Source organism: Actinacidiphila acidipaludis, from assembly GCF_019890725.1.
In the GTDB taxonomy this organism is placed as follows: domain Bacteria; phylum Actinomycetota; class Actinomycetes; order Streptomycetales; family Streptomycetaceae; genus Actinacidiphila; species Actinacidiphila acidipaludis.
On record NZ_JAINZZ010000026.1, the window covers coordinates 1 to 103,045 of the forward strand.

The following is a 103,045-nucleotide window of genomic DNA, read 5'->3' on the forward strand; positions in this document are numbered from 1 at the left end:
CGCGCTGACCACCTTCTCCATCGCCAACGACGTCGCCAAGTACTTCGCCATCATCCCGGCGATGTTCACGGCGGTGTACCCGGGCCTGGACCGGCTGAACGTCATGGGCCTGCACAGCCCCACGTCGGCCATCGCCTCGGCGATCATCTTCAACGCCCTGATCATCGTCGCGCTGATCCCGCTGGCCCTGCGCGGTGTCCGCTACCGGCCCGCCTCCGCGGCCAAGCTGCTCAGCCGCAACATCTGGGTGTACGGCCTGGGCGGTCTGGTGCTGCCGTTCGCCGGCATCAAACTCATCGACCTGATCATCCAGTTCGTCCCCGGTCTGCGCTGACCGGAGAAAAAGGCAGTCATCATGCCCAGTTCCCTTCCCGCCGCGCTGCGCAACCACATGGCAGCCCTGCGGATGCTGCTGGTCCTCACCGTGATCACCGGCATCGTCTATCCACTGGCCGTCACAGGGGTCGCGCAGGCCGCGTTCGGCCACCAGGCCAACGGCTCGCTGGTGCACCGCAACGGCCAGGTCGTCGGGTCCAGCCTCATCGGCCAGAACTTCGACCTGCCGAAGAAGAACCCGAACGACCCGAACGAGGCACCGCGCCCCGACCCGAAGTGGTTCCAGCCCCGGCCGTCCGCCGGCGGCTACGACCCGCTGGCCTCGGGTGCGTCCAACCTCGGTCCGAACAACCCGGACCTGGTGAAGGCGATCAAGGACCGCAAGGCCGCGATCGCCGCGTTCGACGGCGTGAACCCGAAGGACGTGCCGGCGGACGCCGTCACCGCCTCCGGTTCCGGTCTGGACCCCGACATCTCGAAGGCGTACGCCGCCGAGCAGGTCGACCGGGTCGCCAAGGCCCGCGGGCTGGACCCGGCGGCCGTGCGCAAGCTGGTCGCCGAGAACACCCACAGCCGGGCCGTCGGCTTCCTGGGCCAGGACTACGTCAATGTGGTCGACCTCAATCTGGATCTGGCGAAGGCCGAGTAGAGCCTGCTGGCACATCACACATGAGCACGACGCCGCCCCGGTCACCGCGGAGCGCCCCGGGCCCACCCGGCCCGGGGGCCTCGCGGTGGCCGGGCGGCGCGTTCGGTCATCACACGCAAGGAGGGAGCCCGGTGGCATCCACCGCCGTCTCCGACTCGGCGCAGGCGCCGTACGCACGACCCGGCAGGCTCAAGGTGTTCCTCGGTGCGGCGCCCGGCGTGGGCAAGACGTACCGGATGCTCGACGAGGGCAGGCGCCGCGCCGACCGCGGCACCGATGTCGTCGTGGCGTACGTCGAGTGCCACGGCCGGCCGCACACCGAGGAGATGCTCGACGGTCTGGAAGTCGTACCGCGCACGGTGCGCGAGTACCGCGGCACGACGCTGACGGAGATGGACCTCGACGCGGTCCTCGAACGCGCCCCGCAGGTGGCCCTGGTCGACGAACTGCCGCACACCAACGTGGCCGGCGGCCGGCACGCCAAGCGCTGGGAGGACATCGACGACCTGCTCGCCGCGGGCATCGACGTCGTCACCACCGTCAACATCCAGCATCTGGAGTCGCTCAACGACGTCGTCCAGAAGATCACCGGGGTCCCGCAGCGCGAGACCGTGCCCGACGAGGTGGTCCGCCGCGCGCACCAGATCGAGCTGGTCGACATGCCGGCCGACGCACTGCGCCGCCGCATGGCCCACGGCAACGTCTACGCCGCGGAGAAGGTCGACGCGGCGCTCTCCAACTACTTCCGGGTCGGCAACCTGACCGCGCTGCGCGAGCTGGCGCTGCTGTGGGTCGCCGGCCGGGTCGACGAGGCGCTGCAGAAGTACCGCTCGGAGCACGGCATAGGAGGGGTGTGGGAGACCCGCGAGCGGGTCGTGGTCGCGCTGACCGGCGGGCCGGAGGGCGCCACGCTGATCCGCCGCGCGGCACGCATCGCCGACCGGTCCGCGGGCGGCGACCTGCTGGCCGTGCACATCGCCCGCAGCGACGGCCTCGCGGAGGCGTCACCGGCGGCGCTGGCCAAGCAGCGGACCCTGGTGGAGTCGCTGGGCGGCACCTACCACACCGTGGTCGGCGACCACATCCCCAGCGCCCTGCTGGACTTCGCCCGCGCGGAGAGCGCCACCCAGCTGGTGGTGGGCACGAGCCGGCGCGGGCGGCTCTCGCACTTCGTCACCGGCCGCGGCGTCGGCGAGACGGCCGTGGAACTGTCCGGGGACATCGACGTCCACATGGTGACCCACGAGCGGGCCGGCCGCGGCCGGCTGCTGCCCAGCCCGACCAGCAGCCTCTCCCGGGTGCGGCGGGTCGCCGGGCCGGTGGCCGGTCTGGTGCTGCCGGTGCTGCTCACCACTTTCCTCAGCCACACCCGCGGAACCCTGAACCTGACCACCGACACGCTGCTGTTCCTGCTCGCCGTGATCGGTGTGGCCTGCATCGGCGGGGTGGTCTCCGCGCTGCTCGCCTCGATCACCGCCTCGCTGCTCCTCAACTGGTTCTTCATCCCGCCGCTCCACCGGTTCACCATCGGCGAGACCAACAACGCGCTGGCGCTGGTGGTCTTCGCGGTCGCCGCGGTCACCGTCGCCGCGATCGTCGACACCTCGATCCGGTTCTCGCGCAGAGCCGCGAACGCCACCGCGGAGGCCGAGACGCTGTCGTCCCTGGCGGGCAGCATCCTGCGCGGCGACCAGGGGGTGGACGTGCTGCTGCGGCGCACGCGTGAGGCCTTCGGGATGGAGTCGGCGGAACTCGCCCGGCGGACGGACGCCGACCCGGAGGCCGCCAAGACCGCGGGCGCCGGGGACGGCACCGGGAACGGCGGCAGGACGGTGACGGTCACCGCGCCGGTCGGCCCCGACGACGTCCTGGTGCTGCGCGGACGCCGGCTCGCCGCGTCCGAGCGCCGGGTGTTCGTCGCCTTCGCCGGACACGTCGCCGCGGCCCTGGAACGCGCCCGGCTGGCCGAGGCCGCCGCCGAGGTCGAACCCGTGAAGGCCGCGGACCGGATGCGGACCGCACTGCTGGCCGCGGTCAGCCACGACCTGCGCACCCCGATCGCCAGCGGCTGGGCGGCGGTCAGCAGCCTGCGCAGCCGTGACGTGCGCTTCTCCGACGAGGATCGCGACGAGCTGCTCGCCACCGCCGAGGAGTCGCTGGTGCGGCTCAACCGGCTGGTGGACAACCTGCTGGACATGAGCCGCCTGCAGGCGGGAGCCCTGACGCTGAACCTGCAGCCCACCGCGCTCGCCGAGGTGCTGCCCATGGCCCTGGACACCCTGCCCGCCACCGGCACACCGGTGGTCACCCAGGGCGTCGCCGAGACCGCGGACATCCTCGCCGACCCGCCACTGCTGGAACGCGTGCTCGCCAACCTGGTGGCCAACGCGGTCCGGCACAGCCCGCCCGGCCGGAAGGTGCTGGTCTCGGCGAGCGCGCTCGGCGAACGGGTCGAACTGCGGGTGATCGACCAGGGCCCCGGACTCGGACCCGAGGACCACGACCGGGTCTTCGAGCCGTTCCAGCGCATGGGGGACACCGACAACACCACCGGGCTGGGCCTGGGACTGGCGCTGTCGCGCGGCCTGACCGAGGCGATGGGCGGCACGCTCACCCCGGAGGACACACCGGGCGGCGGCCTGACCATGGTCGTCTCGCTGCCGGCCGCGGCGTCGCCCCCGCCCGGCCCTCGGGAGCGGACCACGGTCTGACGGCGGCACGTGCGTCGGGGCCGCACCGGACGGTGCGGCCCCGACGCGGGTGCTGGGGAGTGCGGTCGACCTGGCCCGGCGTCACCGCATCCCCGAGGCGCGCAGGATCGCGCCGGCCTCGTCGTCGACGCGCCGTCCGAGCCCGGCCACGACCCGGCGGCCGGTGCGCAGCGTGCCGCGCTCCAGCGACCGGCGGACACCGGTGTCCAGCAGGTGCCAGAGCAGCGGGTCGGCGACGACCACCTCGGGGTCGATCTCGGCGTGCCCGCCGTGGACGTCGCGCAGCACCAGCCCGGCGGCGATCTCGCCGACCAGCAGAACGGCGACGAGGGCGTCCGTCCGCACCCGCCGGGTACGCAGCACGCCGCGCACGCTGAGCCAGCCCTCTCCTGCCGTCACCTTCGCCGGCCAGAGCAGGGCGGCGACGACCAGCGCGACAGCGCAGGTGGCGAGCGCGTGCAGCACGCCGAGCTCCCCGGTGTCCGCTTCGGCCGCCATCGCCATGGCGAGGACCGCGCAGGCGCAGCCGATCGCCCAGCGGCGGTCGCCGCGCCGTCCGCGCGCGCGGACCGTCTCGTGCACCGGCCCGTGACCCAGGGACCGATCGCCCCCGACCACGGGAGGCGGGCTGTGTCGCCGTCCCATGTCTCCGACGCTAGGAGCCCGCTCCACGCGGGTGGACCGGCGCTGACGGCGCTCTGACGCGCCGCCCGGGTTCTCTGACGCGTTCTTGACACCAGGCCCCGGGGGCCGCGGCCTCCGCGGGCGGTCCGGGGGCCGGGAGTCGCGAGGGGGTGGTCAGGCGCGCGGAACGCCCTGCGGACCGCGGGCCTCACCGGGCTCGGCCGCCGGTCCGTCGGCGTCCAGGGCGAGCGCCGCCCGCAGCTCGGCGAGGTGGGGCGGCTGGGCCCCGTGCCGGGTGGTGGCGATGGCCCCGGCCACCACGGCCTGCCGCAGCACCCGTTCGACCTCCGGCGGTGTGACGGGAAGGCGCACGCCCTGCCCCGCACCGGCGCCCGGCTCGACCACCGCGGCCAGCAGCGCGGACTGGAAGGCGTCGCCCGCGCCGATGGTGTCGGCGACCGCGGTGGCGGGCGCGGGCACGGACACCTCGGCGTCCGCGGTGAAACCGGTGGCGCCGCCGGGCCCGCGGGTCAGCACCGCCAGCCGGGGACCGTGACCGAGCAGGTCACGCGCAGAGCGGCCCGGGTCCTGCCCCGGGTAGAGCCACTCCAGGTCCTCCTCGCTGGCCTTGACGATGTCGGCGGCGCCGACGAGCCGCAGCAGCGCCGCCCGGTAGGCGTCGCGGTCGGGCTGCACGGCGGGCCGCACGTTCAGGTCCACGGCAACCGCGGTGCCCGGCCGTCCGTGCAGCCGCCGGCACGCGTCGACCACGGCGTCGGCGCCCGGGGCGACCACCGCGGCCAGCGAGCCGGTGTGCAGCAGGACGGTGCCGTCGGGGACCGGGATGTCCCGGGGGTCCCACGCGGCGAGGAAGTCGTAGGTGGCCGAGCCGGTCGTGTCGTCCACGTACGCCAGCGCCACCGTGGTGCGTCCCGACGCGCTCGGGGCCCGCACGACCTCCAGCCCCGTGCCGGCGAGGTACTGCGCCACCACTCCCCCGGGAGCGTCGTCGCCCCAGCAGGTGATCAGCGCGACCGGGTGCCCGAGACGCCGCAGCCCGATGGCCACGTTGGCGGGACTGCCCCCGGGGTGGGGGGCGATGCCGCCCGTGCCGGTGTGCCACACCAGATCGACGAGGGTCTCGCCCACGACCGTGATCCGCGCGCTGGTGGTCATGGCCCTGCCTTTCGCTGCTGCTTCGGTGCCGTCGCCGTCGCCCCGGCCCGCCCCCGGCCGAGGAAGAGCCGGCCATCGAATGATCCACGATCGCCGCTGCGGGGGCACACGCCCCCGTCCCCGGCCGCGGGCGACCGCCCCTCCCGGCGGGGGTCACCGCAGCGACGCGGGCAGTTCCTCGCGGTGGACGATGCCCAGGCGCTGGGTCGCCCGGGTCAGCGCCACGTAGAGGTCGCTCGTCCCGAACCGGCCCGGCTCGACCACCAGGACGTGGTCGAACTCCAGGCCCTTCGCCCCGCGCGGGCCGAGCAGGACCACGGCCCGGGTGAGATCGGGCTCGGCACCGGCCGTCACCCCGTCGAGCCGGGCGGCGATCTCCTCGTGCAGCGCGTCGGGCGCGATCACGGCCAGGCGCCCCTCGGCCGGCGTGAGTTCGGCCACCGCCCGCTCCACCGCGCCCGCCAGATCCGCGCCGGACTCCCGCGTCCAGGGCGCGACGCCCGTCGACCGCACCGAGGCCGGCGGCTCGAAGGCCGGGTCCTGGGCCCGCACCACCCGGGCGGCCAGGTCCATCACCTCAGCCGGGGTGCGGTAGTTGACCCCCAGCCGCACCTGCGAGAAGCGGTCGCCGACGTAGGGCTCCAGGATGGCGTCCCACGACCCGACGCCCGCCTCCTCGGACGTCTGCGCGGGGTCGCCGACCAGGGTCAGCGAGCGGGTCGGCGACCGGCGCATCAGCAACCGCCAGGCCATGGGCGACAGTTCCTGCGCCTCGTCCACGATGATGTGCCCGAACGCCCAGGTGCGGTCGGCCGCCGCGCGCTCGGCGGCGCTGCGGTGGTCGGCCTCCTCCTGACGCTCGGCCATCCGCTCGGCGTCGATGATGTCGTGGGCGGCCAGGACCTCGGACTCCTCGTCCTCGAACTCGTAGCTCTCGGAACCCTGGGACACCGCGAGGACGCCCTGGGCGTACGCGATGCGCTCCTGCCGCTCGGCCTCGGCGGCCGCCCGCTCGGCGCTGTCGTCGGTCCCGAGCAGCTCGGCGGCCTCGTCCAGGAGCGGCACGTCGGCCGGGGTCCACTCCCCCGCGCCGCGGGCGCGCCGGACGGCTTCCGCGTCCTCGTCCGGCAGGTAGACCGGCTCGGCCAGGTAGTCGGCGAGGAACCGCTGCGGGCTGAGCGGCGGCCAGAGCTCGGCGAGCGCGGCGTGCACCTCCTCGTTGGCGGCGACGGCCTTGCCGAGCTGGGCGATGTCGTCGGGACCCAGGAAGTTGGGACCGCCGTACGGGTCCGCGCCGAGGCGTTCGGCGAGCTGTGCGGTGAGCGCGTCGACGGCGTGGAAGACGAAGTACGGGCGGGCGATGTTGTGCGGCAGCAGCGTGTCGCGGGCCGCCTGCCGGGCCTCGTAGGCGATCTCCCAGTCCAGGATCAGGTCGCCGTCGTCGTGCCGGATGATCACGGGGGCGCCGGGCTCGGGCAGCGCCTGGCGGTCGCGCAGCGCCATGGCCAGCACCTCGGCCATCCCGGCGTCGCCCTTGACCGCGGCCGCCCGGGGGGTGTCGGTGCCGCGGGCGTGGACGCCGGGGAACAGTTCGGCCTGGGTGGCGAGCAGGACGCCGGTCTCGCCGAGGGCCGGCAGCACCTCGCCGATGTAGCGCAGGAAGGCCGCGTTGGGGCCGACGACCAGTACCGCGCGCTTGGCCAGCAGCTCCCGCTGCTCGTACAGCAGGAACGCCGCGCGGTGCAGGGCGACGGCGGTCTTGCCGGTGCCCGGGCCGCCCTCGACGACGAGCACACCGTGGTGGTCGGCCCGGATGACGCGGTCCTGCTCGGCCTGGATGGTCCGCACGATGTCGCTCATGCGCCCGGTGCGGGCGGAGTTGAGCGAGGCGAGCAGGACGGCGTCGCCGCTGGGGTCCTCGAAGCCGCTGCGTTCGCGGTCCCCCAGGTCGAGGATCTCGTCGTGCAGCTCGGTCACCGTGCGGCCCTCGGTGGTGATGTGCCGGCGCCGGCGCAGACCCAGCGGGGTGTGCCCGGTGGCGAGATAGAACGGCCGCGCGACGGGTGCGCGCCAGTCGATCAGCACGGGGGTGTGATCGGCGTCGTCCTCACGAATTCCGATGCGGCCGATATGGTGCGCGGAACCGTCCTGGAGGTCGATCCGGCCGAAGCAGAGCGAGCCGTCCACCGCATTCAGGGCGGCCAGCACACCCGCGCGCTCGGCGACGAGCACATCGCGTTCGAGGCGGGCCTGCATGCCCGTTCCCACCGGGATCAGCGCGTCCTTGACGCGGCGTTCGGCGAGGCCGCGGAGCGTGTCGACCCGGTCGTACACCCGGTCGAGGAATTCCTGCTCCCTCTGCAATTCGGCGTGTGCGCGATTTGACAAAGCGGCCCCCAGTCGGATACCTTGTTTTCTGTCAGCCCCGGTCGCGGGGCCTTTTTCTGTGAGTACACAGAAACCCTCAATATACGCGGGGAAATCCGCCCTCCGCAATGCGGCGCCGCGGCTTTTGAACTTGAAAGCGTGATGTCGGTCAGTCGTCTGTGATCAGGCCAGTGCCTGCGAGGCATCCGTCGATCAACTCTGGGCGGTATTGGATGCGCTTGAGTCGGCGCTTCACGGCACGAGTGATCTCGCTGAGGTCGGCGGCGGCGAGATTGCCGTGTCGCGTTTGACCAGTGACCAGATGCCTTCCTGGGGGTTGAGGTCCGGGGCGTAGGTGGGCAGCTGGAAGACGGTCAGCCAGTCGGCGTTCGCGTCGATGAACTCCTTCATCCCGGCGGTCAGGTGCAGTCGGACGTTGTCCCAGACGAGCACGATTGGGCCGCCGAGCTGGATGCGGGCACGAACGAGCAGGTCCCGGAAGTCCTGCCACCCGAAGCCCTTCGGTTTGTTCTTGCGGCCCCGGTACTCGCGGATCGCGTAGATCAGCCGGGACCGCTCGCCCGGCTTGTAGCAGGTCATGCCCGCCATCGACACTCGCCCGGAGCCTCGGCCCCGCACCCGCACGACGGGGGTCTGGCCGATCCGGCCCCAGGTCCTGGCGCGCGGCGGGGTCATCGACTGCCCGGCTTCGTCCTCGAAGAGGATCCAGGCGCCGCGCTCCGCCGCGGTGCTCTTACCCGCGGCCAGGTCTCCTTCTTCCAGACCTCGACTGCGTCGTCGTCGCGCTCGATGGCCCGCCGGGCGGGCTGCTGCCACGACCAGCCGTGCCGCTTCAGTAACTGCCAGGTGCCCTCGACGGTGTAGGAGACGTGGAACAGCCGGCCGATCAGCGTCTTGATCCGCGCCAGCGTCCACCGCTGATCCGTCCAACCATGGACGAGCGGGCCTCGCTCCAACTCGCGCTCAAGTCTGGCAACCTGGGCCTCGCTGAGCCGAGAGCGGCCCGGGGACCCCTTCGACAGCAGCCCGGGCTCGCCGCACTCGCGCCAGGACCTTCGCCATCGCTCCATCGACCGCACGCTCACCCGCAGCCCGGCTGCGATCTCTGCATTCTTTTGACCGACCTCGAAGCGTTCGACGGCCTGAAGCCGCAATCGCTGGCGGGCGGCCCTCCCGGCATCGGTCAACCCGCCGCCCTGCGCGTATCTCACGTCCCAGGACTATCGGACCGGGCTGCTGCTGTTCGGCGAACGGCCAGGGCATCACCCGGCCGAGGTCACTTCTCGCCGGCCAGCTTCCACAGATGCACAGCGATCCGGTCCTTGGAGACCGTGTACCACGCGCCGTCCCCCGCAGAGCGGGCAGGCCCGGAGACAGGGAAGGGGTAGGAGACTTCGCCTCGCAGGGTCATCCCATGCACGTTGACCAGCCAGTGGCGGGCCGTGCCGTACCGGGCGTCGCACTCGGAGGTCCCGGCAACGATGGTGTCCTCGTCGATGAAGGCTGCATCGTAGTCCCAGTACACCCTGTCCTCGCCAGTGCTCCGCGGGTGGGACGGCACCGTGCCCTGGGCGTCCAGTTCCTGCAGAAGCGCGCCGTCCTCCGTCCGGTGGAGGGAGAGCGACCACTGCCCGACATCGACGGTCAGGAGGTGCCGGCCGGACGGGCTCACCGCAAGGAGGACCAGCTCGGTCCCGATCTGCGCGGCGGTCAGCTGCTGCCCGTCCCAGCGTCCCCAGAGCGCGGGTGACCCTTCCTCGCCCTCGCCGACACTCAGCCCCATCTGCGTCGGGTCCAGGTGCGGAGTGTGCTCGGAGTTGGAGGCCACGGTCATGGTGTTCACGCGTCCCAGGACTCTTCCGTCCATGGCGTCCAGGAGCACCCACAACTCCTGGTCATCCTCCGTGCCCTCATCGCCGTCCAACGGAGCGCGGACGTGGGCCCAAACGAGCCTGCCGTCCGCGCTGACCGCGGCCGAGCCGCTGTCAGCGTAGAGGTGGTCCTTGTCGTGCGCGTATTCGTCGAACGACGGGTGCAGAAGGGCACAGCCGCCGTACCAGCAGCCATGCCGCACTTCCCAGCGCGTCGTGCCGGTCGCCGCCACTGAACGCACGGCGTGCACGCCGGCGAACACCGCGGCATCCCGCTCCGGCGACACCGTCACCGAACCGAAGTGGCGCGGCCAGGGCGTCGGGAAGCGGACCTCGGAGGCTCGACCGGCGGCGAGCGCGTCCATGTCGAGGGCCACCACTTCTGTGTCGTCACGCTGCACGAGAAGTCGGCGGTTGGGCCAGTGCAGGACCTGCGGAGCGTCCGAGGACGCCGGGTCCATGGGAGCGGCGATGGTGGCGACGAGACGAGCGGCGATGGTCAAAGTTCTTCCAGCCACAGACGACGAACGATGTGAGAGCTTGACGCACACCCTACGGGGGAAGGCAACGAAGCTCCGCGGACCAATACCGCGACATGGCCACCTCAACACGCTGGATCGCGGTTGCCCTGACGCAGCCTCCGACTGGCCGACATCACGCTTTCAAGTTCAGTTGCGGGTATCCGTGGGGCCCGGGAGTCCGTGGGGCGCGCGAGACGGCGCCGATCGCCCGATCAGGGCGCGTCCGGGACGGTCCGCCGCGGGTGACTCCCCCGGAGGGTGGCGGTGAGCGGGGCCCCGAAGCGGGCGAGGCAGTGCCAGACCTTCTTGACCGCCTGCTGGTCGTGGCCCCCTGAGGTGACGGCGTCGCCGAGGACGCGCGGATCGAGCACGCCGCGGACGGCGAGCCGCGCGCCGAGGTCGACGTACTCCTGACCCCGGTAGTCGGGACGGCGGCGCAGTTCGGCGACGCCGAGGCGGAATCCCGCGTGCCATTCCAGGGGGCACGGCAGCGCCCGGGCGGCCTCCTCGACGGCCGTGCCCCGGTAGCAGGGGTCAAGGACGAGGGCCTCGACGTCGCGGTCCAGCCGCACCGGTCCGTGCACCTGTGCCTCGACGTAGTCGTCCAGGGCGTCCCGGCCCCCGGCCCGGGCCAGGGCGACGAGCGCCATGCGGCCGGCCGTTCCGAAGTCCCAGGGCTCGAAGACGCTGTCCGGATAGCAGAAGGTCGTGCGTTCCAGGGTGTGGCCGGTCAGGCGGAAATGGGCGGAGCCGAAGCGGGGGGCGGCGCCGGCCGGCTCGCGGCGGAAGTCCAGGGCGCCGTAGACCGGCCGTTCGGCGGCGGGCGCGGTGTCGTAGGCACCGCCGAAGATGCGGCTCTCCCAGCGCCACCGGTCGCCACCGGGGTGCGCCGTCAGGCCGCCGTTGCTCGTCCCGGTGACGAACTGCGAGGCGTACACACCGCTTTCGGCCAGGGCGGCCAGGATCGGCCTGCCTCCGGCCGCCGGCCGGTCCGGGTGGAAGTTCACGGTCACCCGCAGCGCGGGATCCACGGGATCGCCCGACGCCCTCGCCGCCACATGGGCCAGCGCCCGCTCCCGCGCCGTCTCCGCCTGTCCCGCGTCCGCCATCCCCGCAGTCTCCCCCGCCGCGCCTCGTGCCCGCAGCCCCGTTTCCGGGCCGGGCGTTTCCCGGCCGGGCGTTTCCGGGCCGGACCGGTCAGGGCGCGGCCGCGCCGAGCCTCGACGGGGCCCGGCGCCCGCTGCGGGCAGCCACCGCCTGAGCGGCCGGCCGGGAGCCGGAGACGGCGTGGTGGGAGCGGGGGGCGGCGCGGGCACGGACGTACGATGCGGCCTATGAACGACGCCCTGCCCCGCCCCGAAGTCTTTACCCCGAGCACCCCTCCCGAGGCGCTGGAGGATCTGCGGAGGCGGCTGCGGGCGACGCGATGGCCGGACGTGCCGGAGGACGCGGGCTGGTCGCTCGGGACGGACGTGGACTATCTGCGGGAGCTGGTCGCGTACTGGGCGGACGGGTTCGACTGGCCGGCGCGGGAGGCGGAGCTCGCGCGGCTCCCGCACTTCCGCGTCACGCTCGGCGGCCTCGGGATCCACTATGTGCACGCCCGGGCGGTCGCGCCCGCCGGGCCGGTGCTGCCGCTGGTGCTCAGCCACGGCTGGCCGGACGCGTTCTGGCGCTACACCAAGGTGATCCCGCTGCTGACCGACCCCGGCTCCCACGGCGGGGACCCGGCCGACGCCTTCGACGTGGTCGTGCCCGACATGCCCGGCTACGGGTACAGCGACCGTCCGCCGGCCGCCCCGCTGAACTCCGTCGCGGTCGCCGGGCTGTGGGCCGAGCTGATGAGTGTGCTCGGGTACGACCGGTTCGGGGCGGCCGGCGGGGACATCGGCAGCCACGTCAGCCGCTACCTGGGGCTGGACCACCCGGAGCGGGTGGTGGCCGTCCACCGCACCGACGCCGGCGTGCCGGTCCTCACCGGGGACGGCGCCGAACTCACCGCCGAGGAGCGGGCGTTCGTCGACGGCGCCGCGGCGTGGGGGGCCGGTGAGGGCGCGTACGCGGCCATGCACCGCACCAAGCCGCAGACCGCCGCCGTCGGCCTGACCGACTCGCCGGCCGGACTCGCCGCGTGGATCGTGGAGAAGCTGCGCGCGTGGAGCGACTGCGGCGGCGACGTCGAACGCAGCTACACCAAGGACGAGATCCTGACGCTCGTCACGCTGTACTGGCTGACCGGGACCATCGGCTCGTCGATGCGCATGTACCGGGCGAACGGCGCCATCCCGCCCGCGCAGCTCGCCCGCCGCGTCGAGGTGCCCTCCGGCTTCACGCTCTTCCCGGCCGATCTCGTGCGGCCCCCGCGGGCGTGGCTCGACCGGACCGCGAACACCGTGCGGGTCACCGAGGCTCCGCGCGGCGGTCACTTCGCGCCGTTCGAGGAGCCGGAGCTGTACGCCGAGGAACTGCGCGCGTTCTTCCGGCCGTTCAGGGCGACGCTGACCGCCGGGCGTCAGCCGGCACCTCAACTCCCGTGAAGGACGGGGCGGAACGCTGCGCGGTCCCTGCGACAGGCCGCCGACCGGGTGAGGTTCGGGCGGGTTCCGGCGGGTTCGGGCAGGTGCGGCCCGATCGACGACGGGGTCAGCGCCGCCGCTCGGCCCACCGGACCGCCGGGACCATCGCCGCGCCGCTGAGCGCGAACAGCGCGGCCGGCACCGCCCATCCGAGGGGCCCGTGGCCGATCGCGGTCGCCGTCACGACGGCGGGGCCGGCCATCATCCCGGCGGACGCCCCGGCGTTGAAGACCCCCTGGTACGCGCCGGTGGCCCCGCGATCCGCGAGGTCGTAGCTGAGCAGCCAGCCGCCGGCCTGGGAGAACACCTCGCCGACCGTCTCCAGGGCGACCGCCGCGAGCAGCACGGCCGCGGCGGCCGCACCGGGCAGGCCGTGGGTGAGCGCGATGACCAGGCAGGAGCCGGCCAGCATCAGCCCGGCGGCCCGGCAGGCGCGCGCCGCGGAGCGCAGGTCCCGGGTGGCCCGGGTGGCGCGGACCTGGAAGGCCACGACCAGCACGGTGTTGAGCAGGAGGGTGGCCGCGACGACGGCGCGGGGCGCGTCGGTCTCGCGCACCACCCACAGCGGGATGCCGACGTTCAGCACGGCGAACTGCAGGGTGAGCAGGGCGTTCAGCAGGGTGACGGCGAGGTACGGCACATCGCGCAGGGCACTGCGGCGTGCGGCCTCCGCGCTCCTGCCCGATCCGTCCGTGCCGACGCACTCATCGGCGGTCCCGCCGCCACTGACCTCTTCCGTGACCGCCTCCGGCGCCGGCCGCTCCCCTCGCCTACCTGCCGCCAGGGGAATGCCCGGCAGGATCGCGGCCACTGCCAGGAACGAGACGGCGTTGGCGAGGATCACCGTGACGTAGGCGCCCCGGCTGTCCGCCTGCAGCGCGACGGCCGCGAGAGCCGCGCCGGCGCCGATGCCGACGTTGGTGACGGCCCGCAGGTAGGCCCGGCCCCGGACCCGCGTCTCCTTGGGCAGGGCGTCGGCGTACAGCGCGTTGCGCACGGCCGCCGCGCCGCGGTCCACGGCGGTCTCCGCGCACACCACCACCATGAACACGGCGAAGCTGTGCACCAGGACGTAGGACGCCATGCCCGCGGCCTCGACGACGTTCAGCACGACGAGCGCCCGCCGGCTGCCCCAGCGGTCGGCGGCCCGCCCGGCCGGGATGCTCGCCGCCACTCCGCACAGCCCCGCGGCGGTGAGGCCGACGCCGACCCGGCCGACGCTCAGGCCCACGATGCGGGTGAAGTACAGCGTGCTCACGGTCATGAACAGACCGCTGCCGATGGTGTTGACCAGCACCATCCAGGACAGCCGGCGGACCACGGGATCGGGGTGCAGGAGGCGGCGGCGGGCGGGTGCGGCGGGCGGACCGGCCTGCACGGTGGGTGGGGTCGTCATGATCCGATCACACCTGCTCGCCCCGCGGCCGGGAAATGATTTAGCGTGGCGCTCAATGATCCGCTTCCGCCTGGGACTTGCCGACCTCGCCTCGGCCTCCTTCGCGTGCTCGGCCCTGCAGGAGGCGGCGTTGAGCCTGCGCATGTGGGCGCACCCGGGGCACTACGTCGAGCAGACACCCTGGTTCCTGCGCATGCGGCCGGACTTCGAGGCGCTGCGCGGCCGCGACCTGCTGCTGTCGCTCGTCGCCTCGAACCGCTTCGTGCCCGACTTCCTGACGCCCCGGCCCACCACCCCGTGGCCTGTCTTCCAGGACGAACTGACGGCGCTGCGCGCGACGGCGCCCGCCCTCGTGCGGCCGGATCTGGAGCGGACGTTCCTGCCGCACGACGGGGTGGTGCCGCCGCTGCTCGCCGGCGGGCTGGACGACCCGGTGGCGCTGCTGGACCGCGTCGCCGAGGCGCTGGCGGAGTACTGGGAGTGCTGCATGGCGCCCGCCTGGTGGCCGCGGGCGCGTTCGGTGCTGCAGGCCGATCTGGTGTACCGGGCGCGGATGCTGGCGGAGGGCGGCGCGGACGCGCTCTTCGCCGATCTCTCCCCGCGGCTGCGCTGGCGGGACGGTGAGCTGACGATCCGCTGGGACCAGCCGCTGACCCTGGCCCGCGAGGAGGTCGACGTCGACGGCCGCGGGCTGGTGCTGGTCCCCACGTGCTTCGCGCGCGGGGCGAGCACCAGCATCGATCCCGGTCCGGCGCCCGTCATCACCTATCCGGCGCGCGGGCGGGCCACGATGACCGAGAACGCCGAGAGCATGGAACCGGCGCCCGCGGGGCCGGCGTTGCGGCGCCTGCTGGGCGAACCCCGCGCGCGGCTGCTCCTGCTGCTGGACGAGCCGGCATCGACCACGGAACTGGCCCGCCGCCTGCACGTCACTCCCGGCGCGGTCAGCCAGCACCTGCGGGTGCTGCACGACGCCCGGCTGGTGAACCGCGCCCGCCACGGCCGGATCGTCCTCTACGCCCGCAGCACGCTCGGCGACGCGCTCTGCGGGTAGGGCGGGCTCTCGGCGGGGTGGTCCGCGCGCGCGACCGCGCCGGGCTTCACTGTCCGATCCCGTCCGGTTCGCCGGGCGCCAGGTCAGTGCCGTGGTGGCGCCGGTGGTGCCGCAGCCGGACGAGGACCGGGTCACGGCTCGCGGTGTGCGGGCCGCCGCCGGGCGGTCGGTGCCCGGCGGCGTGGTCCCCGACGTGCGCCGACGCGTGGTGGACCTGCGCGGCGGCGACGAGCGCGTCCTCGTCCTCGCCGGTGGTCTCCACGTCGCGGTTCCGGCAGATCAGGCTGAGCGTCATCGCGGTCTCCCGTCACGCCGGCGGGACCGCGTCCGGAGGGGTGACCGGGCGGGGGCCCGGCGGTCGGGAGCGGCCGGTGCGCGGCAGCCGGGGGCGGCGGGGCGCCGCCCGGCCGCCCCTCAGTGGTGGTGCCCGTGACCGCCGGCCGCGGCGGTCCCGTCCTCCGCGCCCTCCGGCGCGCCGCCCATCATGCGCAGCATGTCCCGGCCGCCGGTGGCGAGGAAGCGGACGACCAGGACGGCGGCGAGCAGCAGGAAGACGATGTTGAGCACGGTCGTGTAGTCCCATGTCACCCCGGACTCGGGCACCTTGGCGTCGGCCTGGTCGGGGATCAGCCCGAGGCCGCCGAAGAGCACTTCCACCACGTAGCCGGCGACCACCATCGCGGCGTAGAACGTGCCGAGCAGGAACAGGGCGGTCCGGGCGCCGTAGTACTTCCGGTAGATGTTCAGGATCGGCAGGATGATCAGGTCGGCGAAGATGAAGGCGACCACGCCGCCGAAGCTGATGCCGCCCTTCCACAGGACGACGGCCAGCGGCACGTTGCCGACCGAGCAGACGAACGAGGCGATCGCCACCAGCGGGCCGACCAGCGGCCCCCAGATCTTGGCGGCGACGGGGTGCCCGGTGAAGAAGAAGTGCCGCCAGAAGGAGTCCGGCACCCAGGCCGCGATCGCGCCGGCGATGAACAGACCCACCACGAGGTCCCGCAGGATCGCCGCCCACTCCATCACGAAGACGTGGGACACCGCGGTGAAGCCCTCGCGCGAGCGCGGGCGGCGGAAGAAGGAGCCTTCGCCCCGGACGGACATGTCCATCGCCGCGTGGCCCTCCATCGAGCCGGCGATCCCCCGGTCCGCCTGCTCGCGCGCCTGCCGCAGCAGCCGCTCCCGCAACAGGAGGCGGAACAGCACGGCGATCAGCACGATCATCACGGGACCGCCGACGAACTCGGCCACCGTGAACTGCCAGCCCATCAGCAGCGCCAGGATGACGCCGAGCTCGACGACCAGGTTGGTGGAGGCGATCTCGAAGGCCATCGCGGCGGTGAAGTCGGCGCCCTTGCGGAACAGCGAGCGGGCCAGCGCGACCGCGGCGTAGGAGCAGGACGATGAGGCGATGCCCAGCCCGGACGCGACCGCCAGCGTCCGCGGCCGGTCGTCACCGAGCGCCCGCACCACCGCCGATCGGTGCACCACGGCCTGGACGACCGCGGACAGCGTGAACCCGAGGATCAGCGCCCAGGTGATCTCCCAGGTCATCGATCCGGTGATGGACAGCGCGTGCAGGATGGCGTGCATGTCGTCCCCTTGCCCAGTACGGCGGCACGAACACGACCTTATACCCCTAGGGGGTATGGACGGCTACCCTGTCCCAGGACGGCGAGAGGAAGCCCGGCCGGTAGGAGCGGCCAGGACCCGGAGCCGGGGGCGTCCCAGCGGGGACCGGACCACGCCCGCGGGCCCCGGTACCGACGGGGGTACCGGGGCCCGCGCGACGGGGTGACGCCGCGGAACCGCGCGGCCGGCGGTCAGCAGATGCGGGGCAGTTGCTCCCCCAGCGGCAGGTCGACCACCCGCGTGCCGCCCAGCGCGGTACGCGCCACCACCATGCCCGGATGGTCGGCGACGCACTCGCCGACGATCGCGGCCCCCGACCCCAGCGGGTGCGCGCGCATCGCGGCCAGCACCGCGTCGGCGTCCTCCCGGGGCACGAAGGCCACCAGCTTGCCCTCGTTGGCCACGTACATCGGGTCGAGGCCCAGGATGGCGCAGGCGTTGGCCACTTCGGGCGGCACCGGCAGGCGGTTCTCCTGGAGGACCACGCCGACCGAGGCCGCCTTGGCGATCTCGTTCAGCGCCGCCGCCATACCGCCGCGGGTCGGGTCGCGCAGCACGTGCACGTCCTTGGTGACGTCCAGCATCGTCCGCACGAGCCCGCCGAGCGCGGCGCAGTCGCTCTGGATCTCGACACCGAACTCCAGCCCCTCGCGGACGCTGAGGATGGCGACGCCGTGCTGCCCGATCGGGCCGCTGACGATCACCACGTCACCGGGGACCGCCCGCTCCGGCCGGATGTCCACACCGTCGGGGATCAGCCCGATGCCCGCGGTGTTGATGTAGATGCCGTCGCCGTGGCCGGTCTCGACGACCTTGGTGTCGCCGGTCGCCACCTCGACCCCCGCCGTGCGGGCGGCGTCGCCCAGCGCGTGCGCGACCCGGGCCACCGTGGCGACGGAGACGCCCTCCTCCAGGATGAAGCCGCAGGACAGGTACGCCGCCCGGGCGCCGCTCATCGCGAGGTCGTTGACCGTGCCGTTGACCGCCAGGTCCCCGATGCTGCCGCCGGGGAAGAACAGCGGCCGCACCACGAACGAGTCGGTGGAGAACGCCAGCCTGGCGCCGCCGAGTTCGAGGTGCGCGGAGTCGCCGAGGGCGGACAGCGTCCGCCCGCCGAAGGCCGGGGCGAAGATGTGCTCGACGAGTTCGGCGCTCAGCGCGCCGCCGCCGCCGTGGCCCATGACGATGCGCGGCAGGTCCCGCAGCGGCGCCGGGCAGGTCCAGCCGGAGAAGTCCGGCGCGGGAGCGGCCGTGTCGGCCGGTGCGGCCGCCGGCCGGGACGCGGCCGCACCGGCCGGCGGCCGCACCGGTTCGCTCGTCTGCGCGGGCACGGGTCCGGCGGGGGCCCCGGTGCGCGGCAGGCCGGTGATGTCAGCCAACGGGGCTCGCCTCCACGGGGGCCGGGGTGCCGCCGAGCCGGCGGTACAGGTAGTAGGCGGCGCAGGCTCCCTCGCTGGAGACCATGGTCGCGCCGAGCGGGTTGCGCGGGGTGCAGGTGGTGCCGAAGGCCTCGCACTCGTGCGGCTTCAGCAGGCCCTGCAGGACCTCGCCGCTGCGGCACTCGGCCGGCTCGAGGGTGGTGATGCCCTCGACCGAGAACCGGTGCTCGGCGTCGAACTCCCGGTAGCGCTCGGCCAGTCGCCAGCCGCTGCGCGGAATGACGCCGATGCCGCGCCACGACCGGTCGGTGACCTCGAAGATGTCGGCGAGCATGGCCTTGGCCGCCGGGTTGCCCTCCGGGCGCACGGCCCGGGCGTAGGCGTTGTCCACCGTGTGCTCACCGCGTTCGAGTTGGGTGACCGCGCGGCGCACGCCCTCGAGGATGTCCAGCGGCTCGAAACCGGTGACGACGATCGGGACCCTGAACCGGTCGGTGAGTTCGGGGTACTCCTCGGTGCCCATGACGCTGCACACGTGGCCGGCGGCGAGGAACGCGTCCACCCGGCAGTCCGGGGACCCCATGATCGCCTCGATGGCCGGGGGGACGCGCACATGGGAGACCAGCAGGCTGAAGTTGCGGATTCCCAGGCGCTTGGCCTGATGGACCGTCATGGCGTTCGGCGGCGCGGTGGTCTCGAAACCGATGCCGAAGAAGACCACTTCGGACTGCGGGTTCTCCTGGGCGATGCGCAGGGCGTCGAGCGGCGAGTACACCACGCGCACGTCGCCGCCCTCGCTGCGGACCTGGAACAGGTCGCGCCCGGTGCCGGGCACCCGCAGCATGTCCCCGAACGAGCAGAAGATGACGCCGGGTCGCGACGCGATCTCCAGTGCCTTGTCGATGACTTCGAGCGGGGTGACGCAGACCGGGCAGCCGGGGCCGTGGATGAGCTCGATCTGATCGGGCAGCAACTGGTCGATGCCGTGGCGGATGATGGAGTGCGTCTGCCCTCCGCACACCTCCATCAGGGCCCACGGCCGGGTGACCGTGGCGTGGATCTGGTCGAGCAGCCCGCGGGCGAGCGCCGGATCCTGGAACTCCTCGATGTACTTCACCGTCGGGCCTCCTTCGCGGTGCGCGGCTGGGCGGGCCCCCGCCCCTCGTCGTCCGGGGCAGGCGCGGCGGCCGCGCCCGCGGCCTGCTCCCAGGGGTCACCGAACTCCTCCTCCAGGAGTCCGAGGTTCTGGAACAGCGCCAGGCTCTGCAGCGCCGACTCCTCGTCGAGCCGCTGCAGCGCGAAGCCGACGTGCACGATGGTGTACTCGCCGACCTTGAGGTCCGGCAGGTACTCCAGGCACACGTCCTTCACCACTCCGCCGAAGTCGACGGTCGCCATACGCGTACCGTCGCGTTCCTCGATCTCCATGACCTTGCCGGGCACCGCCAGGCACATGCCGATCTCCTCGTTCTAGGCTTCCGGTTGGACGGTCGGGACAGGGGCGCGTGCCGCCACGACGAGCTGGCCCAGTGCCAGGCCGCCGTCGTTGGGCGGCACCAGGCGGTGGCGCAGCACCGTGAAGCCGTCCTCGCGCAGCCCGCCGGCGCAGGCCGAGGACAGCAGGGCGTTGGCGAACACCCCGCCGCTCAGCGCGACCTGGGCGATGCCGGTGCGCTCGCGGACGGCCGCGCACACGCGGCGCACCGCGTCGGCCACCGCCGCGTGGAACGCGACGGCGATCCGCCCCCGGTCGGTGCCCGCGGCGAGGTCGGCGACGACGGCGCCCAGCACCGGGGCGGGGTCGATGAGCAGCGGTGCGGGGGTGGCCGGCGGCGAGGTCCGCCCGTCCCCGGCGGGTCCGCTCGCCTCGCCCGGTGCGAGCGCGAAGGCGTAGCCGGGGCGCTGTGGGGCGCCGGCGAAGGAGGCGGCAGCGGCCTCCAGTTCGACCGCGGCCTGCGCCTCGTAGCCCGCGTGGTGGCACACTCCGGCCAGCGAGGACACCGCGTCGAAGAGGCGGCCCATGCTGGATGTCGGGACGCAGTGCAGCCCTCGCTCCAACTGCCTTCTCAGGATGGGGCGTTCGGCCTCGGGGCAGGCCCGCGCGCAGGGCAGCTCCGGGTCCCAGGGCAGGCCCGCCGCGAACAGATGGGCCAGCGCCATCCGGTACGGGTGCCGGACGGCCGCGTCCCCGCCGGGCAGCGGCACGTACTGCAGGTGGGCGGCGCGCCGGTAGCCTTCGTAGTCGGCGACGAGGATCTCGCCGCCCCACACCGCGCCGTCGTCCCCGGCGCCCGTGCCGTCGAAGGCCACGCCGATGACCGGACTGCCGCCGTCCAGGCCGTTGTCGGCCATCGCCGCTGCGATGTGGGCGTGGTGGTGCTGCACCCGGCGCACCCCGGGCCCGTGCCGGCGCTCGGCCGCCCGGCCGGAGCGGTAACCGGGGTGGCGGTCGGCCGCCACGACCTGCGGGGTGACGCCGGTGATCTCCTCCAACTGCCGTTCGGCGTGGTCGAAGGCGCCCAGCGTCGCCAGGTCGTCCATGTCGCCGACGTGCGCCGACAGCCAGGCCTGGCGGCCTTCGCCGAGGCAGAAGACGTTCTTCAGGTCGCCGCCCGCCGCGAGCGCGGGCACCACGGGCACGGGAAGCGGCACCGGGAACGGCGTGTAGCCGCGGGACCGGCGGACCGGCAGTTCCTCGCCGTCGATCACCCGCACGACCGAGTCGTCGCAGGGCACGTGGATCGGCCGGTCGTGGGTGAGCCAGGCGTCGACGAGCGGGGCGAGCCGCTCCAGCGCCTCGTCGTCGCGTGTGACGATGGGCTCGCCGCCGAGGTTGCCGCTGGTCATCACCAGCAGGCGCGGCGCGGGCGGGTCGCCGGGCAGCCCGAGCAGGAGATGGTGCAGGGGCGTGTAGGGCAGCATCACGCCGAGGTCCGCACTGCCCGGGGCGACCGACGCGGCCAGCACACCCGCGCCCGCGGTCCCGGGCCGGCGGCGCAGCAGCACGATCGGCCGGCGGATGCCGCTGAGCAGGTTCCGCTCGGCGGCGCCGAGGCGCACCAGCGGTTCGACGTCGGCCAGGTCCGCGGCCATGACCGCGAACGGCTTGTCGCCTCGGGCCTTGCGCCGCCGCAGGGTCCTGACGGCGTTCTCGTCGGACGCGTCGCACGCCAGGTGGTAGCCGCCGAGGCCTTTGACGGCCAGGACGGCGCCCTCGGCGAGCAGCCGGCGGGCGCGGGCGACCGGGTCGCCGCCGCGGTCCTCGACGGGCGCCGCGCCGCCGGACCGGCTGCCGGGCAGCACCAGCCGCAGCCGCGGCCCGCAGTCGTGGCAGGCGACCGGCTGGGCGTGGAAGCGCCGGTCGGCGGGGTCGGTGTACTCCCGCTCGCAGCGCGGGCACAGCGGGAACGCGGCCATGGTGGTGTGGGCGCGGTCGTACGGCAGCGCGGTGACGATGGTGAAGCGCGGCCCGCAGTGCGTGCAGGTGATGAACGGGTGGCGGTAGCGGCGGTCCGCGGGGTCGCGCAGTTCGGCCAGGCACGCCTCGCAGGTCGCGGTGTCGGGCGGAACGAGGGTCCGGCGCGGGCCGCCCTGACGGGACGGCACGATCCGGAAGCCGCTCTCGCCCAGCGGCGGCACGGCCTCCCGGGTGACGGACTGGACGACCGCGAGCGGCGGCGCCTCGGCGCCGGTCCGCTCGCAGAACGCGGCGGTCGCCTCCGGCGTGCCCTCGACCTCGGCGACCACGCCCTCGCCGGTGTTGGTGACCTGCCCGGCCAGACCGAGCTCCCGGGCGAGCGCGTACACGAACGGCCGGAAGCCGACGCCCTGGACGACACCGCGCACGGTCACCCGCACCCGCTCGGTCCGGGCCGCGCGCGGTTCCGGAGACGCCGGCGGGGCCGCGGCGACAGTGGCCACGCCGGCCGCCGGCTCGGTCGCCGGCGCGGGCGGGGAGGGCTGCGCGGCTGCGGAGTCCGCGGTCATCGGTGTGCGCACGGTCAGTTGACGGCGGCGGCGGAGCCGGGGTGCGCGTGGGTGTGGGTGTGCGGGTGGCCGTGGCCCAGGCCGAAGGCGTGCGCGTGGGCGTGGCCGTCCTCGACCAGCGGGATGCGCGTGGCCATGACCGGCCGGTGCGCGGCGGCGCCGTCCGCGACCGCCAGGGCCCGGTCGAGCAGCAGCCCGACGCCCTCGCCGCGGCGCGCGGACGTGAAGACCACCTCCGCACCGGGGTTGACCTGCCGGACGTTCCCCAGGAACGCCTCACGGTCGAACTCGACGGCGTCGGCGATGTCGTTCTTGGTCACCACCACGAGCTGGGCGAGCCCGAACGCGGTGGGGTACTTCAGCGGCTTGTCCTCGCCCTCGGTGACGGAGGCCAGGACCACCCGCAGCGACTCGCCGAGGTCGTAGGACGCCGGGCACACCAGGTTGCCGACGTTCTCCACGAACAGCAGCCGCACGTCGTGGCCGGGCCAGCCGTCCAGGTGCCGGGCGAGCATGTCGGTCTCCAGGTGGCACAGCCCGTCGGTGAGCACCTGCCGCACGGGCACGCCCGAACGGGCCAGCCGCCGGGCGTCGTTCTCGGTGGCGAGGTCGGCGGTCAGCGCGGCGACGGGGACGCCGCGGTCGCGCGCCAGGCCCAACTCGGCCTCCAGCAGGGCGGTCTTGCCGCTGCCGGGGCTCGACATCAGGTTGACCAGCGTGGTGCCGCGGGCGGCGAGGGCGTCCCGCAGTTCCTTCGCTCCCTCGTCGTTCTTGGCGAGCACCGCCGTCTGCAGGTCCGTGGCACGGCACATCGGTCGTCACACCTCCTGACGGGCCGCGGCGGACGGGGCCTGGGCCCAGCGCACCTCGGCGATCTCCAGTTCCCTGCCGGACACCAGGCCGCCGGCGGCGCCCCCGCAGCACGGGCAGCACAGCTGCGGGGGCAGTCCGGTGTCCCAGTCCGACCCGCACGGGGCGCAGTGCGCGCGTCCCGGCACCCGCCGGGTCACGAGCCGGGCCCCCGCGAGAACCGTGTTCTCGCAGGCGAGCTCGAAACAGAACCGCAGCGCCTCCGGCACCACACCGGCCAGTTCCCCGACGCGCAGCGCCACGGACTCGACGGCGGTGTGGCCGTGGGAGCGGGCGGCGTCCTCGACCTGGCCGACGACGGCCAGCGCGATGGACATCTCGTGCATGGTCACTCCCTGACACGGCCGCCGGAGGGTGTCCCGCGGCCGAGTCCAGTACAGGGGGCGGCGGCCCGGTGGCCGGCCCGCCACGCCGCGGGGCCGCCCCCGCCGTCGCCCGTTCGGCGGCAGCGGTGCGGCCCCGTGGGTCACATCGAGCGCATCCGCAGGTAGCGCTTCACGTCGGGCAGGTTCGTCGCCAGGACGGCGGCGAGTCCGCCGAGGACGGCACCGAACACGTACTTCACCGAGATCACCTCCTCGCCTGGTCCGCGCCGGCCGGGGCCCGGCCGTCCCCGCTGCCGGCGGGGGCGCCGAGCAGGTCGAGGACCGCTTCCACGGCCCGGTCGACCGACGCCTCGACGACGGGGCTGAGCCCGATGCCCTCCTCCAGCACGGCCGGCTCGCAGCCGACGACCACCACCCGGCGGGGCCGGGTGCCGCCGGTCCCGGCGCTGAGGGTGTCCAGCAGCGCCAGCACGGCGTCCGGCGTCATGCGGTGGCCGTCGATGAGCACGTCGCCGCCGGCGTGGGCGGCCTCGGCCCCGTCGATCCGGTAGACCGTGCCGGGCACGCCGCCGCGGGCGGTGGCGTCCAGCAGCACGACGGTGTCGTACCCGTCGAGGAGCTGGTAGGCCAGGTGCACGCCGCGCACGCCGATGTCGGCGGTCTCGACCCCGGGCGGCAGCGGGCGGCGGGCCAGCCGCTGCACGGCCTCCACGCCGAAGCCGTCGTCGCCGACGAAGATGTTGCCCAGGCCGGCGACGAGCACCCGGCCGGTGCCGTCCGCGGGCGGACGCCGTCCGGCGGCGTCCGTGCTGCCGCCGTTCACGCGCCGTCCTCCACGGGTGTCAGCTCGTCGGGCTGGTAGTACAGGAACCTGCCCTGGAGGCGGCGCAGTTCGGCCCCTGGGTCGCCGTCGACGGTGACCGCCACGTGCACGCCGCCGTCGACGTCGTGCAGCACCGCCTCCACCAGCGCGGTGCGGCCGTGCACGAAGATGTCCTGCGCGTCGGTGCGGCGCTTGCCGGGGCGCAGCCGGACGCGGCTGCCGGCGCCGACGGACACGCCGTCGACGAGGACGCGGTCGCGTTCGGGGTCGACGCTGCGGTCGGCCGCGGGGTCCCACCAGGGGGTGTCGGGCCGCAGCAGTTGCGGCAGGCCGGTGTCCTCGCCCGGCGTGCTGAGGACCGGCGGGCCGGTGACCTCGCGCAGCGAGCGGACGGCGCCGTGCAGGCGTTCCAGGACCTCGGGCGGCATCGAGTCGGCCAGGTCGATCACGGCTCCGGCGCGCTCGTCGGTGCCGCGGGCCTCCCGCTTCTCCTGGTCGGTGAGGGCGGCCGTGCGCAGGGCGAGGATCTCGTCGATCTCGGTGGCGTCGTAGAGCGCGCCCGGGCTCTCCGGCGCGATGTGCGGGTGGTCCTCCAGCACGATGGGCAGCGAGAGCACCACGTCGTCGCCGCGGTCGGGGCCGGCCAGGACCGGCCAGGTCTGCTCGTTGCGGCACTCGGCGACGGCCGGGCGCGCCCATTCCGGCGGGTCCGTCATCGACAGGAAGGCGCCGGAGCCGAGCGCGAGCATCAGGTGGGCGGAGACCAGCGCGTGCGGCAGGGCAGCCTCGCGGTCGGCCGGGCCGCCGTCCGGCGGCCGCCAGCCGCCGGTGTTCTCGACCACGGCGGTCAGCCGCACCACCCGGTAGGGGCCGGGGAGTTCGGCCGCCGACAGGCGCAGCTCGCCCTCGACCCGTTCGCGCCGCCGCACGAGCCGGCCGACGACGGTGCCGGCGGCGTCCCGCACCTCCTCGGTGTCCTCGCCGGCGGCGCAGCTGAACGGCAGCACGAACTCCCGCCCGGCGGGCCCGTCGGCGTCCTCGCCCGGACCCACCTCGCCGTCCTCGCCGGCGCCGCCGAGCAGCCGGGCGACGTTCACGGTGACCTCGGCGGTCTCCACCACGCCCTCGTCCCAGGGGACCAGCACCCGGTCGGGCAGGTCCAGCGCATCGGCGGGCTCGAACCCGCCGCCGGGCAGGGCGCGTTCGACGGTCCGCCGCTGGGCGCGCAGGAAGCGGACCTCGGCGTGCAGCGGGGAGTCGCCCCGCGGTTCCATCAGGACCTCGGTGCGCATGGCGCTGTGCTCGCCGTTGCGGTCGCCCCAGGCCGGCGGCACCAGCACGCCGAACTGCCAGCGCAGCCGGTTCTTGGCCGCGGACGCCCGGTAGGGGTAGAGCACATAGCCCTCGAAGAGCACGACGTCGGCCACCGCGCGGGCGGTGCCGAAACGGGGGGCCGCGGCGGGCGCGGCGACGGACGTCACGGGGCCGCCACCTCCGCCGCGGGGACGGTGGCCGCGCCGGAGGCGCTGTGCGGCGGCGCGTCCTCCGCCGCCCGCAGCAGGACGTCCACGGTCTCCTGCCAGCTCGGCAGGGCGCGCCGGGAGCGGAAGGCCCGCAGGGACTCCATCGCGTCGCGCGGCAGGCGGATCCAGCCGCAGCCGGGGAAGTGCTGGTCCATCATCTCCCGCCACACGGTGACCGGCAGGCGTACCGGCGCCTCCTTGTCCCAGGGGACGGGTTCCACCTGGAAGCCGCCGGGGCCGCGGAACGCGATCCCGGAGAACAGCATCAGCAGCGGCGCCTCGCCGTCCTCCAGGGCCTCGAAGTACTTGGTGGCCGCGATGTCCATGTCGTAGGTGCAGGGCACCGGCACGTCCACCTCCGTCTGGCCGGTGAAGCCCGGGCAGACCAGGGAGACATGGGCGAACTGCAGGGGGTTCAGCGTGCGGCCCCACCGTGACCGTTCACCGAACAGGTCGCCCAGCGCCTCGGCCTCGGTGTCGTCGTAGCGGCGCAGGGCCGGTTCGATGCGGATCTGGCAGCGCAGGGCCATGGCGTGCACGGGCTGGTCACCGGGCGCGGTGATGCGCAGCCGGAAGACCAGGGTGGGGCCGGCGGCGTAGGCGTCGGCCCGCACCCCCGTGCACGCGAAGTCGAAGCTAGTCAAGGACGTTCCCTCCCTCGCCGGCCATCGCCGGTACCACCACCGCTCTGCGGTGCACGTCGTCGAAGAACGCGGCGACCTCGGTGCGCACGCGGGTGCCGCCGTCGAAGCCCTGCCAGTGCAGCCGGAGCCGGCCGACGAGCTGGTAGGCCACGTCGACCGGAACCAGGTGGCAGGTGCCGCGGGCGTCCTGGCGCCGCACCAGCAGCGCCTCCACGTCGTCCTCCATCGCCCGGGCGAGCGCCGAGGCGCCGAACGCGGCCTCCCAGGCGGCGGGTTCGATCTCGTTCTCGGTCGCGCCGGCCGGGCTCGGGTAGAGGGCCACCACCCGTCCGAGCCGGGAGTTGCGGAAGAAGAACGCCATGTCCACCGGGATCCCCAGGGCGTGCCACGCGACGGGGTCGGTCCGCCACGCCGGGTCCGCGAGGTAGCGGTCCGGGATGGTGCGGAAGCGGCCGCCGCCCGCGCCGGGGCGGTCGAACAGTATGGCGCAGGCCAGGCACGCGCAGGCCAGCGACCGCCGCTCGACGTCGACCAGGTGCCGGTGCTCGGGGCCGAGCCCGGTCGAGCACAGCTCGCACCGCTCGTCCGCGGTGGCCGACCGGGGGACGAGGTATCTGCGCAGGCCGGGCGCGGCGCCGAGCGCGCTCACCGGGTGTCCGCGGGACGCGCCCCCGGCGGGCGGGTGCCGATCTGCAGCAGGACGGGTTCCCGGTCGGCCGCCTCCGGCTCCTCGAACGTGACGGAGGTGATCTCGGGGGCGAAGCAGGCGAGGGCGTCCTCGATCCGTTCGCGGGCCGGGCCGGAGCCGCAGCCGCAGCCGCTCCCGGCCTCCTGCCGCAGCCGCAGCAGACCGGCGTCGGCGTCGAGCGCGGTCACCTCCGTGGCGGAGGCCTCGGCCGCTCGCAGCGCCCGCTGGACGCGCCGGGCGGTGTCGTCGGGGTGCAGGTCGTGCAGCACCAGCAGCCCGGCGGACATCTCGTCGTCCAGCAGGGCTTCGAGCGGTCCGCCGCTGCGGCCGGACAGGAGCGCGACCATCCGGGCCAGGCCGCTGCCGTAGAACTCCATCAACGCGCCGACCAGGTCCTCCGCGGTGCGGGCCACCGCCGGGTCGCCGTGGGCGGCGAGGTGCTCCAGGAGCTCCTCGACGCGGCGGGCGGTGGCCTCCGCGGGCCTGGCCTTCCTGGTGTCCGGTGCCGCCATCAGGCCAGGCCGCTCAGGCCGGTCGGCACGTGCATCTTCTCCACGGTCTTGCCGCCGCCCACGTACATGTGCACACCGCACGGCAGGCACGGGTCAAAACTGCGCACCGCCCGCATGATGTCGATGCCCTTGAAGTTCTCCGGAGAGTTCTCCTCGAAGATGGGGGTGTTCTGCACCGCGTCCTCGTAGGGGCCGGGCGTGCCGTAGCTGTCGCGGACGCTGGCGTTCCACGGGGTGGGCGGGTACGGGTGGTAGTTGGCGATCTTGCCGTCCCGGATGACCATGTGGTGCGAGAGCACGCCGCGCACCGCCTCGGTGAAGCCGCAGCCGATGCTCTCGTCCGGCACCTCGAACTTCTCCCAGGTCTGGGTGCGTCCGGCGCGCACCTCGGCGAGCGCCTGCTCGGTGAAGTGCAGGGCGCAGGCGGCCGCGTAGGCCTGGAAGTACGTGCGGGCCCGGTTGCGCTCCAGGGCGTTGCTCCACTGCGGGATCTTCCACTCGAAGGTGGTCTCCGGCTTGGTGAGCGACCGCGGCAGGTTGATGACGACGCTGTGGCCGGTGGCCTTGACGTAGCCGAAGTCGACCAGGCCGGACAGCGCGGTCGACCACAGACGGGCGATCGGGCCGCCACCGGTGTCCAGCGCGAGGTGGTCCTTGCCGTCGAACCAGCGGGGGGACATGACCCAGCTGTACTTGTCGTCGAAGTCCCGCTTCTGCGGCGCCGGGATGGTGTGCTGGTTCCACGGGTGCCGGGGGTCCACCGGGTTGCCGAGCGGGTCGCGGGTGACGAACTGCTCCTGCCCCTCCCAGTCCTCGTAGTACGAGCTGCCGAGCAGGATGCGGATGCCGAGGTTGATCTGCGTCAGGTCGTTGGTGACCAGCTTCCCGTCCACGATGACGCCCGGGGTGACGAACATCTTCCGTCCCCAGTCGGTCATGTTGCGGTAGGTGAAGTCGCAGTGCTCGGGGTCGTTGAGCGCGCCCCAGCAGCCCAGCAGCACCCGCCGGCGCCCGACCTCCTCGTAGCCGGGCAGGGCCTGGTAGAAGAAGTCGAAGAGGTCGTCGTGCAGCGGCACCACGCGCTTCATGAACTCCACGTAGCGCATGAGCCGGGTCAGGTAGTCGGTGAGCAGCTGGACCGAGGCGACCGTGCCGACGCCGCCCGCGTACAGCGTGGACGGGTGCACATGGCGCCCCTCCATCAGGCAGAACATCTCCCGCGTGTAGCGGCTCACCTGGAGCGCCTCGCGGTAGAACTCGCCCTCCAGCGGGTTGAGCGAGCGCATGATGTCGGCGATCGTCTTGTAGCCGTGCTCGGCGGCGTGCGGCGCCTCGGTGCGCTCGGCCTGCTCGAGGACGCCGGGGTTGGTCTCGCGGACCATCTTCTCGCAGTAGTCGACCCCGACCAGGTTCTCCTGGAAGATGTTGTGGTCGAACATGTACTCTGCGGCCTCGCCGAGGTTGATCACCCACTCGCCGAGGTGCGGCGGCTTCACGCCGTACGCCATGTTCTGCGCGTACACCGAACAGGTGGCGTGGTTGTCGCCGCAGATGCCGCAGATGCGGCTGGTGATGAAGTGCGCGTCGCGCGGGTCCTTGCCGCGCATGAAGACGCTGTAGCCGCGGAAGACCGACGAGGTGCTGTAGCACTCGGCGACCCGCTTCTGCTTGAAGTCGATCTTCGTGTGGATGCCGAGGCTGCCCACGATCCGGGTGATCGGGTCCCAGGACATCTCCATCAGGCCGCTGCCGTCTGCCGCGGCCGTGGGCGTGGGTGCCATCGTCAGTGCCGTGCCCTTCGTCGTGTGGGGTGGTGGGGGGTGTCAGCGGGGCTGGGTCACCAGGGCTTGCTGTAACCGGTGGTCAGTTCGCGGCCGGTGTGGCGCCACTTGGGCTCCTGGTCGACCGTCTTCGCGGTGATGCCGCGCAGCCTGCGGATCACCGTTCCGTACAGGCCGCTGGCGGTGCTGGAGATCCGGGCACCGGGCGGCTCGTCCATGAACGGCATGAACATGTCGGGGAAGCCGGGCATGGTGCAGGCGATGCAGATGCCGCCGACGTTGGGGCAGCCGCCGATGCCGTCCATCCAGCCGCGCTTGGGCACATTGCACTTCACCACCGGTCCCCAGCAGCCCAGCTTCACCAGGCACTTGGGCGAGTCGTAGGTGGTGGCGAAGTCGCCCTGCTCGTAGTAGCCGGCCCGGTCGCAGCCCTCGTGGACGGTGGCGCCGAACAGCCAGGTCGGCCGCAGCTTGTCGTCCAGCGGGATCATCGGGGCGGACCCGGCGGCCTGGTACAGCAGGTACGTCAGGGTCTCGGCGAAGTTGTCCGGCTGGATCGGGCAGCCCGGCACGCAGACGATCGGGATGCCCGCCGAGGACTTCCAGTCCCAGCCGAGGTAGTCGGGCACGCCCATGGCGCCGGTGGGGTTGCCCTCCATGGCGTGGATGCCGCCGTAGGTGGCGCAGGTGCCGATGGCGACGACGGCCAGGGCCTTGGGGGCGAGCCGGTCGATCCACTCGCTGGTGGTGATCGGCTGGCCGGTCTCCGGGTTGTCGCCGAAGCCGCACCAGTAGCCCTCGGCCTTGATCGCCTCGTTCGGGATCGAGCCCTCGACGACCAGCACGAACGGGTCGATCTCGCCGCGCTCGGCCTTGAAGAACCACTCGATGAAGGCGTCGGCGCCCTGCACCGGCCCGCACTCGAAGTCGATCAGCGGCCAGTGGACTTGGATCTTGGGCAGGCCGGGCAGGCCCTGCAGCGCGATCTCCTCGATGCTGGGCAGTGTCGCCGCGGTCAGCGAGACGGAGTCCCCGTCGCAGCTGAGCCCGGCGTTGATCCAGAGGATGTGGATCGGGTCCTGGTCGTCGGCCGCGCTACCCGGGCCACCGACGGCGCCGGACTGCGTGGCCGAGTTCGCATCCGCCATCGATGCCTCCTGGGTGCAGTGATCGACATACGCCAGAAAACGGCGTCCGGTTCCTGCGTACCGTGCGCCGCGCCGTCACACGACGTGGAAGGCGACCATCGGGGTGAGCGGGACAGGGCCGACCGGGGAGCCGCGCGCACGGCGCGTGAGGCCGACCGGAGGGCACCGCGGATCCGGCCGCGCGGCACGGGGTCCGGCCGGGCGGCACGGGGGATTCCGGGCCGCCGGCCCCGGGCTCCCGGGCCGGCGGTCCGGACGGTACGTGTACGGCGTTCGGCGCTCCGGCGCTCCGGCGCTTCCGGTCCCTCGGCGGTCAGCCGCGCGCGGCGGCCAGGGCCCGCAGATGCTCCGGAGTGGCGGCCGGAGTCTCCTTGTGCACGAAGGCCCTCCGCAGCGCGTGGTACGGGTGCCCGGGGTCGAAGAAGATCGCGTGCATCCGCGCCAGCTCCTCCTCCCGGTAGGCCGACAGCGGCTTGGCCTGCTCCCGGCGGTCCAGGTCGTCCTTCTTGGCGGCGATCCGGGCCTGCACCCCGGCGGTGGCCGCCCAGCGCGTCGCCAGGTCCACCACCTGGAGGGCGAAGCCCTCGGCGGGCGTGGGCAGCACCCGGTCGACCAGTCCGATCCGCTCGCCCTGTTCGGCGCTCACCGGCAGGGCCTGCCCGGTCAGCGCCGTCGCGACGCCCTCGCCCACCCGGCGGGGCAGCGAGTACGTCCAGAACTCCGAGCCGTACAGGCCCATCAGCCGGTAGTGCGGGTTGAGCACCGTGCCGGCCCTGCACCAGACCTCGTCGGCGGCCAGCGCGAGCATGACCCCGCCGGCCGCGGCGTTGCCGCCCACGGCGGCGACCACCACCCGGTCGGTCGTGGTGAGCACCGCCTGCACGAGGTCGTCGATGGCGTTGATGTTGGCCCAGGACTCGGCGGCCGGGTCAGGCGCGGCCTCGATGACGTTGAGATGGATGCCGTTGGAGAAGAAGTCCCGCTCCCCGCCGAGCACCAGGACGGCGGTCGGACGGGCGCACGCCTCGCGGTAGGCGGCCAGCAGCCGGCGGCACTGGCCGGTGCTCATCGCCCCGCCGGGGAACGTGAACGACAGGAACCCCGTGGCGCCGATCTCGCGGTACCGGATGTCGCTCCACTCGCGGCGGCCCGGACCCCAGTGCGGGGGCGGGGGTACCTCGGGGACACCCGCGAGCCGCTCGCCGAGGGCGGTGACCGCGGGCAGCGCGTAGGTGCGCGGGCCGCCCGGCCGGCGGCGCGGGCGCAGTTGGGGGATCCACACGGCGCCGTCGGCGGTCGCCCGGCAGATCGCGCCGGCCCGGGTGGCCACCACCTCCCCCGGCCTGCCGCCCAGGCCGTGCGCGCGGTGCCCGCCGTGCAGGAACCACTCCGCGCCCAACAGCTCGTCCAGCACGCCCGGTTGGGAGTCGGCGGCGCGCAGGGTGCGCAGCACGGTCTCGGTCGGGTCGCTCTCCCAGCGGATGCGCCGGTCGCTCTGACGCATCGGCGGCCGGGTGCGGACGGCCGCCCGCACCTCCGGTTCGTCCTGCGAGCGGGGGGTGTGACTGCCCGACGCGAACCGGGCGACCGCCAGCAGCACGGCCTCCAGGGCGGCGTCGGCGATCTCGTTGCGGTACAGGTCGCTCTTGCCGCGGGCGGCCAGCGGGCAGGGCACGGACGCCCACACCGGGCCCGCGTCCATCTCGGCCTCCGCCTGCAGGACGGTCACCCCCCAGCTGCGGGCGCCGTCGCGGACCGCCCAGTCCAGCGACGACGGCCCGCGGTCGCCCAGCGGACCGGGGTGCACGACCAGGCAGGTGACCGCCTCCCACACCTCGCGCGGGATCGCGGACGTGAGCATCGGCGCGACGACGAGGTCGGGCGCGTCGCGCAGCACGGCCTCCCGCACCTGGTCGTCACCGAGCGCCAACTCGACGCCGACGCTGTGGCCGCGGTCCCGCAGGGCGGTGAACACGCGCTGGGTGAGGCTGTTGAACGCTGTCGCGACAAGAAGGATCTTCACCTGGTTCTTCCTCCCGGACCCCCGCCGCGGGGGCGCTGAACTCGACAGCCACCGAGCATGGCCCCGGGCCCGGCAGCGGCCCCGGAGCCTCGCGGTCACGTCACCCGATCGCTCAGGTGGACGGGACTAGAACGGCGCATCGGCCGGGTCCCACAGGGCGGTTCGGTGGGCGGCGACCAGGGCGCGGATCCGGTCGGTGATCTCCCCGGCCGGCCGCGGGTCCAGCCGCCGGCCGTCCCGCAGCCGCAGCGCGACGAGTCCGCGGGCCGCCTCCCTCGCGCCGATCACCGCCTGGTAGGGCACCAGCCGGGCGTCCCGGATCCGGGCGCCGAGACTGCCCTGCCCCGCTCCGGCGACCTCGGCGCGCAGGCCGGCGTCCGCACAGCGGCGGGCGAGGGCCTCGGCCTCCGGGAGTTCGGCGTCGGACACCGGGAGGACCACCAGCTGGGTCGGCGCGAGCCAGGCGGGGAAGGCGCCGCCGTGCTCCTCGATCAGCTGGGCGACGGCCCGCTCCACGCTGCCGATGATGCTGCGGTGGACCATCACCGGGCGGTGCCGTTCGCCGTCCGCGCCGGTGTACCGCAGGCCGAACCGCTCCGGCTGGTGGAAGTCGACTTGCACGGTGGACAGGGTGGACTCCCGGCCCGCTTGGTCGCTCACCTGGACGTCGATCTTGGGACCGTAGAACGCGGCCTCCCCCTCGGCCGCCTCGCAGGGGACTCCGGAGCGGTCGAGCACGGCGGTCAGGAGCGCGGTGGCCCGCCGCCACTTCTCCGGATCGGCCACGTACTTGCCGCCGGGTCCCGGCAGCGAGAGACGGTAGCGGGCCGCGGTGATGCCGAGCGCCGCGTACGCGTCGCGGATCATCTCCAGTGCGGCGTGCGCCTCGTCGGCGACCTGGTCAAGGGTGCAGAAGATGTGCGCGTCGTTGAGCTGGATGGCCCGGACCCGGGTGAGCCCGCCGAGGACGCCGGACAGCTCCGAGCGGTACATCCCGCCCAGTTCCGCGATGCGCAGGGGCAGTTCGCGGTAACTGCGCCCGCGGGAGCGGTAGATCAGGGCGTGGTGCGGGCACAGGCTGGGCCGCAGCACCACCTGCTCGCCGCCGACTTCCATCGGCGGGAACATGTCGTCGCTGTAGTGGTCCCAGTGCCCGGAGATCTCGTACAGCTCGCGCTTGCCGAGCACCGGCGAGTACACGTGCCGGTAGCCGGCGCGGCGTTCGGCGCCGCGGACGTACTCCTCGAGGACGTGCCGGACGGTGGCGCCGTCCGGGAGCCAGAAGGGCAGTCCGGCGCCGATCAGCGGGTCGGTGCCGAACAGGTCCAGGTCGCGGCCGATTCTGCGGTGGTCGTGCATGGCGGTCTCCTCACGGGGTGGGCGAGTGACCGCACGGCGAAGCCCCGGGGCACTCGCCCCGGGGCTTCGGACAGACACAGGTCAGCGCGCCGGGACGTACTCCGGCGTCGTCGTCATGGCGGCACGCTTCATGGCGGCGACGCTAACAGGGCCCGGTGCGGCCCGCACCGGCTTTTCCGGCGCCCCATCCGGCACACCGATCACACCCGGGATATGGACACACCGCCCCGGCTGTGCTGTCATGCCTGACGCAGCCTGCTTTGCATCGTTGCAAGGCAGGCAGGAGTGCCCCGCCCACCCTTGCGCACACCGCGTCCTCGTTCCCCCACCGCGGAAGGCCTCGATGCGTACCCCCACAGCTCTTCACCGCCTGTTCGCCGCCCTGGCGGCCCTCGTCCTCCTGTCGATCGGCGGCCTGGCCGCCGCCGGCCCGGCCAGCGGCCGCACACCGCCGTCGCCGGCCGCCGCCGGCCCGGTGCGCCCCGACGCCACCGGCACCGCGCTGCGCAACGGCACCGGCCTGTACCCGCGGGTGGTCCGGCTGGCGCACTCGGGCAGCGCCAACGGCCAACTGGTGGCCAGTGTCGTGGACTTCGACGCCGCGGGCGGCGTCGGTGTCATCTACCGGAGCACCGACAACGGCGCCACCTTCCAGGAGGTCGGCGACATCCACGACCCCGCGACCGCCAACGGCCTGTGCTGCTCGACGCTGTTCGAACTCCCCCGGCAGATCGGGGCGATGCCGCCCGGCACCCTGCTGTGGGCGGCGTCCGTCGGGCAGACCCCGTCCAACCGGCGGATGGCGATCGACCTCTGGCAGAGCCAGGACCACGGCGTCACCTGGTCGCAACTGCCGCCCTGCCAGACCGCGCCCGACACCGGCGGGCTGTGGGAGCCCGAGCTGTCCGTCGACGCCGAGGGCGATCTGGTCTGCCACTACTCCGACGAGACGAATCCCGGGGCGCACAGTCAGTCCCTTGAAGAGCGGTTCTCCTCCGACGGCCGCACCTGGGGGCCGGTCTACCCGACGGTCGCCCCGACCAGTCAGCCGCTGCGCCCCGGCATGGCGAGCGTCGTCCAACGCGCCGACGGCAGCTACTACATGACCTACGAGGTGTGCGGCACCCGCAACCAGTACGACTGCGCCGCCCACTACCGCACCTCGTCCGACGGCGCCGACTGGGGTCCGCCGACCGACATCGGCCCGATGATCACCACGGAGACCGGGCAGTACTTCACACACGCGCCCACCGTTGCCTGGCTCGCCAACGGCACCGCGGCCGGCCGTCTGGTGCTGGTCGGGCAGCAGTTCCGCGAGGCCAACGGCGCCCTCGCGACGACCAGCGGGCGCACTGTTCTGGTCAACACCGAGAACGGCAACGGCTACTGGTTCCCGATCGGCGCGCCGGTCGCGGTCCCCTCCCCCGACGGCAGCTACTGCCCCAACTACAGCTCCCCGCTGCTGCCGAGCACCGACGGCACGCGGCTGCTGGAGATCGCCACCGACTACGTCGGCTCGCAGTGCCGGCCCTTCTACGCCACCGGGTCGTCGCAGGGCACCCAGGACTCCACGGGCGCGGGCCTGGCCTCGGGCAGCACCTACCGGCTGATCGACGTCATCAGCGGCGACTGCCTGGACGTGTCGGCGGATTCCCGCGTGGTGGGCGGCAACATCCAGCAGTGGACGTGCAACGGCCTCGGTCCGCAGAACTTCCGGTTCACCCGGACGGCGGCCGGCGACTTCACGCTCACCGGGCAGAACTCCGGCCTGTGCGTGGCCGTGGCGGGCGCGGGCACGGCGCCGGGCGCCAACGTCGACCAGGAGTCCTGCAACGGCTCCGTGGCGGAACGCTGGCAGGCGCTCAACCAGGGCGACGGCTACTGGACGTTCCGCAACACCGGAAGCGGCCTGTGCCTCGACGTGTCCGGCGGTTCGAGCGCGCCGGGGGCCAACGTCCAGCAGTGGACCTGCAACAAGCTCGCCCCGCAGATCTGGAAGCTGGAGGTCCGCTGAGAGTGCCCCGCGCGGGCGGCTGAGCACCCCCGGCGGGGGGTCGGGATCCGGCCCCGCCGGGGGTGAGCACGGCCCGCGCCGGACGGCCCGGCCGCAGCGAGGCTGCGGCCGGGCCGCCGGTCGTCCCAGGGGCGGTCGGACGGACCTCAGGTGTTGTTGGCCAGCGCCAGCAGGCGGGCCGAGGTGCCGTTGAAACGGTCGCGGTCGACGGCACCGGGCACGCCGTTCACCGAACCGGAGTCGGTGTACTGCCAGATCGTGGCGTACGGGAAGCCGTTCGGGATCGTCGGGTCGGCGGCGGAGGTCCAGTTCGCCACCCACAGCGGGCTGCGGGCGGACATGCCGCTCCAGCCGCCGGTGCAGGAGTTCCACCAGCTCGGGCTGGTGTAGATCACGACGTCACGGCCGGTCTTGGCCTTGTACGTGTTGTAGAAGTCGAGGATCCACGACTGCATCGCCGAGGCCGACTTGCTGTAGCAGCCGCCCTCCAGGTCGAGCATGCCGGGCAGCGTCAGGTTGTCGCGGGACCAGGCACCGCCGTTGCCCGCGAAGTAGGTGGCCTGCGCCGCTCCGGAGGACAGGTCGGGCCGGGCGAAGTGGTAGGCGCCCCTGATGACCTTGGCGTTGTAGGCGTTGAGGTAGTTCGCGTTGAAGTTCGGGTCCTTGTACGTGGTGCCCTCGGTGGCCTTGATCCAGGCGAACTGGATGCCCGCGGACTTCACCGACGACCAGTTGATCGAGCCCTGGTAGTGCGACACGTCGATGCCGGGCGGGGGGTTGCTCGCGAAGTCCGGGCTCACCACGTCCGGGGTGTTCAGCGCGAGCTGCCGGCTGTCCGGCTTGAAGCTCTTGCCGTCCTGGAGGTAGCCGACGCCGGCGTATCCCTGACCGAGCGGGATGGGGTTGCCTGACGGCACCGGCTTGGCGAAGGCCGTGCCCGCCGTCATGGTGGCGGTCAGCGCGATGCTCGCGCCGAGGACACCGGTCGCCATGAGCACCTTGGTGGTGCGCATTCGAGAGAACAAGGCTTGCCTCCTGGGGCGTTGTGGGGACGTCGCAATGAAGGTCGAGCGCGTGGATCTACTCGCGTAGCGTCGGGTGCGCAAGTGCACCCGGAGTGTGTTTGGTGTGGACGCGCCAAGAGTGACGCATGAACAACCCCCTGCCGTAAAGGGGTTCCCAAGAAGCCGCTGTGGTCCAGACCACTACGCAGGTCATCGAACTGCGGCGACGGCGTGGGCCGCGGTCAAACTTTCAGTGCGCTGAAAACCGAACTGCCGTCCGACGGACGGCAGTTGGCGCTCCCCCAGCCGGGCGGCGCCGGCTCGCGGTGGGCCGCCGGCCCGCACGCCCGACCGGCCCGCACGGATGTGTGTCCCGCGCGGGCCGGCCGGGCAGCCGCCCGGCTCAGCGCACGGCCCGCACCCCCGCCCGGTCCTTCGCCAGCGGCGCCCGCGCACCGGGCCCCTCGCCGACCGTCGCGGCCCCGCCGCCCGGCCGTCCCGGCGCCAGGCACGCCACGAGCGCCCCCGCGAACGCGACCACCGCCGCGACCACTTCGGCGTACCGGAACCCGTGCATGAACGACGCGGGCGAGCCGTAGCCGCCGTGCGCGGCGAAGGCCGCCGCCAGCACCGCCACCCCGAAGACGGCCCCCGACTCCCGGACCGTGTTGTTGGTGCCGGCCGCCACGCCCGACTCACCGGCCGGCACCGACCCGACGACGGCGCCCGCCACCGTCGGGAAGACCATCGAGATCCCGATGCCGGAGACGACCAGCGGCAGCACCAGGGAGGCGAAGCCGACGCCGGGCCCGGCCTCCTCGGCGAGCCACAGCAGGCCGCCACCCTGCAGCAGCATGCCGACGATCATGAACGGCCGGTTGCCGAACCGGTCCGACAGCCCGCCGGCGACCGGTGCGACGATCATCGGCATGCCGTTCCAGACGAGCATCCGTACCCCGGTCTGGAGCGGATCGTGGCCGAGGCCGGTCTGGAACATCTGGGCGACCATGAACAGCGAGCCGATCAGCGAGAAGGACAGCAGGAACGCGACGGCGTTCGCGGTGGAGAACGCGCGGTTGCGGAAGTGGCCGAGCGGCAGCATCGGATGGCGCGCCCGGCGCTGCCACAGCAGGAACGCGGCCAGCAGAACCGCGCCGAGGGCCAGCGACCCCAGCACCTCCGCGCTCCCCCAGCCGGCGGACGGCGCGCGCACCGGCGCCCAGGTCAGGGCGAACAGCGCGGCCGCCGCCAGAATCACGCCGGGCACGTCGAGCTGGGGGCGGTTGCCGTGGCTCTCGGTCAGCCTGACGAGGCACAGCAGCAGGGTGACGACGCCGACCGGCACGTTGATCCAGAAGACCCACTGCCAGGCGCAGTACTGCAGGATCACCCCGCCGACGACCGGGCCCGCCGCGACCCCGAGCCCCGTGATGCCGCCCCAGATCCCGATCGCGGCACCCCGCTTCCCGGGCGGGAAGGCGTCGCTGATCAGGCTCAGCGACAGCGGCAGGACCAGGGCCGCCCCGCAGCCCTGGACGGTGCGGGCGGCGATCAGCTCTCCGACGGTGCCGGACAGGGCGCAGGCCGCGGACGCGGCCACGAACACGGCCAGGCCGATGACGTACAGGCGTTTCTTGCCGAACCGGTCGCCGAGTGCCGATCCGGTGAGCATCAGGCAGGCGAAGGCCAGGTTGTAGGCGTTGAGCGTCCATTCGAGGTCGGACAGGCCGGCGTGCAGCTGGGTCTGGAACTTCGGCAGCGCGGTCGAGACGACCACGACGTCGAGAGAGGTGACGAAGGCGCCGATCGACGCCAGGACCGCGGTCCAGGCCGTGCGACGGGCGGGCGCGGGCGTACCGGTGGTGCTCATGGGAGTCCTCTCGTGCGGCGGGGCCGTGCTCACAGCAGCCCGTAGTTGCCGACGACCACCGCGTCGCCGCGGGTCGGCGGCGCGGTGACGCGGTCCCCCAGGTCGCGCTGGAACGCCTGGAACGCGGGCAGTGCGAGCAGCGGCGCGGGGCCGGTGCCCTCGGTGACCGCGAGGTGCAGGAAGGCACCGCCGCCGACGAGCAGGGTGGCGTAGCGGAAGTCCGCGGGACGCCGGTCGGCGAGTTCGCGGTAGACGGAGCCGACCAGGCGGGAGTTCTCGGCGACGGCGTCGGGGCGGACGGTGTACCGGATGACGTGGAAAGTGTTCATGCCGGTACTGACAAAAGCGGGGCCGCCGATTCACCGGCCGGCCGAACAGCGTGCGGCACGACGGAACTGTCGCCCAGGTCCGGCGCGCTGCGGTGAATTCCCGGCACGCGTGGTGTCCCTATGTCCAGACGCCCCCGTTCCGAGGAGAGATCCGGTGCCCCCTCCCGCTGCCGCGCTCGACGGCCCCTTCGCCGAGCTGGCCGTTCCCTACCGTCAGGAGCTGCTGGCCCACTGCTACCGCATGGTCGGATCCCTGCACGACGCCGAGGACCTGGTCCAGGAGACCCTGCTGCGGGCCTGGCGCGGCTACGGGAGCTTCGACGGCCGCGCGTCGCTGCGCACCTGGCTGTACCGCATCGCCACCAACACCTGCCTGACGGCCCTGGGCAGCACCCACCGCCGGGTGCTGCCGTCGGGGCTGGGCACGGGCACCTCGGACTCCGAGGGGGCCGCCCCACGTCGGGACGGGGAGGTGCTGTGGCTGGAGCCCTTCCCGACGCCGGAACTCACCGCTCCCGAGACCGATCCGGCCTCCATCGTGGCGCTGCGCGACACCACGCGACTGGCTCTGATCGCCGCGTTCCAGCGGCTGCCCGCGCGGCAGCGGGCGGCGCTGGTGCTGGTCGACGTGGTGGGTTACACCCCCGCCGAGGTCGCCGGACTGCTGGACGTGACCGTCATCTCGGTGCGCAGTCTGCTCCAGCGGGCCCGTACGACGCTGGCCGCCGACGCGCCGGAGCCGGAGCGGGTGGTCCCGACCCCGGACGTCGACGCCGGCCTGCTCGACCGGTACCTGCGGGCCTTCGAGACCTCGGACACCGCAGAACTGGCCCGGCTCCTGGCGGCGGACGTGGCGTACGAGATGCCGCCGATCCCGGTGTGGTTCACCGGCCGCGCCGCCGTGGCCGACCACCACGCACGGCGCGTGTTCCGGCACGAGTGCCGGGGCCTGACGGTGTCGGCGAACGGCTACCCGGCGCTGGCGACCTATCTGCGGTCGTCGGCCGGCGAGCCGTTCGCCGCGCACGGGATCCAGGTGATCGAGCCGCGCGGCGGGCTGATCGCGCGGATCACCGTGTTCCTCGACGGAACGCTCGTCGGCCGCTTCGGGCTGCCGGCGTTCCTCCCGGCCGGGACCGCCGCCGGCCGTGCCCCGTCCGGGAGGTGAGGCCGCCGCGCGCGGGAGCTGCGGCCGTCGCGCGGTGGGTCAGCCGAGGTCGGCGAGGTCCTGCTCGGTGAGCCGGAGGGAGGCCGCGGCGACGTTCTCCTCCAGGTGGGCCGGGGATCCGGTGCCGGGGATGGGCAGGATGTTCGGGGACCGCGCGAGCAGCCAGGCCAGCGCCACCTGCGGCACCGTCACGCCGTGGCGGCCGGCCACCGCGTCCAGGCGCGCGGCGGTGATCGGGCGGAAGCCGCCGACCGGGAAGTACGGCACATAGGCGATGCCGGCCTCGGCGCAGGCGTCCACCAGCGGATCGTCCTCGCGCTGGGCCAGGTTGTAGAGGTTCTGGACGCAGGCGATCGGCGCGACGGTCCGTGCCAGGGCGAACTCCTCCGCTGTGATGTTGGAGATGCCCAAGTGCCGGATCAGGCCCTCCTGTTGCAGTCCGTACAGGGCCTCCAGGGGTGCGGCGAGGGAGCTGCCGTCGTGGCCCAGGTCGCCCATGCGCAGGTTCACCACGTCGATGCGGTCGACGCCCAGCGACCGCAGGTTGGCCTCGACCGCGCGGCGCAGGTTGGCGGGGGTCAGCCCGGCCTTCCGCTCGGCGGGCAGGTCCACGTCGGGCCCTTCGACGAGGGCCCCCACCTTGGTGACGATCACCAGGCCGTCCGGGTAGGGGTGCAGGGCCTCGCGGATCAGGTCGTTGGCCGCGACGCCGTCGCGCGCGTAGTAGTACGAGGTGTCGATGTGGTTCACCCCGAGCTCCACGGCGCGGCGCAGCACCTTCAGCGCCGTCTCGCGGCCGGGCCGGTCCCCGCGCGGCCAGCCCGTCAGCTTCATCGTGCCGTACCCGATGCGGGCGACCTTCAAGTCCCCGCCCAGCGCCCACTGTTCAGTCGTCATGAAGCGCAACCCTAGGTCAGCCGTCCGCCCGTCGCGCGGGGTCCGGGGCGCCCGGCCCTCTCTGCTCGGCCCCGCCAGGGACGAGACGGTAGAATGGACTGCACGGTCCAGACGAAGAGGCGGACGGGGACGGAGGTGGCGCTGTGCCGAACGGGACGACGCCGAAGCTGACGGCGAAGGGGAAGGCGACGCGCGGGCGCATCGTCGAGGGGGCGGCCGCCGTCCTGCGGGAGCGGGGGGTGGGGGCGGCCACGCTGGAGGACGTGATGGCCCGCACCCGCGCGAGCAAGAGCCAGCTCTTCCACTACTTCCCCGGCGGCAAGGACGAACTGCTGCTGGCGGTCGCGCAGTTCGAGGCGGACCAGGTCCTGGAGGACCAGCAGCCGTACCTGGGCCGGCTGGACTCCTGGGAGGCCTGGCAGCACTGGCGGGACGCGGTGGTCGCGCGCTACGAGCAGCAGGGCGACCAGTGCCCGCTCGGCTCGCTCTTCCACCAGGTGGGCCGGGCGACCCCGGGCGCCCGCGCGATCGTCGTCGAGCTGATGCGCCGCTGGCAGGACGCCCTGGCCGCCGGGATGCGGGAGCAGCAGGCGGCCGGGCGTCTGCCGTCGGATCTCGACGTCGACACCCGGGCGGCCGCGCTGCTCGCCGGTATCCAGGGCGGGGTCTCGATCCTGCTGTCGACCGGTGAGTCGGACCATCTGCGGGCCGCACTCGACCAGGGGATCGCCGATCTGCGCCGCACAGGCGAGGGCCTGGCGCTCAGCCCGCGATGACCGCCGCGGTGGTGCGGCCGCCGTCGACGTCCAGCACGATGCCGTGGACGAACCGGGCGTCGTCGCCCGCGAGGTAGACCGCGGCGGCGGCGATGTCCTGCGGGTCGCCCATGCGCCCGGCCGGGGTGCCCTTCATCATCGCCTCGGCCGGGTGCTCCTCACCGGGCACCGGCGCCAGCACCACGCCCGGGGAGATCGCGTTGACCCGCACGCCCTGCGGGCCGAACTCCGCCGCCCACGCGCGCGTCAGGGTCTCCATCGCGCCCTTGGTGGAGCTGTAGAGGGCGCCGACCGGGATGCCCAGGCGCGCGATCCACGAGCCCAGGTTGACGATCGCGCCGGAGCCGGCCTCGGCCATGGCCGGGGCGACCGCCGCGGTGAGGAAGAAGGGGGCCTTGACGTTGACGGCGTAGACCCGGTCGAAGGTCTTCTCGTCGGTGGCGGCGGTGACGTCCGCGGGGTAGATGCCGGCGTTGTTCACCAGGACGTCGATCCGGCCGCCGAGCGCCGCGGTCGCCTCCCGGGCCAGGGCCTGCGACGCGGCGGCGCTGCCGTCCAGGTCGGCGGCGACGAAGTCGGCGCGCCCGCCGCGGGCCCGGATGCCCTCGACCACCTCCCGCCCCCGTTCCGCACTGCGTCCCGAGACGACGACGTGCGCCCCCTCGGCTGCGAACGCCTCGGCGATCGCCCGTCCGATGTTGCTGGTGGCCCCGGTCACCAGGGCGGTCTTGCCTTCCAGGCGCGTCGACATGTCAACTCCTCGACTCGGCGATATCGGCCGGGCTCCACCCCAGGTCACACGCGCGAGCAGGGTGCTCCGGCCACCCCTTCGACGGGGCACACCGCCACTGTGCGCCGCAAAAAATGGACCCACAAGTCCAGTCCTCGGAGCCCCGGGACCCGGGGCCGCCGGGTGGGTCGAGGCCGGGTGCCGGCCGACGACCGGGCGGCATCAGCCGCTGAGGCGGCGCCGCCAGTCGAGGGGGGTCACCGTGATCGGCCGCGCGGGATCGCCGTCCCAGTCCGCGCGGAGGCCGGCCTCCGCCAGCGCGGCGACCACCTCGTGCCCGATGCCGGCGGTGGTGCCGGCCGAACCGTCGAACCCGCCGTAGAGAAGGGTCAGTCCGTGGCCGGTCACGGCGGAGTCGGTGCACTGGGAGTGGAAGTAGACGAAGCCGCGGGCGTCGGGGGCTCCCTCGGCGCCGATCTCGGCCTGGCCGCAGCTGCGGCAGCAGGCGAAGTTCTCCCGGGCGGTGATGCCCGCAGCCTGCAGGGCGGTGAAAGCGCGGGTGAGCCGTTCGGGATCGGTCTCCCCCTCCCAGCCGGCCTCCTCGGCCACACGCTCACCCCACAGCCTGTCGGCGAGGGCCCGGGCCTGCTGCGCCGAGACGGGCCGCCGGTCCGCGGTGACCAGGTACCCCTCGGCGAACTCCGCGAGCCGGGCCCGGGAGGCGTACCCTCCGGCCAGCATCGCGCGCACGGCCCTCTCCAGCTCCGCGCGGTCATCCGCACCGAGGTCCAGGGGCGGTGCCTCGGGAGCAGGTACGAGGTCCAGCGCCGACCAGGAGAGTCCGGTGTCCCACCCCTCGCGCTGCAGCGCCCAGCCGGTCAGCGCCGCCGCGACCGCATCGGGCTCGCCGGCCACCGCCGCGAGGTGCCGGTCGGCGGAACCGTCACGGTGCTCCACCTCGTACGGCCCGCCGTCCTCGTGCCAGACCTGGGCGAAGACGTCGGGCAGATCGGGCAGGCGCTGCAGCACCAGGAAACGGTCTCCGGCGCCGCCGATGCGCCCGACCAGCTCGGCCAACTCCTCCGCGGACATACGGACATGCCGCTCGTCGTTCTCCGTCCGCACCACGATCTTCAGCAGGGAAGGAATCTCGCACACGCCTCCGACAACCGGCCGCGGCGCGCGACACGGATCCACCCCCGCGAAGAGGCGGCGCCGTGGCGGCGGGCAGGTCGCGCGCCGGCCGGGTGGTGGCCGGCCGGCGGGCGAGCGGACTACGGGGTCAGACGCGGTCGGCGGCGATCAGCAGGTACTGGAAGCTGCCGTTCTTGTAGGCGGTCAGGAAGGTGTCCTCGATGCCGGTGACCAGGTGCTCCGCCTTCTTCCGCAGTTCCCAGTACGGGATGGTGGCCTGGGTGAGGTCCTCGACGTGGACGGGCACCAGGCGGTTGCGGGCCATCGCCCGGAAGTACGCCGAGCGCGGGTGGATGTCGCAGATGTAGTGGGCGTTGATCAGCGAGACCTCACGTGAGGCCTGGCCGTAGGTGTCGTTGTAGCAGCCGGTGATCACGACGTAGCGGCCGCCGCGGCGCAGCAGCCGCGCGTGCTCGGCGAACAGCAGGTCGAGCTCGACGTACATCGTGGACTCGTTGTTCCACGAGGCCGCGTAGGCGCCGGTGGCGAAGCCGGTGTCCAGCATGTTCCGGTGGTGGTACCGCACCTTGGCGTCGATCCCCCGGGCGCGGGCCTGCTCGTTGGCGAACTCCGCCTGTTGGGTGGACAGCGTCACGCCGTCCGCGGAGCAGCCGTAGCGCAGATGGGCGACGACGCTGCCGCCGCCGCGCCCGCACCCGGCGTCGAAGACCCGGTCACCGCTGTCGAGCGGCCCGAGGTGGGAGGCCAGCAGTTCCGCCTGGGCGTGCTCCAGCCGGTGCAGTTCCGCGGTGAGCCGGTCCCGCCGCCGGTCCGGATCGGTCTCGTCGAGGACCGACCACTGGGCGTCTCCGATGCCGTAGTGATGGTGGTACAGGTCGTCGATCCTGCCGAGTTCGAGGTTGACCGGGTTCCTCTCAGCGTTCCAGTACTCCGCGACGCGGTTCTGGTAGGTGGACTGCGCAGGAACGGGCGCGGTGATTGCGGACTGGGGCATGGCCAACGGTGGCTCCTCGAAGTGCTCGTGGTACGGGTCTTGCCGGTGTGCGGCGATTTTCTGAGTGCGGCGCGATGCCGGGACGGACACGGGTGCGCCGGCGGCCGGCGCCGTCCGGTGGGCCGTCACCAGTAGTTGGGCAGGTGGTAGCGGTGGCTGTTGGTGGCGTGCCACTCGTGGTTGCCGGCCACCCAGTCGGACAGGCTCCGGGCGTAGCGCTCGACGAGCGGTGCGGCCGCCGACAGCGCGGCGGACTCCTCCTCGAAGGCCTCCATGATCCGGTTGTGGATCTCGACGCTCTCCAGGTACGCCGCCTTCAGCCCGCGGCCGCGGTTGGCGGCCACGACCCGCGGCAGGTTGAGGTGGGTGGGATCACTCGCCATCTCCTTGGTGAAGGAGTACAGGTCGTTGACGATGGTCGTGGCGTTGCAGGCCAGCGCGGTGATCCGCTGGATCTCCGGGCGGGCGTAGACCGCCTCGGGCAGTTCGTAGCCGTCGACCGCGTCGACGATCGACAGGCAGGGGCGGAAGTTGTTGAACTGCCGCATGACCAGGTACTCCCACACCCGCGGCGCGTAGCGGGTCTCCGCCCAGGCCGCCTCGGCGAGGTAGCCAAGGTGGAGCCGGGCGATGTCGTGCACGAACCGGTCCGTCTGGCTGGGCGTCGCGAAGCCGGCGTAGTCCTTCATCGCCCAGTGGTACGAGCGCAGCGGACCGTCGGCCTGCATGCCCGCCGCCCACTCCGCCTCCAGTTCGGGCGTCCCGTGGAAGGGGTCGATCGCCGACTGCGCCATGATCAGCGGTCCGCCGAGCCCCCGGTGGGAACCGCCCCGGCCCTCGTCCTCCTCGCAGTAGCAGCTGTCGACGAGGTTCTCGGCCAGGAGCAGCTTGCCGGCCAGGGTCAGGCGTTCGGTGTCGACCGCGTTCGGGTGCTGGAGCACCACGGCGCGCCCGAACTGGAATCCCGCGAAGTCCCCCTTCCACGCGGGCGGGAACAGGTCCAGCTCCCGCGCCCAGGCCTCCAGCCGGAGGTCCACCTCCTCGGCCTTGTCCGGGTCGGCGGGGGCGACCGGCCGGTACCGCAGGCCGGGGATCGCGCCGTGTCGCGGGCCGCGCGCGAGGGACGGCGGTCCCGGCATGCGCCGCGGGGCCTCGGCGTCGGGGGGTGCACTCATGTGCCGCTCCTGTCGGTGCTCCCGGCCGGGCGGTCCGGGCCGTCCCGGCGGTACCGGTCGCGTCGCGGCGGACGGCCGCCGCCCGCCGGCCGGCACCGTCGGGCAGCCGGGGCGGGGCCGAAGGTGGGGTGGTCGGGGACGGAGGCGGTGGAGCCTTCCGGTAAGAGCACGTTTTCCTCCCGGCGGAGGGCGCGCAGGCGCCCATGGACAGGCTGCGTCAACGGCCGCCCGCCATCGAGCCGTTCGGCCGTTCGCAGGAACAGCCAACCAGCGACGGCGCCTGTCGGGTATCGCACGAAAGAGGGGAGAATTTGCCCCGCTGGCGCAAACCTGCCGGTTGAGGCAGATCCGGAGGGGCGCGCGCCCCCGTGCGCCGCCCGGATCCCGATCGGTCAGGGGTGTGCGGGGATGCCGTCAGCGGGTGCGGGGAGCGGGCCGAGCCGGGTCGCGACGCGTTCGCGGAGCAGGACGTACTCGGCGTGCCTGCGCGGCAGCGGGCCGGGCGGGCGCCGGACCGTGCGGGCCGCGCTGACGACCTGGCCGTGCCGGAACTGCTCGCGCGTCAGATCGAGTTCGATGCCCGAGGGCAGCAGGTTCCACCAGTGGTGGCCGGCGCGCTCGCCCCCGTCGTGGACCTCGCCCACGACCAGGTCGCCGCCGAACAGATCGTTGAGGACGAGCGCGGTGATGTCGCAGTGGCCCCAGGCGGGGTTGCCGGGGTGCCAGGCCGCCCGGTCGACGTCGTCGGGCGAGCAGGTGTCGGCGGCCCAGCTCGTGCGCAGCGCACGGTCGATGGCGGCCAGCGTCCAGGGGATCATGCCGCCAGGCTGCCGCACCCCACTGACAGCCGGCCTTCCGGCGGGGCCGGGCAGCCGGCCTTCCGGCGGGGCCGGGCGGTCGCCCGGTACGCCGTCGGAAAGGCCGGCTGCGCTGTGCTCTTCGACGGCCCCGAGCCCTGGATCGGCTCGGCCGCTCAACGCCTCAACCGCTCAACCGCTCAACCGCTCAACGCCTCAACGCCTCAACGCCTCAACGGCAGCTGATCAGCAGCGACGTCACGACCGTGCAGGTGCTGCTCGCCCTGTCGTCGGCGGCGGACGGGTCGACGGGCGTGCTGGTGGTGCGGGACGCGGTCACGGTGTAGGGCAGGCCCACGCCGAGCAGGCCGATCGGCACGGTGAACCGGCGGGTGGTGGTGGCGCCGCTCGCCAGCGTGCCCACCGGGCAGGTCACCGTGGTTCCGGCCGTCTGGCAGTCGCCCGAGGTCGCGCGCATCGGTGCGGGCAGCACCGCCGTCACGGTGGCGGCCGACAGGTCGGACGGGCCGTGGTCGGTGATGGTCAGGGTGTAGGTGATCCGGCCGCCGAGCAGCCCGGGGTCGGGGTCGGCGGCGAGGCTCACGCCGAGGTCGGCGGCCGCGTAGGTGAAGCGATCGGCGGCGGTGATCGCGCTGGTGCCGCCCGGGGTGGTCACCCGGACGTCGACCGTGCCGGCGGTGCCGGCGGGCGCGACGGCGGTGCACGCGGTGTCGGTGCAGCTCACGTCGGTGCCGGGGTTGCCCGGCCCGAAGGTCACCGAGGTCGCGTCCTTGAGGTGGCTGCCGCCGACGGTGACCTTGGTGCCGCCGGCGGGCGGACCGGCCGCGGGGCTCACGGAGGTGACGACCGGCGCGGGCAGCGGCAGCAGGGCCACGCCGACTCCGGACGGGTTGCGGCCGACGGCGGTGGTGGCCGTGACCGTGTCGGTCGCCGTGTCGATCGCGACGGCCTCAGGGGTGCTGGGGCCCGTCACGTAGAGGACGCCGCCGCCCGGGGTCAGCGCGAGGGCCTGCGGGTCGGTGTCGACGGGGACGGCCGCCGTGACGGTGCCGGTCGCCGTGTCGAGCACGGACACCTTGTGGGCGCCGGCCGCGGCCACATAGAGGTGCGCGCCGTCCGGCGAGACGGCCAGCGCGTAGGGTGCGTCGCCCGTCGGGAGGGTGGTGCCGACCGTGTTCGTGGCCGTGTCGATCACGGACACGCTGCCGTCGCCGAGGTTCGCGACATAGGCGTGCGCGCCGTCCGGCGCCACCGCGACCGCGATCGGGAACGTGCCGGTGAGGACGGTCGCGGAGACGGTGTTCGTCGCGGTGTCGATCACCGACAGGCTGCCGCCGCTGGCGGTCACGTAGACCCGGCTGCCGTCGGGCGACACGGCCACCGCGTCGGCGCCCGAGCCCACGGGGACGGTCGCGATCACCGTCCCGGAGGCGGTGTCGATCACGGAGACGGCGGCGGCACCGAGGTCGGCGACGTAGACGCGGGCGCCGTCGGGTGTGACGGCGGCGGCGGTGGGACTGGCGGACACCGGAATCGTGGCGGCGACCGTCTCCGTCCGGGTGTCGATCACGGACACGGTGTTGGAGCCGATGTCGGGTACGTAGACCCGGTTTCCGTCGGGCGCGGGCGCGACACCCTGCGGCCCGAAGCCCACCGGGATGGTCGCGGTGACCGTGCCGTCGGAGGTGTTCACCGCGGACACGGTGTTGTCACCGGCGTTGGCGACGTACGCGGTGGTGGTGCCGGCCGGCTGGGCCTGCACCGGCGGCGCGGCCAGGCCGGTCAGACCGGCCAGGCCCAGGGCCGCGCCCGCGGTGACGGCGGTCGCCTGCCGTCTGCGGCGGGTACGGGCGGTGCCGCCGGTCGCGGTGCGCTGGGTCGCGGCCGCGGCAGCCGTCGTTCGGGTCATCGATTGCCCCCCTCGGATCGTCCGCGGCGGCGGGCCCCTGTGGGACCCAGCGGAACCGGCGCGGTACGGGATCGCCCACCACAACGACGGCGGCCCGGCGGGGACACGGCGCCCGTCCGGTGACGCAGATCGCGTTTGGACCTCAACTGGGGTGCCCCACAGTCGGGTTCACAGCGGCGCCGGTGAGGACGCGTCGCGGATGAGCAGGTGCGGAGTGCCACTGCCGTCGGCCGGGACCGACCACAGGTCGGTGCTCTTCACGTCGCCCTCGTGCGGCAGGGCGTAGGCGATCGTGTCGTTGTCGAGCCAGGTCGCCTGGTCGTCGACGCTGTGGTGCTCGGCGAGCGGCGTGGTGTGCAGGGTGCGCAGGTCCAGGACGTACTCGTGCCACAGCGAAGCGCCGTTCAGCACACGCTTCTTGTAGGCGATGCGCGTCCCGTCCGGGGACAGGGAGGGGCATTCGACGTTCTGCACGCCGACGGACGTGAGCGTACGGCGGGCGACCGATCCGCGCATCAGGTACGTGTGGCCGCCCGTACCGAGGGTGGCGTAGAAGGTGTCGTCGTCGGAGGCGAAGGTGACACCCCAGAAGTTGTCGTCCACGGCGTGGTACTTGTTGCCGTTCAGGACGGTGGTGAACTCCTCCAGGTTCGGCAGGAGTTGCCAGGTCCGGGTGTCCACGATCGAGGTGCGGGTGGAGAAGAACGCCGCGCCGTAGGACTCGCCGCCGACGAAGACCGTCCACGCGGCGAACCGGCCGCTGGGCGAGACCCGGGCGCGGCTCGGAGTGCCGGCCAGCGCGAAGGTGTGTTCGGTGTGCAGGGAGGCGTCGACGATGACCGCGCGGTTGGTCTGGGACACCACGCCCAGCCCGGACTGCAGGCACACACCGGTGCCCGCGGCGGCGTAGAAGCGCGCGCACTTCAGGTCCGCGGCGGTGCGGCCGCCGCCGGTGTCGCCGGCCGGGACCGTGGCGACCTGTGCGTTCTGCGGACCCGGGGCGTCGTTGACGAACGCGATCCGGTGCGCGCCGGTGAGCGGGACCCGGCCGGCGCTCACCGACGGGCCGCCGGCCCGCGGGGCGTTCTTGTGGTCCGCCCGGGTCGCGGCGTGCAGCACGAAGCCGGCGCCGAGGGCACCGAGCAGGACGACGGCCACGGCGAGTACGAGCAGGCGGTGCTTGGGCGTCATGAAGTCCTCGGAGAGACGGGTCGGGGTGCGCGGTCCGCGGCGGCGCGGACCGGGTTCGTGGCGGTCGCCGCCCGGCTCACCGGGCCGCCGGCGAGGGGCGCAGGACGGCGCCGGCGACGGCCGCGCACAGCGTCAGGCCGACGGCCGAGCCGAGCAGCGCGGGGACGTCGCCCCACACCGTCCAGGCGGCGCCGAACGCCAGGGAGCAGCAGAAGCGTGCCAGGGCCTGACCGGTGCCGACGAGGGCCAGCCCGCTGCCGCGCAGCCGCTCGGGCACCACATCGGCGACGGCGGCCGGCAGCACGCCGTCGGTCGACGCGTAGAACACGCCGTGCAGGCCGAGGACCAGGAAGGGCAGCGCCGCCGCCGACGGCGCCCAGAGCAGCAGGCCGTAGGCGGCGAGCAGGCCGGCGTGCCCGGCGAGGAACACCACGCGGCGGCCGATCCGGTCGGCGAGCACGCCGAAGGGCACGGCGAGCAGCAGGAACACCGCCGCCGTCCCGAGCGGGAGGAGCGGGAAGTACTGCTCGCCGATGCCCGCGCGGCGCTGCAGGAGGAGGTAGACGAACGCGTCGCTCACCGTGGTCAGGCCCAGCAGCACGGCGCAGGCCGCGAGGGCGCGCAGGCGTGGCAGCCGGAGCAGCGCGAGCGCCGTGCGCAGGTCCACGGCCGGTGGGCCGGCGGGTCGGTCGCCCTCGGTCACGTCCGTGCCGCCGCGGGTCCCGCCGGCGGCGGCATCGAGGGCGGTCCGCTCCCCCGCCACCGCTTCGTCGCCCGGCCGTCGCGCGACCGGCCGCTCTCCCGGCGTCCCGTCCCGCCCGACCGGCGTCCGGCCGTCGCCCGGCACGAACAGTACGAGGATCAGCACGCCGAGCACCGCCACGCAGGCGCTCACGCCGAACACCGCGTCGTAGCCGTCGGTGGCGGCGCGCAGGATGAGGAAGGCCGTGAACGGTCCGAGCACGGCGCCCGTGGTGTCCATGGCGCGGTGCACGCCGAACGCCCGGCCGCGGTGTTCGGGTGGCGTCGACAGCGAGATGAGCGCGTCGCGCGGCGAGGTGCGCAGCCCCTTGCCGGTGCGTTCCAGGGCCAGGACCGCGCCGAGCGGCCCGAGGCTGTGCGCGACCAGCAGCAGCGGCTTGCACACCGCGGACAGGCCGTAGCCGATGCCGGCCACCAGCTTGTGGTTGCGCACCCGGTCGGCGAGGTGGCCGCCGGTGAGCTGCACCAGGGCGCTGACCCCGTTGTAGACGCCGTCGAGCGTGCCGAAGCCGAGCGGGCTGAGGCCGAGTCCGGCGACCAGGTACAGCGGCAGGACGGCGGTGACCATCTCCGAGGAGACGTCCGTGACGAGGCTGACCGCCCCGAGCGCGAGCACCACGGCCGGAATCGCCGGCGCGCGTCCCCGTCGGCCGCCGGCCCCGCTCTCCTCGCGCGCCGGTGCGGCGCGGTCGGCGAGATACATGTGTGTCCCCCCTCGCTCCCGGGATCAGTCCCGGCGGCTGCTCTCGTCCCGCAGCCAGGTGCCGAAGTCCCCCTGCCGCACGGCTCGTTCGGACTTCCTGCGGGCGACGAGCGCGACGCCGAGGAAGACCACGAGGTGCGGCAGCAGCCAGGGCTCCCTGCGCAGCAGGAGGCGCAGGTCGGCCGGGCTGGTCCGGGCGGACGGGGGTGGCTGCGGTGGTTGGTGTGACCCACCCGCGCCCGGTGACGGCGCCGGGCGGCCTGATCCGGGTGCCTCCGGCGCCGGGTCCCCACCCGGTGCCGGCGCCCGGCCGGATTCCGCTGCCGCGGTCGCCCGGCCGGCTGGCGCCGCGGCCGACTGCGCCTGATGCTGCTCCAGTTGGGCCGTCGAGGTGCCGGCGCGCACCCGGCGGCGTATCAGGTCCGCCCAGGTGCGCGGCGGCAGCACGGTGACCCGGGCCCCGTCGACCACCCGCCGTTCGTGCGGGGCGAAGGCGAGGGACGCGGCGAGGTCGTCGGCCATCAGCGGCGGCAGGCTCGCGATGCGGGCGTGGCCCTCCTCGGACAGCGCGATCACGCCCCGCCCGAACAGCCCGTCGCGGACGGCGGGCAGCCGCTGCCAGATCCGGTAGTAGGCGCGCACCGGCCAGGCGCAGCCGGCCAGCGGCAGGTCCCGGCCGGGTGCCGCGGCCAGGACCTCGCCGGGGCCGTCGCCGACCGCGCCGGCCAGGACGCGCACGTCGGCGGATCCGATCACCACGTCGGCGTCCACGTACAGCCGGGGGAAGCCCACGGCGTGCGCGTCCCCGGTGCGCAGCGCCAGGTGCTTGGAGGGCGTCGGGATCTCCACGACCCGTACACCGGGGCGGGCGGCGGCCGCGCGGGCGGTGCCGTCGGTGCAGCCGTTGCACACCACCACGATGTCGAGGCCGGACCCGGCTGACAGGGCGTCGAGGAGGCGGCCGATGACGCGTTCCTCGTTGTGGGCCGGGATCACGATGCTCGTCACGGGGTGAGTATGCAACCGGAATCGGTCGCGTTGCCTCCTGTTTCGTCCATTTCTCCCCCCGGCGTGTGCGTGTGCTCTAGATTGGGCGTCGCGGAACCGGTGAGCGGAGGCGCGGCCTCCGGCACGCCGGTTGCGGTCCGCACGGGGACGTGAGCGAGCGCGAGGCCAGCACACACAGCTTGACGGACTTCACCGGTACGACGGCGTGGGGACGCCGGAGGCCGGGTGGAGTGTGCGCGGAACACCGGGGTGGGGGGAAGCCAATGACTCTTGCACAGGTCTGTCCTGGGCGACATGCGGCGACCGTCTTCCGCGGGGTGCGGGAAAGCCAGCCGACGTGTACGAAGGGGAGACGCACACCATGACGGACAGCACCCTGGACAGCAGAGCCGGCCATCCCCTCGGGGTGGCCGTCGTGGGGGCGGGCTACTGGGGACCCAACCTCGTCCGCAACTTCCAGGCCAGCCCGAACTTCCGGCTCCGCTGGCTGTGCGACCTGGACGTGGACCGGGCCCGGCGGGTCCTGGGCGAGTACTCCACCGTGGAGGCGACGGCGGACTACGCCGCCGTGCTCGCCGATCCGGAGGTCGACGCGGTGGCCGTGGCCACCCCGGCCGGCACCCATCTCGAGGTGGCGCTGGCCGCGGTCCGCGCCGGCAAGCACGTGCTGGTGGAGAAACCGCTCGCCGCGACGTACGCGGACGGCGCCCGGCTGGTCGCCGAGGCCGCGGACCGCGGTCAGGTCCTGATGTGCGATCACACCTACTGCTACACCCCGGCGGTGAGCAGCATCCGGGAGATGGTGCGGTCCGGCGAGCTCGGCGAGATCCACTTCGTGGACTCGGTCCGGATCAACCTCGGGCTGGTGCAGAAGGACATCGACGTGATGTGGGACCTCGCCCCGCACGACCTGTCGATCCTGGACTTCATCCTGCCGGAGAACGTCGAGCCGGTCGCGGTGGCCGCGCACGGCGCGGACCCGATCGGCGCCGGCCGGGCGTGCGTGGCGTATCTGACGCTGCAGCTCAACACCGGCGCGATCGCGCACGTCCACGTCAACTGGCTGTCCCCCACCAAGGTCCGCACGACCATGGTGGGCGGGGCCAAGCGCACCCTGGTGTGGGACGACATGAACCCGGCCCAGCGCCTGGCGGTCTTCGACCGGGGCGTGGACCTGGCGGCCCCGCAGGAGATCGGGCACAGCGAGCGGCGCGAGATGCTCGTCTCCTACCGCTCGGGCGACATGGTCGCCCCCGCGCTCAAGGAGCGGGAGGCGCTGCGGGCGATGGTCGACGAGTTCGCGGCCGCCATCACGGAGGGCCGGGCGCCACTGACCGACGGGCGGGCCGGCCTGCGGGTGCTGGACATCCTCGAAGCGGCGTCGCGGAGCCTGGAGTTCCGCGGCGCGGTGGTCGGCCTGCGCGCCGGCCACTGACGGCCGCGGCCATGCGGCACCGGCCGCCACCAGCGACGGCGATGGTGGCGGCCGGTCCGCGGGGACGCGGTGACGCCGGGCAACACCGCGACCGGTTCCGGCGGCCGGTCATCCACACGACGTTCTCCGTGGGGGGAAGTTGAGCACGGTACGAGGCAAGAAGATCCTGGTGACCGGCGGGGCGGGCACGATCGGCTCGCATGTGGTCGACCTGCTGGCGGCGGGCGGCGCACGCGAGGTCGTGGTGCTGGACAACTTCGTCCGCGGGCGCCGGGCGAACCTGGCGCAGGCGCTGGGCACGGGTGTGGTGGACGTCGTGGAGGGCGACATCCGCGACGCGGCCACCGTGGCCAAGGTGACCGAGGGCGCCGACCTGGTGTTCCACCTGGCGGCGATCCGCATCACGCAGTGCGCGGAGGAGCCGCGGCTGGCCAACGAGGTCATGGTGGACGGCACGTTCAACGTCCTGGAGGCGGCCGCGGCGGCGGGGGTCTCCAAGGTCGTCGCGTCCTCGTCGGCCTCGGTGTACGGGCTGGCCGAGCAGTTCCCCACCACCGAGCGCCACCACCCGTACAACAACGACACGTTCTACGGCGCGGCCAAGGCGTTCAACGAGGGGATGCTACGCAGCTTCCACGCGATGTACGGCCTGGACTACGTGGCCCTGCGCTACTTCAACGTCTACGGGCCCCGGATGGACATCCACGGTCTGTACACCGAGGTGCTGATCCGCTGGATGGAGCGGATCGAGTCCGGGCAGCCGCCGCTCATCCTGGGCGACGGCGCCCAGACGATGGACTTCGTGGACGTGCGGGACATCGCCCGCGCCAACCTGCTCGCGGCCGAATCCGGCCTGACGGACGAGGTGTTCAACGTCGCCAGCGGCACCGAGACCAGCCTCAAGGACCTGGCGACGGGCCTGCTGGAGGCGATGGGCGCGGAGGGCATGGTGCCGGAGCACGGCCCGGCCCGCGCCGTGAACGGGGTGACGCGGCGGCTCGCGGACACCTCCTCGGCCGCCCAGCGGCTCGGATTCAGCGCCCGTATCGACCTGCGGAGCGGCCTGCGGGACCTGGTGGAGTGGTGGCGCGCCGAACGCGCCGCGGCGGCCGGCCGGACCGACGCGGCGCCGGTGGCCGGCGGAGCCGCACGGTGAGCGCCTCCCCGGCCGGGACCCGGGCCCCGGCGGAGGACGGACCGGGGTCCCGGGAGGCGGCGGAGGCGCGGCCGGAACTCCCCCGGGTGCCGGTGATGCTGCCGTGGCTCGGCGAGGAGGAGGCCCGGGCGGCCGCCGAGGCGGTGGCCTCCGGCTGGGTCGCACAGGGCCCGCGGGTGGCGGCGTTCGAGGCGGCGTTCGCCGAGCGGGTCGGCGCGGCGCACGCGGTCGCGGTCAGTTCGTGCACGACGGCTCTCCATCTGGCGCTGGTGGCGCTGGACGTCGGCCCCGGCGACGAGGTCGTCGTGCCGTCGCTGTCCTTCATCGCGACCGCCAACGCGGTGCGCTACGTGGGCGCGCGGCCGGTCTTCGCGGACGTCGAGGAGGCCACCGGCAACGTCACGGTCGCCACCGTCGACGCGGTGCGCACCCCGGCGACGAAGGCGGTCGTCGCCGTCCACCAGGGCGGAGTGCCCGCCGACGTGGCGGCCTTGCGCGACGCCTGCGCCACCTGGGGCGCGGCTCTGGTCGAGGACGCCGCGTGCGCCATCGGCTCGACCGTGCGGGGGCGTTCGGTGGGCGCGGGCGCGCTGCTCGCCGCCTGGTCCTTCCATCCGCGCAAGCTCGTCACCACCGGCGAGGGCGGGATGGTCACCACCGACGACGAGCAATGGGCGCGGCGGCTGCGGCGACTGCGCGAGCACGGCATGAACGCCTCCGCCGCCGAGCGGCACGCCAGCAGCACGCCGGTGCTGGAGAGTTACCTCGAGGTCGGATTCAACTACCGGATGACGGACATCCAGGCGGCCGTCGGGCTGGTGCAACTGGGCAAGCTGGACGCGATGGTGGCGCGGCGGCGGGAGCTGGCCGCGCGCTACGACGACCTGCTTCAGGACGTGCCCGGGCTGCGTCCGGTCCGCGATCCGGCGTACGGGCAGGGCAACTTCCAGTCGTACTGGGTGCTGCCCGAGCACGGCTTCCCCGTGGACCGGGACGGGCTGCTCGCCGCGCTGGCCGACGCCGGGATCTCCGCGCGCCGGGGCATCATGGCCGCGCACCTGGAACCGGCGTACCGGGACCACCCGCACGCCCCGCTGCCGGTCACCGAGCGGATCAGCCGCGACTCGCTGATCCTGCCGCTGTTCCACACGATGACCGCGGAACAGCAGGACCGGGTGGTGGCGGTGCTGCGCGAGCAGGCGAAGCGGTGAGCGGGCCGGCGGGTCCGCGGGACCTGCTGATCGCCGGCGCCGGCGGTTTCGCCCGGGAGACCGCCCAGGCGGTCGCGGACGTCAACGCCGCCGGGGGGCACCGCTGGCGGCTGCTCGGCCACCTGGACGACGACCCGGCGCTGCACGGCAGCACCGTCGACGGCGTGCCGGTGCTCGGCGGATGCGATCTGGTGCACGAACTCCGCGACGCCCAGGTGCTGTTGTGCGTCGGCAGTCCGCGCAACCACGCCGGGCGGGCGCGGCTCGCCCGGCGGCTGGACCTGCCCTCCGAGCGCTGGGCCACTCTGGTGCACCCCAGCGCCTCGGTGTCGGGTTCCAGCGTGGTCGGCCCGGGGTCGGTGCTGCTCGCACAGGTCGTGCTGACCGCGGCGGTACGGCTCGGCGCCCATGTCGCGGTGATGCCGCACACCGTGCTGACCCACGACGACGAGGTGGCCGACTTCGCGACGCTGGCCGCGGGCGTCCGGCTGGCCGGCGGAGTGCGGGTGGGGCGCGGCGCCTACCTCGGATCGGGCGCGCTGGTGCGGGAGTCCGGCACCGTCGGCGCCTGGTCCCTGGTCGGGATGGGGAGCGTGGTGCTGGGCGACGTGCCGCCCGGCGAGGTCTGGGCCGGCAGTCCGGCCCGGCGCCTGCGCGCGGCCGGGGCGCCCGAACGGGCCGAACTGGGCCGGCTCGACGCAGCGGCTCGGCTCGGCGCGATGGCCGGGGACGGCGGTCCGGCGGCCGGCGGCGGGCGGGGACCGGACGGGCGGGCGGGGAACGCCCCCGCGTCCGCGCACGGCCGAGGAGCCGCCCCGGGGGGACCGGACGGCTCCGCGGGTGAGGACCGGGTCCGCCCGGGTGACCACGACGAGGACGCCGCCGGCCGCGGGCCGGCGCTACGGATGGGGAGTCCTGCCACATGAACCGGATACCGCTGGTGGACCTCGCCGCGGCTCACGCCGAGGTCGCCGACGAGGTGCGCGCCGGATTCGACCGGGTGCTGGCCGCCACCGCGTTCGTCGGCGGCGACGAGGTGCGGGCCTTCGAGCGCGAGTACGCCGAGTTCGTGGGCGTCCGCCACTGCGTGGGCGTGGCCAACGGCACCGACGCGCTGGAGCTGGCGCTGCGGGCCTGCGGCGTCGGCCCGGGCAGCGAGGTCGTGCTGCCCGCGAACACCTTCATCGCCACCGCGGGCGCGGTCGCCCGCACGGGCGCGCGGCCGGTGCTGGTGGACTGCCTGCCCGGCTCTTACCTGATGGACGGACAGGCGGCGCTGGACGCGGTGGGCCCGGCCACCCGGGCGGTCGTGCCGGTGCACCTGTACGGGCAGTGCGCGGACGTGCCGAAGCTCGCCGCCGCGCTGCCGGAGCACGTCCCGGTGGTGGAGGACGCCGCACAGGCGCAGGGGGCGACTCGCGACGGCCGCTCCCCCGGGTCCGGCGGCATCGCCGCGACGAGCTTCTACCCGGGCAAGAACCTGGGCGCCTACGGGGACGCCGGCGCGGTACTGACCGACGACCCGCGCCGCGCCGAGCTGGTGCGCGCCATCGCCAACCACGGCGGCACCGAGAAGTACCGCCACGACGTCGCCGGGTTCAACAGCCGGCTGGACGGGCTGCAGGCGGTGGTGCTGCGGGCCAAGCTGGCCCGGCTGGCCGACGGCAACCGGGCCCGGCGGGCCGCGGCGGCCCGCTACACCGAACTGCTGGCGCCGCTGGCGGAGGCCGGCCGGATGGTGCTCCCGGAGACCGTGCCCGGCAACGCCCATGTGTGGCACCTCTATGTGATCCAGGTGACCGGCACCGACCGCGACCAGGTCGTCGCCGCCCTGAACGCCGGGGGCATCGGGGCGGGCGTGCACTATCCCGCGCCGGTGCACCTCACGCCCGCGTTCGCCCATCTCGGCCACCGGGCAGGGGACTTCCCGCGTGCCGAGGAGGCCGCCGGGCGGATCCTGTCCCTTCCGCTCTACCCGCAGATCACCGCCGACCAGCAGCAGCGCGTCGTGGAGGCGCTGGCCGGCGCCCTGGGCTGACCCGTCCTCCGGCGCCGGCCGGCGGACGGCCGGCCACCGCTCACGCACCACCGCTTCACCCACCCCGCTCGCCGAGCCGGGCCCTTGCACCACCTGAGAGGTACCGATGTACAGAAAGAGCAGACTCTTCCGCGGAGTACTGTGCGCCGTGGTCGCGGCCGTGGTGTCGGCCGTGCTGCCGCTGGCCGTGTCCTCGGGGGCGCACGCCGCCGACCCCTGCGGGACCGGCTCCAACCCGATCGTGTGCGAGAACTCCAAACAGGGCTCCCCGATGGAGGACTGGTTCGCACCCAACGCCTACGGAAACGTGCAGGGGTTCACCAACCAGGTGAGCTACCAGGCGGGCGACACCGTGCAGTTCAAGGTGCAGTCGCCGATCCCCTACCACGTCGAGATCTACCGCCTCGGCTACTACGGTGGTGACGGCGCCCGGGAGATGTCGACCGCCGCGCAGGCCGCGGTGACCTACCCGGCGAACTTCACCCGCGACGGCACGCCCGGCAGCCCGCCGGACAACACCGTCGTCGACGGCGACCCCCAGGGCAAGCCGCTGCAGTGCGCCAACAACTCCGCCGGGCTGATCGACTGCGGCAGCTGGCCGGTCACCGCGAGCTGGACCATCCCCAGCGACGCGGTCTCCGGCCTGTACATCGCCAACTTCGACCAGACCGACGGCAACGGCGTGATGCCGTACCCGTTCGTGATCCGCAGCGACGCCAGCCACTCCGACATCGTCGTGCAGACCGACGACGAGACGTGGCAGGCGTACAACAAGTGGGGCGGCCGCAACCTCTACGACGGCGACGGCCCGGCGCCCGACGGCCGCGCCTACCAGGTCAGTTACAACCGTCCGCTGGACATCGGCGGCGACAACGGCGTCTACGGCTCCGAGTTCGAGATGCTCTACTGGCTGGAGCGCAACGGCTACGACGTCAGCTACCTGTCGGGCCTGGACGTCTCGACCCGGCCGGCGGACCTGCTCAACCACAAGATGTTCATGTCGTCCGGCCACGACGAGTACTGGACGCAGGACCAGTTCACCAACGCCCTCAACGCCCGCAAGGCCGGGGTGAACGAGACGTTCTTCAGCGGCAACGAGGTGTCGTGGAAGACCCGGTTCGGGCCGAGCATCGACGGCACCAGCACCTCCGGGCGGACCCTGATCTGCTACAAGGAGACCAAGCTCGAACTCGCCGCGGTGGACGGCATCCCCGATCCGACGAGTACCTGGACGGGCGCCTTCCTCGACCCGGGCGGCGCCGCGAAGGGCGACACCTACCAGCCGCAGAACGTGCTGACCGGTTCGCTGTTCACGGTGAACGGCTACCGCAGTGACGCGATCACGGTGCCCGGCGCCTACGCGAAGCTGCGGATGTGGCGGAACACCACGGTGGCGTCGCTGACACCGACGCAGACCGCGACGTTCCCCACCGGCACGCTCGGCTACGAGTGGGACAGCGACATCGCCAACAGCACCACCCGGCCACCGGGCCAGATCGACCTGTCGTCGACCACCGTCGACATCACCGACGGCAAGTACCGCCTGGACTACGGCAACACGTACGGCAACGGGACCGCGACCCACAACCTCGTCGAGTTCCGCGACCCGACCTCGCACGCCCTGGTGTTCGGCGCCGGAACCGTCCAGTGGTCCTGGGGCCTGACCAACGTGCCGACCAGCGACCCCAACGACTCCGTGGTCACCGAGGACAAGCGGATGCAGCAGGCGACGGTGAACGTCATCGCCGACATGGGCATCCAGCCGAAGACCCTGCAGAGCGGCCTGGTGGCGGCGACCGCCTCCACCGACACCGCGGGTCCCGTGGTGACGATCACCAGCCCGGCGATCGGCAGCACGGTCCCGGCCCTGCGGCCGGTCACCATCACCGGTACCGCGAGCGACGCGGGCGGCGTGGTCGCGCGCGTCGAGGTCTCCACCGACGGCGGTACGACGTGGAACGCCACCACCGGCCTCACGTCGTGGAGTTACTCCTGGACGCCGACGTCCACCGGCACCCCGCAGATCAAGGTGCGCGCGGTGGACGACAGCGTGAACACCGGGCCGGTGGCGACCGTCCCGCTCACCGTGGGCCCGCAGCAGTGCCCGTGCTCGGTGTGGCCGGCGACCAGCGTGCCCAACGTGGTGAACAGCGGTGACGGCGGCGCCGTCGAGCTCGGTGTGAAGATCCGCACCAGCGTGGCGGGTTCGGTCACCGGCATCCGGTTCTACAAGGCGCCCTACAACACCGGGACGCACACCGGCAGCCTGTGGAGCGCCTCCGGCCAGCGCCTGGCGACCGGCACGTTCACCAACGAGACCGCCTCCGGCTGGCAGCAGATGAACTTCTCCAGCCCGGTGCCGGTGAAGGCCAACACCACCTACATCGCCTCCTACTTCGCGCCGAACGGCGGTTACTCGTACGACGCGAACTACTTCACCAGCAGCGCGGCCGGGCTCGCTCCGCTGACCGCGCTGAAGGTCGGCACCGACGGCGCCGACGGCGTCTACCACTACGGCTCCTCGGGCGGGTTCCCGACCTCGGAGTCGAGCGGCACCAACTACTGGGTGGACGCGGTCCTCGACACCTCGTCGGCCAGCACCGTGCCGCCCGCGGTGTCCAGCACCTCGCCGACCTCCTCGTCGGTGAACGTCTCCATCACCACCCCGGTGACGGTGAACTTCAGCGAGCCGGTCGACGCGGACACCGTGGTGTTCAGCCTCAAGGACTCCGGCGGGGCGACCGTTCCGGGCACCAAGACGTACGGCGCGGCGAACAGCCTCACCTTCACGCCGTCCACGGAACTGGCCCTCAACACCATGTACACCGCGTCCGTGCAGGCCGACGACCTGTGGGGCAACCACATGACGGACCCGGTGACCTGGTCGTTCACCACGAGCGCCAGCCCGCCGGCCGTCACCTGCCCGTGCACCCTGTGGCCGACGTCGGCCACACCGGCGACCACCGACGTCACCGGTGACGGGAACTCGGTCGAGCTGGGCGCCCGGTTCACCTCGGCGGTCAGCGGTTACGTCACCGGCGTGACCTTCTACAAGGGCACCGGCAACACCGGCACGCACACCGGCAGCCTGTGGTCCTCGGACGGCACGCAGCTCGCGACGGGGACGTTCTCCAGCGAGACGGCGTCGGGCTGGCAACTGCTCAGCTTCGCCCATCCGGTCGCGATCACCGCGGGCACGTCGTACGTCGTCTCGTACCACGCGCCCAACGGCAACTACGCGGTGGACGGCGGCTACTTCGCCGGCGCCCACCAGGCCTACCCGCTGACGGCCACCGCCGACATCGCGGGCAACCAGAACGGCCTGTACCGCTACGGGACCGACACCGCGTTCCCGAACAGCAGTTACGGGTCGGCCAACTACTGGGTGGCGCCGATCTTCAGCACCACCCTCCCGCCGGCGCCGATGGACGGCACCACCACGGAAACCAAGTAGTCCAGGAGAACAGGCACACCATCGATGAGCAGCGTCAGCGTCGTGATCCCCTGCTACCGGTACGGCCACTTCCTGGCCGACTGCGTCAGCAGTGTGCTGGACGAACAGGAGGGGCTCCACGTCCGGGTGCTGATCATCGACGACGCGTCACCCGACGACTCGGCGGAGGCCGCCCGTGCGCTGGCGGCCTCCGACCCGAGGATCGAGGTGCGTGTCCACGAACAGAACAAGGGGCACATCGCCACCTACAACGAGGGCCTGCTGGAGTGGGCCGACGGCGACTACGTGGTGCTGCTGTCCGCCGACGACCGGCTGGTGCCGGGCGCGCTCGTGCGGGCGGCGGCGCTGCTGGACGCCCACCCCGGGGTGGGGTTCTGCTACGGCCGGCCGCTGCGCTTCGAGCACGGCGGGCCGCTGCCCGCCGCCCGCACCACCGGCACGGGTACCGCCGTGTACCCGGGCCGGTGGTGGCTGGAACGCCGGTTCCGTGAGGGCACCGGCTGCATCACCTCCCCCGAGGTGGTGGTGCGCACCGAGCTCCAGCGCAAGGTCGGCGGCTACGACCCGGCGCTGCCGCACGCCGGGGACATCGAGATGTGGATGCGGCTGGCCGCGCACGCCGACGTCGGGTACGTGCGCGGCGCCGACCAGGCGTACTACCGGGTCCACGGGGCGAACATGTCGACGACGGACTTCGGCGGCCAGCTCGACGACCTGCGGCAGCGCAGGGCCGCCTACGAGGCGGTGCTGGCCAAGTGCGCGGACCAGCTCCCGGACGCCGAGCGGCTGTCCGCGACCGTGCACACCAAGCTGGCCCGCGCGGCCCTGCGCCGGGCCTGCCGGGCCTACGACCGCGGGCGCACCGACCGGGTGCCGGTGGACGAGCTCGTGGAGTTCGCCCGTGACTGCGACCCGTCGGCCGAGCGGCTGCCGGAGTACCGCGGCCTGCGGCTGCGCCGCCGGATCGGCGCCCGGACGATGCCCTACCTGCAGCCGCTGATCCTGTCGGCGGTGGCCGAGCGCGGCCGGGAGTGGCTGTGGTGGCGGTCGTGGAAGCGCCGGGGCATCTGATGCCCGGGCAGGTGAGCGCGCGCCGCGCGTCAGCGCGGTGCGGGCACCGCCAGGGCGGGGGCGGCGGCCGGCTCGCGGCGGCGGCCGGCGCGGCGCAGCCGGCGGTCGGTCCACAGCGCGCACAGCGTGCCGCCGAGGAGTCCGGCGAGGGCCACGCCGGCCAGCGCGCGGCTCTTGGTTCCGGTCACCAGCACCGAGTTGGGCGGGACCAGGACGTCGACGCTCATCCGCGAGGCGGGGGCGACGTTCTGGGCGTCCTGCAGTTGCGTGATGTGCCGGGTGTACGCGGCGACGAGCTCGCGCACGGTGGTGTCGGCCCGTGCGGGGTCGGGCTGGTCGGCCTGGACCTGCAGCGACGGGATCACGTAGGCCGGAGTGACGCTCGTGCCGCTGTTGCGCGGCAGCAGCCGGTACACGCCGGTCACGCCGTCCTTGCGCAGCTCGGCCGTGCCGGCCGGGGACAGCAGCTGGTCGACGACGGCGTGCGAGACCAGCGCGAGCGGCGGTTGCAGATTGGCGAACTGGTTCGGCTGGTTGTCCGTCACCGGCGGTTTGAGCACCACCACGGCCGAACTGCGGTACACCCGAGGGGGTTTGAGTTCGTGATAGGCGCCGGCCGCGGTCACCGCGAGGGCGAGCAGCAGGACGTACCAGCGGCGCACCAGCGCACGGATCAGTTCTTCCGGGGACACTCGGCCTCCTCCTGCCGGGACCGATACTGGCAGGACGGACGGCGCGCTGCCACCGGATCGGGCACTTCGCCCGGAAGGGGACGGACGGCGCGCCCGGGGAGGACCGCGTGACCCTCGGTGAGATCCTCGGCGTGCTCGGCCGCCGCTGGTACGTGATGGTGCCGCTGACGCTGATCGGCCTGCTGGCGGGCGGTTACCTCTACGTCGCGGTGCCGGTGTCCTACGAATCGCAGAGTTCGGTGTCGCTGCTGGACTCCCGGGCCGCGGCCCGCCCCGCCCCCGCCTACGGCAACCCCATCGCCAACGCCGGGGGTTCGCTGGTGGTGACGGCGGACGTGCTGATCCGGACCCTGCAGTCCAGCGACGCCGGGCACGACCTGCACCAGCTCGGTGTCACCGACCGCTACACGGTGGGCTTCGCCCCCAACGCCTCGGGGCCGCTGCTGTCGCTGGCGGTCACCGGGACCGACCGGACGCGGGTGCTCGCCGAGACCACGACGCTGACCAGCTTCGCGGGCGAGCAGCTGCGCGCCCTGCAGGCCGCCGACAAGATCGCACCGCAGTACTACGTCAGCGCCACCCCGATCGTGCTGCCACAGGAGCCGGTCACCAAGCTCAAGAGCCGCTACCAGCTCGTCGCGGCGGTGGTGATCGCCGGGACGGCGAGCGGCTTCTTCCTGTCCTTCGCCCTGGAGAGCACGGTCCTGGCGCGGCGCCGCCGCAAGGGCCTGGCACCTCCCGCGGTGAGGCGTCCGCACCGGGCGCGCCGCCCGGGGCCGCTGCGGCGGCCGCTGGACGCCACCACCCTGCTGACCGGTTACCTGGCCCTGGCGTTCTTCATCCCCTCCAACCTCGACCTGCCGGCGCTCGGCGGCGTGGGGACCCCGGCGAACGTCTTCGCCCTGCTCGGGCTGCTGTGGTACGTGGCGTCCTGGCTGACCGGCCGGGTCACACCGGCCCCCGGCACGCGCGGCCCCCGGCTGGTCATGTGCCTGCTGGCGGCGGCCGTGCTCATGGCGTACATCGCCGACGGCGCGCGCGACTCCTCGCACGAGGAGGTGCTGGCCGCGGACCGCGGTCTGATCGGGCTGCTGGTGTGGGTGTCCCTGGTGGTGCTGACGACCGCCGGGATCCACGAACGCGAGCGGCTGGACACCCTGATGCGGCGCCTGGTGGTGATGGGCAGCATCGTGGCCGCGATCGGCTACTACGACTTCTTCACGGCGACGAACATCGCGGACTCGATCCACATCCCCGGGCTGCAGTCCAGCGTGGCCGGTGTCCGCACCCTCGACCGGGGCTCGTTCGTCCGGCCCCGGTCGACGACGGCGCAGTCGCTGGAGTTCGCCGGAATGCTGGCGATCCTGGTGCCGTTCTCGGTGCAGCAGGCGTTCGACCCGGTGCGGCGGCACGCGGGCGTGGTGCGCCGCTGGGGTCCGGTGCTGCTGATGGGCGGCGCGCTGCCGCTGACCGTGTCCCGCACGTCGATCATCGGGGCGCTGATCGTGATCCTGGTGATGATCCCGCGGTGGAAGCCGCAGCGGCGCTGGGGGGCGATCGGGGTGCTGCTGGTCTCGGTGGGCGCCCTGAAGGTGATCATCCCGGGCCTGATCGGCACGATCCTCACGCTGTTCTCGACGTTCCTGTCGAACTCCGACAGCAGCACGCAGGCGCGCACCGTCAAGTACTCGGCGATCGTGCCCTACCTGCGGGAACACCCCCTGTTCGGGCGGGGCTTCGGCACGTTCACGCCCGATCTGTACTTCTTCACCGACAACCAGTACATGCTGACGCTCGCCGAGATGGGGCTGCTCGGCCTGCTGGCCCTGGCCACGCTGTTCCTGACCGGCGTCCACCACGGCGGGGCGATCCGCCGGCTGGCCCGGACCGAGTCCGACCGCGAGCTCGGGCAGGCGTTCTTCGCCTCGGCGGCGGTGGCCCTGGTGATCAGCGCGACGTTCGACGCGCTGATGTTCCCGATGTTCGCCGGGATGTTCTTCGTGACGCTCGGCGCGGGCGGCAGTTATCTCGGCTTCCTGCGGCGCGACGCCGCCGCCGGGGCGGCGGGCCCCGGTGCCGCGTCCCCCGACGTCCCCGCGTCCGCCGGCGCCCCCGCGGGCCCGGCGCCGGCCAGTCCACCCCAACTCGTGGAGTCCTGAATGTCCCTGACCCCGAAGACCGAGGGGCCGGTCGCCGTCCTCGTCGTCACCTGGAACAGCGCCGCGGTGCTCCCGGACTTCCTCACCTCGCTGCCCACGGCGATGGAGGGCCTGGACTGGCGGCTGGTCGTCGCCGACAACGACTCCGCCGACGACACGGTGGAGATCGTCCGGACCCTCGCGCCGGACGCCACCGTGGTGCAGACCGGCCGCAACGCCGGCTACGCCGCGGGGGTGAACGCCGCGCTGCACGCCGCCGTGGCCGGGGAGGGCCGCCTCCGGGCGGCGATGGTGTGCAACCCCGACATCCGGATGCGCGAGGGCTGCGCGCGGCTCCTCGTCGAGGCGCTGGACGCGCCGCTGCCCGACGGCACCCGGGTGGGCATCAGCGTTCCGGTGCTCCACGAGGGGGACGGCTCGGTGGTGCGGTCGCTGCGCCGCGAGCCCAGCGTCAGCCGGGCGTTCGGGGAGGCCGTCATCGGCAACACCCGTGCGGGCCGTTTCCCGCGCCTGAGCGAACTGGTCACCGATCCCGCCGCGTACACCGGGCAGACCCGGGCGGACTGGGCGACCGGCGCGCTGATGGCGCTGTCCGGGAGCTGTCTGGAGGCCTGCGGCGACTGGGACGAGTCGTTCTTCCTGTACTCGGAGGAGACCGAGTACTGCCTGCGTGCCCGCGACGCGGGCTTCGTCACCCAGCTCCAGCCGGGGGCCGCCGCGGTGCACCTGGGCGGCGACTCCCGTGTCTCGCCGTTCCTGTGGACGCTGCTGACCCTGAACCGGGTGCGACTGCACCGCCGCCGGCACGGCCCCCTGGCCACGGCCGCCTTCTGGGCGGCGGTGCTGCTGCGCGAGTCCTCGCGGGCGGCACTGGGCCGGGCGCCGAGCCGGGCGGCGGTGGCCGCCCTGGTCAGTCCGCGGAAGCTGCGGCAGGCTCCGGGGCCCGCTCCGCGCGCACCGCTGTCAGCGACTTCGTGACCCCGAGGACCCGCTCGCTGAGCAGCGTCGAGTGGGGGAAGAGGTGCCGCATCTCGGTGCGGGTGAGCAGTTCGATGTTGATCACCGCGGCCATGCCCTCCTCGGCGCTGCCCGGCCGGCTGTGCGTCAGCGGCCAGTGGCGCACCAGCCGCGCCCGGGCGGCCAGCGGCAGGAACTGGAAGCCCGGCGCGACGAAGTGCGGCTCGACCGGGAAGTACCGGTAGGGCGTCTGGATCCAGTGCAGCGGGGCGAGTTGCTCCACGGCCGCGACGAACCGGCGGCGCTGGCTGTAGCCGCCCACGTGCTCGATGGTGGAGTTGGAGAACACCAGGTCGTAGGAGCCGAGTTTCGCGGCCACCTCCGGATCGGTGACGTCGGCGTTCTCGGCGGTGATCCAGTCCGGCAGGTCGGCGGGGTGCGGCTCCAGGTTGATCAGGTGGACGTGCCGGGCGCGCAGCGGCGCGCGCAGCCACATGTCGGCCGTCCCGCCGAGGTCGACCACGGTCATCCCCTCGATGCCGGGGAACAGCCGCCGGAAACGCTCCCAGCGGGCGGTTCTCAGGCGTTCGCCGAGCGATCCCTCGGCGTCGACGAAACGGTTGCGCAGTGCGCGGGTGTGAGACATCGGTCAACCACCTGGGGTTCGGGGCGCCCGGAGCGGCCGGGCCCGGACGGACGGGACAGCGGTGGCCGGGCCTACCACTGGGTGTAGAAGCTGGTCGGGTTGACCAGGTACTCGACGGTGACGTGCGGGATGTGGCGGATGCGCCGGCCGCGTGAGTAGCGGCGGACGAACTCCCAGTCCTCGCGCGGCAGTACGCCCTTGGCGCGGTACAGCCAGCTGAAGCGCATCGCCGGGGTGCGCCGCGCGACGAACGCGTTGATGTCGACGAACGCCTCCCGGGAGTTGCGCCGGCGGTCCCAGGGCACCGAGAGCACGTCGTGCTCGGTGCCGTCGGGCAGCACGCGGCGCACCGCGGTGTACACGGCGTCCGGTCCCCCGGGGGCCTCCAGCGCCTCCAGGGCGGTGGCCAGATGGTCGGGCTTCCAGACGTTGTCGTCGTCGAGGAACGCGACGTACCGCGACCGGGTGAGCCGCATCGCCACGTTCCGCACGACGCCGCAGTCGCCGGAGTTGCGGTGCATGGCGACCGCGATCAGCCGCGGATCGTCGGGCAGCCGGTCCAGCGGCAGCGAGTCCGAGCCGTCGTCGACCACGACCACGAGCTGGTCCTGGACGGTCTGCGCGAGGGCGGACCGGACGGCGTTCAGCAGCGCCTCGGGACGGCGGTAGGTGGGGATCGCCGTGACCACCAGAGGCTCGGGCAGTTCGGGGAGGGTCGCCGCGATCCGGGCGATCTCGGCGTTGGCCAGCCGGCGCAGCCGCACGCCCGAGCGCAGGAGCAGCACCTTGTTGCGCAGCTCGAACAGCACGATCCAGCCGAACGCGCCCTTCAGCACGGTCCAGGGCAGCCGCGCCGCGGTGCGCAGCGGGCCGCGGGACGGGCGGACCTCCGCGGCCGTCACGAGGTCGTCCCCGGGGTGACCGGTCTTCCGTCGGACATGTGGTTGTCACTCCAGACGTTGCCGGAACCGCCCGCGTTCCATGCGGCGACGGGGCCGTAGCCGCCGGAACCCGGGTGGTACTGGGTGGAGAAGATGTTGCCGGTGACCTTGATGCCGTTGGCCCCCTGGCCGCCGCCGTACAGCGCGTAGGCGCCGCCGGCCAGCCAGTTGTCCTCGACCGTGACGTTGACGACGGGGCCGGTGTCGGCGAACAGGCCGACGCTGCCGGAGGCGCCCTGGTCGACCGGCGTGGGGTTGAGCAGCGTGTTGTGCCGGATGACCAGCCCGCCGCTGCCGCCACCGTCGCTGATCACGGCGTTGGTGTGCTGCCACTCGCCGCCGAGGTTGCGGAACGGCGTGACGTCGTGGACGTAGTTGTCGTGGATGTCGCCCTGGCCCATCGACAGGGCGTCGCCGAAGACCGACACGTCGCACCAGCCGATCTCGATCGAGCTGGTGCCCATGTTGGACACCGCGTAGTCCACTCCGCCGTTGTCGGGGCCCTTGCCGGGCACGGCGGTGATGGCCGTGTGCAGGATGCGCAGGCCCTTGTAGCCCGAACGCAGGTTGATGCCCCACCAGTTGTCGGAGGTGATCCGGCTGTCGATGACGGTGACGTCGTTGGCGTAGACGTCGAGCGAGCCGGTGATGTCCCAGCGGCGGATGACCTGGCCGTCCTGGTGGATGGACATCGCCCCGGTGCGGTGGGGGCTCATGGACAGCCGCGGGCCGGTGCTGTGCGCGTCGGGGAAGCCGCACGCGGTGAAGCTCGCGCAGTGTCCGGGCGGCGCGGCGGTGCCGCTCGCGGCCGGGTCCTGCCCGGGGGCGTCGTGCCGCGCCGGGGTCGTGCGCTCCATGCCCGCGGTGCGGGCGCCGTCACCCGCGCCGGCCGACGGCGTCGCCGGGGCGGTGGAGTCGGCGGGGTCGGACTGGCCGGGCGAGCAGGACAGGGCCTGGACGGGGCAGCGTCCGCCGGTCGAGTCCCCGGCGCCGGACCGGGTCGCGAGGGTCACGGACAGCACGGCGGCCAGGACGGCCGCGGCGGCGACCGCCGCGAGGGCGCCGCGGCGGCGGAGGTGGGACGGCCGGGACGGCTGGGCCGGCCGGGAAGACCGGTCGGGATCTGTGGGGCCCGTGGCCGGGTCCTCCGGATGCGGTGCGGACATGACGGCTTACCTCATGAGGGTGTCGGTGGGCGCGTTGCCGCGCAGGAAGTGACGGCTGGGCAGCACACAGAGCGTGTACACGGCCAGGGCGAGCACGCCGGTGACGGCGAGCGCGGGCCGGCTGTCGCCGAACCTCCATTCGAGGAGCAGGACGGTGGCGGCCATCGCGGCGCCGCCCAGGAACGGCCAGGAGCACGCCCTGGCGACCCAGCGGGCGCTGATGCCGGCTCGGCTCAGGGCGAGCAGGAACACCGGGACAACGATTCCGCCGGCCACCAGGACATGGCCCTGGGCCACCCCGACGATGCCGTGCAGATGTGCGGCCGCGATGAGTACGGGCAGGAGGGCTGCCAGCCACAGGGCCTGCACCCCGATCAGCGCGCGGCGCCGGCCGACCGCCACCAGGCAGTCGTAGGCGAGTTCGCAGCCGATGCGGATCAGGCCGAGCGCCATCAGCCAGGGCAGCGCGCGGGCCGCGGGGACCCAGGTGCTGCCGTAGACCAGGTCCACCACGGGGGCGGCCAGGACGCCGAGCAGGACGCACAGCGGGACGGTCCCGGTGACCAGGACCGCCAGGGCCCGCCCGAATCCGTGGGCGAGGCCCTGCGGTGAGCCCGCCAGGCGGGAGAAGCCCGCGAACGACACCCGGCGGGCGGCCTCGGAGATGATCCGCACCGGCCAGCCGGAGATGTTGAACGCCAGGACGTAGAAGCCGAGGGACACCTTGCCGAGCGTGGAGCCGACGACCAGGGTGTCCAGGTTGACCACGCACAGCGCGAGCAGGCTGGCGCCCGCGAGCGGCAGGCCGAAGCGCAGCAGTGCGCGCGCCTGCCGGGGGTCCCAGCCGAAGCGCAGCGTGCCGGGCGCGGCGAGGCAGAAGCCGGTCAGCGCGGCGGTGTTGCCGGCGACGGAGCCCCAGGCGAAGCTCATCGCGCCCATGCCGCCGAACGCCAGCACCAGGGTGACCGCGGTGCTGATGACGAAGTTGGCGGCGTCGATGACCATCCGCCGGCCCTGCGCGAACTCGCGGGTGAGGAAGCCGGCCGGCACCTGGGCGATGCCGTCGAGCACCACGCACAGGCACATCACCCGCAGCACCCCGGCGGCGTCGGGTGAGCCGACCGCGTGGGCCACGGCCGGGGCGGCGAGGAACAGGGCCGCGTACATCAGGCCGCTGGAGGCGGTGCTCAGGGTCAGCACGGTGGGCGCGAAACGGCGCGCGTCGCCGTCCCAGCGGATGATCGCCAGGCCCACGCCGAGTTCGTTGGCGGCGAGCAGGACCAGCAGCACGGTCTGGGCGATGCCGTAGACGCCCCAGGCGGCGGGGCCGAGGGCGAAGCGGGCCAGCGCGATGCCGGTGGCGAAGTTGCCCAGCCGCATCACGACGGTGTTGATCAGGCTCCAGCGGGCGGCCGAGCGGACCTTGCGGCCCAGCGAGGGGGCCGCGTGGGCCGGGGGCCCGCTCTGCGCCGGGACGGCGGCCGTCTCGGGGCCCGCCGTTCCGGACGCGGCGGCCGCGTCGGGCACGGCGGTTCCTGCCGGGCCCGTCACCGCTGCCGCCGCCATGGGCGAGCGGTCCGGCGCGGTCGGGGCGGCGGCGGGAGCCGGGATCCCGGTGACCCGGGTGATGGCCTCGTCGTCCTGGAGCGCCCAGGACGGGACCCGGCGCACCGGGCGCGGTGCGGCCGGGCCGGGGCCGGTGGCCCCGCCCGCCGGGTCGTCGGTGGCGCGCGCCCTGTGCATGTGACGGCTCCTCAGCCCTGCGCGTCGCGGCGGGCGGTCAGACGAACCGGTGGGCGTCGGTGCCGGCCGCGTCGCCGCCGGACATCCCGTCGTATCCCGCCGCGTCGGCCGGCCCGGACGTCTCCGGTGCCGCCTGCGGGGCGCCCGGGGAACCGGAGACGGACGGGGGCGCCGTGGGGTCGGGCTCCAGGGCGCCGACCTCCAGCGCGTCGCGGTCCAGTCCCCCGGAGGGCACGGACCAGCTCGGGGCCTTGCGGGCGGCGGGGACGGCGGACGACCGCCCGGACCGTTCCGACGGCGGTTCCACGGCCGCCTGCCGGGCCGGGCCGGGCTGTGCCGCGGGCGGCTGCTCCGCCCGGTCACGGGGGACGTCGGGCTCCCCGGCAGGGGTGCGGTCCGCCCCAAGGCCGGCGGCGGCGCCGGCCTGCCGCGGCCCGGGTCTCCTGAACCGGGCCTCGACGTAGAAGGTGGCCACCAGGCTCATCACCAGGCCCAGCACCGCGGCCAGGGCCAGGTACTCGTACCGGGTCTTGGTCTGCGCGACCGGGTTCTGCGGCGGCACGATCGTGGCCATGCGGATCATCGCCGCTTGCGTCACGGACTGCTCGGTCTGGAACTGGTCGAGCCGTTCGGCCGCGTAGGTGGTGAGCAGCTTGTCGGTGGCCAGCACGGCCGCCTTGTCGGTGCCGGTCGCGGTCAGCCACAGCAGCGGCCCCATGGCGTTGTCGGCCAGCTTCGCGGCGGTGGCGCAGGTCGCCCCCTGGCTCTTCAGGTGCGCGACCGCGCCGTCGGAGTTGAGGTTGCGGGCGAGGCTGTCGGCCATGCCGTTGAGGGCGATCTGCGTGCTCAGGTACGGGTTCCCGTCGAAGGCCACGGTGGCCTTCTTGGAGTTGAGCAGCACGACGGTGCTCTGCGACGTGTAGGTCACCGGCACCTTCAGGTACGCGCCGACCGTGAGCGCCACGGTGAGCAGTACGCCGGGTACCAGGACGTACCAGCGCCTGCGCATGACGCGGACGATCTCAGCGAGATCCATGCACTACCCCCCTCGCGTCCCCGTGACGCGTGATCAGCATATGGCGTGCGATGCCCGGACGAGGCCCGTTTCGGCCTGCCGGACCTGCCCGTTCACCGCGGACGCGCCGGCAGGTCGGTGGGCCGCGGCCGCCCGTTCGCGGGCGCCGCGAGACCGTCCAGCAGGACGTCCGCGACGCGGTCGCCGGCGTGGCCGTCCCACAGCTCGGGCCGCCGTGGTGCGGGCGGGTCGTCGAGCACGGTGTGCGCGGTGGCGACGATGCGTTCCGGGTCGCGGCCGGCGAGGACGTTGGTGCCCTGTTCGACGGTGACCGGCCGTTCGGTGTTGTCCCGCAGGGTCACGCACGGCACGCCGAGCGCGGTGGTCTCCTCCTGCACCCCGCCGGAGTCGGTGAGCACGATCCTCGCGGAGTCCTGGAGCGCGATGAAGTCCAGATAGCCGGCCGGCGGGATCAGCCGCACCCCGTCCGGTACGCCGAGTTCGGCGAGCCGGCCGGCCGCGCGCGGGTGGACGGGCAGCACCAGCGGGCAGCGGGCGGCGACCTCGCCGAGGGCCTTCAGCAGCCCGGTGAGCACTTCGGGGTCGTCGACGTTCGCGGGCCTGTGCAGCGTCACCAGGCCGTAGCCGCCGGGGGCCAGACCGAGCCGGTCCAGCACGCCGCTCCCCCGTGCCCGGTCCAGGTTGGCCAGCAGACTGTCGATCATGACGTTGCCCACGACGTGGATCTGGTCGTCGCGGTAGCCCTCGGCCCGGAGGTTGCCGGCCGCGTCCGGCGACGGCGCCAGCAGGTAGTCGCTGACCCGGTCGGTGACGACGCGGTTCACCTCCTCGGGCATGGTCCAGTCGCGGCTGCGCAGTCCGGCCTCGACGTGGGCCAGCAGCGGGCCGGCCTTGGCCGTCACCAGGGCGCAGGCCACCGTGGAGTTGATGTCGCCGACGACCACCACCGCGTCGGGGGCGATCTCGGCGAGCAGCGGCTCGAACGCCGCCATGACACGGCCGGTCTGCTCGGCGTGGGTGCCGGACCCGACGCCGAGGAACCGGTCGGGCGGCCGGATGCCGAGGTCGGTGAAGAACACGCCGTTCATCGACTCGTCGTAGTGCTGGCCGGTGTGGACGAGGACGACCTCGGCGCCGCGCCGCTCCAGCGCGTCCATCACCGGTTTGATCTTCATGTAGTTGGGCCGGGCGCCCGCGACGCACACGATCCGCACCGGGCGCTCCTGACTCGTCCCGGTCATGGTCACAGCACCTCGACCGTCGGGCCGGACAGCCGTCTGCGGCAGTCCAGCACGAACGCGGCGTGCTCGGTCACCAGGGCGTAGTCGAAGGCGTCGTGGTCGGTCAGCAGCACCACCACGTCGGCGTGGGCGAGTTCCTTGCGGGTGAGTTCCACCCGGACCAGCCGCGGGTCGACGGCGGCGGTCTCCACCACGTGCGGGTCGGCGGCCCGGACCTTGGCGCCCATGTCGAGCAGCAGTTGCGAGATGCGCAGCGACGGCGACTCGCGCGCGTCGCCGGTGTTCTTCTTGTAGGCCAGGCCCAGCAGCAGCACACGCGAGCCGTTGACCGAGCGGCGTCGCCGGTTGAAGGCGTCGATGATCCGGCGGGTGACGTACTCGGGCATGTGGCCGTTGATGTCGTTCGCCAGTTCCACGAAGCGGAAGCTCTGGCCGAGTTCGCGCTGCACCCGCCACGACAGGTACGAGGGGTCGATGGGCAGGCAGTGGCCGCCGACGCCGGGACCCGGGGTGAACTTCATGAACCCGAACGGCTTGCTGGCCGCCGCGTCGATGGCCTGCCAGACGTCGATGTCCAGGTGCCGGGCGAACATCGCGATCTCGTTGACCAGGGCGATGTTGACGTGCCGGAAGGTGTTCTCCAGCAGTTTGGCGAGTTCCGCCTCCTTCGGGGAGCCGACCGGCACGGTGGTGTCGACCAGCCCGCCGTAGAAGTCCTGCACGGCCTTCAACGACGCGGCGTCGACTCCCGAGACGACCTTGGGGGTCTGCTGGAAGCCCCACACCGGGTTGCCGGGATCGATGCGTTCGGGGCTGTAGCCGAGGTGGAAGTCGGCGCCGGCCGTGAGGCCCGAACCGTCCTCCAGCAGCGGGGCGAACAGTTCCTGGGTGGTGCCGGGGTAGGTGGTGGACTCCAGCACCACGGTCGCCCCGGGCCGCAGGAACCGCGCCAGCGTGCGCGCGGACTCCTCGATGTAGCGCAGGTCGGGGACGCCCTCGTGCAGCGGTGTGGGCACGGTGACCACGGCGACGTCGAAGCCGCCGCAGTCGCGGGCCGCGTCGCTGGGGCGGTAGGTCCCGTTGTCCATCGCGGCGACGACCCGCTCGGAGGAGACGTCCTCGACGAAGGAGACGCCCGCGGCCAGGCTCTTGATCCGCCCGGCGTCGACGTCGTACCCGATGACCTCGTGCCCGACCTCGGCCGCGCGGATCGCCAGCGGCAGCCCGACGTATCCCTGTCCAACCACGACGACACGCATCAGTAACTCCTGTTCGCGGAACCGGCTGCGGGAGTGCGGCGGACGAGCTCGCGGGCCGTCATCGCCAGGAAGGCCGCGTTGGTGGTGAGGTAGCGGCGGGCGAGCCTGCGCGGTTCCTGCAGCAGGCGGTAGAGCCACTCCAGACCCAGCCGCTGCCAGCCCAGGGGTGCCCGGCGGGTCACGCCGGCCAGGATGTCGAAGGAGCCGCCGACGCCGTGCACGACGTGGACGCCGGTGCGTCTGCCGTAGGCGGCGGTGAAGATCTCCTTCTTCGGTGACGTCATGCCGAGGAAGAGCAACTGGGCGCCGCTCTCCCGGACGGCGTCGGCGATCTCCGGCTGCTCGGCGTCCGCGAAGTAGCCGTTGCGGGACCCGGCGACCTTCAGACCCGGGAAGCGGTCGGCGACCTGACGGTTCATCAGGTCCAGGACCTCCTGGGTGGCGCCCAGGAAGTACACGCTGTGGCCGCGCTCCTCCGCCGCGGCCAGCAGCCGCATGAACAGGTCGATGCCGGCTACGCGTTCGGGCAGCGGGCTGCGCAGGACGCGCGCCGCCCACACCACGGCCTGGCCGTCGGCCACCACCAGGTCGCACCCGGCGACCGCCTCGCGCAGCCGCGCGTCGCGGCGCATGGTGACCAGCTTGGCGGCGTTGACGACACCGACCTCAAGCGGGCGCCGCTCGCGCACCGCGTCCAGGCACCGCTCCACCGTCTGGTCCATGGTCAGCGGGTCGACGGCGACGCCGAAGAGGCTTCTGCGGGCGGTCATCCGCGGGCCTCCGGCGCGGCCGGGGAAGCCGGCGGCCGTGGCGCGAGCCAGGCGTGCAGCATCCAGCCGAACTCGTAGGGACGGCACTCCCGGTCGACGGCCGCGGGGCGGTAGACGCGGTCGAGGACGCCGAGCCGGGCACCGGGCAGCGGGCGGGTGGCCAGGCCCCGCGCGGCGCGGACCGCCTTGGCCGGGTCGCCGCGGTGGACCTTGCGCCAGGTGACGCCCGCGTCGTCCAGGATCATCGGCTCGGCCCGGCCGGCGTCGGCCAGTTCGGGCGGCTCGGCCATCCAGGACAGACCCCGGCGGACGGCGGCGCCGTGGTCGCTTCCGCCGGCCTCGATGAGGTCGAAGAGCGCGGTGGGCGCCATGGCGTGCTGGTGGACGCTGTACACGGGGTAACCCTCGACGACGCCGCCGGTCCTGGCGTCGTAGTGCCACCACCACTGGCCGGCGTCGCCCTGCAGCGCGCAGATGCGGGTGCCGCAGGCGTCGGCGGCGGCGAGCGCCTCGGGGTCGTCCCCGGAGGCGTGCAGCCGGGCCAGCGCCTGCAAAGGGTAGGTCTGGTCGGCGAAGCAGCTCACGTGCGCCCGGTACCAGGGCACCAGCCCCGGGCCGGTGGCGTGCGGGAAGAGCGGGCTGTCACCGGTGCGCGAGCGCAGCAGCCGGTCGCGGGCCGCGGCGAGCGGCCCCTCGACGTCCGCGGTGGACCGCGCGGCGGCCAGCGCGGAGAGCACCCACGCGGCCTCGACGGTGTACCGGGGGCCGCCGTCCGCGTCGAGCGCGGCGACCCGGCCGAGGGCGTCGGCGAGCTTGGGATGCCCGGTCTCTGCGGCGGCCCAGGCGACGAGCGCGGCGTCCCCGAGGTTGGTGACACCGGGCAGCCGCTGCACGAGCAGTCCCGTGAACTCCTCGGCGGTGTGACCGCCCAGGACCACCCGCTGCCGGTCCGCCGGGAGCAGCCGGGCGCCGAGGGCGGTGATCGCGGAGTAGCGCAGGCTGGTGCCGCGGTTCTCCAGGAGCCGGCCGTCGCCCGCCGGGCGCCCGCCGGACTCCGGGCGGGCGGCGCGGGTGAAGACGAAGACGTCCTGGTCGGCCAGGTACATCGCCGGCAGGCCCGTCTCGGCGACGGACAGCAGGCGTTCGGCCAGTGCGTGGAGCGGTGGATCCTCGCCGGCGAGCGCAGCGAGACGTGTCGTGGTCATCGTCCCCTCACAATGATCTTGGGCAGGCCGTGCACTCGGCGCGCCCGTCGCGGTGCGTCCGGCCGGTCAGCCGGGCGCACGGTTCCGGGCGCCGGGACGCGGCCCGAAGGTGTGCGGTCGGCACACCCTGAACTGCGGACACGGCACACCAGCCCCCCTGGTCGCTTGCCGATCGGCCTCGCGGCGGTCCGGCCGCAACCGGACGCGGGTACGGCTCCGGCCCCCGCGCTCCGCGGCGTTCCCCTCGCCGCGTCCCACGAGCCGCCGTTGCCGTCACCGATCTGTGAAACCCCCCACCGGACACGGCAGTTCACCGCGTCCGGCCCGCAACGTGTGGAACACGATATGCCGAGGGATGTCCGCCGATCGATGCTTTTCGGAAAAACGCCGGAAGCTGCCGCCACGGGTTCGGCGGGTTCCGCTCAGCGGTGTTCCGAGGTGCGCGAACGCGGGCCTTCTCAGCCGCGTTCGAGCAGGAAGCCGTCCTTCTCGTCGTACCGGTCGCCGGTGCGCGGGCACTGCCACACGCCGGATTCCCCTTCGACCTCCGCGAGCCGTTCGCCGGCCCGCCCGACCCAGCCGATCCGGCGGGCCGGGACGCCGGCCACCAGAGCGAAGTCGGGGACGTCGCGGGTCACCACGGCGCCGGCCGCGACCAGCGCCCAGCGGCCGACGACGACCGGCGCGACGCACACCGAGCGGGCGCCGAGCGACGCCCCCTCGCGGACCTTCACCGCGACCGGCTCCCAGTCGCCGCCGCGCTTCAGCTTCCCGTCGGGGTCCACCGAGCGCGGGAAGTGGTCGTTGGTGAGCACGGCCGCCGGGCCGACGAAGACGCCGTCGTCCAGCTCGGCCGGCTCGTACACCAGCGCGTGGTTCTGCAGTTTCACGTGGTCGCCGATGCGCACTCCGGGCCCCACGTAGGCACCGCGGCCGACGATGCAGCCGCGCCCGAGTGTCGCCTCCTCGCGGATCTGCGCCAGGTCCCAGACCGTGGTGCCGTCCCCGACTTCCGCCGTGCCGTCCACCTGAGCGGTGGGCTCGATCCGTGCCGGCATGCTGCCGCCTCCCCAGAACACCCCCGGACTCCCCAGTCCGTGCCGTGAGCATAGGGGCATTCCGGGCGGCCGTGGGGGCGATCCGGCGCAGCCCGCGGATCCGCGCGTGCCGCGGGTGCGCGGTGGACACAATGGGGCGTCGCCGGCGAGGGCCGGACGGATCGGACGACACCGAAGGCGGGATGGGGATGAGGCAGCTCGGCGTTCCGGGGGCCTGGGTACACGAACCGAAGGTCTTCACCGACCCACGGGGCGGTTTCCACGAATGGTTCCGCGGGGGCGAGTTCGCGGCCGCGACCGGCCGCCCCCTGCGGCTGGCGCAGGCGAACTGCTCGGTGTCCGTACGGGGAACCGTACGGGGTGTCCACTTCGCCGACGTACCACCGGGCCAGGCGAAGTACGTCACGTGCGTACGCGGCGCCGTCCTGGACGTGGTGGTGGACGTGAGGGTGGGCTCCCCCACGTTCGGTAGCTGGGAGGGGGTACGCCTGGACGACGTGGACCACACGGCGCTGTTCCTGTCCGAGGGTCTCGGGCACGCGTTCATGGCGCTGACCGACGACGCCACGGTGGTCTACCTGTGCTCCGAGGGGTACGCGCCGGCCCGCGAGCACGCGGTCGACGCGCTGGATCCGGAGCTGGGCATCCGGTGGCCGCGGGGTTCACGGCGCCTGCTGTCCGACAAGGACGCCCAGGCGCCGACGCTCGCGGAGGCCAGGGAGCGGGGGCTGCTGCCGGACTACGAGGAGTGCCTGGCCTGGTACCGCCGGGCCGCGGTGGCCGACGAGGCCGCGGTGGCCGGGGAGGAGCAGGGCTGAGCCCGCGGGCGGCGCGCCGCGGGCCGTCCCTGCCGCGGGCCGCGCCGCCGGCGTCCCCTTCTCACCGGGCGTCCTCGGCTTCTTGCCGGCCGTCCCTGCCGCCCGGCCGGGAGGTCCCCTTGGCGCCCGGCTCCCAGCGTCCGCTGCGATGACCGAAGCCGGTGTCGGAGCGGCGCTGCCGCAGCAGTTCCAGCAGGTACTCGCCGTAGCCGCTCTTGAGCAGCGGCTCGGCGAGCTCGGCCAGCCGGGTGTCGTCGATGAAGCCGGCCAGCCAGGCCGCCTCCTCGATGCAGCCGATCTTGAAGCCCTGGCGCTCCTCCACCACGCGGACGTACTCCGACGCCTGGACGAGCGACTGGAAGGTGCCGGTGTCCAGCCAGACGGTGCCGCGGTCCAGCACCGAGACGGTCAGCCGGCCGCGCTCCAGGTACTCCTGGTTGACGTGGGAGATCTCGAGCTCGCCGCGGGCGCTGGGGGTGAGCTTGCGCGCTATCGCGACGACCTCGGCGTCGTAGAAGTAGAGGCCGGGCACGGCGTACCGGGAGCGGGGCCTGGCCGGCTTCTCCTCGATCGACAGGGCCCGGCCGTGACGGTCGAACTCCACCACGCCGTAGGCGGCGGGGTCGGCCACGGCGTGCGCGAAGACCACGCCGCCGTCGGGGTCGGTCCAGCCGCGCAGCTGACGGCCGAGGCCGTCGCCGTGGAAGATGTTGTCGCCCAGGACCAGCGCCACCGGGTCGCCGCCGATGAACTCCTCGCCGATGACGAACGCCTCGGCGATACCGGCGGGGTGCTCCTGGACGGCGAAGCGGAAACGCAGCCCGAACTGGGAGCCGTCGCCGAGCAGCCGCTCGAACTGCGGGCGGTCGTCGGGGGTGGTGATGATCAGGATGTCGCGGATGCCCGCGGTGACCAGGGTGGTCAGCGGGTAGTACACCATCGGCTTGTCGAAGACCGGCATCAGCTGCTTGGAGACGGCCTTGGTGATCGGCCACAGACGTGACCCGGTCCCGCCCGCGAGCACTATCCCACGCATGCCGGTGATGATAGCGATCGCGGGGGTTTCCCATCGTTGGACCGCGAAGTTCCCCGAACATCACCCTGCGGGGACTGTGTCCCCTAACATGGCGGTCCCATGCGCATACTCGTCACCGGCGGAGCCGGCTTCATCGGATCGCAGTTCGTGCGGGCCACACTCCACGGCGACCTGCCGTCGGGGCCCGGCACCCGGGTCACCGTCCTGGACAACCTCACCTACTCCGGCAACGAGGCGAACCTCGCCGACGTCGCCGGACATCCGGACCTGGTGTTCGTGCACGGCGACATCCGCGACCGGTCGGTGGTGGACGAGGTGATGGCGGGACAGGACGCGGTTGTCCACTTCGCCGCCGAGTCCCACGTGGACCGCTCGATCCTGGACGCCACACCGTTCGTGACCACCAACGTGCTCGGCACCCAGGTGCTGCTCGACGCCGCGCTGCGGCACCGCGTCGGCCGGTTCGCGCACGTCTCGACGGACGAGGTGTACGGCTCGGTCGACGAGGGGAGCTGGACGGAGTCCTCGCCGCCGGCGCCCAACTCGCCCTACGCGGCGTCGAAGGCGTCGTCGGACCTGATGGTGCTGGCCTGCCACCGCACCCACGGCATGGACGTGACGGTCACCCGCTGCTCCAACAACTACGGGCCGTACCACTTCCCGGAGAAGATGATCCCGCTGTTCGTCACCAACCTGCTCGACGGGCGGAAGGTGCCGCTGTACGGCGACGGCCGGAACGTGCGGGACTGGCTGCACGTCGCGGACCACTGCCGGGGCATCGACCTGGTGCTGCACCGCGGCCGGGCCGGCGAGGTCTACCACATCGGCGGCGGCACCGAGCTGAGCAACCGCGAGCTGACCGGACGGCTGCTGGCGGCCTGCGGCGCGGACTGGGACCGGGTGGAGCACGTCGAGGACCGCAAGGGCCACGACCTGCGCTACTCCCTCGGCATCGACAAGATCCGCGAGGAGCTGGGCTACCAGCCGCTGGTCGGCTTCGACGAGGGCCTGGCCGCGACGGTCGCCTGGTACCGGGACAACCGCGGCTGGTGGGAGCCGCTCAAGGCCAAGGCGGAGCTGCCGCGATGAGCCGCTGGCTGGTGACGGGCGCGGGCGGGATGCTCGGCCGGGACCTGGTGGACGTACTGGGGGCCGTGCCCGGCGTCTCGGTGACCGGACTGCCCAGGAGCGGCCTGGACATCACCGACGCGGCGGCGGCCGGGGAAGCCGTCGCGGGTCACGACGTGGTGGTCAACGCGGCCTCCTGGACGGACGTCGACGGCGCCGAGAGCGCCGAGGCCGAGGCCTCCCGGGTCAACGGCGAGGGCCCGCGGCTGCTGGCCGCCGCCTGCGCGCGGCACGGCGCGGTGCTGCTCCAGGTCTCCACCGACTACGTCTTCCCCGGTGATGCCGACCGCCCCTACGCCGAGGACGCGCCGACCGGTCCGGTCAACGCCTACGGCCGCGGCAAGCTCGCCGGCGAGCTGGCGGTCCGCCGACTCCTGCCGGAGCGCGGCTTCGTGGTCCGCACGGCCTGGCTGTACGGCGCGCACGGCCGCAACTTCGTGAGCACGATGCTGACCCTCGCCGGGCGGCGGGAGACGCTCGACGTGGTGGACGACCAGGTCGGGCAGCCCACGTGGACCCGGGCGCTGGCGGTGCGCCTGGCCGCCCTCGGCGAGGCAGCGCTGACCGGGGACGCGCCCGCCGGCGTCTACCACGGGACCGCCTCGGGCCAGGTGACCTGGTACGGGCTGGCCCAGGCCGTCTTCGCGCTGTCCGGCCTGGATCCGCTGCGGGTGCGGCCGACCACGTCGGACCGGTACGTGCGGCCGGCCCCGCGGCCGTCGTACAGCGTGCTCGGCCATGACGGCTGGGAGCGGGCGGGGATGAAGCCGATGGACGGCTGGCATGCCGAACTCGCCGCCGCGCTCCCGGTGATGGCCGCCGCCGCGGCCTCTCCTCCCCCGGCCTGACCGGGCCGGACCCAACGCGGGTGCCCGCGGCGGGACATGACGTCCCGCCGTTCCCCGTTGCGGCGTCCCGCCCTTGCCGCCGTGGGACTTGACGCGACCTTTGCCGATCATTTGTCAGCCGCTGGTGACACCACTCGGAGTGTTGTCTGCACACTGACAAGCACGCACCGGGCGTCACGTACACCCCACCGATCTGCGCCCGTTGCACCTGCACCGCGAGATCCGCGAGAAGGAGCAGCATGTCGGCAACCATCCGCATCACCGCCGTGTCCGCCGTGGCCGCAGCAGTCCTGTCCGCCCTCGCGACCGCGCCCTCAGCGGTCGCCTCGGCCGACTCCGCGATCCGGCAGACCCCGCTCGCCGGCCACCACCTGGTGGGCCCGACCGGACGCGTCACGCACAGCACCAGCGGCAACTGGGCCGGATACGCCGCCACCGGCGGCCCGTTCACCAGCGTCTCGGCGAGCTGGGTGCAGCCGGCCGTGAGCTGCGGCAGCGCCACCACGTACTCGTCGTTCTGGGTCGGCATCGACGGCGACGGCAGCAACTCCGTGGAGCAGACCGGCACCGAGGCCGACTGCTCGGGCGGCCGCGCGTACTACTCGTCGTGGTACGAGATGTACCCGGCCTACCCGGTGAACTACAGCAACACCGTCAGCCCCGGCGACCACTTCACGGCCACCGTGTCGGTCAGCGGCACCAGCTTCACGATGACGCTCTCGGACACCACCAAGGGCTGGACCAAGACCACGAAGAAGAGCTCCAGCTCGGCGCAGAAGTACTCGGCCGAGATCATCGCCGAGGCGCCGTCGAGCTCCAGCGGCGTGCTGCCGCTGTCGAACTTCGGCACGGCGTCGTTCACCGGCTCCACGGCCAACGGCCAGCCGATCGGCAACTTCTCGCCCGACAAGATCAACATGGCCTCGGGCAGCACCACCAAGGCGACCACGTCGTCCCTGTCCGGCGGCACCAACTTCAGCGTGGCCTGGAACCACAGCTGACGTCGCAGCCGGTGGCTCCCGTGTGACCCACCGCAGCCGGCCGGGCCTCGGGCCCGGCCGGTTCGTCGTGCGCACGGCGGTCCCGAGCGCCCCGAGGCGTCGTCCCGGAGGGGGGTTTCGGGACGAAACGGGCGGGTATTCGTCGGACACCCAGGCCGGACCCGGTGACAGCGGCATCCAGGGCAAGGAGGGTGCCGTCGGCCGGGCGCACGACAAGGGAGGCCATGGCCTTATGGCGGACCAGGGAACCAACAAGACGGGATTCGTCCGCGACGACGAGCTGAAGAGGGAGATGCACGACGCGCTGCGGGCCACGCGCGCGGTGCGCTCCGCGGAACCACTCGAACCGCAGTCGGTCGACGACGAACTGGTCTCGGGGCGAGTGGCGGTACCCAGCCCGGGTGCCCCGTCCGGTATGACGCCGGACGACGTGGTCGTCCGCAGTGACCTGGCCAGGCATCTGGAACCCAGCATCTTCCCCGCGCGCCGCTCGGCGCTCCTGGGCTCGCTCCACCGCCACCAGGCGCCGGACGCGCTGCTGGACCGCGTCTCGGACCTGCCCAGCGGGACCGAGTACCGCAACGTGCAGGCCGTGGCCCAGGCCATGGGTCTCGGGGTGGAGGAGAACGGCCACCACTGACCGGGTGGGGATGACGCATCGGTGGGCCCGTCCACGAGGGGCGGGCCCACCGGCGTGACGAACCGGGGCAGGGCGCGACGGTCCGGGGTGCGGGCGCACGGGCGCGCGCTGCCGGACCCGGCCGGCTCAGACGAAGGTGTCGGGGTCCGGCCCGGTCCGCATGCCGCGGTCCAGCGCGGCGATCGCCGCCATCTCGGCGTCGTCCAGGGCGAAGCCGAACACGTCGAGGTTCTCCCGGATCCGGGCCGGCGTGACGGACTTGGGGATCACCACCGTGCCCAGTTGGAGGTGCCAGCGCAGGACGACCTGGGCCGGGCTCCTGCCGTGCCGCCGGGCGATCGCGGCCAGCGCCGGCTCGGCCAGCAGCGCGCCCTGGGCCAGCGGGCTCCACGCCTCGGTGGCGATCCCGTACTCGGCGTGCACGGCGCGCAGTTCACGCTGCTGCAGGCCCGGGTGCAGCTCGACCTGGTTGACGGCGGGCACCACGCCGCTGTCCTCGATCAGCCGCCGCAGGTGCGCGGGCTGGAAGTTGGAGACCCCGACGGCCCGGGTGCGGCCGTCGGCGAGCAGGGTCCGCAGCGCCCGCCAGGTGTCGAGGTAGCGGTCCTGGGCCGGGGCCGGCCAGTGGATCAGGTAGAGGTCGACGTGGTCGAGGCCGAGCCGGCCGAGCGAGGCGTCGAACGCCCGGAGCGTGGCGTCGTGGCCCTGGTCGGCGTTCCACACCTTGGTGGTGACGAACAGTTCCTCGCGGGGCAGGCCGGCGCCCGCGAGCGCCCGGCCGACGCCGGCCTCGTTGCCGTACACCGCGGCGGTGTCGATGCTGCGGTATCCGGCCTCCAGCGCGGCGGTGACGGCGGCGGCGGTCTCGTCGTCCGGGACCTGGAAGACGCCGAAGCCGAGCTGCGGCATGGCCACGGGGGCTCCACCGGTGCCGTGCGCGAGGGTGACGGTCGGCACCGCCGCGGGGGCGCCCGGGGCGGCGGGGGCGATCGCCGGGGGCCCGGGGGTTCCGGCCGTGCCGGAGGTCTCGGGGGTGCCGGAGGTCTCGGGGGTGCCGGAGGTCTCGGGGGTGGCGGTCATGGTGACAGGGTCGCTTTCGTGAGGGGGCGGAGGTGCGGTTGTACGGCCGGGCGTGCGGGCGTACCCGGAGCCCGGGTGGGGTCAGTGCTGGTCGGCCGGCACCGGGACCTGCTCGCTCGCGGACGTCCTGGCCACGATCCGGCCCGGGCGGCGCGACCCGCGCTCCAGGGCGCTGGACACCACGGCCAGCACCAGCGCGCCCGCGGCCAGCGCGGCCCCGACCCAGTTGACGGAGGTGTAGCCGTACCCGGCGGAGATGGCGAGGCCGCCGAGCCACGCGGAGATGGCGTTGCCCAGGTTGAAGGCGCCGATGTTGACCGCGGAGGCCAGCGTCGGGGCGCCGTGCGCCTGGTCCAGGACCCGCTTCTGCAGCGGCGGCACGGTGGCGAACCCGAGGGCGCCGATGAGGAAGACGGTGACCGCGGCGGCGACCTTGCCGTGCGCGGTCACGGTGAACAGGGCCAGGACGGCGGCCAGTGCGGTCAGCACGGTGTACAGCATCGGCATCAGGCGCCGGTCGGCGAACCGGCCGCCGGCCAGGTTCCCGGCGACCATGCCGAGACCGAAGAGGACCAGCAGCCAGGTGACGGACCCCTCCGCGTACCCGGTGACGTGGGTCATCATCGGGGCGATGTAGGTGATCGCCGCGAAGACGCCGCCGAAGCCGAGCACGGTCATGGCCATCGCCAGCAGGACCTGGACGTTGCGGAACACCGCGAGTTCGTGGCGCAGCCGCACGCCCCGCTGCCGCGGCACCTCGGGGACGAGCCGGGCGACGCCGAGCAGGCCGAGGACGCCCAGCGCCGCGACCAGCAGGAACGTGACCCGCCAGCCTGCGGTCTGGCCGACCAGCGTGCCGAGCGGGACGCCGACGACGTTGGCGACGGTCAGGCCGGTGAACATCATGGCGATGGCGCCGGCCTTCTTGCGCGGCGGCACGAGGTCGGCCGCGACGACCGAGCCGATACCGAAGAACGCGCCGTGCGCCAGCGAGGCGATCACCCGGCCGATCAGGAGGACGGCGAAGACGGGTGCGGCGGCGGAGACGAGGTTGCCGAGGATGAACAGCCCCATGAGCAGCATCAGCATCCGCTTGCGGGAGATCCTGGTGCCGAGGACGGTCATCAGCGGCGCGCCGGCCACGACGCCGAGCGCGTACCCGGTGACCAGCAGTCCGGCGGTCGGCACGGAGACCCCGAAGCCCCCGGCGACCTGGGGCAGCAGGCCCATGATGACGAATTCGGTGGTGCCGATCCCGAAGGCCCCGATGGCGAGGGCCAGGAGCGCGAGAGGCATGGGGACGACCTTCCGGTTGGTGGTGCGGTGGTTCTCGGGCGGCGCCCGGACCGAGCCCGGACCGAGCCCGGACCGGGCGCCCGGGTGGAGCCGGGGCGGGCGATGCGGGGAGTGAGCGCGTAACTCGGCACTTCACCCGGCGCATTACTGGCGGCAGCCCCTTACGAGCGTCGACAATAGTTGCAGGCGCTGGTTATTTGCAAACGCGCTACAATGGAGGACGCGCCCACCGGCAGAGAGCCGGGACGCCGACCGCCCTGGAGGGACGATGACCGCTACGGATCCGGCGCTGACGGCCCTGGCCGACAGCTGGTGTGCCCTCTCGGTGCTGCACGGGCGGATCGAGGCGCACATCGAGCGCGCCCTGCAGACCGGACACGACCTGAGCGTGCGCGAGTACTCGCTGCTCGACGTGCTCAGCCGGCAGCACGACGGCGAGGGCGGTCACCTGCAGATGAAGCAGGTCGCCGACGCGGTGGTGCTCAGCCAGTCCGCGACGACCCGGCTGGTGACCCGGCTCGAGGAGCGCGGCCTGCTCGCCCGTTACCTGTGCCCGACGGACCGGCGCGGCATCTACACCGACGTGAGCGAGGAGGGTCTGGCCCTCCTCGCCGCCGCCCGGCCGACGAACGCCGCAGCGCTGCGCGAGGCCCTGGACCAGGCCGCGACCGACCCGCAGCTCGCCCCTCTGGTGAAGGCGGTCGAGGAGACCCGCGGCGGCGCCCGGCACCCGCTGCCGCTCTGATCAGCCACGACGCGGCGGCCCCCGTCCGGGGCCGGCCGCGCGGATAGATGTAACCGCCCGGTACCGGGCAGCGCCCGAACCGGGCATTCCCAGCGCCCCACTGGGGGCGGTCCCTCCTGTCACAGCCGGCATCACCCCGCCGGCCTGCGGTGACGTGTTCGGGCCGCGGGCGAAACCGGGCGCAAGGCTGTCCGTTACGGGTCCTGGCCGGGCACAGGCCCGGCGGTATAACTCTTCTACGGGCAGCACCGGGCACGCCGTGCCCGGACCGGTGACGAGGCGAGGTGGGCCGTGCGAGCCGAGGAGCGCCAGCACCGCATCCTCGCGCTGGCCCGCCACCAGGGCCAGGTCGAGGTCACCGCGATGGCCGCCGACCTGGCGGTCGCACCGGAGACCATCCGGCGCGACCTGGGCGTCCTGGAACGGCGGGGGCTGGTCCGCCGCACCTACGGCGGCGCCTATCCCGTCGAGGGCGCAGGCTTCGAGACCGATCTGGCACAGCGGGTCACCCTGCACGTGGCCGACAAGCGGCGGATCGCCGCGGAGGCCGTCAAGCTCCTCGGCGAGTCCGAGACGGTGTTCGTGGACGAGGGCTACACCCCGCAGATCCTCGCCGCACTGCTGCCCGGCGACCGGCCGCTGACCGTGGTCACCGCCTCGCTGTCGACGGCCGCCGCCATCGCCGACTCGCCGAACACCACCGTGCTGCTCCTCGGCGGCCGCGTCCGGGCCCGGACACTGGCCACCGTCGGCTCCTGGGCCTGCGCCATGCTGGCCGGCTTCGTCATCGATCTGGCCTTCATGGGCTCCAACGGCATCTCGCGTGAACTGGGCCTGACGACACCGGATCCGGTGGTGGCCGACGTCAAGGCCAAGGCCATGGAGGTGTCGCGGCGCCGGGTGTTCATGGGCCACCACAGCAAGTTCGGCGCGAGCAGCTTCTGCCGCTTCGCCGAGATCGCCGACTTCGAGGCGATCGTCACCGACACCGGTCTGTCCAGCGCCGAGGCACACCGCTACGCCCTGCTCGGCCCCCGCGTCTTCAGAGTCTGACCCGCGGGACGCCGTCCCTTCCCGCCCTCACGGGCCGCCTCCCTACCCCGCCCTGCCCCCGCACGCCCTCGCACGTCCTCGCACGCACTCCCCCACCCTCATCTCTGTCATGAAAGGGACGCATCATGACAACGACCACCGCAAGAAGCACCCGCCGGATCCTGCCGCCGCTGGCCCTGGCCGTGTGCGGCAGCCTCCTCGCCGCCGCCTGCTCGGGCGCCGGCGGCGCCGGCGGCGGGTCCGGCTCGCACTCCATCAACGTCCTGATGGTCAACAACCCCCAGATGGTGGACCTGCAGAAGCTGACCGCCGCCAACTTCACCAAGTCCACCGGGATCAAGGTGAACTTCACGGTGCTGCCCGAGGACGACGTCCGCGACAAGATCACCCAGGACTTCTCGAGCCAGGCCGGGCAGTACGACGTGGCCACGATCAGCAACTACGAGGCGCCCATCTACGCCAAGAACGGCTGGCTGGCCTCCCTCAGCTCGCACGCGACGGCGGACAAGGCCTTCGCGCAGAGCGACATCCTGCCGGCGATCCAGCAGTCGCTGACGTACCAGGGGCAGATCTACGCCGAGCCGTTCTACGGCGAGTCCTCGTTCCTGATGTACCGCAAGGACGTGCTCGCCGCGAAAGGCCTGACGATGCCCGCCGCGCCGACCTGGGCGCAGGTCGCCGGCCTCGCGGCGAAGGCGGACGGCGCGCAGTCCGGCATGAAGGGCATCTGCCTGCGCGGGCAGCCCGGTTGGGGCGAGGTGATCGCCCCGCTGACCACGGTCGTGAACACCATGGGCGGCACCTGGTTCGACAAGGACTGGAAGGCCGGGGTGGACAGCCCCGAGTTCACCAAGGCCGTCTCGTTCTACGTGGACCTCGTGCGCAAGCACGGTGAAGCCGGGGCCCCGCAGGCCGGGTTCACCGAGTGCCTGAACGACATGGAGCAGGGCAAGGTCGCCATGTGGTACGACGCCACGTCGGCCGCCGGGTCGCTGGAGGCGTCCGACTCCCCCGTGGCCGGGAAGATCGGCTACGCCCCGGCGCCGGTCGACCGGACGAAGAGCTCCGGCTGGCTCTACACCTGGGCATGGGGGCTGCAGAAGGCGTCCAAGCACCAGGACGACGCGTGGAAGTTCATCTCCTGGGCCTCCGGCCAGGGATACGAGAACCTCGTCGGCAAGCAGCTCGGCTGGTCCCGCGTCCCGGCCGGCAAGCGGACCTCGACGTACTCCGACGCGAGCTACGTGGCGGCCTCGTCGGCGTTCGCCAAGCCGACGCTGACCGCACTGGAGGCCGCCGATCCGGCGAACCCGGGTGTGCAGCCGCGCCCCGCGCCGGGCATCCAGTTCGTCGGCATACCCGAGTTCACCGATCTGGGCACCAAGGTGTCGCAGGAGATCAGTTCGGCGATCGCCGGCCGGACCAGCGTGGACAGCGCCCTGCACACCAGCCAGTCGCTGGCGGAGAAGGTCGCCGGGAAGTACGCGGGCAAGTGACATGAGCACCCCGTCGAGTACCCCCTCGCTCTCCTCGCGGGTACGCGCGCCGCGGGCCGCACGCGGCGGCCCCGCGGCGGTCCCCGTGCCGCCGCCCAGGACCGGGCCGCGCGTGGCCTGGGCCCGCCGGGCGCCCCTGCTGCCCGCCCTGGTGTTCATGATCGCCGTCACCCAGCTGCCGTTCGTCGGGACCCTGGTGATCTCGTTCATGCGGTGGAACGCCCTCGATCCGGGTGACCGCGGATTCGCCGGGCTGTCCAACTACAAGGCGGAGTTCACCGATCCGACGCTGCGCTCGTCGCTGACCACCACGGTGGTGCTGACCGCCGCCGTGGTCCTGGTCAGCCTGGCGCTGGGGCTCGGGCTCGCGCTCCTGCTGGACCGCAGGTTCCCCGGCCGCGGTGTCGTGCGCACCCTGCTGATCACCCCGTTCCTGGTGGTCCCGGTGGCGTCCGCGCTGCTGTGGAAGCACGCCCTCTACAACGCCTCCTACGGGCTGCTCAACGGCGTGCTGACGTGGGTGTGGAAGCTGTTCGGAAGCTCGGACGCGCCGCAGCCCGACTGGCTGTCGCAGTCGCCCAAGCTGGCGGTCGAGGCGTCGCTGATCTGGCAGTGGACGCCGTTCATGATGCTGATCCTGCTCGCCGGACTGCAGAGCCGCCCGCACGACGTCGTCGAGGCCGCGCGGGTGGACGGCGCGAACAGCTGGCAGGTCTTCCGTCACCTCACGTTCCCGCACCTGCGCCGCTACCTCGAACTGGCCGCGCTGCTCGGCACGGTGTACGTGGTGCAGAACTTCGACGCCGTGTTCACCCTGACCTCCGGCGGCCTGGGCACCGCCAACCTCCCCTACGCCGTCTACTCGACCTTCTACCAGGCGCACGACTACGGGCAGGCGTCCGCGGAGGGCGTGATCGTGGTGGTGCTGTCGATCATCGTGGCGACCTTCGCGCTGCGGACCGTGTCGTCGCTGCTGAGAGAGGAGATCCGCTGATGGCCGCCGCCACCGCGAACCCGCCCGCGAGGGGAGCACGCGACCCCCGCGCCCGGGACCGCCGCAACCGCGGTCTGCTCGGCCTGCTGGCCTGGGCGTGCGGGATCGTGTTCTTCCTGCCGTTCGCCTGGATGGTGCTCACCTCGCTGCACGGTGAGCAGGACGCGGCGGCGAACCCGCCGCACCTGGGCGCGTCGCTGACCCTGCACGGCTACCGCGAGTTCTTCGGTTCCGGCACCGGGGTCAGCCCCTGGCCGCCGCTCGTCAACTCGGCCACGGCGAGCGTCGCCTCGACCCTGCTGGTGCTGCTGCTGGCCGTCCCCGCCGCCTACGCCCTGTCGATCAAGCCGGTGCGCAAGTGGACCGACGTGATGTTCTTCTTCCTGTCGACCAAGATGCTGCCGGCGGTGGCCGGTCTGCTGCCGGTGTACCTGATCGCGAAGAACGCCGGGCTGCTGGACGACATCTGGCTGCTGGTCGTGCTCTACACCTCGATGAACCTGCCGATCGCCGTGTGGATGATGCGCTCGTTCCTGGCGGACGTGCCGGCCGAGATCATGGAGGCCGCGTCGATCGACGGCGCCGGGCTGCCGACGATCTTGGCCCGGATCGTCGCCCCCGTGGTGATGCCGGGCATCGCCGCGACCGCGCTGATCTCGTTCATCTTCAGCTGGAACGAGCTGCTGTTCGCCCGGGTGCTCACCGGTGTCGTGGCGGGTACCGCGCCGGTGTTCCTCACCGGATTCGTCACCAGCCAGGGCCTGTTCCTGGCGAAGGTGTGCGCCGCGGCCGTCTGCATATCCCTCCCGGTGCTGGCCGCCGGGTTCGCCGCCCAGGACAAGCTGGTCCAGGGCCTCTCCCTTGGAGCCGTCAAGTGAAGGCAGCCGTCATCAGCTCCCCCGGTGTCGTCGGCATCGAGACCGTCGACGATCCGGCGCCGGCCGCGGGCGAAGTGGTGGTGCAGGTCGCCGCGTGCGGGTTGTGCGGCACCGATCTGCACATCCTGCAGGGGGAGTTCGCGCCGACCCTGCCGATCGTGCCCGGGCACGAGTTCGCCGGCGAGATCGTGGCCGTGGGCGCCGGGGTGCGGGACCTGGCGGTCGGCGACCAGGTCGCCGTCGACCCCTCGCTGTACTGCCACGAGTGCCACTACTGCCGCATCGGCCGCAACAACCTGTGCGAGCGGTGGAACGCCATCGGCGTCACCGTGCCGGGCGGCGCCGCGGAGTTCGCCTCCGCGCCCGCGGCCAACTGCGTGCGGCTGCCCGAGCACATCCGCACCCGGGACGCGGCGCTGATCGAGCCGCTGTCCTGCGCGGTCCGCGGATACGACGTGCTGCGCGGGCAGTTGGGCGCGCACGTGCTGATCTACGGCTCGGGCACCATGGGCCTGATGATGCTGGAGCTCGCCAAGCGGACGGGCGCCGCCAGTGTCGACATGGTCGACGTCAACGAGGAACGCCTCGCCACCGCCCGGGCGCTGGGCTGCACCGCCGCGGCGACCGGCGCCGACCACCTCACCCGGCCGCGCGGCTGGGACGTGGTCATCGACGCGACCGGCAACGCGGCGGCCATCCAGGACGGCCTCGAACGGGTCGGGAAAGGCGGCACATTCCTCCAGTTCGGCGTCGCCGACTACGCGACCCGCGCGACGATCGACCCCTACCGCATCTACAACCAGGAGATCACCATCACCGGCTCGATGGCGGTGCTGCACAGCTACGAGCGGGCCGCGGAGCTGTTCGCCGGCGGGGTGCTGGACCCGGAGGTGTTCATCAGCGACCGGCTGCCGCTGGTGGACTACGCCTCGGCGCTCCAGCGCTTCCGGGCCGGCCTCGGCCGCAAGATCCAGGTGGTGCCGTGACGTCGTCCCCGGCGCCCGCGCTGGTCGTCGGGGAGGCGCTGACCGACCTCCTGGTGGACCCGGCGACCGGGGTCCGGCGCGCACTGCCCGGCGGCTCGCCGGCCAACGTCGCGCTGGGCCTGGGCCGGCTGGGCCACCCGGTGCGGCTCGCCACCCGGGTCGGCCGGGACGTCTTCGGCGGGCAGGTGCGGTCCCATCTGCGCGACAGCGGGGTGCTGCTCACCCCGGGATCCGTCACCGGGACGCCGACCTCGACGGCGACGGCGACGCTCGACGCCTCGGGCGCGGCCACCTACACCTTCGACATCGCCTGGTCGCTGACCCGGGAGGCCGTGTCCTCCCTGCGCACGGGCTCGCCGGCCCATCTGCACACCGGGTCCGTCGCGGCCGTGCTGCCGCCCGGGGCGGAGACGGTGCTGGCGGCGGTGCGCTGGACGGCGCCGCGCGCCACCGTGTCCTACGACCCGAACCTGCGGCCGGACCTGCTGGGCCCGCCGGAGGAGCACCGCGAGCGGGTCGAGACCCTCGTCGCCGCGAGCGACGTGGTCAAGGCCAGCGACGAGGATCTGGCCTGGCTCCATCCGGGGGTCGACCCCGAGAAGACGGCGCGGCGCTGGGCGGAGGGACGCGGCCCGTCGCTGGTCGTGCTGACCCGGGGCGCGCACGGCGCGCGCGCCTGGTGGCGGGCGGGCAGCCATCCGGTTCCGGCGCCGCGGGTGCCGGTCGCCGACACCGTGGGCGCGGGTGACGCCTTCACCGCCGCCCTGCTCAGCGCCCTGCTGGGGGCGGGGCTGCTCGGCGGGACGCCCGGGTGCCGTACGCGGCTGCGGGCGGCCACCGCGCACGACCGCCTGCCGCCGGTGGTCGTGGGGGCGCTGGACCTCGCCGCGCGGGCGGCGGCCCTCACCTGTACCCGTCCCGGCGCGGACCCGCCGACCGGCGAGGAGCTGGGTCTGTGAGTCCGCCGGCTGCGGCGCGTCGCGGCGGGGCCGGACCCGGGAGCGACACGCCCGGGTCCGGGCGTCCCTGACCTGGCCCCGGCGTCCGCGCGGTTCCCGCGGCCGGGACGGCGCCGCGCCGCTCCCGGCCTCCGGCCGGACCGTGCGACACGCCCGGCCCGCGCCGCCTCCCGCGGGTCGTCAGGCGAAGGGCCGCAGATCGGGGAAGCGCGGCGCCGGCCACTCCAGCGGGCCGGGCGGCCGGCTCCCCGAGCGCAGGTAGTGGGTGAAGAAGGCGGCCAGGCAGACGCGCTCGGTGGTGATCGCCCGCCGCGGCGGAACGGTGCCGACGAGTGCGGTGACGGTGTCGCGCGGCAGCCCGAGGGCCCGGGCGATCTGCGGCACGAGCGGTTCGGCGTCGGTGTAGGTCGCGTGCTCGGCGCCGCGCAGCGTCAGACCGTGCCGCGGGCCGCTGCTGTGCCGCCAGAGCGCGTCCCAGGAGGGCACCGTGCGGCGGGTGTTGCCGTCCTTGCCGACGAGCAGGAACGGGCGGTCCAGGCCGTGCGCGGCGACCGGCGACGGATAGCCGTGGTCGCCGTCGTCCTGGACGTACGCGGTGACGCCGTCGAAGTTGGCGGCGGCGGCGATCCGGTGGTCCTCGAACATCGCCTCCAGCGCGGTGAAGCCGCCCGCGGACTGGCCGAACATGCCCACCCGGCCGAAGTCCAGGGCGGCGGCGAGTCCCGGGGCAGCGCCGCCGGGAGGAGGTCCAGCACGGAGCGGACGTCGGCGACCCGCACGTCCACGGTCTTGCGCAGCAGCGGCGCCACCTTCGCCGGGTCGACGTGCTCGGGATCGGGCGCGACCTTGGCGAACTCCGCAGGGCGGACCGTCAGTTCGACCCGCCCGCGCGGGAACTCCACCGCGCCGGCGTCGTAGGTGTGGTCGACGGCCACCACGGCGTGGCCGCGCGAGGCCAGGTCGTCGCACAGGGTGGTGCCGAAGCCGCGCGGGTCGCCGGCGCCGGGTGAGTAGAGCACGACCGGGAAGCGGCCGGGCGCGGCCGGCGCCCCCTGGTGGGCGTGGGTGCGGGTCGCGCCCCAGTCGACGCGGTCGCCGGGAATCCCCTGCAGGCTGTTGAACGCCGCGAAGGCCGCGGCCTCGCCCGGCCGCATCTGCGGCGCGCGGGGACGCCCGGACACCCGGTGCGCCGGGTAACGCACCGACACCATCAGTTCGCGGTACGGGCGCGCGACCCACGGATCGGGCCGCGACGGGTCGACGAGCCGCAGCGCGACGGTGCCGACCGCGTAGGGCCCGCTCGGCGCGGGCAGCGTCACCCGGACCGGTTCCGGCCCCGCGGCGCCGGGCGAGGCTCCCGGGGAGGGGGCCGGCGCGGCGCCTCGGGCGGCGGCAGGGGCCGCGGCCACGCGGCCCGGCACGGCGGACAGGGCGACGGCGGCGGCCGACAGGACGACGGCTCGGCGGGTCTGCACGATGGTTCCCCCTGGTGGTGCGGCGAGGTGCGGTGTCCACCATCGTGGGCGCCGGAGCGGCCGCCGCCCATCCGGCTGGCCGGTGGGTCACCCGGGGGACAACCCGACCGTTCGGCGAGTCGGGCGGACTTCGGCCGATTCAGGTATCCCGGGCGCGGGAAAGGGGCAGGAGGTGCGGCATGACGGAGATCGGTCTGCCCGACGGCGTACGTGCCTGCCTGTTCGACCTCGACGGCGTCCTGACGCCCACCGCCGCCGTGCACGCCGCGGCGTGGAAGGAGATGTTCGACGCCTTCCTCCAGGACCGTGACGGCGCGGGGTTCCGCCCGTTCGACCCGGTCGCCGACTACGACACCTACGTCGACGGCCGGCCGCGGGCCGACGGGGTGCGGACCTTCCTGGCCTCCCGGGACATCGAGCTGCCCGAGGGCGAGGAGGACGACCCGCCGGAGGCGGTGACGGTGCACGGCCTGGGCAACCGCAAGAACGCACTGGTGCTGGAGAAGATCCGCACCGAGGGCGTCCAGGCGTACCCGGGGTCCGTCCGGTACGTCGAGGCGGTACGGGCGGCGGGCCTGCGCACCGCCGTGGTCTCCTCCAGCGCGAACTGCCGGGACGTGCTGGTCTCGGCGGGCATCGAGCACCTGATGGACGTGCGGGTCGACGGCCTGACGATCCTGGACCGCGGTCTGCGCGGCAAGCCGAAGCCCGACACGTTCCTGGAGGCCGCGAAGGACCTCGGGGTGACGGCCGAGCAGTCCGTGGTGTTCGAGGACGCGCTGGTGGGCATGGACGCGGGCCGCGAGGGCCAGTTCGGGTACGTGGTCGGCGTGGACCGCGTCGGTCAGGCCGAGGAACTGCGCCGCCACGGCGCGGACACCGTCGTCACCGATCTGGCCGAACTGCTGGGGAGGACCGCGTGATCACCGATCCGGCGTACGAGGTCGCGCCCTGGAGCCTGCGCGAGAGCGAGCTCAGCCTGGAACTGCTGCCGCAGAGCGAGTCGGTGTTCGCGCTCTCCAACGGCCACATCGGCTGGCGCGGCAACCTCGACGAGGGCGAGCCGAACGGCCTGCCCGGCACGTACCTCAACGGCCTGCACGAGCTGCACCCGCTGCCGTACGCCGAGGCGGGCTACGGCTACCCGGAGTCCGGGCAGACGGTCATCAACGTCACCAACGGCAAGCTGATCCGGCTGCTGGTCGACGACGAGCCGTTCGACCTGCGGTACGGCACCATCCGGTCGCACGTCCGCGAACTCGACCTGCGGGCCGGGGTGCTGCGGCGGGTGTGCGAGTGGGTGTCGCCGGCCGGGAAGGCGGTGCGGGTCTCCTCCACTCGCATGGTGTCGTTCCATCAGCGCGCGGTGGCAGCCATCGCCTACGAGGTGGAGCCGCTGGACGAGAAGGTGCGCGTGGTGGTGCAGTCGGAGCTGGCGGCAAACGAGGAACTGCCGCCCTCCCCCGGCGACCCGCGCAGGGCCGCCGCCCTGGAGTCGCCGCTGGTACCCGAGGAGCACTTCGCGCACGGCACCCGCCTGCGGCTGATCCACTCGACCAAGCGCAGCCGGCTGCGCGTCGCCGCCGCCGCGGACCATCTGGTGAGCGGCCCGCCGACCACCCAGCTCTCGGTGGAGTCCGGTGACGACGTCAGCCGGCTGACGGTCACGTCGGTGCTCTCGGGCGGCGAGCGGCTGCGGCTGGAGAAGTTCGTCGGCTACGGCTGGTCCGGGGCGCGCTCGCTGCCGGCGCTGCGCGACCAGGCCGACGCGGCCCTGGTCGGTGCCCGCGACACCGGCTGGCAGGGGCTGCTGGACCAGCAGCGCGCGTACCTGGACGACTTCTGGGACCGCGCGGACGTCGAGGTCGACGGCGACATCGAGATCCAGCAGGCCGTGCGGTTCGCCCTGTTCCATGTGCTGCAGACCGGCGCCCGCGCCGAGGAGCGGGCGATCCCCGCGAAGGGCCTGACCGGGTCGGGTTACGACGGCCACACCTTCTGGGACGCCGAGACGTTCGTGCTGCCGCTGCTGACGCTCGCGGCGCCGCGTGCGGCCGCCGAGGTGCTGCGCTGGCGCGGCAACACGCTGCCGATCGCCCGCGAGCGGGCCCGCCAACTGGGCCTGGAGGGAGCGGCGTTCCCCTGGCGGACGATCAACGGCGACGAGGCGTCCGGCTACTGGCCCGCCGGCACCGCCGCCTTCCACATCAACGCCGACATCGCCCACGCGGTGGTGCGGTACGTGGCCGCCACGGGCGACACGGAGTTCGAGATCGACCCGGGCCTGCCGCTGCTGGTGGAGACCGCCCGGCTGTGGCGCTCACTCGGCCACCACGACCACGCGGGCGCCTTCCACATCGACGGGGTGACCGGACCGGACGAGTACAGCGCGGTCGCGGACGACAACGTCTACACCAACCTGATGGCGCAGGCGAACCTGGTGGCGGCGGCGGAGGCCGCTGAGCGCCATCCGCGGCACGCCTCCGAACTCGGCGTCACCGACGAGGAGACCGCCGCGTGGCGCGACGCGGCAGCGGCGATGACGGTGCCCTTCGACGACGACCTCGGCGTGCACCAGCAGTCACAGGGCTTCACCCGCCACCAGCGCTGGGACTTCGAGCACACCGGGCCCGACCGCTACCCGCTGATGCTCAACTACCCGTACTTCGACCTGTACCGCAAGCAGGTCGTCAAGCAGGCGGACCTGGTCCTGGCGATGTTCCTGCGCGGCGACGCGTTCACGCTGGAGCAGAAGGCGCGCAACTTCGCCTACTACGAGCCGATCACCGTGCGCGACTCGTCGCTGAGCGCCTACACCCAGGCGGTGGTCGCCGCCGAGGTGGGCCATCTCGCCCTCGCCTACGACTACTTGTGCGAGTCCGCGCTGATGGATCTGGAGGACCTGGAGAACAACGCCCGTGACGGGCTGCACATCGCGGCCCTCGCGGGGACCTGGATGGCCCTGGTGGCCGGGTTCGGCGGGATGCGGCTGTTCTCCCACGAGTTGCTGCAATTCGCGCCGCGGCTCCCGGACGCCCTCACCCGGATCGCGTTCCGCATGATGTTCCGCGGGCGGCGGCTGCACGTCGAGGTGCGGCGCGACCGGGTCACCTACACCCTCGTCGACGGGTCGCCGGTGGACATCCTGCACTACGAGGAGACGGTTCGGCTCTCCCAGAAGCAGCCCGTGGTGCGCGATCTGCCGGCCGTGCAGCACCGTCCGCAGCCGGAGCAGCCCCCGGGCCGCGCCCCGCTGCACCGGCCCCACCACCAGACCGAGCACCACCCGACGTCCGCCGGGTCGCAGTAGCCGGCCGCTGCGGGGGTCTCGCCGTCGGGCGGGCCATCACGATCCGGGTGATCTCCACCCGCGACCGGGCGCCGAACGTGGTGCGGGGCACGGGCCTGCGCATGGACGGGTTCCTTTCACCTCATGTGTGGGGACACCGCCGCGCGGCGGTGCGGGAGGCAGCGGACACGTGGTGCGTACGCCGGCGCCGCCGGTGGGCCGGACGGCGCCGACGCATGAGTGTGCGCGCCGCGCGGAAGCGGCGGGCAGGCACCGCGAGCAGGGTTGAGGGGTATCCCTGGGCGGGCGACCCTCCGGGCCGAAGCGCCTCCGGACAACTCGGCTCTTTCGCACGGCAATCGGGGTGCGGCGCCGCTGGCGGGTGCATAGGGTGCGCGGCATGGACTGGCATGCCTGGCACGGCGCATACGACTCTCCCGACTCGCCTCTGGCCGTGCGGCTGCACACCGTCCAGCGGCAGATATCGCTCACGCTGGACGAGGCGCGGCCCGGCCCGATCCGGGTGATCAGCGCCTGCGCGGGTCAGGGCCGCGACCTGATCGGCGCGCTCGACGGCCATCCGCGGCGCGCGGACGTGACCGCCCGGCTGGTCGAACTCGACGCCCGCAACACTGCGGAGGCGCACCGGGCGGCCGGCGCGCTGGGTCTGTCCGGGGTGACCTCGGTGACCGGCGACGCGGCGCTCACCGACGCGTACACCGGTATGGCGCCGGCCGATCTGGTGCTGCTGTGCGGGATCTTCGGCAACATCACGCTCGCCGACATCGAGCGCGTCACCGGCTACTGCACCCGGCTGTGCGCGGAGAACGGCATCGTGATCTGGACCCGCAACCGGCACCGGCCGGACGTGTTCCCGCGGGTCTGCGACTGGTTCGAGGAGCGCGGTTTCGTCCGGGTCTGGGCCAACGACCCGGAACTCGACCAGGGGGTGGGCGTTCACCGATTCACCGGCCGGCCGGCCGAACTGCCGCCCGGGGAGCGCATGTTCACCTTCGTCGGCTACGACGTGCTCAGGGGTGCCGACCATGGCGCGTGACGGCCTGGGCTCCGCGGACGGCACCGCCGCGGACGGGCGGGCCTTCCCGGTCCGCGCGCACCTGGGCGACGTCGTCCACGACGCGTTCGGCGGCCGGCGGGCGCTCGTCGAGGCGGTGCGCGTCCGCGGCGGGAGCAAGAAGGGCGTCTACCGGCTCGTCCTCGACGACGGCTCCACGGTGGTCGCCTACGTCTGGGACGCGTCCGAGAACTACTGGCCCGCGGACGGGCCGGGCGGCCCGGACGACCACGCGGACCCGTTCTCCGCCGCCTCCGGGCTGGGCCTGTTCCTGGCCGCCCACCGGCGGCTGTCCGCCCTGGGACTGCGCACGCCCCGGGTGCACTGGTCGGACGGGAGCCGTGCACGCCACCCCGCCGACGTCGCCGTGGTCGAGGACGTGACCGGGCCGACGCTCGAACACCTGCTGCGGCAGGACCCGCGGGCGGCGGCACCGGTGGTACGCCGGTTCGCCGACGACCTGGCCGTGCTGCACGGTTGCCGGCACCGGGCGTTCGGCAAGGTCGCCCTGCTGGACCAGGGCGGGCGGTCGCACGGGACGTCCTGCGAGCAGACGGTTCTGCGGCGGGCGCTGACCGATCTCACCGAGGCGGCAGGCCGTGATCCGCGGGTGACCGCCGCCCACGAGCGGCTGCGCGACGCGCTGCACGGGGCCGCCGCGGCGGTCGCCCCGCGGGCCGAGCACAGCCTGATCCACGGCGAACTCGGCCCCGACCACGTCCTGGTCGACGGTGAGGGGCGCCCGGTGCTCATCGACATCGAGGGCCTGATGTTCTTCGACGTCGAGTGGGAGCACGTCTTCCTGCGGCTCCGCTTCGGGCCGCACTACGCGGACCTGCGGCCGCCGAGCCCGCGGGGCCCGGACGCCCACACCGCTCCGGATGCGCCGCACGCCCTGGACGCACACCGCCTCGCCCTCTACGACCTGGCGATGCGCCTGTCCCTGGTCGCAGGCCCCCTGCGGCTGCTCGACGGCGACTTCCCTGACCGCGCGTTCATGTCCGGCATCGCCGAGCACAACCTCCAGGCGGCCCTGGCCCTCGTGGGTCTGGGCGGCCGGGGCGACCGCGGCTGAAGCCGGGCCGTCAACAGGCGGCAGCAGCAGGGGCATTGACAGGCGCGGGCGGCACGGCAAAATATGGGAGCGCTCCCATACGGCCGGAGCTCGGTTCCCCGCACCGCACGCATGTCCCCCCACCCGCCTCCCGAAGGTGAGATCCGTCGTGCGCCTCCCCAGATCCCTGACACCGACGCCATGGCGGCTGCGCGTCGCCGCGGCCGCGACCACCGCGGTCCTCGGCGCCGCGCTGCTGGCCGGCGGCGGTCCGGCCGCCGCGGACGCGTCCGGTCCGGCCCCCGTGGACGTGACCGTCAATGCCGCCGAGGGCCAGGGCACCATCCCGGACACCGCGTACGGGCTCAACAGCGCGGTCTGGGACTCCCAGATGAACGTCCCGCAGGTGCAGGACCTGCTGCAGAGCGCCCAGGTCGGCATGCTCCGGTACCCCGGGGGCTCGTACGGCGACCTCTACCACTGGAAGGACAACACCGCGCCCGGCGGCTACGTCGCCCCCGGCACGGACTTCGACGCGTTCATGGGGACCGTGCGGAAGATCGGCGCCCAGCCGATCCTCATCGCCAACTACGGCTCCGGCACGCCGCAGGAGGCGGCCGACTGGGTGCGGTACGCCAACGTCACCCAGAAATACGGCGCGAAGTACTGGGAGATCGGCAACGAGCTGTACGGCAACGGCCATTACGGCTCGGGCTGGGAACGCGACGACCACGCGGACACCTCGCCGGCCGCCTACGCCAGGAACGTCGCCGACTACGCCACCGCGATGAAGGCGGTCGACCCGACGGTGAGGATCGGCGCTGTGCTGACGCTGCCCGGCAACTGGCCGGACGGCGTGATGGCCGGCGGGGAGAGCGCCGACTGGAACCACACGGTCATCCCGCTCATCGCGGGCAAGGCCGACTTCGTGATCGTGCACTGGTACCCCGGTGGTTCCGACGCCGCCCAGATGCTCGGCGAACCGTCCCAGCTCACCGGCGAATTGGCCCAGTTGCGCGACGAACTGGACGCCGGGGGCGCCGCGGGGACCCCGATCGCGCTCACCGAGGTGAACTCCAACGTCGACGAGGACACCCAGCCGGACGCGCTGTTCGGTGCGGACACCTATGTCACGGCCCTGCAGAGCGGGGTGTTCACCGTGGACTGGTGGGACACCCACAACGGCCCCGGCGCCATCAGCACCGCGCCGGACGGCGCGACGGACTACGACGACTACGGGATCCTCTCCAGCGGCACCTGCGTCGGCAGCGTGTGCGAACCGCCGCTGAACACCCCGTTCCCCACGTACTTCGCGATCTCGATGCTGAGCCGCCTCGGCCGTCCCGGTGACCAGTTGGTGGGCGCGGGCACGACCAGCCCGCTGGTGTCGGCGCACGCCGTGCACCGGGCCGACGGCGACCTGAGCGTCATGCTCATCAACAAGGACCCGGCGCACGCCCAGCAGGTGGCACTGCACTACGCGGGCTTCACCCCCGACGGCTCGCCGGCCGCCGTGGCGACCTTCCGCGACCAGGCGTCCTCGATCGAGACGGGCACCACCGGCGACGTCACCGCGCAAACGCTGCCGCCGTACTCGATCACCACGGTCACCCTGCACCCCGGGGCCGGCACGCAGTCGGCGCTCAGCGCACCGGGCGCGCCGCACGTCACGGCCGTCACCGACACCTCGGCGACGGTGTCGTGGACCCCGTCGGCCGGCGGCACTCCCACCCGGTACGAGGTGTACCGCCAGAACGGCACGACCAGCGAGCTGCTGGCCGACTCCACCGGCGGCTCGGCCACCGTGCACAACCTCACACCCGGAGCGACGTTCACCTGGAACGTGCTGGCCCGCGACTCCGCCGGGCGGCTGTCCCGGCCCTCGGACCCGGTCACCGTGCGCACGGGCACACCCGCGCACTCCACGTGCCAGGTGTCCTTCCAGGTCACCGGGGGCTGGGGCAACGGCTACAACGCGAACGTGAGCATCACCAGCACGGCGCCGACCCCGATCACCGGCTGGACCCTGGCCTTCTCCTTCCCCGCCGCGGGTGAGTCGGTCAGCGGTTTCTGGAACGCGCACGTCACCCAGCAGGGCCGGGACGTGGTGGCCACGCCGGTCGACTGGAACAGCACGCTCGCCGCGAACGGCGGCAACTCGGTGAGCTTCGGCTTCACCGGGGCCAACACCGGGGCGTATCCCCCGCCGACGGTGTTCACCCTGAACGGCACGGTCTGCACCACCACCTGACAGTGCCGGACCGTGCACGACGCGCGGGCCCGGCCGGGACGTCCCGGCCGGGCCCGCCGCGGCTCCGCACACCGGCGGTCAGCGGGAGGGCACCTCCCGTGTGGCGGTCCAGCGCAGCAGCTCGTCGGCGGTCCAGGTGCAGACGATCCGCCCGGCCGGAATACCGGCCTCCTCGGCGCGCGCGCAGCTGAGGATCTGCCAGTCGAGCTGACCGGGCGCGTGCGCGTCGCTGTCGATGCTGAACAGGGTGCCCGCCTCCAGGGCCAGGGCGAGCAGCCGGCGGGGCGGGTCGAGCCGGTGCGGGCTGCTGTTGAGCTCGACCGCGGTCCCGCCCTCGGCGCAGGCCGCGAAGACCTCGGCCGCGTCGAACGCGGACTCGGGCCGCTCCTTGCCGGTCCCGCCGCGCGGCCGGATCAGCCGGCCGGTGCAGTGCCCGAGCACGTCGACCAGCGGGTTGCTCGCCGCGGCGACCAGGCGGCGGGTGAACTCCGGTGCGGGCATGCGCAGTTCCGAGTGTGCGGAGGCGACGACGACGTCCAGCCGGTCGAGCAGGTCGTCGCGCTGGTCGAGCGAGCCGTCGGGGAGGATGTCGCACTCGATGCCGGTGAGCAGCCGGAACGGCGCCAGCCCGGCGTTGATCTCCTCGACCTCGTCGAGCTGCCGCAGCAGCCGCTCGGGCGACAGTCCGCGGGCGATCTTCAGCCGGGGGCTGTGGTCGGTCAGCACCGCCCAGTCGTGTCCGATGCCACGGGCGGCGCGCGCCATGGTCAGGATGGGGCTGCCGCCGTCGGACCAGTCGGAGTGGACGTGGCAGTCGCCGCGCAGCGCGGCCCGCAGGGTCCCGCCGCCCTCGATCAGCGGGGTGCGGGCGCGCTCCTCCAGGTCGGCCAGGTACTCCGGGGTGCCGCCCGCGTACGCCTCCGCGATGACCTTGCCGGTGGTCTCGCCGATGCCCTTGAGGTCGGTGAACCGCCGGGTGCCGGCCCGCCGGGCCAGTTCGGCCTCGGGCAGTGCGGCGAGCACGTCGGCGGCGTTGCGGAACGCCCGGACGCGGTAGGTGGGGGCCTCGGCGCGTTCCAGCAGGAACGCGATCCGCTCCAGTGCCTCGATCGGCTCCATGGTCAGCGCTCTTCCCGCATCCGCGCCCCGCTAACGGCCGGGCCGCCCGGCGTCACCCGTCGGGCGGCCCCGCCGGCGGCGTC

General features: G+C 73.6%; 85 protein-coding genes and 4 pseudogenes. 34 read left to right on the plus strand and 55 right to left on the minus strand.

Annotated features, from left to right (window positions below):
* The 3 genes and pseudogenes from K7862_RS20515 to K7862_RS20525 form a co-directional block, all read left to right on the plus strand.
* A pseudogene (locus K7862_RS20515) lies at nucleotides 1-334 on the plus strand (potassium-transporting ATPase subunit B); the annotation flags it as partial.
* Nucleotides 335-355: 21 nt separating this feature from the next.
* Nucleotides 356-985, plus strand: a complete 630-nt coding sequence (kdpC, locus tag K7862_RS20520) for a potassium-transporting ATPase subunit KdpC (protein ID WP_222964602.1) — start codon at nucleotides 356-358, stop codon at nucleotides 983-985.
* Between the two features lie 131 nt (nucleotides 986-1,116).
* Complete coding sequence (locus tag K7862_RS20525; protein ID WP_308012087.1) at nucleotides 1,117-3,696, plus strand: sensor histidine kinase; 2,580 nt, start codon at nucleotides 1,117-1,119, stop codon at nucleotides 3,694-3,696.
* Between the two features lie 81 nt (nucleotides 3,697-3,777).
* On the opposite strand, the gene K7862_RS20530 is transcribed toward K7862_RS20525, so the two are convergent.
* The 6 genes and pseudogenes from K7862_RS20530 to K7862_RS20560 form a co-directional block, all read right to left on the minus strand.
* On the minus strand, nucleotides 3,778-4,341 hold the full coding sequence (locus K7862_RS20530; protein ID WP_222964606.1) for a hypothetical protein: 564 nt from the start codon (nucleotides 4,339-4,341) through the stop codon (nucleotides 3,778-3,780).
* A 153-nt stretch (nucleotides 4,342-4,494) separates the two neighbouring features.
* Complete coding sequence (locus tag K7862_RS20535) at nucleotides 4,495-5,496, minus strand: carbohydrate kinase family protein (protein ID WP_222964608.1); 1,002 nt, start codon at nucleotides 5,494-5,496, stop codon at nucleotides 4,495-4,497.
* 153 nt (nucleotides 5,497-5,649) lie between these two features.
* Nucleotides 5,650-7,860, minus strand: a complete 2,211-nt coding sequence (locus K7862_RS20540) for a HelD family protein (RefSeq protein WP_222964610.1) — start codon at nucleotides 7,858-7,860, stop codon at nucleotides 5,650-5,652.
* 172 nt (nucleotides 7,861-8,032) lie between these two features.
* Nucleotides 8,033-9,095: pseudogene (locus tag K7862_RS38590) on the minus strand (IS630 family transposase).
* 65 nt (nucleotides 9,096-9,160) lie between these two features.
* Nucleotides 9,161-10,216, minus strand: coding sequence for a hypothetical protein (locus K7862_RS20555; RefSeq protein WP_262413519.1), 1,056 nt, complete (start codon nucleotides 10,214-10,216; stop codon nucleotides 9,161-9,163).
* Between the two features lie 272 nt (nucleotides 10,217-10,488).
* The gene (locus K7862_RS20560; RefSeq protein ID WP_222964614.1) at nucleotides 10,489-11,385 is read right to left on the minus strand and encodes a DUF3626 domain-containing protein; all 897 of its coding nucleotides are present in this window, start codon (nucleotides 11,383-11,385) and stop codon (nucleotides 10,489-10,491) included.
* Between the two features lie 225 nt (nucleotides 11,386-11,610).
* Here K7862_RS20560 and K7862_RS20565 point away from each other — a divergent pair, with 225 nt between their 5' ends.
* Nucleotides 11,611-12,813: an epoxide hydrolase family protein gene (locus K7862_RS20565; protein ID WP_222964616.1), complete on the plus strand. Its 1,203-nt coding sequence runs from the start codon at nucleotides 11,611-11,613 to the stop codon at nucleotides 12,811-12,813.
* Nucleotides 12,814-12,919: 106 nt separating this feature from the next.
* Here the strand turns inward: K7862_RS20565 and K7862_RS20570 are convergent, their stop codons facing one another.
* Nucleotides 12,920-14,248, minus strand: coding sequence for an MFS transporter (locus K7862_RS20570; RefSeq protein ID WP_222964618.1), 1,329 nt, complete (start codon nucleotides 14,246-14,248; stop codon nucleotides 12,920-12,922).
* A 55-nt stretch (nucleotides 14,249-14,303) separates the two neighbouring features.
* Between K7862_RS20570 and K7862_RS20575 the strand changes: the two genes are divergently transcribed.
* The gene (locus tag K7862_RS20575; RefSeq protein WP_222964620.1) at nucleotides 14,304-15,302 is read left to right on the plus strand and encodes an ArsR/SmtB family transcription factor; all 999 of its coding nucleotides are present in this window, start codon (nucleotides 14,304-14,306) and stop codon (nucleotides 15,300-15,302) included.
* Between the two features lie 46 nt (nucleotides 15,303-15,348).
* Here the strand turns inward: K7862_RS20575 and K7862_RS20580 are convergent, their stop codons facing one another.
* The 18 genes and pseudogenes from K7862_RS20580 to thrS form a co-directional block, all read right to left on the minus strand.
* Nucleotides 15,349-15,597 carry a hypothetical protein gene (locus K7862_RS20580; RefSeq protein WP_222964622.1) on the minus strand — a complete coding sequence of 83 codons (249 nt, stop codon included), beginning with the start codon at nucleotides 15,595-15,597 and terminating at the stop codon, nucleotides 15,349-15,351.
* A gap of 119 nt (nucleotides 15,598-15,716) precedes the next feature.
* Nucleotides 15,717-16,898, minus strand: a complete 1,182-nt coding sequence (locus K7862_RS20585) for a permease (RefSeq protein ID WP_222964624.1) — start codon at nucleotides 16,896-16,898, stop codon at nucleotides 15,717-15,719.
* Between the two features lie 230 nt (nucleotides 16,899-17,128).
* Nucleotides 17,129-18,244 (minus strand): hydrogenase expression/formation protein HypE, encoded by a 1,116-nt coding sequence (gene hypE, locus K7862_RS20590; RefSeq protein ID WP_372461604.1) that lies wholly within the window; start codon nucleotides 18,242-18,244, stop codon nucleotides 17,129-17,131.
* Nucleotides 18,245-18,308: 64 nt separating this feature from the next.
* Nucleotides 18,309-19,433 (minus strand): hydrogenase formation protein HypD, encoded by a 1,125-nt coding sequence (hypD, locus tag K7862_RS20595; protein ID WP_222964626.1) that lies wholly within the window; start codon nucleotides 19,431-19,433, stop codon nucleotides 18,309-18,311.
* Nucleotides 19,430-19,771: a HypC/HybG/HupF family hydrogenase formation chaperone gene (locus K7862_RS20600; RefSeq protein ID WP_222964628.1), complete on the minus strand. Its 342-nt coding sequence runs from the start codon at nucleotides 19,769-19,771 to the stop codon at nucleotides 19,430-19,432. The genes hypD and K7862_RS20600 overlap by 4 nt, the downstream gene beginning before the upstream one ends.
* A 15-nt stretch (nucleotides 19,772-19,786) precedes the next feature.
* The gene (gene hypF, locus K7862_RS20605) at nucleotides 19,787-22,303 is read right to left on the minus strand and encodes a carbamoyltransferase HypF (RefSeq protein ID WP_222964630.1); all 2,517 of its coding nucleotides are present in this window, start codon (nucleotides 22,301-22,303) and stop codon (nucleotides 19,787-19,789) included.
* A 14-nt stretch (nucleotides 22,304-22,317) separates the two neighbouring features.
* Nucleotides 22,318-23,115: a hydrogenase nickel incorporation protein HypB gene (hypB, locus tag K7862_RS20610; protein ID WP_222964632.1), complete on the minus strand. Its 798-nt coding sequence runs from the start codon at nucleotides 23,113-23,115 to the stop codon at nucleotides 22,318-22,320.
* Between the two features lie 6 nt (nucleotides 23,116-23,121).
* Nucleotides 23,122-23,499 carry a hydrogenase maturation nickel metallochaperone HypA/HybF gene (locus K7862_RS20615; RefSeq protein WP_222964634.1) on the minus strand — a complete coding sequence of 126 codons (378 nt, stop codon included), beginning with the start codon at nucleotides 23,497-23,499 and terminating at the stop codon, nucleotides 23,122-23,124.
* Between the two features lie 140 nt (nucleotides 23,500-23,639).
* Complete coding sequence (locus K7862_RS38480) at nucleotides 23,640-23,738, minus strand: DUF6893 family small protein (RefSeq protein WP_372461602.1); 99 nt, start codon at nucleotides 23,736-23,738, stop codon at nucleotides 23,640-23,642.
* A 5-nt stretch (nucleotides 23,739-23,743) separates the two neighbouring features.
* On the minus strand, nucleotides 23,744-24,322 hold the full coding sequence (locus K7862_RS20620) for a hydrogenase maturation protease (RefSeq protein ID WP_308012088.1): 579 nt from the start codon (nucleotides 24,320-24,322) through the stop codon (nucleotides 23,744-23,746).
* Complete coding sequence (locus K7862_RS20625; protein WP_222964636.1) at nucleotides 24,319-25,803, minus strand: hypothetical protein; 1,485 nt, start codon at nucleotides 25,801-25,803, stop codon at nucleotides 24,319-24,321. The genes K7862_RS20620 and K7862_RS20625 overlap by 4 nt, the downstream gene beginning before the upstream one ends.
* A complete protein-coding gene (locus K7862_RS20630) occupies nucleotides 25,800-26,489 on the minus strand; it encodes a DUF6084 family protein (protein ID WP_222964638.1) in 690 nt (229 codons plus the stop codon). The genes K7862_RS20625 and K7862_RS20630 overlap by 4 nt, the downstream gene beginning before the upstream one ends.
* Complete coding sequence (locus K7862_RS20635) at nucleotides 26,482-27,138, minus strand: DUF5947 family protein (protein WP_222964640.1); 657 nt, start codon at nucleotides 27,136-27,138, stop codon at nucleotides 26,482-26,484. The genes K7862_RS20630 and K7862_RS20635 overlap by 8 nt, the downstream gene beginning before the upstream one ends.
* Nucleotides 27,135-27,689, minus strand: a complete 555-nt coding sequence (locus tag K7862_RS20640; RefSeq protein ID WP_222964642.1) for a NifU-related iron-sulfur-binding protein — start codon at nucleotides 27,687-27,689, stop codon at nucleotides 27,135-27,137. Before K7862_RS20640 ends, K7862_RS20635 begins: the two co-directional genes overlap by 4 nt.
* Nucleotides 27,689-29,470, minus strand: a complete 1,782-nt coding sequence (locus K7862_RS20645) for a nickel-dependent hydrogenase large subunit (protein ID WP_222964644.1) — start codon at nucleotides 29,468-29,470, stop codon at nucleotides 27,689-27,691. The genes K7862_RS20640 and K7862_RS20645 overlap by 1 nt, the downstream gene beginning before the upstream one ends.
* A 56-nt stretch (nucleotides 29,471-29,526) precedes the next feature.
* Nucleotides 29,527-30,618 (minus strand): NADH-quinone oxidoreductase subunit B family protein, encoded by a 1,092-nt coding sequence (locus tag K7862_RS20650; RefSeq protein ID WP_222964646.1) that lies wholly within the window; start codon nucleotides 30,616-30,618, stop codon nucleotides 29,527-29,529.
* A gap of 313 nt (nucleotides 30,619-30,931) precedes the next feature.
* Nucleotides 30,932-32,641 carry a hydrogenase maturation protein gene (locus K7862_RS20655; protein ID WP_222964648.1) on the minus strand — a complete coding sequence of 570 codons (1,710 nt, stop codon included), beginning with the start codon at nucleotides 32,639-32,641 and terminating at the stop codon, nucleotides 30,932-30,934.
* A gap of 126 nt (nucleotides 32,642-32,767) precedes the next feature.
* Nucleotides 32,768-34,006 (minus strand): annotated as a pseudogene (gene thrS, locus K7862_RS20660) (threonine--tRNA ligase); the annotation flags it as partial.
* A gap of 337 nt (nucleotides 34,007-34,343) precedes the next feature.
* Between thrS and K7862_RS20665 the strand changes: the two are divergent.
* On the plus strand, nucleotides 34,344-36,014 hold the full coding sequence (locus tag K7862_RS20665) for an RICIN domain-containing protein (RefSeq protein ID WP_222964652.1): 1,671 nt from the start codon (nucleotides 34,344-34,346) through the stop codon (nucleotides 36,012-36,014).
* Between the two features lie 146 nt (nucleotides 36,015-36,160).
* Here the strand turns inward: K7862_RS20665 and K7862_RS20670 are convergent, their stop codons facing one another.
* The 3 genes from K7862_RS20670 to K7862_RS20680 all read right to left on the minus strand — a co-directional run bounded on the left by K7862_RS20670 (nucleotide 36,161) and on the right by K7862_RS20680 (nucleotide 39,217).
* Entirely contained in the window at nucleotides 36,161-37,006 is an 846-nt protein-coding gene (locus tag K7862_RS20670) for a GH25 family lysozyme (protein ID WP_372461605.1), read from the minus strand.
* 415 nt (nucleotides 37,007-37,421) lie between these two features.
* The gene (locus K7862_RS20675) at nucleotides 37,422-38,888 is read right to left on the minus strand and encodes an MFS transporter (RefSeq protein ID WP_222964654.1); all 1,467 of its coding nucleotides are present in this window, start codon (nucleotides 38,886-38,888) and stop codon (nucleotides 37,422-37,424) included.
* A gap of 29 nt (nucleotides 38,889-38,917) precedes the next feature.
* Entirely contained in the window at nucleotides 38,918-39,217 is a 300-nt protein-coding gene (locus K7862_RS20680; protein ID WP_222964656.1) for a hypothetical protein, read from the minus strand.
* Between the two features lie 154 nt (nucleotides 39,218-39,371).
* Here K7862_RS20680 and K7862_RS20685 point away from each other — a divergent pair, with 154 nt between their 5' ends.
* Nucleotides 39,372-40,385, plus strand: a complete 1,014-nt coding sequence (locus K7862_RS20685) for an RNA polymerase subunit sigma-70 (protein WP_308012090.1) — start codon at nucleotides 39,372-39,374, stop codon at nucleotides 40,383-40,385.
* A 39-nt stretch (nucleotides 40,386-40,424) separates the two neighbouring features.
* Here K7862_RS20685 and K7862_RS20690 read toward each other — a convergent pair whose 3' ends face one another.
* Nucleotides 40,425-41,282, minus strand: coding sequence for an oxidoreductase (locus K7862_RS20690; protein ID WP_222964658.1), 858 nt, complete (start codon nucleotides 41,280-41,282; stop codon nucleotides 40,425-40,427).
* A 143-nt stretch (nucleotides 41,283-41,425) separates the two neighbouring features.
* Here K7862_RS20690 and K7862_RS20695 point away from each other — a divergent pair, with 143 nt between their 5' ends.
* The gene (locus K7862_RS20695) at nucleotides 41,426-42,058 is read left to right on the plus strand and encodes a TetR/AcrR family transcriptional regulator (RefSeq protein ID WP_222964660.1); all 633 of its coding nucleotides are present in this window, start codon (nucleotides 41,426-41,428) and stop codon (nucleotides 42,056-42,058) included.
* Here the strand turns inward: K7862_RS20695 and K7862_RS20700 are convergent.
* The 9 genes from K7862_RS20700 to K7862_RS20740 all read right to left on the minus strand — a co-directional run bounded on the left by K7862_RS20700 (nucleotide 42,045) and on the right by K7862_RS20740 (nucleotide 52,503).
* The gene (locus K7862_RS20700) at nucleotides 42,045-42,809 is read right to left on the minus strand and encodes an SDR family NAD(P)-dependent oxidoreductase (protein WP_222964662.1); all 765 of its coding nucleotides are present in this window, start codon (nucleotides 42,807-42,809) and stop codon (nucleotides 42,045-42,047) included. The genes K7862_RS20695 and K7862_RS20700 overlap by 14 nt on opposite strands.
* 201 nt (nucleotides 42,810-43,010) lie before the next feature.
* A complete protein-coding gene (locus K7862_RS20705; protein WP_222964756.1) occupies nucleotides 43,011-43,928 on the minus strand; it encodes a DUF6891 domain-containing protein in 918 nt (305 codons plus the stop codon).
* 142 nt (nucleotides 43,929-44,070) lie between these two features.
* The gene (locus tag K7862_RS20710) at nucleotides 44,071-44,937 is read right to left on the minus strand and encodes a geranyl diphosphate 2-C-methyltransferase (protein WP_222964664.1); all 867 of its coding nucleotides are present in this window, start codon (nucleotides 44,935-44,937) and stop codon (nucleotides 44,071-44,073) included.
* A 125-nt stretch (nucleotides 44,938-45,062) separates the two neighbouring features.
* The gene (locus K7862_RS20715) at nucleotides 45,063-46,112 is read right to left on the minus strand and encodes a family 2 encapsulin nanocompartment cargo protein terpene cyclase (protein ID WP_222964666.1); all 1,050 of its coding nucleotides are present in this window, start codon (nucleotides 46,110-46,112) and stop codon (nucleotides 45,063-45,065) included.
* A 392-nt stretch (nucleotides 46,113-46,504) separates the two neighbouring features.
* The gene (locus K7862_RS20720) at nucleotides 46,505-46,930 is read right to left on the minus strand and encodes a YunG family protein (RefSeq protein ID WP_222964668.1); all 426 of its coding nucleotides are present in this window, start codon (nucleotides 46,928-46,930) and stop codon (nucleotides 46,505-46,507) included.
* Between the two features lie 211 nt (nucleotides 46,931-47,141).
* Nucleotides 47,142-48,839 (minus strand): IPT/TIG domain-containing protein, encoded by a 1,698-nt coding sequence (locus tag K7862_RS20725; protein ID WP_222964670.1) that lies wholly within the window; start codon nucleotides 48,837-48,839, stop codon nucleotides 47,142-47,144.
* A gap of 168 nt (nucleotides 48,840-49,007) precedes the next feature.
* A complete protein-coding gene (locus K7862_RS20730; protein ID WP_222964672.1) occupies nucleotides 49,008-50,030 on the minus strand; it encodes a TolB-like translocation protein in 1,023 nt (340 codons plus the stop codon).
* A 76-nt stretch (nucleotides 50,031-50,106) separates the two neighbouring features.
* Nucleotides 50,107-51,495: an MFS transporter gene (locus tag K7862_RS20735; RefSeq protein WP_222964674.1), complete on the minus strand. Its 1,389-nt coding sequence runs from the start codon at nucleotides 51,493-51,495 to the stop codon at nucleotides 50,107-50,109.
* Between the two features lie 24 nt (nucleotides 51,496-51,519).
* Nucleotides 51,520-52,503, minus strand: coding sequence for a glycosyltransferase family 2 protein (locus K7862_RS20740; RefSeq protein WP_222964676.1), 984 nt, complete (start codon nucleotides 52,501-52,503; stop codon nucleotides 51,520-51,522).
* 361 nt (nucleotides 52,504-52,864) lie between these two features.
* Between K7862_RS20740 and K7862_RS20745 the strand changes: the two genes are divergently transcribed.
* The 7 genes from K7862_RS20745 to K7862_RS20775 all read left to right on the plus strand — a co-directional run bounded on the left by K7862_RS20745 (nucleotide 52,865) and on the right by K7862_RS20775 (nucleotide 62,868).
* Nucleotides 52,865-53,938, plus strand: a complete 1,074-nt coding sequence (locus K7862_RS20745; protein ID WP_222964678.1) for a Gfo/Idh/MocA family protein — start codon at nucleotides 52,865-52,867, stop codon at nucleotides 53,936-53,938.
* 139 nt (nucleotides 53,939-54,077) lie between these two features.
* On the plus strand, nucleotides 54,078-55,094 hold the full coding sequence (locus tag K7862_RS20750) for an NAD-dependent epimerase/dehydratase family protein (protein ID WP_222964680.1): 1,017 nt from the start codon (nucleotides 54,078-54,080) through the stop codon (nucleotides 55,092-55,094).
* On the plus strand, nucleotides 55,091-56,305 hold the full coding sequence (locus K7862_RS20755) for a DegT/DnrJ/EryC1/StrS family aminotransferase (RefSeq protein WP_308012091.1): 1,215 nt from the start codon (nucleotides 55,091-55,093) through the stop codon (nucleotides 56,303-56,305). Before K7862_RS20750 ends, K7862_RS20755 begins: the two co-directional genes overlap by 4 nt.
* A complete protein-coding gene (locus K7862_RS20760) occupies nucleotides 56,302-57,231 on the plus strand; it encodes a NeuD/PglB/VioB family sugar acetyltransferase (RefSeq protein WP_308012092.1) in 930 nt (309 codons plus the stop codon). Before K7862_RS20755 ends, K7862_RS20760 begins: the two co-directional genes overlap by 4 nt.
* Entirely contained in the window at nucleotides 57,228-58,343 is a 1,116-nt protein-coding gene (locus K7862_RS20765) for a DegT/DnrJ/EryC1/StrS family aminotransferase (protein WP_222964682.1), read from the plus strand. The genes K7862_RS20760 and K7862_RS20765 overlap by 4 nt, the downstream gene beginning before the upstream one ends.
* A 106-nt stretch (nucleotides 58,344-58,449) precedes the next feature.
* A complete protein-coding gene (locus K7862_RS20770) occupies nucleotides 58,450-61,797 on the plus strand; it encodes a DUF4082 domain-containing protein (protein WP_222964684.1) in 3,348 nt (1,115 codons plus the stop codon).
* Between the two features lie 24 nt (nucleotides 61,798-61,821).
* Nucleotides 61,822-62,868 carry a glycosyltransferase family 2 protein gene (locus tag K7862_RS20775; RefSeq protein ID WP_222964686.1) on the plus strand — a complete coding sequence of 349 codons (1,047 nt, stop codon included), beginning with the start codon at nucleotides 61,822-61,824 and terminating at the stop codon, nucleotides 62,866-62,868.
* Between the two features lie 29 nt (nucleotides 62,869-62,897).
* Here K7862_RS20775 and K7862_RS20780 read toward each other — a convergent pair whose 3' ends face one another.
* Complete coding sequence (locus K7862_RS20780; RefSeq protein ID WP_222964688.1) at nucleotides 62,898-63,560, minus strand: hypothetical protein; 663 nt, start codon at nucleotides 63,558-63,560, stop codon at nucleotides 62,898-62,900.
* Nucleotides 63,561-63,667: 107 nt separating this feature from the next.
* Between K7862_RS20780 and K7862_RS20785 the strand changes: the two genes are divergently transcribed.
* Nucleotides 63,668-65,719: an O-antigen ligase family protein gene (locus K7862_RS20785; RefSeq protein ID WP_222964690.1), complete on the plus strand. Its 2,052-nt coding sequence runs from the start codon at nucleotides 63,668-63,670 to the stop codon at nucleotides 65,717-65,719.
* Entirely contained in the window at nucleotides 65,720-66,697 is a 978-nt protein-coding gene (locus K7862_RS20790; RefSeq protein WP_222964692.1) for a glycosyltransferase, read from the plus strand.
* On the opposite strand, the gene K7862_RS20795 is transcribed toward K7862_RS20790, so the two are convergent.
* The 10 genes from K7862_RS20795 to K7862_RS20840 all read right to left on the minus strand — a co-directional run bounded on the left by K7862_RS20795 (nucleotide 66,630) and on the right by K7862_RS20840 (nucleotide 77,741).
* Nucleotides 66,630-67,322, minus strand: a complete 693-nt coding sequence (locus tag K7862_RS20795) for a class I SAM-dependent methyltransferase (RefSeq protein WP_222964694.1) — start codon at nucleotides 67,320-67,322, stop codon at nucleotides 66,630-66,632. The two genes, K7862_RS20790 and K7862_RS20795, sit on opposite strands and share 68 nt — an antisense overlap.
* A 71-nt stretch (nucleotides 67,323-67,393) precedes the next feature.
* Nucleotides 67,394-68,224, minus strand: a complete 831-nt coding sequence (locus K7862_RS20800) for a glycosyltransferase (protein WP_308012093.1) — start codon at nucleotides 68,222-68,224, stop codon at nucleotides 67,394-67,396.
* Nucleotides 68,221-69,429: a hypothetical protein gene (locus tag K7862_RS20805; RefSeq protein ID WP_262413522.1), complete on the minus strand. Its 1,209-nt coding sequence runs from the start codon at nucleotides 69,427-69,429 to the stop codon at nucleotides 68,221-68,223. Before K7862_RS20805 ends, K7862_RS20800 begins: the two co-directional genes overlap by 4 nt.
* A 6-nt stretch (nucleotides 69,430-69,435) precedes the next feature.
* Nucleotides 69,436-71,172, minus strand: a complete 1,737-nt coding sequence (locus K7862_RS20810; RefSeq protein ID WP_262413523.1) for an oligosaccharide flippase family protein — start codon at nucleotides 71,170-71,172, stop codon at nucleotides 69,436-69,438.
* A 37-nt stretch (nucleotides 71,173-71,209) separates the two neighbouring features.
* Nucleotides 71,210-72,208, minus strand: a complete 999-nt coding sequence (locus K7862_RS20815; RefSeq protein ID WP_222964696.1) for a YveK family protein — start codon at nucleotides 72,206-72,208, stop codon at nucleotides 71,210-71,212.
* A 92-nt stretch (nucleotides 72,209-72,300) separates the two neighbouring features.
* Complete coding sequence (gene wecB / locus K7862_RS20820; RefSeq protein WP_222964698.1) at nucleotides 72,301-73,449, minus strand: non-hydrolyzing UDP-N-acetylglucosamine 2-epimerase; 1,149 nt, start codon at nucleotides 73,447-73,449, stop codon at nucleotides 72,301-72,303.
* A gap of 2 nt (nucleotides 73,450-73,451) precedes the next feature.
* Nucleotides 73,452-74,708 carry a nucleotide sugar dehydrogenase gene (locus K7862_RS20825; RefSeq protein WP_222964700.1) on the minus strand — a complete coding sequence of 419 codons (1,257 nt, stop codon included), beginning with the start codon at nucleotides 74,706-74,708 and terminating at the stop codon, nucleotides 73,452-73,454.
* Complete coding sequence (locus tag K7862_RS20830) at nucleotides 74,708-75,478, minus strand: WecB/TagA/CpsF family glycosyltransferase (protein ID WP_222964702.1); 771 nt, start codon at nucleotides 75,476-75,478, stop codon at nucleotides 74,708-74,710. The genes K7862_RS20825 and K7862_RS20830 overlap by 1 nt, the downstream gene beginning before the upstream one ends.
* Nucleotides 75,475-76,683, minus strand: a complete 1,209-nt coding sequence (locus tag K7862_RS20835; RefSeq protein ID WP_222964704.1) for a hypothetical protein — start codon at nucleotides 76,681-76,683, stop codon at nucleotides 75,475-75,477. The genes K7862_RS20830 and K7862_RS20835 overlap by 4 nt, the downstream gene beginning before the upstream one ends.
* Nucleotides 76,684-77,141: 458 nt before the next feature.
* Nucleotides 77,142-77,741 carry an acyltransferase gene (locus K7862_RS20840; protein WP_222964706.1) on the minus strand — a complete coding sequence of 200 codons (600 nt, stop codon included), beginning with the start codon at nucleotides 77,739-77,741 and terminating at the stop codon, nucleotides 77,142-77,144.
* 188 nt (nucleotides 77,742-77,929) lie between these two features.
* Between K7862_RS20840 and rfbC the strand changes: the two genes are divergently transcribed.
* On the plus strand, nucleotides 77,930-78,559 hold the full coding sequence (gene rfbC, locus K7862_RS20845) for a dTDP-4-dehydrorhamnose 3,5-epimerase (protein ID WP_222964708.1): 630 nt from the start codon (nucleotides 77,930-77,932) through the stop codon (nucleotides 78,557-78,559).
* Nucleotides 78,560-78,620: 61 nt separating this feature from the next.
* Here rfbC and rfbA read toward each other — a convergent pair whose 3' ends face one another.
* Nucleotides 78,621-79,595 (minus strand): glucose-1-phosphate thymidylyltransferase RfbA, encoded by a 975-nt coding sequence (gene rfbA, locus K7862_RS20850; protein WP_222964710.1) that lies wholly within the window; start codon nucleotides 79,593-79,595, stop codon nucleotides 78,621-78,623.
* 99 nt (nucleotides 79,596-79,694) lie between these two features.
* Between rfbA and rfbB the strand changes: the two genes are divergently transcribed.
* From rfbB to K7862_RS20870, 4 genes are all read left to right on the plus strand, one after another.
* Complete coding sequence (gene rfbB / locus K7862_RS20855) at nucleotides 79,695-80,684, plus strand: dTDP-glucose 4,6-dehydratase (RefSeq protein ID WP_222964712.1); 990 nt, start codon at nucleotides 79,695-79,697, stop codon at nucleotides 80,682-80,684.
* On the plus strand, nucleotides 80,681-81,571 hold the full coding sequence (gene rfbD, locus K7862_RS20860) for a dTDP-4-dehydrorhamnose reductase (RefSeq protein ID WP_222964714.1): 891 nt from the start codon (nucleotides 80,681-80,683) through the stop codon (nucleotides 81,569-81,571). Before rfbB ends, rfbD begins: the two co-directional genes overlap by 4 nt.
* Nucleotides 81,572-81,810: 239 nt before the next feature.
* Entirely contained in the window at nucleotides 81,811-82,572 is a 762-nt protein-coding gene (locus K7862_RS20865) for a G1 family glutamic endopeptidase (protein ID WP_222964716.1), read from the plus strand.
* A 232-nt stretch (nucleotides 82,573-82,804) separates the two neighbouring features.
* Nucleotides 82,805-83,212, plus strand: a complete 408-nt coding sequence (locus K7862_RS20870; protein WP_222964718.1) for a DUF2795 domain-containing protein — start codon at nucleotides 82,805-82,807, stop codon at nucleotides 83,210-83,212.
* Between the two features lie 126 nt (nucleotides 83,213-83,338).
* Here K7862_RS20870 and K7862_RS20875 read toward each other — a convergent pair whose 3' ends face one another.
* Together K7862_RS20875 and K7862_RS20880 are read right to left on the minus strand one after the other, a co-directional pair.
* The gene (locus tag K7862_RS20875; RefSeq protein WP_222964768.1) at nucleotides 83,339-84,121 is read right to left on the minus strand and encodes an aldo/keto reductase; all 783 of its coding nucleotides are present in this window, start codon (nucleotides 84,119-84,121) and stop codon (nucleotides 83,339-83,341) included.
* A gap of 252 nt (nucleotides 84,122-84,373) precedes the next feature.
* The gene (locus K7862_RS20880) at nucleotides 84,374-85,588 is read right to left on the minus strand and encodes an MFS transporter (protein WP_222964720.1); all 1,215 of its coding nucleotides are present in this window, start codon (nucleotides 85,586-85,588) and stop codon (nucleotides 84,374-84,376) included.
* 268 nt (nucleotides 85,589-85,856) lie between these two features.
* Here K7862_RS20880 and K7862_RS20885 point away from each other — a divergent pair, with 268 nt between their 5' ends.
* From K7862_RS20885 to K7862_RS20915, 7 genes are all read left to right on the plus strand, one after another.
* A complete protein-coding gene (locus tag K7862_RS20885) occupies nucleotides 85,857-86,333 on the plus strand; it encodes a MarR family winged helix-turn-helix transcriptional regulator (protein WP_222964722.1) in 477 nt (158 codons plus the stop codon).
* 291 nt (nucleotides 86,334-86,624) lie between these two features.
* Nucleotides 86,625-87,386: a DeoR/GlpR family DNA-binding transcription regulator gene (locus tag K7862_RS20890; RefSeq protein WP_222964724.1), complete on the plus strand. Its 762-nt coding sequence runs from the start codon at nucleotides 86,625-86,627 to the stop codon at nucleotides 87,384-87,386.
* Between the two features lie 125 nt (nucleotides 87,387-87,511).
* Nucleotides 87,512-88,882 (plus strand): ABC transporter substrate-binding protein, encoded by a 1,371-nt coding sequence (locus tag K7862_RS20895; protein WP_222964726.1) that lies wholly within the window; start codon nucleotides 87,512-87,514, stop codon nucleotides 88,880-88,882.
* A 1-nt stretch (nucleotide 88,883) separates the two neighbouring features.
* A complete protein-coding gene (locus K7862_RS20900) occupies nucleotides 88,884-89,876 on the plus strand; it encodes a carbohydrate ABC transporter permease (RefSeq protein WP_222964728.1) in 993 nt (330 codons plus the stop codon).
* Nucleotides 89,876-90,754: a carbohydrate ABC transporter permease gene (locus K7862_RS20905; RefSeq protein ID WP_222964730.1), complete on the plus strand. Its 879-nt coding sequence runs from the start codon at nucleotides 89,876-89,878 to the stop codon at nucleotides 90,752-90,754. The genes K7862_RS20900 and K7862_RS20905 overlap by 1 nt, the downstream gene beginning before the upstream one ends.
* Entirely contained in the window at nucleotides 90,751-91,740 is a 990-nt protein-coding gene (locus K7862_RS20910; protein WP_222964732.1) for a zinc-dependent alcohol dehydrogenase family protein, read from the plus strand. The genes K7862_RS20905 and K7862_RS20910 overlap by 4 nt, the downstream gene beginning before the upstream one ends.
* Nucleotides 91,737-92,699, plus strand: coding sequence for a carbohydrate kinase family protein (locus K7862_RS20915; protein WP_308012094.1), 963 nt, complete (start codon nucleotides 91,737-91,739; stop codon nucleotides 92,697-92,699). Before K7862_RS20910 ends, K7862_RS20915 begins: the two co-directional genes overlap by 4 nt.
* A gap of 180 nt (nucleotides 92,700-92,879) precedes the next feature.
* Here the strand turns inward: K7862_RS20915 and K7862_RS37725 are convergent, their stop codons facing one another.
* A complete protein-coding gene (locus tag K7862_RS37725; protein WP_262413538.1) occupies nucleotides 92,880-93,386 on the minus strand; it encodes a hypothetical protein in 507 nt (168 codons plus the stop codon).
* 290 nt (nucleotides 93,387-93,676) lie between these two features.
* A pseudogene (locus K7862_RS37730) lies at nucleotides 93,677-93,910 on the minus strand (hydrolase); the annotation flags it as partial.
* Nucleotides 93,911-94,353: 443 nt separating this feature from the next.
* On the opposite strand from K7862_RS37730, the gene K7862_RS20925 reads away from it, so the two are divergent.
* The 5 genes from K7862_RS20925 to K7862_RS20945 all read left to right on the plus strand — a co-directional run bounded on the left by K7862_RS20925 (nucleotide 94,354) and on the right by K7862_RS20945 (nucleotide 101,843).
* Nucleotides 94,354-95,097: an HAD family hydrolase gene (locus K7862_RS20925; RefSeq protein ID WP_222964734.1), complete on the plus strand. Its 744-nt coding sequence runs from the start codon at nucleotides 94,354-94,356 to the stop codon at nucleotides 95,095-95,097.
* Nucleotides 95,094-97,484, plus strand: a complete 2,391-nt coding sequence (locus K7862_RS20930; RefSeq protein ID WP_222964736.1) for a glycoside hydrolase family 65 protein — start codon at nucleotides 95,094-95,096, stop codon at nucleotides 97,482-97,484. Before K7862_RS20925 ends, K7862_RS20930 begins: the two co-directional genes overlap by 4 nt.
* Before the next feature lie 379 nt (nucleotides 97,485-97,863).
* Nucleotides 97,864-98,520 carry an SAM-dependent methyltransferase gene (locus tag K7862_RS20935; RefSeq protein WP_222964738.1) on the plus strand — a complete coding sequence of 219 codons (657 nt, stop codon included), beginning with the start codon at nucleotides 97,864-97,866 and terminating at the stop codon, nucleotides 98,518-98,520.
* Nucleotides 98,510-99,613 carry a phosphotransferase family protein gene (locus K7862_RS20940; protein WP_222964740.1) on the plus strand — a complete coding sequence of 368 codons (1,104 nt, stop codon included), beginning with the start codon at nucleotides 98,510-98,512 and terminating at the stop codon, nucleotides 99,611-99,613. The genes K7862_RS20935 and K7862_RS20940 overlap by 11 nt, the downstream gene beginning before the upstream one ends.
* 148 nt (nucleotides 99,614-99,761) lie before the next feature.
* A complete protein-coding gene (locus K7862_RS20945) occupies nucleotides 99,762-101,843 on the plus strand; it encodes a cellulose binding domain-containing protein (RefSeq protein ID WP_308012095.1) in 2,082 nt (693 codons plus the stop codon).
* A gap of 78 nt (nucleotides 101,844-101,921) precedes the next feature.
* Here the strand turns inward: K7862_RS20945 and K7862_RS20950 are convergent, their stop codons facing one another.
* Nucleotides 101,922-102,962, minus strand: a complete 1,041-nt coding sequence (locus K7862_RS20950) for a PHP domain-containing protein (RefSeq protein WP_222964744.1) — start codon at nucleotides 102,960-102,962, stop codon at nucleotides 101,922-101,924.
* Between the last annotated feature and the right edge of the window lie 83 nt (nucleotides 102,963-103,045).

Excerpts from the sequence above, each read along its gene's own strand:
- K7862_RS20640 (WP_222964642.1), bottom strand. The coding sequence starts at position 27,689 with ATGGCGGCACCGGACACCAGGAAGGCCAGGCCCGCGGAGGCCACCGCC.
- K7862_RS20615 (WP_222964634.1), bottom strand. The coding sequence starts at position 23,499 with ATGCACGAGATGTCCATCGCGCTGGCCGTCGTCGGCCAGGTCGAGGAC.
- K7862_RS20935 (WP_222964738.1), top strand. The coding sequence starts at position 97,864 with ATGGACTGGCATGCCTGGCACGGCGCATACGACTCTCCCGACTCGCCT.
- K7862_RS20830 (WP_222964702.1), bottom strand. The coding sequence starts at position 75,478 with ATGACCGCCCGCAGAAGCCTCTTCGGCGTCGCCGTCGACCCGCTGACC.
- K7862_RS20645 (WP_222964644.1), bottom strand. The coding sequence starts at position 29,470 with ATGGCACCCACGCCCACGGCCGCGGCAGACGGCAGCGGCCTGATGGAG.
- K7862_RS20835 (WP_222964704.1), bottom strand. The coding sequence starts at position 76,683 with ATGACCACGACACGTCTCGCTGCGCTCGCCGGCGAGGATCCACCGCTC.
- K7862_RS20720 (WP_222964668.1), bottom strand. The coding sequence starts at position 46,930 with ATGATCCCCTGGACGCTGGCCGCCATCGACCGTGCGCTGCGCACGAGC.
- K7862_RS20665 (WP_222964652.1), top strand. The coding sequence starts at position 34,344 with ATGCGTACCCCCACAGCTCTTCACCGCCTGTTCGCCGCCCTGGCGGCC.
- K7862_RS20580 (WP_222964622.1), bottom strand. The coding sequence starts at position 15,597 with ATGACGCTCAGCCTGATCTGCCGGAACCGCGACGTGGAGACCACCGGC.
- rfbB (WP_222964712.1), top strand. The coding sequence starts at position 79,695 with ATGCGCATACTCGTCACCGGCGGAGCCGGCTTCATCGGATCGCAGTTC.
- K7862_RS20885 (WP_222964722.1), top strand. The coding sequence starts at position 85,857 with ATGACCGCTACGGATCCGGCGCTGACGGCCCTGGCCGACAGCTGGTGT.
- K7862_RS20555 (WP_262413519.1), bottom strand. The coding sequence starts at position 10,216 with ATGGACCCGGCGTCCTCGGACGCTCCGCAGGTCCTGCACTGGCCCAAC.
- K7862_RS20530 (WP_222964606.1), bottom strand. The coding sequence starts at position 4,341 with ATGGGACGGCGACACAGCCCGCCTCCCGTGGTCGGGGGCGATCGGTCC.
- K7862_RS20765 (WP_222964682.1), top strand. The coding sequence starts at position 57,228 with ATGAACCGGATACCGCTGGTGGACCTCGCCGCGGCTCACGCCGAGGTC.
- wecB (WP_222964698.1), bottom strand. The coding sequence starts at position 73,449 with ATGACCGGGACGAGTCAGGAGCGCCCGGTGCGGATCGTGTGCGTCGCG.
- K7862_RS20565 (WP_222964616.1), top strand. The coding sequence starts at position 11,611 with ATGAACGACGCCCTGCCCCGCCCCGAAGTCTTTACCCCGAGCACCCCT.
- K7862_RS20950 (WP_222964744.1), bottom strand. The coding sequence starts at position 102,962 with ATGGAGCCGATCGAGGCACTGGAGCGGATCGCGTTCCTGCTGGAACGC.
- K7862_RS20600 (WP_222964628.1), bottom strand. The coding sequence starts at position 19,771 with ATGTGCCTGGCGGTGCCCGGCAAGGTCATGGAGATCGAGGAACGCGAC.
- K7862_RS20805 (WP_262413522.1), bottom strand. The coding sequence starts at position 69,429 with ATGTCCGCACCGCATCCGGAGGACCCGGCCACGGGCCCCACAGATCCC.
- K7862_RS20810 (WP_262413523.1), bottom strand. The coding sequence starts at position 71,172 with ATGCACAGGGCGCGCGCCACCGACGACCCGGCGGGCGGGGCCACCGGC.
- K7862_RS20670 (WP_372461605.1), bottom strand. The coding sequence starts at position 37,006 with ATGGCGACCGGTGTCCTCGGCGCGAGCATCGCGCTGACCGCCACCATG.
- K7862_RS20535 (WP_222964608.1), bottom strand. The coding sequence starts at position 5,496 with ATGACCACCAGCGCGCGGATCACGGTCGTGGGCGAGACCCTCGTCGAT.
- K7862_RS20710 (WP_222964664.1), bottom strand. The coding sequence starts at position 44,937 with ATGCCCCAGTCCGCAATCACCGCGCCCGTTCCTGCGCAGTCCACCTAC.
- K7862_RS20815 (WP_222964696.1), bottom strand. The coding sequence starts at position 72,208 with ATGGATCTCGCTGAGATCGTCCGCGTCATGCGCAGGCGCTGGTACGTC.
- K7862_RS20770 (WP_222964684.1), top strand. The coding sequence starts at position 58,450 with ATGTACAGAAAGAGCAGACTCTTCCGCGGAGTACTGTGCGCCGTGGTC.
- K7862_RS20745 (WP_222964678.1), top strand. The coding sequence starts at position 52,865 with ATGACGGACAGCACCCTGGACAGCAGAGCCGGCCATCCCCTCGGGGTG.
- K7862_RS20840 (WP_222964706.1), bottom strand. The coding sequence starts at position 77,741 with ATGCCGGCACGGATCGAGCCCACCGCTCAGGTGGACGGCACGGCGGAA.
- K7862_RS20730 (WP_222964672.1), bottom strand. The coding sequence starts at position 50,030 with ATGACGCCCAAGCACCGCCTGCTCGTACTCGCCGTGGCCGTCGTCCTG.
- rfbD (WP_222964714.1), top strand. The coding sequence starts at position 80,681 with ATGAGCCGCTGGCTGGTGACGGGCGCGGGCGGGATGCTCGGCCGGGAC.
- K7862_RS20775 (WP_222964686.1), top strand. The coding sequence starts at position 61,822 with ATGAGCAGCGTCAGCGTCGTGATCCCCTGCTACCGGTACGGCCACTTC.
- K7862_RS20725 (WP_222964670.1), bottom strand. The coding sequence starts at position 48,839 with ATGACCCGAACGACGGCTGCCGCGGCCGCGACCCAGCGCACCGCGACC.
- K7862_RS20875 (WP_222964768.1), bottom strand. The coding sequence starts at position 84,121 with ATGCCGCAGCTCGGCTTCGGCGTCTTCCAGGTCCCGGACGACGAGACC.
- kdpC (WP_222964602.1), top strand. The coding sequence starts at position 356 with ATGCCCAGTTCCCTTCCCGCCGCGCTGCGCAACCACATGGCAGCCCTG.
- K7862_RS20570 (WP_222964618.1), bottom strand. The coding sequence starts at position 14,248 with ATGACGACCCCACCCACCGTGCAGGCCGGTCCGCCCGCCGCACCCGCC.
- K7862_RS20795 (WP_222964694.1), bottom strand. The coding sequence starts at position 67,322 with ATGTCTCACACCCGCGCACTGCGCAACCGTTTCGTCGACGCCGAGGGA.
- K7862_RS20825 (WP_222964700.1), bottom strand. The coding sequence starts at position 74,708 with ATGCGTGTCGTCGTGGTTGGACAGGGATACGTCGGGCTGCCGCTGGCG.
- K7862_RS20575 (WP_222964620.1), top strand. The coding sequence starts at position 14,304 with ATGATCCGCTTCCGCCTGGGACTTGCCGACCTCGCCTCGGCCTCCTTC.
- K7862_RS20790 (WP_222964692.1), top strand. The coding sequence starts at position 65,720 with ATGTCCCTGACCCCGAAGACCGAGGGGCCGGTCGCCGTCCTCGTCGTC.
- rfbC (WP_222964708.1), top strand. The coding sequence starts at position 77,930 with ATGAGGCAGCTCGGCGTTCCGGGGGCCTGGGTACACGAACCGAAGGTC.
- hypB (WP_222964632.1), bottom strand. The coding sequence starts at position 23,115 with ATGTGCCGTGCCACGGACCTGCAGACGGCGGTGCTCGCCAAGAACGAC.
- K7862_RS20900 (WP_222964728.1), top strand. The coding sequence starts at position 88,884 with ATGAGCACCCCGTCGAGTACCCCCTCGCTCTCCTCGCGGGTACGCGCG.
- rfbA (WP_222964710.1), bottom strand. The coding sequence starts at position 79,595 with ATGCGTGGGATAGTGCTCGCGGGCGGGACCGGGTCACGTCTGTGGCCG.
- K7862_RS20715 (WP_222964666.1), bottom strand. The coding sequence starts at position 46,112 with ATGAGTGCACCCCCCGACGCCGAGGCCCCGCGGCGCATGCCGGGACCG.
- K7862_RS20865 (WP_222964716.1), top strand. The coding sequence starts at position 81,811 with ATGTCGGCAACCATCCGCATCACCGCCGTGTCCGCCGTGGCCGCAGCA.
- K7862_RS20870 (WP_222964718.1), top strand. The coding sequence starts at position 82,805 with ATGGCGGACCAGGGAACCAACAAGACGGGATTCGTCCGCGACGACGAG.
- K7862_RS20700 (WP_222964662.1), bottom strand. The coding sequence starts at position 42,809 with ATGTCGACGCGCCTGGAAGGCAAGACCGCCCTGGTGACCGGGGCCACC.
- K7862_RS20940 (WP_222964740.1), top strand. The coding sequence starts at position 98,510 with ATGGCGCGTGACGGCCTGGGCTCCGCGGACGGCACCGCCGCGGACGGG.
- K7862_RS20895 (WP_222964726.1), top strand. The coding sequence starts at position 87,512 with ATGACAACGACCACCGCAAGAAGCACCCGCCGGATCCTGCCGCCGCTG.
- K7862_RS20560 (WP_222964614.1), bottom strand. The coding sequence starts at position 11,385 with ATGGCGGACGCGGGACAGGCGGAGACGGCGCGGGAGCGGGCGCTGGCC.
- K7862_RS20905 (WP_222964730.1), top strand. The coding sequence starts at position 89,876 with ATGGCCGCCGCCACCGCGAACCCGCCCGCGAGGGGAGCACGCGACCCC.
- K7862_RS20880 (WP_222964720.1), bottom strand. The coding sequence starts at position 85,588 with ATGCCTCTCGCGCTCCTGGCCCTCGCCATCGGGGCCTTCGGGATCGGC.
- K7862_RS37725 (WP_262413538.1), bottom strand. The coding sequence starts at position 93,386 with ATGTTCGGCCAGTCCGCGGGCGGCTTCACCGCGCTGGAGGCGATGTTC.
- K7862_RS20680 (WP_222964656.1), bottom strand. The coding sequence starts at position 39,217 with ATGAACACTTTCCACGTCATCCGGTACACCGTCCGCCCCGACGCCGTC.
- K7862_RS20675 (WP_222964654.1), bottom strand. The coding sequence starts at position 38,888 with ATGAGCACCACCGGTACGCCCGCGCCCGCCCGTCGCACGGCCTGGACC.
- K7862_RS20690 (WP_222964658.1), bottom strand. The coding sequence starts at position 41,282 with ATGACGACTGAACAGTGGGCGCTGGGCGGGGACTTGAAGGTCGCCCGC.
- K7862_RS20925 (WP_222964734.1), top strand. The coding sequence starts at position 94,354 with ATGACGGAGATCGGTCTGCCCGACGGCGTACGTGCCTGCCTGTTCGAC.
- hypF (WP_222964630.1), bottom strand. The coding sequence starts at position 22,303 with ATGACCGCGGACTCCGCAGCCGCGCAGCCCTCCCCGCCCGCGCCGGCG.
- K7862_RS20735 (WP_222964674.1), bottom strand. The coding sequence starts at position 51,495 with ATGTATCTCGCCGACCGCGCCGCACCGGCGCGCGAGGAGAGCGGGGCC.
- K7862_RS20650 (WP_222964646.1), bottom strand. The coding sequence starts at position 30,618 with ATGGCGGATGCGAACTCGGCCACGCAGTCCGGCGCCGTCGGTGGCCCG.
- K7862_RS20585 (WP_222964624.1), bottom strand. The coding sequence starts at position 16,898 with ATGCACGCCATCCTGCACGCGCTGTCCATCACCGGATCGATGACCTGG.